A 106,150-nucleotide genomic window follows, 5' to 3' on the forward strand; every position below is an offset into this window, starting at 1 on the left:
ATAATAACACTGTGAAAAAGAAAAAAGTAAAAATGAGTACGGGAGACAAGGTCTTTACCGTGATCAATACCGTCATCATGATCCTTGTCTGTATTGCAATTGTATATCCTCTGTATTACGTGCTTCTGGCATCTGTTACAGACCCGGTTGTTGTAAGCTCCGGTAAAATTCTTCTCTATCCGGAAGCGTGGTACACCAACGGATATGAAACCACACTGAAATACCAGCCGCTCTGGACCGGCTATGCAAACACCATCAAATATACCGTATTAGGAACGCTGATTTCCCTGGTCTGCACCATTCCGGCCGGCTATGCACTTTCCAGATACGATATGGTAGGAAGAAAACCGATTATGTTCCTGTTCACCTTCACGATGTTCTTCAGCGGCGGTATGATTCCGATGTACTTAACCGTACAGCAGCTGCACATCTACAACACAACATGGGCTATGGTCCTTCCGGTAGCAGTGTCCGCTTACAACCTGATCGTATGCCGCTCCTTCTTTGAAAGTGGTATTCCGGTCGAGCTTCTCGAAGCAGCAAAAATCGACGGCTGCAGCGATTTTGGATTCTTCTTCAAAATTGCAATTCCGCTGTCGAAAACGATCATCGCAGTTATGTGTCTGTTCTATGCAACCGCAATGTGGAACCAGTTCTTCAACGCACTGATGTTCCTGCAGGATGACAGCAAGATGCCTCTTCAGGTCGTTCTTCGAAACTTGGTACTGATGAACCAGTCCAACCAGATGGGAAGTAGTGCTTCTGAGATGGTAACAAAACAGAAACTGGCTGAGCAGTTAAAATACTGTGTCGTAGTTGTTTCCGCATTCCCGCTTCTGTGCGTATATCCTTTCCTGCAGAAATACTTCGCAAAAGGTGTTACGATCGGTGCAGTCAAGGGCTGATGCAGAACAGAAAATTTATTGTTGTAGAATTCATGGATATAGCAGACATGGTTTATGTGTAGGAATACAAAAATACTAACGTATTTCACTGCCGGAAAAGGCAGCAAAATAAAGGAGGAACAATATGAAGAAAAAAATCGTATCCGTATTACTGGCAAGCCTTATGGTAACCAGCATGCTCGCAGGCTGTGGAAACAGCTCCGGCAGCTCAAGCAGCTCCGGTGCAGGAAGCACAGGAGGAGACACCACCTCTGCATCCGGTACAGAAGCAGGTGACACAGGTCTCACAGCAGAAGAGCAGGAAGCAGTAGATGAGGGAATCATCCAGCTCGACGGTACCCTTCCGATCATCAAAGATCCGGCAAAATTCGAAGAGAAATACGGAAAAATTTCCGCTCTGATCGTAAACTCTGCAGACAGAACTGTAGAAGTAGGCGACCTGGCTATGTGCCAGAAATGGTTCGAGGACACAGGAGTAGAGTTTGACTGGCAGCCGATCCCGCAGGAGAGCGCAACAGAGAAAATCAATCTGATGCTTTCTTCCGGACAGGATCTTCCGGATGTATTCTGGAACTTCGGCGATGGTAAATCCGGAAACACCGTAGTTCAGTACGCAGACCAGGATGTATTCCTTCCGACCGAAGGCCTGATCGAAGAGTATATGCCGAACCTGAAAGCATTCCTCGATGACAATGAGCAGTATCAGCTTGAGATCACCGCTCCGAACGGCCATAAATATGGATTCCCGTACGTAGAGGAAATGAAAGGTCTTGTATTAACACCTGGACCATTCGTGATCAACAAAACATGGCTGGATAAAGTAGGCAAAGAAGTGCCGACAACCGTAGACGAGTGGGTAGACTGCCTGAAAGCAATCCGCGACGGCGGCGATCTGAACGGAAACGGCGAAGACGATGAAATCCCGATGGCAACCTGGTTCGGCGCAACCGATACCTTTGGTTCCTACAACCTGTTCTATCGTTTCACAGGTGCATTCGGATGCGCTGACTCCTACTGCGGAGGAAACTCCTATGCGGATCACTTAAGAATGGTTGACGGAAAAGTTACGTTCACTGCAACAGACGAAGCATTCAAGAAAACAGCAGAATTTTTCAACATGCTGTATGAAGAAGGACTGATCTGGAACGGTTCCTTCGAGGCAGATGAAAGTATGTCATTCAAATCTTCTCTGATCAAAGAGAATGTTGCAAAGATCGGTTCCTTCGGTGTTTGGGGCGATCAGGAAATTACAAACCAGGAAGTACATGATCAGTACGTAGCAGTTCCGAGACTGCAGGGCGAAGACGGTATGACCGGTTTCGAGTGCAACTACTCTGAGCTGCAGGATTCTTCCGATACAGCAATCACAACGACCTGCAAATTCCCGCACGTTGTTGCAAGATTTGTAGATTACATGGTAGGCGATCCGGAAATCTCTGTTACATCTAACTGGGGCGCAATCGGATACAACTATGAGAAAGACGAAGACGGCGTTCTTCGTACACCGCTCGATGAAAACGGAAACTACAAACCTCTGAATCCGGAATATAAGAACTTTGGTGAGGCTCGTGTAAACTCCACAACCTGCCGTGGTTCTATGATCGTTCAGAACGAGTACTATGACACCGTTTGCGGCTACACCTTCGATGCTGTAAAACTTCTCGAGATGCAGAAAGAAAACGGTAAAGATGACATCATGGAAGAGTATGACACCATTCCGCGTGTTCTGATGACCCAGGAAGAGATTCAGCGTCTGGCACAGATTCAGCCGACCGTCTCCGATATCGTTGACCGTTACATCACTACATGGGTAACCGGCGGCGTTGATGATGCAAGCTGGGAGTCCTATAAGACAGAGCTTGAGGGCGCTGGTTTGAGCGAACTGGTTGAGATTTACCAGGGCGCAGTAGATCGAGCAGCTTCTGCAGCAAACTAAAAATCGGGCGAAAAGCGATTACGAAAAAACAGTAACGTAAACGATTTGCAATTAATGTTCTATAACTAAAGAAATTCCAAATGTGGCCATGTTGTATCCCATATAACATGGCCATATTTAAAAAGAAGATTATTTCGTTCTTATTTCTTTTTTGTTGAAGTTCCAAATGGAAAAAGATAAAATAGGAAAAGAGAGAACAGGAAAAGAGGGATCCTATGAGTAAACAGGGAAAAAGAGATTTTAGACCGAACATTCATTTTACACCGGAGAAAAACTGGAACAACGATCCGAACGGACTGATTTATATCGATGGTATCTGGCATCTGTATTATCAGCATAACCCAAATGACGTTGTATGGGGACCGATGCACTGGGGTCATGCAGTATCGAAAGACCTGATTCACTGGGAGCATCTGCCGGTCGCCCTGTACCCGGATGAGATCGGAACGATGTACTCCGGAAGTATGGCATACGATGAAAATAACACCAGCGGATTTGCGAAATACGGTGAGAAACCGATGGTGGCTGTCTACACGGCGCACAATATGGAAACGGGCCTGGAGCAGCAGTGTATTGCATACAGCCTGGATCAGGGAAAGCATTTTGAAAAATATTATGGCAACCCGGTGATCGAAAACCCGGGCACACCGGATTTCCGTGATCCACGCGTCTTCTGGAATGACAAAAAGGACTGCTGGAGCCTTGTTCTGGCATCCGGCGACCACGCAGAGTTTTACGCATCCCAGGATTTGAAAAACTGGAAGAAAACAGGCGAGTTCGGTGTCGGTGTCAATAAAGTGCCGACTGTATGGGAATGCACCGATCTGATCCGTGCTAAAACAGGAAATGAATTTGACGGATTCAAATGGATTCTGATAGTCAGCATGATACATCCGGGAACCGAAGGCCGTGCCAATATACAGTATTTCGTCGGTGATTTTGACGGAGATACCTTCCAGTGCACCGAGATCACAGACGAGCCGCTGTGGATTGATTTCGGATTCGACAATTATGCCGGTGTAACGTATGGAAACTACGACCGTCCGGTTTACCTTGGATGGGGCGTTAATCCGCTCTACGCGAACTTTGTTCCGACCGGTGAGTATTCCGGTCTGATGACACTGCCAAGAGAACTTTCACTTTGTGAGACCGAGGAGGGCTACCGCCTGAAAACAAAACCGTTCGGGATCGATGAGTACCGTGCGGGTGCCTTCCCGATCGGAAATCAGAAGCCGCTGCTGACCGAGAGCTTTGGACTTCTCGTGCAGGGCAATTTCGGAAGAATTGCGCTGAAAAACAGCAGAGGTGAGGAAGTAGTCATCGAGGTAACGGTGGACAGCATCACGGTGGACCGCTCTAAGAGCGGCGACCTTAGTTACTTTGATGATGTAGATCCGAAGCTCTTCAAAAAAGAGGATCTGCTGGTATCTACAACAAAACGTTACATGCGCGGAAATGTCAACATGGAGATTATTTTTGACGTTTCCTATCTGGAGATTTATGCAGATGGTGGTCTGGAGACCGCTTCCGTATGCGTTTACCCGGATGCTCCGTATCAGGTGGTTTCCACAGACGGAGATCTGGAAGTGAAAATGTACACTATTAAAAAATAGGGGATGGAACATTTATAAACGGTAACGATGCAGCATGGCAGAATCGAGATGGGACTCTGAAGCGTTACTATAAATAAAAACGACGGATGTCTGCAAAGCCGATGGAAGTGGTTTTGCAGACCGTTGTTTATCTTGGGAGGTTTTACAAAAATGATGAAAAAAAGAGATTACAGACCGAAAATTCACTTTTCACCGGAAGAAGGCTGGATGAACGACCCGAATGGCATGGTTTATGTAGATGGCGTGTACCACTTCTTTTATCAGAAGTACCCGTATGATACCAGCTGGGGACCGATGCACTGGGGCCATGCAACATCACGCGACCTGATTCACTGGGAGCATCAGCCGATCGCACTTTATCCGGATGAACTGGGATTTATCTTCTCGGGAAGTGCTGTGTATGATACGCAGAATTCTTCTGAGTATGGTACCAATGAAAATCCGCCGATCATTGCTATTTATACCAGCCATCACAAAGACGGTTTGGAACAGCAGAGTATTGCATACAGCAATGATAAGGGCCGGCACTTTGAAAAGTCCTATCTGAATCCGGTCATCAAAAACCCGGGAATTTCCGATTTTCGTGACCCGAAAGCGTTCTGGAATCCGGTCAGAAGATGCTGGAGCCTTGTTCTTGCAGCGCAGGACCGTGTCTTCTTCTATGCATCCCAGAATATGAAAAACTGGGAGAAAACAGGAGAATTCGGACCGGAAGGAAATCATGCGAAGGGGGTGTGGGAATGCCCGGATCTGTTCCCGATTGAGTATAAAGGAAAAAATGTATGGGTTCTTGTTGTCAGCATGACAAAAGCCTCCGAGGACGACCACTGCAAAATGCAGTATTTCCTGGGTGATTTCGATGGAGAAAAATTCCTCTGCACCTATCCATCCGATGAGCCAAGATGGCTGGATGAAGGCTTCGACAACTATGCAGCCGTTACATTCCAGAATGCGAAAGATGTTCTGCTGATGGGATGGGGTATGAACTGGCAGTATGCAGCACAGACTCCGACAGAAGAGTACTGTGGCCAGGCAACCCTGGCGAGAAAGCTGTCCCTGACAGAAGTAGATGGTGCGCTGACCCTCGTGGCTGCTCCGGCCGGACTGGAAAAATTTCGCCACAGCAGCTATCCGATCGAGAATCATACAACGATCCGCACAGAGACCTTTGGATTGAAGGTTTCCGGAAAAGGAGATGCGAAAATTTGTCTGAAAAACTCAGTGGGACAGAAATTGAAGATTTATGTAACTGACACCAAAATCACGGTTGACCGTACCATGGCGGGCTACAAAGAATTCAGTGAGCACTTCATGACGGAAAAATATTCCATCAGCACCGCAGCGAGAAAGAAAGACGGAGCATGGAATCTGGAGCTTGTTTTTGATGTTTCCATTCTGGAATTGTTTGCTGAGGATGGCGTAGATGCTATTTCCACAGTGGTTTATCCGGAGACACCGTACGACCGTGTAAGCTGGAAGGGCGATCTTTCCGTTGAACTTTACGAAATTGATGCATAAGGGCTGAAAGAAAGGGGAAAAGCAAAATGGGATACTTTAAAGATGTGACACCGGAATCAGCTGGAATCAGCTCCAAAGGAATTTTGAATTTTCTCGACCGAATCGAAGAGAACCAGATTGAGCTGCACAGCTTTATGGTGATCCGCCATGGACAGTGTGCGGCGAAGGGCTGGTGGAAGCCGTATGATGAAAAATTCCGTCATCCACTGTATTCGTTCAGCAAATCGTTGACAGCAACGGCGATTGGTTTTGCAGAGCAGGAAGGAATCTTATCGCTGGATGAGAAAATTGTCGATATCTTTCCGGACCTGCTGCCGGAAAACCCATCCGAAAATCTCAAAAAGATCACACTGCATCACCTGTTGATTATGGGCTGTGGTCACGAGACGGAGATTATGGACAATTCCGAAAACTGGATTTCTACCTTTCTTCATCATCCGGTGCTCCATGAGCCGGGAACGTTTTATAAATACAATACAGCCGGAACTAACATGCTGGCTGCCGTTCTGAGGAAAAAAACGGGACAGAACGTCACAGAATTTCTGAAATCCCGTCTGCTGGAGCCGCTTGGCATCACATCCCTTACCTGTGCGCTGCTCGGAGACGGAACGGAGCTTGGCGGCGGCGGTATGAAGATGGTAACGGAGGATATGGCAAAATTCACGTATTTTCTGTCCAGACAGGGTGAGTGGGAAGGAAAGCAGCTGCTTCGAAAAGACTGGTTTGAACGCGCCTGCCGCAAGCAGATTGAGACGGAGGGCGATTCGGAAGGCCACGTAAAAGACTGGGCGCAGGGCTACGGCTATCAGTGCTGGATGTGCCGTTATCCGGGTTCCTTCCGCGCAGATGGTGCGTACGGTCAGTTCGGCGTTGTGTTCCCGGATCTCGATCTGATTGTGATCCTGACAACAGCAACAGAACAGACTCAGGAGGAGTTGAGCGCACTGCAGGAGGAACTGATCCCGTATGTGAAGAAAGAGGCAGGAGAGCTGCCACCGTCCCCGCTTGCCGGTGCAGTAAAAGAGCGTACCGCAGATCTGGCTCTGCCGCCGCGCAGAGGAACGAGAAATCCGTTTATGGAAGAGAAGGTAAGCAAGCATGTTTATGTATCTGCTCCGCTGATGGGGAACCAGCAGCTGCCGGATTCCGCAGAAATTCTGATCGGCGGAAGCGGTCTGTTTTCGCTGGAGACAAGCCCGATTCAGGAGATGCGATTCGCTTTTGGCTGCGATAAGATGTACTGGAAAGTACAAGAAGGCGGGAAAGAAAAGGAATTTGTCCTCTCCATGCGCCGGGATTTCGCCTATAGTGAAGCGGATGGCCATATTTATGCTGGTTCTGCTGCATGGCGTACGCTAAATACGCTCGAGATGGAGATTCGGCGGATGGACGGTTTGAGTGGTGGCCGCATGATCGTCAGATTCCAGAAGGAAAATCTTCTGCTGGAGGCAGAGGATACGCTGATCAGTGTTGGTGGACTCGGAATTTCACCGCGTCAGGTACTGACTGTGTTTGGGATAAAAGAAGATGAAATAGATTGAAAGAGAGAAAAACCGGCGGAATTTTCCGCCGGTTTTTACATAACTGTGTGAAAATCCTGTAAAAAGAGGGAAACAATATGTAAAGTCCGAGAGAAGAATTGCCAATTTTTTCTGAATATGGTAAAATTTTGATTATCTTGGAAAAAGATCGACGCAAAAGATAAAGATACAGGAGACTCTATGTCAGTTTTTTCAGATTTATTATCCGAATATATCACCATGAAGGATGTCGGGGTTTACCCGCTTTCGCAGTTCTGCGGACTCGATCGTTCTTCCATGTATAAGATCATCAATGGAAAACGAAAACCGGCCGGAGAGGATGTTGTGCGCAAGATGGCGCAGTTCATGCAGCTGACGCCGCAGGAAAAAATAGATTTCATGAATGCGTTTTACATTGCCCGGATGGGTGCGGAAGTTTATTACCGACGCAAATCAGTCGGAGAACTGATTGAAACGTTCAGCTGCCGCGAGGGGAAAAAGGAATATATCTTCCATGAGGCGGAGATTGCAAAACTGGAATTGAACGGGGGGAGCGGAGAGATTCCCTTTCGGGGCGCAGTACATGTGCGGCATGCAATTTTGCAGCTGTTTTTCGGTGAAGCTGTAAAAGAAGACGGAAAAATTTCCGTTCTGGTTCAGCCGGACTTCGATTTTGCCATGGAACTTCTGCAGGTTCTCGGAGAACAGAACCCGAATTTGACGATTCACCATCTGTTCTGTATGAACAACAACGAGAAGCTGACTTCAATGCGGAAAAATTACAACCTGAGTTGTCTGCAGAAAATTCTGCCGATCTGTGCCTGTGGCTGTGATTACCGTGCCTGGTACTACTATGACAATGTGGCGGCGCGGCTGAATGAGTTCCGTCTGTTCCCATATCTCATTCTGACGGAACACTGTGCACTTGCATTCAGTGCCGATTACCAGAATGCAATTCTGTTCCGGGAGGAAACGACGCTGCGGATGATGCGTGAGATGTTTGAAGGCTATTTAAAACAGTCGGAACCGCTGTTTGAACGTCTTGACACGGTGCAGTCCCAGCTTGGCTATACGGAAACGCTGATTCGTCACTTTGTTGCGTCAGATTCTCCGCGGTATTTCTTTCAGAGAATGCCGTGTCTTTCCGGCCTTCTGACAGCAGAAATGCTGGAGCGCCATCTCGTAAAAGAAATGCCGGGGCGTGAGCAGATGATACGGGCGGTTGCACAGTACGCAAAGGTGATGCAGACACAGGTGCTGGATAAAAAAACGACGATGTTTTTCTCAGAGGACGGCGTCAAAAGTTTCCTGGAAACGGGCCGCGTGGATGAGTATCCAAAAGAGTGCTATTCTCCGCTGGACTTTGACGAGCGTATTGCCCTGATCCGCCGCTTTCTGGCGCTGCGGGATCACACGAATCTTCGCATGATCCGGGAAACGAAAGAGAGAGCAGAGCATGCACTGAACATTTCGGTCAATGCAAATGAGGGCTATCTTCTGTTCCAGACGCGGACAGAGCGGCTGATTTACCTCAGTATTCGGGAACCGAGCGTGCTCACGGCATTCTACGATTACCTGGAATCCATGAGGCCGGAAGAACTCTGCACGGAAGAGGAGATGCTGGAACGTGTCGAAGCCATTCTGCATGAATTTGTGGCTTGTCATTCCAGAGAAGGTTCGATATAATAGAAAAAAGGATATTTCCAAACCGGTCATCTCGGGTGAGTTCCGGTGCGTGTCTGCTGAAAAGAAGGCTGGACACGCACCGGGCGGGAACCTGCGGATGACCGGTTTTGACTGTACGAAAAAGAAATGGGGGTTTTTACGAATGAATACAGAAAGTAAAACAAGAATGACGGAGGGCAGTATTTCAAAAAAGATGATTCTGTTTGCGATCCCGCTGTTCCTTGGTAATCTGTTCCAGCAGTTGTACAATACGGCCGACTCGCTGATTGTAGGAAATTTTCTGGGAAGCAATGCACTGGCAGCGGTCAGCTCTTCGGGCAATCTGATCTTTCTGATGGTTGGTTTTATTAACGGTATCGCAATGGGCGCCGGTGTCGTGATTGCAAGGTATTACGGAGCGAAAAACCGGGAAGATCTGCAGAAAGCGATCCATACGACCGTGGCGTTCGGCCTGGCGGCCGGTGCAGCGCTGACTGTGCTTGGCATGTATCTGGCGCCGAGAATCCTTGTGCTGATGGGAACACCGTCCGATGTCCTGCCGCAGTCCGTCGAATATTTCCGTACCTATTTTGCAGGATCTCTTGGTTTTATCATGTATAACATTTTCGTCGGCATTCTGCAGTCCGTCGGCGACAGCCGCCACCCGCTGATCTATCTGATCGTGTCATCGTGTATCAATGTTGCGCTCGATCTGCTTTTTATCGGCGGCCTTGGCCTTGGGGTCGGTGCGGCAGCGCTTGCAACGGTAATTTCCCAGTTTACAAGTGCGATTCTCTGTATGATCCATCTGCTGCGGACGAAGGAAGAGTATCGTCTTCATATCCGCAAAATCCGTTTCGACGGCCGGGCGCTTGGCGAGATTATCCGCAACGGTGTGCCGTCCGGTTTCCAGAACTCGGTTATTTCGATCGCAAACGTTTTCGTGCAGACGAACATCAATGCATTCGGGAAAATGGCGATGGCAGGCTGCGGTTCATATGCAAAAATCGAGGGTTTTGCATTCCTTCCGGTTACATGCTTTACGATGGCATTAACGACGTTTGTCAGCCAGAATCTCGGTGCAAAACAGTATGACCGGGCGAAAAAAGGAGCGCGGTTTGGCATTCTCTGTTCCATTACCATCGCCGAGTTGATCGGGTTTGTGATCTATGCGGCCGCACCGACTTTGATTGCGGCGTTTAACAGCGATCCGGCCGTTGTCCATTACGGCGTGATGCAGGCGAGAACGATTGCACTGTTTTATTTTCTGCTGGCGTTTTCTCATTGCATCGCGGCTGTGCTCCGCGGTTCCGGGCACGCCGCGGTTCCCATGGTTGTCATGCTCTGCGTCTGGTGCCTGTTCCGCGTCAGCTACATTACCGTGACGGTCCGGCTGATCCCGGATATCCGCGTGATTTTCTGGGCTTACCCGCTGACCTGGAGTATTAGTTCTGTCATTTTCCTGTATCTGTTTTTGAAAGGAAAATGGGTATACGGTTTTGAAAAAGGAGGAAAACAAAGATGAACGCAGAATCGACGAGAGAAGCGCTTGATGTGGCATCGCTGGCGGGAGACATCCTGCTGGCGAGCGGCGCGGAAATCTTCCGTGTGGAGGAGACGATCGACCGCATTGCACGGGCGTATGGCGTCAACTCCAGCGATGCGTTTGTGTTGAGCAGTGGTATTTTCCTGACAGCTGAGAGCGGAAAAAAGCAGGAATTTGCCCGCGTGCGTCACATTCCGCTGTCGGCGGCGCGGCTCGACAAGGTAACGGCAGTCAACCAGCTCTCCCGCGAAATCGAGGAGGGGCTGCACGCGCCGAAGGAGGCGAAGGCCTGGCTGCTCGACATTCAGCGGATGCCGGACAAACCAAGATGGCACCAGGTACTTGCATCCGGTGTCGGAAGCGCGTGCTTCTGTTTTCTGTTCGGCGGCGATGTGGTGGACAGCATGGTAGCATTTCTGTCGGGCTTTGTTCTGTACTTCTATCTGCTGTACCTGCTGCGCGGCAGAATGTCAAAAATTGCGACGAATATTTCCGGCGGCGCGCTTGTCACACTGATTGCCGTTTTTCTGTATCAGGCGGGGATCGGCCATCATCTGGACAAGGTCATCATCGGTTCGATTATTCCGCTGGTGCCCGGTGTCAATTTCACGAACGCCATCCGTGATATTGCGGATCAGGACTACATCGCGGGTTCCGTGCGGATGCTCGATGCGCTGCTTGTGACATTCTGTATTGCGCTCGGCGTCGGACTGATTATCACAGGATATCATCAACTGGCGGGAGGGCTGCAGCTATGAGTGATACCATTCGTTTAATTGCGGAATTTTTTGCCGCCTGCGTCGGAACGATTGCGTTTGCGCTGCTGTTCCAGGTGCCGCGGAAATACTACCTGTACTGCGGACTGGCAGGTGCCTGCGGCTGGATCTGCTATAAACTGATCCTCCCGCATACGACAGAGCCGGTGTCCATCTTTTTTGCAACGGTGCTCGTCATCCTTCTGTCGCGCAGCTTTGCGGTGTACAAGCGCTGTCCGGTAACGGTATTTCTGATTGCGGGTATTTTCCCGCTGGTGCCGGGAAGCGGCATCTACTGGACTGCTTTTTACGTGGTAACCAATGATCTGGAGCGCGCCGGTGCAAGAGGATTTCTGACACTGAAGGATGCAGTTGCGATTGTGCTTGGCATTCTCTTTGTTTTTGAGTTTCCGCAGAGCTGGTTCCGTAAGGTGTTGACAGACAAAAGCAAATAACCTATTATTGTAGTAGAGATTATAAACAAGGAGGAAGGAAAACAAATGGCATTAAATCAGTTTTCCAGAACACAGCTTCTGCTCGGACAGGAGAGCATGGATCTTCTGGCGAATGCAACCGTTGCCGTTTTCGGTATCGGCGGCGTGGGCGGCTATACCGTGGAGGCACTGGCAAGAAGCGGTGTCGGCCATTTTGTGCTGGTAGACGATGATAAGGTCTGCCTCACCAACATCAACCGTCAGATTATTGCGACGAGAAGCAGTGTCGGAAAATATAAAGTAGACGTAATGAAAGAACGCATTCTGGATATCAATCCGAAAGCGGAGGTAGAGGTATACAAATGCTTCTATCTGCCGGAAAATGCGGACGATTTTGATTTTTCGAAGTATTCATACGTGGTGGATGCTGTCGATACGGTGACAGCGAAGATTGAGATTATCATGCGCGCCAAAGCGTGCAATGTGCCGGTCATCAGCTGCATGGGAGCCGGAAACAAGCTGGACCCGACGAAGTTCCGCGTGGCGGATATCTATAAAACGAACATGTGTCCGCTGGCAAAGGTCATGCGTCGTGAGATGAAAAAACGCGGCGTGAAGAAACTGAAAGTGGTTTATTCAGAGGAAAAATCCCTCCGTCCGCTTGAGGATATGAGCATCAGCTGCCGGACAAATTGTATCTGTCCTCCGGGAGCTGCAAGAAAATGCACGGAGCGGCGTGATATCCCGGGCAGCGTAGCGTTTGTGCCGTCCGTAGCAGGACTGATTCTGGCGGGAGAGGTCATCAAAGATCTTTCCGGTGTCAGAGAGAGACGGCAGCTGCAGTAAAAAATAAGAATAAAAGGGACGAGCCCCGAAAAAGCAGTTGTGCTTTCCGGGGCTCGCCTTGTGTTTATGGAAATTTGAAATTTGAAAAATTACATTACGGCAACAACATCATATTCGGTGCAGCCTTCGGTGAGCGGAATCAGATTTCCTTCTACTGCGGTTCCGTTTACCGTGAGGGAAGAAATGCCCTTCTCTTTGTGATCCGGATTCTTAAAGGTGATGTTATACCATGCACCGCGGAAGTATCTGCGGATCTTGAACTCTTCCATATTGGACGGAATACACGGATTTAAGGTCAGTCCGTCGTAATCCGGCTGAATGCCGAGGATGTACTGGGAAACATTGACAAAAGTCCATGCGGCAGTACCGGTCAGCCAGGAGTTCTTTGCCTCACCGAAATGAGCAGCGTCTTTTCCGGCGATCATCTGAGAGTAGACGTACGGCTCGGTGCGGTGGATCTCGCTGATGTCCTCAATGTAAGCCGGGCAGATCTTGCGGTACAGATCAAATGCGCGGTTTCCGTGGCCGACAACGGTTTCAGCGATGGAGATCCATGGGTTGTTGTGGCAGAAGATACCAGCATTCTCTTTGTATCCCGGCGGATAGGAGGAAACCTCACCAAGATTCAGGTAATATCTGGTGTAAGCCGGCTGCAGAAGAACAACGCCGTACTTGGTTTCCAGAATGTTCTGGACAGAAGTCAGGGCTTTTTCTGCCAGTCCTTCTTTGACACCGATTTCAGCAAGAACACAGAAGCCCTGCGGCTCGATGTAGATCTTACCTTCTTCACACTCATTGGAACCGACTTTTTCGCCTGCTGCATCATAAGCACGCAGGAACCATTCGCCGTCCCAGCCTGCATCAAGGACTGCCTGGTAAACTTTTTCGACTTCTTTTTCTGCGTAAACAGCTTCTTCCTCATTGCCTCTGCGGCGGCAGATGGCTGCGTACTCTTTGCCGTATTTCACGAACATAGCGGCGATGAAAATGGACTCAGCAACCGGTCCCTCGGAAGGTCCTGTCGTCTGGAACGGTTCGCCCGGCTCTGCAGAGAAGCAGTTCAGGTTCAGACAGTCATTCCAGTCTGCACGGCCGATGAGCGGCAGTTTGTGCGGTCCGAGATGGGTTACGGTAAAGTCGAAGGAACGTTTCAGGTGCTCCATCAGAGGCTGTGCCTTGGTGGAATCGTTGTCGAAATCAACCTGCTCGTCGAGAATAGAGAAATCTCCGGTCTCTTTGATATAGGCGGCACATCCGGCGATCAGCCAGAGCGGGTCATCGTTGAAGCCGCTTCCGATATCCATGTTTCCTTTCTTCGTCAGTGGCTGGTACTGATGGTATGCGCTTCCGTCTTCAAACTGGGTAGCGGCAATATCGAGCAGACGCTCTCTTGCGCGATCCGGGATCAGATGAACGAAGCCGAGCAGATCCTGGCAGGAGTCACGGAAGCCCATGCCACGGCCGGTGCCGGACTCAAAGTAGGATGCGGAACGTGACATGTTGAAGGTAACCATACACTGATACTGGTTCCAGATGTTGACCATGCGTCCCAGTTTTTCATCTGCACAGGAGAGCGCATATTTTGCCAGCAGGCCTTCCCAGTAGGAAGCAAGCTCTGCAAGTGCTGCGTCAACCTGCTCGTCGGTCTGATAGTGGGAGAGCATCTCTTTTGCCGGTTTTTTGTTGATCACGCCAGGAGCTTCCCATTTGTCATCCGCTGCATTCTCACAGTAGCCGAGAACGAAGATAAAGGAGCGGGACTCGCCTGGTTTTAAGGTAACGTCGATGTGGTGGGAACCGATCACACCCCATCCGCTGGCAACGGTGTTGCCTGCAGTGCCGCGCAGAACGGTCTCCGGGTGGTCATTTCCGCGGTAAGCGCCAAGGAAAGCGTCGCGGTCGGTATCGTATCCGTTGATCGGGCAGTTGACTGCATAAACAGCGTAATGTCTGCGGCGCTCGCGGTACTCAGTTTTGTGGTAAATCTCAGAACCCTGGATCTCAACTTCGCCGATGCTGAAGTTTCTCTGGAAGTTGGTCATATCGTCCACGGCGTTCCAGAAGCAGAACTCTACAAAAGAAGTCAGAGCCAGTGTTTTTTCTTCGGTGCCGTTGTTGGTCAGCATGAGACGGTTTACTTCGCAGGAATCTGCCAGCGGAACAAAAGCGGTCAGTTCAGCAGCGATTCCGTTTTTGGAAGAAACAAAGCGGCTGTAGCCAAGGCCATGATGGCACTCGTAGGAATCGAGCGGCGTCTGGGTCGGCTGCCAGCCCGGGTTCCAGACGGTATCGCCGTCCTTGATGTAGTAGTAGCGTCCGTTCTGATCGAGCGGCGTATCGTTATAACGGTAACGGGTCAGACGCAGAAGTTTTGCGTCCTTGTAGAAGCTGTATCCGCCGCAGGTATTGGAAATCAGAGAAAAGAAGTTCTCAGATCCCAGATAGTTGATCCACGGAAGCGGAGTCTTCGGGCTTGTGATGACATACTCTTTTTTCGCATCATCAAAATGTCCAAATTGCATGTGTGATACCTCCTTCGTCGTACAATGTAATTTCATTATACAGCCGAAAAAAGAAAAAACTAGCAAGAATTTGCTAAAAATATAAAAAAACGCCGAAACCGTTTTCGTGACAGTTTCGGCGTTTGTGGATATTCACGAATTGTTCCGCGATTCTGCAAACATTCGGAATCCGCTGGCGCTGCTTCCTCATGTTTGGCGGGTTCCAAATTCGAACGCTTTATCGTACAAGCACGAACAGCTTTCGAACTTTGAACCCTGGAATATCAGATCTTCTCGTGATTCTTAAATTTCTTAATAACTTTCTGAATACGATCCGCCGGATCCAGCAGTCCGCTGATGGAGGCGTCGTGATTCAGCTTGTCGATGATGAGAGCGATATATTTGCTCAGGTCGCAGCTGATGTAATATTCGCGGGAGAGAAGCTCCGGTGTCTGGTATACGACGTTGGTGGTCAGAACTTTTGTGAAGAGTCCTTCCTCATAAGCCTTGTCGAATTTCTCCAGTCCGCTGGTGAACAGTCCGAAGGTCGAGCACATGTAGATGTTGCGTGCCTCACGATCCTTTAAGAGTTTGGCAACTTCCAGCATACTCTCGCCGGAGGAGATCATATCGTCGATGATGATCATATCCTTACCTTTGACATCAGCACCGAGGAACTCATGGGCAACGATCGGGTTGCGTCCGTCAATGATGGTAGAGTAGTCGCGGCGTTTGTAGAACATACCCATGTCAACACCGAGGTTGTTTGCCATGTAGATAGCACGGCCCATACCGCCCTCATCCGGGCTGATGACCATCAGATGATCCTTGTCGAGCTTCATATCCGGTGCATTGCGCAGGATGTTTTTGATGAACTGGTAAGCCGGCTGGATGGTTTCAAATCCATGCAGCGGAATCGCGTTCTGGACACGCGGGTCGTGAGCGTCGAAGGTGATGATGTTTTCTACGCCCATAGCAGTCAGCTCCTGCAGACCAAGTGCGCAGTCGAGAGACTCTCTTCCAGATCTCTTGTGCTGGCGGCTCTCATACAGGAATGGCATAATGACATTGATTCTGCGGGCTTTTCCACCGATGGCTGCGATGACACGCTTCAGATCCTGGAAGTGGTCGTCCGGAGACATGTGGTTGGTGTAGCCGCACAGAGAATAGGTCAGGCTGTAGTTGCAGACATCGAGCAGAATGTAGATATCGTCACCGCGGACAGATTCGTTGATGATACCCTTTGCCTCGCCTGAACCGAAACGCGGAACCTGAGACTGGATAATGTAGCTGTCACGCTCATATCCTTCATAGGCAGCGACATATTTTTCCGCAAATTCATTGCCGCGTCCTTTTCTCCAGCTGACCAGATAATCGTCGACCTTTTTTCCAAGTGCGGCGCTGCTGTTCAGCGGGATCAGTCCCAGTCTTCCAATTGGCAGTGTGTCAAAATGTCCTTCAGTTCCCTTACTCATGCTTTGGTTCCTCCCAAAAGTTTTTTCTGGATCCGAATATCGTTTCCAAAAAGTTTAATGATGGTGTAGTTACTTGAAATTCGTGAAAAGGTACGTTCCGAGTACGTCTCCATGAAGCGGTCAAGGGGCAGGTTCGTGGAGATGATCGTCGATTTCTTCCGCAGGATGCGTTCGTTGATGCAGAGAAAGAGCTGGGAAGAGACGAAGCTGTTGGTCAGTTCCGTACCTAAATCATCGATGATCAGAAGATCGCAGTCAAAGATATTGGCGTGAGCGTCTTTTGCTTCTTCTGAACTGGAAAAGGTGTAGCGTGCAAACAGGTCAAACAGATCAAATGCAGTAAAATAAATCACACAGAACGACTGCTCGATCAGCTCGCGGGCAATACAGTGCGAAAGAAACGTTTTTCCGACACCGGTGTCGCCGTAAAAGAAGAGATTTTCAAACGACGAGCCGAAATTGCGGACGAACGCCTGGCTTTTTTCGAGCGCGGCAGCAGCGGCCTCGCGGGAAGTGAGCGGTGTTCCGGTACTGGTCAGGCTGTCCGAGTAGTAATCCAGGGAGAACTGGCTGAAATTTTCGGTTTTCAGAAGCTCCTCCACGTTGGACTGCCGGTACAGAAGATCGACGGCAGCTTTTTTGAAGCAGGCGCATTTCTGCGTGCCGTTGATGTAGCCGGTGTCGCGGCAGAGCGGGCAGTCATACGTCAGCTCGAGATAGTCTGCCGGGTAGCCGTGCATGGAAAGAAGCGCCGCGCGTTCCTGGGAACGGTCACGGATGGCAGCATTCAGGTCGAGATCCATGGAAGCGTCTCCGTTCAGCATCGCTTTTGCTTTCCGGACCGAGAGGGATGCAATCTCGGCGTCGATTTCCGCAAGGCGTGGAATCTTTTCATAAGCAATGCGGATGTGCTCCTGCTGTTCTCTCTGGTGGCGGAGCTGCCGTTCGTTGTACATGCGCATAATCGCATCGTATTGCGGGTTTGTCAGTGCCATAGTTGTTTCGTCCTCCGGGCGTTATTTCAGAAGCTGTTCTTCTAACTTCTGGTAGTCGTATTCTCTCTGATGGAAATTGTTGAAGCGGTTACTTGAAGCAGCAGGAGCGGTTTTTCGTGCCGCATTCTGATCAGAAGCGGTTTTCTTCCTTTTCTGGTGCTCCGCATCGCGCTGTTCGACGTCTGCCATGGAGCGGACGCCCTGTTCCTTCCATTTGGAGAGAATGCCTTCCGCGTACTGGAAGCTCGGCTGGCCGATCTTGGAAATGGTGCGCTGACAGGCTTCGGTGATAAGATCAATTGTAAAACCGTAGGTATTCAGCCAGCGGTCCATCACCTCGGCTTCTTTTTCCACCGGTGCGCGGTTGCGGATGCCGAATGCTTTCAAAATTGTGTAGTAATGTTTGTTGAATGTCGTGGTCTCCTGTTTGGCAGAGGCAACATCGCGGATTCCGCTTTCCTGCCAGGCGAGTCCTACCTTTTTCAGGTAGTGGATGCTGGTGCTTCCCTTCGAAACACAGTATTCCACCAGGTATTCCAGAAGATCCGCGGAAAAGTGGAGATCATCATAGAAAAACATGATGCATTCGATTTCCGTCGGCGACAGAAGATGACCGAAATACGTCTGCGCAACGTAAAGAACGTGCTGCAGTTCTTCGCGGCTGCCGGGAGCGTGTTTTTTTTCTGCTGACTGTCCGGAAATACCGGAACTGGAAAGATCATCTGCCGGAGAAGAGGCAGATGGGGCAGAAACGGCCGGCTGTGGTGATGGAGCCGGGGTCTGTTCCGTCTGCGGGATTTCAACGGATACAGCCGGTGCAGCCGCAATTGGGCCGGAAATCGAGGATTCCGGTGTTGGAAGGATTCCGCTTTCTTCCTTCCGGACAAGCGGCAGAAAGGCGATTCCGGTCGGAACGCTTTCCCCGGCGGTGTAGGAGAGTGAGAGGAGTCCCTGCTTCTCCCAGTATTTCAGCGCACGGACGATATCGTTTTCCGTGCAGGAAAAAAAATCTGCCATCGATGACAGAGTGGAATCCTGCTGATGGTCTTTGACCAGCTTCAGCAGATAAAGGTACACTTTTACAAATTCTCCGTTGGCTGCGGGCATATATTGTTCCAGAAAAAGATCCGGCACAGCAGTCACACTGGCCAGGCAGTCATTGTTTAATGTCAGCATACTCAAAATTACACCATCCTGTTCTTATCGTGCGGCAGATTTTTACTTTTAGCGATCTGTTTTTTATTATACGTCTTGCCTTCTCATACACAATCAAGTATAACACAGTATTTTCGACAAGTGAATAGGTGTTTTGCGGAAAAAACATTCCGGGAAAAAGGCACGGTGGATGAAAAAGGACTGTGGACAATGTGGATAATGTGGAGAAATCCATTTTGTGAAATATTATCATCTACCAAAAATGTTGAAAAATGGAGGAAAACAGGGAAGTATAGGACTTTCTGGTGATATCGTTATGTAAACAAAGTTATACACAGGGAATCCACATTGTGTGGATCGTAAAAATGTGTATAAAATTGTGGACAATGTGGATAACTCTGAAAACAGGCGAAAATACAGGAAAATAGCTGTGAATAAAAATGTGCGTAACTATTTGGCGAAAAGACAGATTGTGTGGATTCGGAGCAAAAAAAGACCCTGTGGAAAAAGGGAAACTCCATTTTCCACAGGGAGCAGGTAAAGCGAAAGAATGATTTTATTTTTCGGAAGCAAGAAGCTCCTCACCGATTTTTACAACGTCTCCGGCACCCATGGTGATCAGCATGTCGCCCTCGGCAAGATTTTCGTTCAGATAGTTTTCGATTTCCGCAAAGGATGGGAAATATTCGCAGGCAGTGCCGAGTTTTACAATGCGCTCCTGGATATCTTTGGAGGAGATGCCGAGCGTATCGGTTTCTCTGGCTGCGTAAATATCGGCGAGAACCACATGGTCTGCCAGGGAAAGAGCGGCGGCGAAATCATCGAGCAGCGCTTTCGTTCTGGTGTAGGTATGCGGCTGGAAGACGCACCACAGTGTTCTGTGCGCACAGTTTTCAGCGGCTTCCATCGTTGCACGGATTTCGGTTGGATGATGCGCATAATCGTCGATCACCTTTGCTCCGTGGTATGTACCCTTATACTGGAAACGGCGGTCGGTTCCGCGGAAGGTGGCAAAGCCTTCGTGGATGGCGTTTTCCGGCAGCTGCAGTTCATCGGCCAGTGCAATGGCAGCCAGGGCGTTGGAAACGTTGTGAAGTCCCGGAACCATCAGCGTGTAGCGACCGCGCAGCTCGCCACGGCAGATGCAGTCGAAGGATGGGTGATCCAGCTCATCGTAGGTAATATTGGCAGCGGTATAGTCAGCAGCAGCCTGGTTCTCCAGTGCGTAGGTGACAACCTTACAGCCAAGACCTTCGGTCACGTAATCGTATTTCGGCGTATCGGCGTTGATAATCAGCATGCCGTCGGTTGGGAGCAGACGGGCAAACGCACGGAAGGAGTGGCGGATGTCATCGATATCCTTGAAGAAATCGAGATGGTCTGCATCCATGTTGAGGATAATGCCGATTTTCGGGAAGAAGCTTAAGAAACTGTTGGTATACTCGCATGCCTCGGTCAGGAAGGTTTCGGAATGGCCGACACGGATATTTCCGCCGATGGACGGAAGAATACCGCCGACAGAAATAGTCGGATCGCAGTCAGCGGCCATCAGAATGTGGGAGAGCATAGAAGTTGTTGTCGTCTTTCCGTGTGTACCGGAAACGGCGATCGGTGTATCGTAGTTGCGCATGATCTGTCCGAGCAGCTCGGCACGGGTCAGCATCGGAACACCGGCAGCTTTTGCAGCGGCAAATTCCGGATTGTCCGGATGGATGGCTGCGGTATAAACAACAAGGTCGGTTCCCGGAAGAATGTTTTCTGCCTTCTGACCGTAGAAAACCTGTGCGCCAAGAGAAGTCAGGTGGCGGGTCAGGTCACTTTCTTTTGCATCGGAACCGGAAATTGTAAAGCTTTCTTTTAAAAGAATCTCGGCAAGGCCGCTCATGCTGATGCCGCCGATGCCAATAAAATGTATATGGATTGGTTTACTGAAATCTACTTCGTACATGGTATCTCCTTCAATGTGTCTTTTCACTGAAAATGGGGAAATTTTCTCAATACATATTTTTCGATTAATATAGGAAAGAACAGAACGAAATGCAGCGCCGGTTCCCCGGAATCCGGCTGGAACTGTTCTGGCTAATAGTATACACGTATTTGCCGGAAAAGTAAAAGAAAAAAAGCGGATGAATTCGAAAATGAAATAAAAAACAATGGATAAGTATTATAAACCAGATCATATGCAAAAAGAAATATTGCAAACTAAAATGAACGAAATGTAACAAAAACTGGTAAAAATAAATGAATACGCTGTCGAAAATTGTAGAAAATCATGATACGATTTTTGACACAAATAAAATGCATAGTCAAAATCAATAAAATATAAGATAAAATAAAAGAAAAATTATAAAAAATGTTCACAATGAGACGGAAGTGTGATATAATTTTAATTGTAGTTATCAAAGAAGTGCGTGGATATGAAAAACCAGAACCGACAGCATGGTGGCTGTTTCATACACAGGGAGGCAGGTGCTGTTTCGCTGCGTGCGAAAGTGATTCAGGTGTAAGCAGCCCCTTCTTGCAAGGCAAAGCCTGAAATGGGGGCAGTGAAGGTTACCGCTCGCGGAAAACCGGTGAACGGTAAGCGTAGAACCGTACATTCTTACAGTTACTGCAAATCTTTAGATACGACAAGAGGTGATTGCATGATTAAGAAAGAGATGATAGCAATGCTGCTGGCAGGCGGTCAGGGAAGCCGTCTCGGTGTGCTCACGGAGAAAGTGGCAAAACCGGCAGTAGCATTTGGCGGAAAGTATCGAATCATCGACTTCCCGCTCAGTAATTGTATCAATTCAGGAATTGATACGGTAGGCGTACTGACCCAGTATCAGCCGCTGCGGCTGAATACCCATATCGGAATCGGTATTCCGTGGGATCTCGATAAAAACGAAGGCGGCGTAACCGTTCTGCCGCCATATGAAAAAAGTACAAACAGCGAATGGTATACAGGAACTGCAAATGCAATTTACCAGAACATGGCTTATATGGAAACATACAATCCAGAATATGTTCTGATTCTTTCCGGCGACCACATTTACAAAATGGATTACGAGGTGATGCTTGACTATCACAAAGCAAACCACGCAGATGTGACCATCGCATGTATGCCGGTACCGATCGAAGAAGCAAGCCGTTTCGGTGTCATGATCACAGACGGAAACGGAAGAATTACCGAATTTGAAGAAAAACCGGAGCACCCGAGAAGCAACCTCGTTTCTATGGGCATCTATATTTTCAGCTGGAAAGCATTAAAGGAATCTCTGACAGCCCTGAAGGATCAGCCGAGTTGTGACTTCGGAAAACATATTCTGCCGTACTGCCGCGACAACGGAAAACGTTTGTTTGCGTATGAGTTCAACGGCTACTGGAAAGATGTCGGAACGCTTGGCTCCTACTGGGAAGCAAATATGGAGCTGATCGATATTATTCCGGAATTCAATTTATATGAGGAGTTCTGGAAGATCTATACCAAAGGTGATATCATCCGTCCGCAGTATGTTTCCGGGGACGCTGTCATCGACCGCTGTATTATCGGCGAGGGCGCTGAAATCTACGGAGAGGTACATAATTCCGTCATCGGTGCGGATGTGCGCATTGAAAAGGGTGTTGTTGTAAGAGATTCTATTATTATGCGCCACAGCACAATCGGCGAGGGAACCCAGGTCAATAAGGCCATTATTGCAGAAAACGTACATGTCGGCAAACATGTTGTGATGGGCGTTGGCGAGGAAGCGCCGAACGTCTTAAAACCGAATATTTACGGATTCGGACTTGTGACCGTTGGAGAAAAGGCAGTCATTCCGGATGGCGTAACCATTGGAAAGAATGTCTGCATTTCCGGCGAAACTTCCCTTGAGGATTACCCGGATGGCACACTTCCGTCCGGCGGAGCAATTGTAGAAAAGGACGGTGAGTAATATGAGAGCATTGGGAATTATTCTTGCAGGCGGTAACAACAACAAAATGAGAGAGCTGTCCAATAAAAGAGCCGTTGCAGCTATGCCGGTCGCAGGCAGCTTCCGCAGCATCGATTTTGCGCTGTCAAGCATGGCAAACTCTCATATTCAGAAGGTGGCTGTCCTGACACAGTACAACGCCAGATCTTTAAATGAACATTTGAGCTCTTCCAAATGGTGGGATTTCGGAAGAAAACATGGCGGTCTGTTTGTATTTTCTCCAACCGTTACATCAGATAACAGCTGGTGGTACCGTGGAACGGCAGACGCGATCAGTCAGAACCTGACATGGCTGAAAAACAGCCATGAACCGTACGTAGTCATCGCATCGGGAGATGGCGTATACAAACTGGATTTCAATAAGGTACTGGAATACCATATTGCAAAACGTGCGGATGTTACCGTGGTATGCACGGATTCAAAGGAAGCAGATACCAGCCGCTTCGGCGTCCTGAAGATGAATGAGGACTGCCGCATCGAGGAGTTCGAGGAAAAACCGATGGTTTCGAGCTCCAACGTGATCTCTACCGGTATCTATGTCATCCGCCGTCGCCAGCTGATCGAAATGATTGAGCGCAGCGCACAGGAAGACCGCTACGACTTTGTAAAGGATATTTTAATCCGTTACAAAAACCTGAAACGGATTTACGGATACAAGATCAATACCTACTGGAGCAACATTGCTACCGTAGATTCCTATTACAGAACCAACATGGATTTCCTGAAACCGGAGGTAAGAGATTACTTCTTCGGACAGTATCCGGGCATCTACTCCAAGATCGACGATCTTCCGCCGGCAAAATACAATCCTGGCTGCACAGTGAAAAATTCTCTTGTATCCAGCGGCTGTATCATCAACGGACAGGTTGAGAACTCTGTTTTGTTCAAGAAGGTATATGTTGGAAACAACTGTGTGATTAAAAATTCTATCATCTTAAATGATGTATATCTCGGAGACAACACTCACATTGAAAACTGTATTGTGGAGAGCAGGGACACCATCCGTGCAAACTCCTATCACTGTGGGGAGGACGGCATCAAAATTGTTGTCGAAAAAAACGAAAGATACGCCATCTGATTATGGGGTGAAAGGGGCATAAAAGTTTATGAACATTACAGACGTGAGAGTACGCAAGGTAACAAAAGAAGGAAAAATGAAGGCGGTTGTGTCTATCACAATCGATGACGAATTTGTTGTACATGATATCAAGGTGATTGAAGGAGAAAAAGGACTGTTTATCGCAATGCCGAGCCGTAAGGCTACGGACGGGGAGTACCGCGATATCGCACATCCGATCAACTCCGGAACCAGAGAAAAAATTCAGACCATTATCCTGAAACAGTACGAACAGGCGATGGCAGAAGCGGAAGCAGAGGAAGCTGCTGCAGAGGCCTGAGCAAAAAGGAAGAAAGAATGCCCCCGGGCGGAAAACGGAAGTGGTTACGTTTTCCGCCCGGGGGCGTTTTTGTCAGTAAAAACAAAGATGACGATATACAAAAGTATATCGCCATCTTTTTATGAGGGGGGAGATAGTGAGTGGTTTATCAACTATCCGAGCTTTATTATAAAAGGAATATGTGAGCAAAGTGTGTCCAAATTCTAAAAGAAATGGAAAAAATATAAAGAAAAGAAGAAAAATTGTGGGAAGAGGTATGGACAGAAGAGAGAAGAGAGCGTAAAGTGAGAGAAAAATGTATCTTCGGAGTCTTTTTTGTGCCTGTATTTGCGTGAGCTGAAAAATTCCGGGAGTACATCATAAAAAGAGGAGGAAACAGGATGAAACAGAAAAGAATCAGTGATTACGGATATCGGATCGGACATCATGAAAATGGACCGCGAAACAAAATTACGGATGTGCCCGGTGTGCGGGTAGGCCATGCGACGGTGGAAAGTGGCAATCAGCATACCGGAGTGACGGTGATTGTGCCGGGAGAAGGCAATCCGTTTCTGAAAAAGTACCTGGCGTCTGCCTACGTGCATAACGGTTTCGGGAAAACGTGCGGTCTTGTGCAGGTACAGGAGCTCGGAACTCTTGAAACGCCCATTGCCCTGACCAATACACTGAATGTCGGAAAAGTGGCGGATGCCATGATTTCATGGATGATACAGCAGACCCGAAAAGAAGGGGAAGATGTTTTTTCCATCAATCCGGTTGTCGGAGAATGTAATGATTCGAGAATCAATGAGATTTGTAACCGGGTAGTGGGGGAAAAAGAGCTGTATCATGCACTGGAGCAGGCGGATACAGACTTTGCGGAAGGTGATATCGGTGCCGGAACAGGAACTATCTGCTATGGGCTGAAAGGGGGAATCGGATCAGCATCCCGCACGCTGGTGCTTGACGGAAAAACATATACCATTGGTGTTCTGGTACAGTCAAATTTCGGGGCAACCAGAGATTTGAAAATCAGTGGAAAACCGGCAGGAGAGAAGATTCTGGAGCGGATCCGGAAGGAAGAATGCGGAAGCAGCGCCGAAGACCGGGGATCAATTATGACGGTTCTGGCAACAGACCTTCCGGTATCGGAGCGGCAGCTGTACCGGATTATCCGCCGCTGTGGAGTTGGAATCGCCAGAACAGGAGCCTACACCGGCCACGGAAGCGGTGAAATCATGATCGGATTTACAACAGCAAACCGCGTAGACACAAAGAGTACATGTGAGGTGGAAGTGTGTGCCCGGATAAAAGAAGAAAAAATCAACGAGGCATTTGAAGCAGCGGCAGAGGCTGTGGAGGAAGCGATCCTGAACTCTATGGTAACCGCAAAGGAAAAAAGAGGCCTGGACGGAGCCAGATACCGCAGCCTTGCAGAATTTCTGGAAATACCGGGATTTCTGAAATAAATTATTTTTCCAGAACCATACGCCCCAGCTCGGAAATTTCACATCCGCCTTTTGTCCGGTGCACGATGAGATAACCGGCGGAAGAAAGCTCTCCGAGTACGGTGCGCAGAGCCGCTTCGGATACAAAGGTTTCTCCGTCGGCCAGTCCGTTTTTGATTGCCAGGCGGCCTGCTTTCGGATGCGTCGATACGAAAGAAAGAACCTGATATTGAAGGTCGGTGAGGGAAACGTCAGCCATCTGGCGGGAGCGGAGGTACGTTGGCAGATCGGAAAGCTGCAGCTTATGGCTGCTGTACCGGGTAAACAGGCTGCAGGACAGATTGTACAGCTCATGAATATTTCCGGGGTACGCATATTCCTTCAGAAAGCGCAGAAGCCCTTCCGAAAAGATCCGGTCGCAGGTCATATCGGTGTTGTGGAAAAACTGAAGCAGAAAGTAATTGAGAAGATCGGGAATATCCTCCCTGCGTCTGCGGAGCGGGACTGTCTGAAGCTCTGAAGCACTTAAAAGGTGAAAAAGTTCCCGCAGGAAGGTTCCTTTTTCTACTTTTTTGTAAAGGTTATCATCCGCAATAGCAATGATCCGCACATCGAAACGGCGGGTTTCCGGTGCGGAAAAGAAGTTACCATGAACATTGGTAAGAACATTGACCAGCAGATCCTGAATGGAAAGCGGAAAACGGTCCACCTGGGAAAGAACGAGTGTGCCATGGTTGGTTTCGGCAAGAAGCCGGAGCAGGGAGGCTTCGGTCAGATCATTTCCCGGAGAATGAAGAACGGAAAACGGATAATGATGGCGGCGCGAAAAATTGTGGATCGCACGTGCGAGTGTCCTGCGCTGTGTACCGCTTTCTCCCTGGATCAGAATCGGAAAATCAAAAAGTGCAAGATGTCTGGCCTGCGCCATCAGATTCTGGACGGAATCTGCGTGGGACAGGGAAAGGGAAAAGGTACGGGAGGAAGCGAAAAAAGTGCTTTCTTCCGTTTTTTCGTCTTTCGGTACCGACATTTCCGTGGATCTGCTCTCGGGAAGAAACGCAAGAAAAACAGGCTCTGTATCCGGAAAAACCATAGAGAGAACGCTTAACGTGATCTGTGTTTTCTGATCCGAAAGGAGAATGGTCCAGTCACCGTTGCGGTCGAAAGCAGTGTCCGCGTAGGCAGGCGGAAGACATTCCGAAAAAGGCTGTCCTTCAAAGTTGGAGGAGGGAAGCGAGAAGGCATGTGCAAATTTAGCGTTCATGAACTGAATGCGGCCATCCGCACCAAACAGACAGATGCCAATGGGAAGAGAGAACAGGATAACCTGCATGAGCTGTTCGGTCTGTACATAATTTGTATAGTAGGTTTCTGAGGTTTTGACGGTGTGAAGAATCTGATTGACATAATTGCGCGATACACGGTTTACGGTCTGCAGAGGAATGTTGAAATATTCGCAGAGCTGTAAAATAGTGGAAATATCGATGATACGGTTGCCGATATCCAGTACATTGGGAATGCGGGAAGGAACGAGCTGCGGCTCGCCGGCGGTGATGGCAAACTGAATGTCAGACTCGGTATCCTTGCATCCGGGATAAAACGGAACAAAGTCATATTGGGTGATGCCGCATTCCTCAAGCTGGGAAATGATAGCGAGCGTGGAATATTTATCATCGTTTACCAGATAGACACGTTCGTGCGGCGGAATCTGAATGATTTTATCCAGGAACATGTGGTTGAAAACGCGGTCGCAGGGGAGCTGCAAAATGGAGGAGTCAAGGGTAAGCGGAAAGGTTTCCATGGCGCGGACGCTTGGAAAAAGGACGCACTGGTATCCCCGGAAGAGAGAGGGGTCTGTGGCCTGCTCTCTCAAAAGGGTATTGAAGGTGAGATATTCACCGAGCACGGAGTGAAGATAAGACTGAAATTCGGAAAGCATTCGTTTCCGGGAAGAAATGATCAATACGTTGCCAAGCTTTTGTTTTCTGTTCATAAAGGGACCTCTTTTCCTGCTAAAAAGTGGTAATGGGTTAAAAATTAGGATAATTATATCATTTTTGACGAAAATAAACAACCTAAATGCAAAAAGACAAAAAAGAAAAGAAAAAATCAGGAAGAATGCTTTGACATAGTGACGCATTACATCTATAATACCGATTAAGCAAAGGGGCTGTAAAAAAAAGGTAAGGCATCTTTGCTCTTTTTTATATCATGGTTCTGTTATCTGTGAAAAGAAAGAACAAAGAAAACAGCAACACTTGCAGAAAAGGAGGAGACAACAATGAAAAAAAGACATGTAATGCGTGCTCTGGTTGCAGCAGCAACGGCACTGGCACTGACAGCATGTGGATCGACAGGTTCTTCTGACACAAGTAAGAGCACATCAACAGCATCCGCTGCATCGACCTCATCCGGTTCAGAAGCAGGTACGGAGAATACCATCACGATTCCGGCAGGCGAGTCGGTATCCCAGGATTCTGATGTTACGGCAATGGTAGCTGTAGACTTTACCACCATGGATCCGATGGATACTTCCGATACACTTTCCGGTGGTGTACAGCGAATGATGATGGACGGTTTGTTTGGATTTGATGAGAATATGCAGATCATTCCGATGCTGGCAACCAGCTATGAAGCAAATGACGAAGCAACCGAGTATACGATTCATCTTCGTGAGGGCGTAAGCTTTACCGATGGAACTCCGTGGAATGCAGATGCCCTGATTGCAAACGTAAACAAATGGGCAGATAAGAGCCTTGGACTGAAACGTACTACATTCCTCTGCAATGTTCTGGATCATGCAGAGAAGGTAGATGATTATACCGTTAAAATTTATTTAACACAGTCATTCGGTGCTTTCATCAGCAACCTGGCACATCCGGCTACGCTGATCATGAGCCCGAAACAGATTGAAGCAGGAGAAGATGCCTGTGCACAGGCACCGGTAGGAACCGGCCAGTACAAATTTGTTGAGTGGGTTGCCGGTGACCATATGAAAGTAGAGCTGAACAAAGAATGGTGGGGATATGATGCAGACGTCTGCGGCGGAACTGCTCTGGCAGATGCGGATGCAGGATTTAAGAGCATCACATTCAAACCGGTTGCAGAAAGTGCTACCCGTGTATCTGCAATTCAGGCAGGTGACGCACAGATTATGTGGTCTGTACCGACCGAAAGCGTTGACACCTTAAAAGGTGACAGCAACGTATCCGTTGGAATGGGCGACAGCATCGCCGTATGGTACTTCTTCATGAATACACAGAAAGCACCGTTCAACGATGTTAAGGTTCGTGAGGCAATGGCTTATGCAATCAACAAAGAGGCATATATCCAGGTCGTTATGAACGGTTACGGTTCTGTGGCAACTTCTATGGTAGGAGAAGAAGTACAGCACTACAAAGGAAATGATCCGTATTCCTACGATCCGGAAAAAGCAAAAGAGCTGTTAAAGGAAGCAGGATATCCGGATGGATTTACCACAACACTGATGTACAGCAACACGACAGCAAATCAGAAAAAAGCAGAGTTCTACAAACAGCAGCTTTCTGAGGTTGGTATTGATCTGGAATTGAACGGAATGGAAAATGCCGTTCTGAATGAAAAGGTTCAGGGAGCTGACTGCGCAGGAGCAGATGCCGAGGTTGACTGCTACTTAAGCGGATGGTCTACTTCCACCGGTGATGCTGACTGGGGACTTCGCCCGATGCTGGCAACCGAATCTGAACCGCCGATGAGCTACAACATCAGCTACTATGAGAATGAAAAAGTAGATCAGCTTCTCAAAGATGGTCTTGCAACAGCAGATGAAGACAAACGTGGTGAGATCTATGCAGAAGTACAGGATACTGTATGGAAGGATCTTCCGCTGCTCTGCATCGCAAGCGATAAAAACATCTGGGCAACCAGCAACAACATTACCGGAGTATATCTGTTAGGCGATGGAAGCATCGGCATGAGAAATGCCAGAATGGCAGCCGAATAACGGCAGACTGAAATAAGGATATGAAAAAGACCCCGGCGTCCTTCCATCAAAAGAGGGCGCCGGTTTCTTACAAACAGGAAAGCAGGCAGTGATCCGTGGGATTGTACCTGTAGGATAAGCATGAAAGTAGGAGATACAATATGCCAAAATATATACTGAAGCGTATTGTGGGTACGATCCCCACACTGATTATTGTTGTTACATTTGTATTTTTCTTTGTCCGCCTGATTCCGGGAGATCCGGCGAGACTCGTTGCAGGAGAGCAGGCAACACAGGATGACGTAGAGGCAGTAAGAGAAGAGCTTGGCCTCAATAAATCCATTCCGACACAGTATGTTACCTATGTGACAGGACTTTTAAAAGGAAATCTCGGAACCTCCCTTCGCACAAAGCAGCCAGTTACAAAGGAGGTTGCGGGAAGATTCGGAAATACCGTCCGTCTGGCATTTGTCACATTGCTGTGGAGCTCGGTTGTGGGCGTGCTCTTTGGTGTGTGGTCCGGAACACACCGGGGAAAATGGCAGGATTATACCGGAATGACGATTGCGGTCTCGGGTATTTCGCTCCCCTCGTTCTGGATCGGCTTTCTGCTGATTATGCTGTTTGCGGTAAAACTGCGAATTCTGCCGACAACAAGCGGAACGAGCCTGAAAAGTCTGATTATGCCGTCTATTACGCTTGGCGTCGGAATTGCAGCCGTGATCGCACGATTTACAAGATCCTCCATTATTGAGGTTTTAAAAGAAGATTACGTCAGAACAGCAAGAGCAAAAGGAATCAAAGAAAAGGTTGTGATCTGGAAGCATGTTTTCCGCAACTCCATGATCTCCGTCGTGACGGTTGTGGGTCTGCAGTTCGGCTTTCTGCTGGGAGGTTCTGTTGTCACAGAAACGGTATTTGCCTATCCTGGCCTTGGCTCCCTTCTGATTGAATCGGTCAATTACAGAGATTATCCGGCAATCCAGTCCCTGATTCTGATCTTTTCGCTGCAGTTTATCGTCATCAACCTGATTGTCGATATCCTCTATGCGGTTCTGAATCCGGAAATTAAACTTCAGTAGGAGATGAGTGGAATGAAAGAAAAGAAAAAAGTACAGACCGAGAACCAGGAGAGAATTAAAACTCCGTTTTCTGAGATGGTTCGAAAATTTAAAAAACAGAAAAATGCAGTAGTTGCGCTTTGTTTTATCATTTTTCTCATTTTCCTTGCGTTTTTCGGAAGCAAAATTGTGCCGTACGGAATCAATGAGTATGATTACAATGCGATTCTGCAGGGACCAAGTATGAAGCACCTGTTTGGAACAGATGAGTTTGGACGGGATCTGTTTTCCCGTATCATCTGTGGAACCCGGATTTCACTTGCGGTCGGATTCGGCGCTGTTACGGTCGGTGCAGTCTGTGGTACCATTCTCGGACTTCTGGCCGGATATTACGGCGGATGGATTGATTCTATTATTATGAGAATCTGCGATGTCCTGTTCGCTTTTCCGGGACTGATTCTTGCAATCGCCATCGTGGCAATCCTCGGAAGCGGCATGACAAACGTTGTGATTGCGGTCGCTGTCTTTTCTACACCGACCTTCGCACGGCTTGTCCGAAGCAAAACGCTGACCCTGAAAAATTCCGTTTTTGTCCTGGCGGCACGGAACATCGGTGTTTCCGATGCGAGAATTCTGTTTCACCATATTCTGCCGGGAGCCATTCCGGACATCATTGTACAGTATTCCATGTCGTTTGGATCTTCCATTCTGACGGCATCGAGCCTTTCCTTCCTGGGAATGGGAGCACAGCCGCCGACACCGGAATGGGGACTGCTTCTTTCCAACGGAAGAAACTATATGGCAAGTGCAATGTATGTGACGATTTTCCCGGGTCTTGCGATTTTCCTTACCGTACTGAGCTTTAACCTGTTAGGCGACGGACTTCGCGATGCACTCGATCCGAAACTTTCCGATTGATAAGGAGGAGCAGAAGTGGCTACTGATAACGTACTTGAGATAAAAAATTTACATACGTATTTCTATACCGATGGCGGTGTGATCAAAGCAGTAGACGGTGTCGATGTGGAGCTTCGACGCGGCGCAACGCTTGGCATCGTAGGCGAGTCGGGAAGTGGAAAGAGCGTGACATCCCTCTCTGTGATGGGATTACTGGCCGGAACGAAAGGAAAAATTGCTGATGGCGAAATCCTGCTGGATGGCGATGACATTGTAAAGCTGACGAAGGAACAGCAGAGAAAGCTGCGCGGAAGCAAAATTTCCATGATTTTCCAGGAACCGATGACCAGTCTGAACCCGGTCATGAAGATTGGGGACCAGGTGGCAGAATGCGTTCTGCAGCACGAAAAAATATCAAAAAAAGAGGCACTGAAAAAGGCAGAGGACATGCTCCGGAAAACCGGTGTTCCGCGTGTGGAGCATATGATGAAGGAGTATCCGTTCCAGCTTTCCGGCGGCCAGAGACAGAGGGTCATGATTGCCATGGCACTTGTATGCAAGCCGGAAATCCTGATTGCGGATGAGCCGACGACCGCACTGGATGTAACGATTCAGGCACAGATACTGGATCTGATGAATCAGCTGAAAAAAGAGACGGGTACATCCATCCTGTTTATTACACATGATCTTGGCGTTGTTGCAGAGGTCTGCGATGATGTTGCCGTTATGTACTGCGGCCGCGTGGTAGAGCGCGGAGATGTAAAAACAATTTTTGCCAATCCGTCCCACCCGTATACGAAGGGACTGCTGGGATCGATTCCGAGACTGGGAGACGCCGGAAAAGAACTGAAGTCGATTCCGGGTAACGTTCCAAACCCGAAATATATGCCGAAAGGCTGCAAATTTGAGCCGCGATGTCCATACGCTTCGGAAAAATGCCGCGAGGAAGAACCGGGATTTTTCCAGATCGAGGAAGGCCATATCAGCAGATGCTGGCTCTGCGAAAGCGGACAGCTCAAAACAGATCACGTAGAGAAGGCAGGTGACTAGGATGTCGGATACATTACTTAGAGTAGAGGATTTGAAAATTTATTATCCGGTTGCCGGAAGCGGATTTGGGAAAAAGGAATTCGTCAAAGCGGTAGACGGAGTTACCTTTGAGGTGAAAAAAGGCGAGGTATTCGGAATTGTAGGCGAGTCCGGCTGCGGAAAATCCACACTGGGAAGAGGGGTCTGCAAACTGGAAAATCTGACATCGGGCCATGTGTATCTGGATGGAGAAGATATTACAGAGTACAATGACCGGAGAATGCGTTCCATCCGGAAAAAAGTACAGATGGTTTTTCAGGACCCGTATGCGTCCCTGAATCCACGAATGTCCGTTTTTGATATCATTGCAGAGCCGCTGCTGGTGCATCATCTGTATCAGGATAAAGCGGATCTGGAAAAGAAAGTGCTGGATCTTTTGCACCGGGTAGGACTGGATGACTACCATGCAAACCGTTATCCACATGAATTTTCCGGCGGTCAGCGTCAGAGAATCGGAATTGCCCGTGCACTTGCGGTAGAACCGTCTCTGATCATCGCAGACGAACCGGTTTCGGCACTGGATGTGTCTATTCAGGCGCAGGTTCTGAATCTTTTAAATGAACTGAAGCATGACCTGGATCTGACCTATATTTTTGTTGCACATGACCTGAGCGTTGTGGAATACATCAGTGACCGTGTCGGTGTTATGTATCTCGGCAATTTCGTGGAGGTCGGAGAAAAAGAGAAAATTTACAGCAATCCGATGCATCCGTATACGCAGGCACTGCTTTCCGCAGTTCCGGTTCCGGATCCGACGGCAAAAAGAGAAAGAATTCTGCTTGAGGGAAGCATCCCATCCGCCCACAAGCCGCCGACAGGCTGCAAATTCCATACCAGATGTCCAAAATGCATGGAATGCTGCAAAACACAGGCACCGGAGCGATATGAAGTGGATGACGGACATTACGTATATTGTCATCTTTATGATAAAGAAAGAAGGGAACAGCAGAAATGAAGCTTTTTATCAGTGCAGATATCGAGGGCTGTGCCGGAGTGGCACTGACCGATGAAACACATAAGAAGGAAAGCGTATACCAGAGATTTGCAGAGGAGATGACCGAAGAGGTCGTTGCGGCATGCGAAGCAGCACATGAAGCGGGCGCGGATGAGATTGTCGTAAAGGACGGTCACGGAGATGCATCCAACATTGACCCGCTGAAAATGCCGGAGTATGTCACCCTGATCCGGGGAAAGAGTGGTCATCCGTATAATATGATGTATGGTATCGACGACAGCTATGACGGCGTACTGTATCTTGGATACCATGCACCGGCAGGAGATCCCAATTTTTCGATCAGCCACACATCGACAGGAAACAGCCTGTATATTCATCTGAATGGAAAAGTGATGAGTGAGTGCATGCTGAACAGCTATACAGCAGCATCACATCACGTACCGGTGCTGTTCCTTTCCGGAGATGAAGAGATCTGCCGTCAGGCCAAAGAACTGATTCCGGGCATTACGACAGTGGAAACGAAGCATGGTGTCGGTGCGGCAACGTGGTGCAAAGCGAAAGGAAAAGTGATATCCGAAATCCGGGAAGGGGTAAAAAAGGCAGTTGCCGGACAGAAAAAAGAGTGTCAGGTGGCTCTTCCGGAGCACTTTACATATGAGGTAACCTATAAAGACTGGAAAAAAGCGTACACGATGTCGTTTTATCCGGGAATGCAGAAGGTAGATACCTTCACAAATAAGCTGGAGACAGATCGCTGGATGGATATTGTCACAGCACATTGCTTTGTTGTATATTAAGAATATAAATCTGACAGAAACCCAAAGAAAAGAGGATAAAACAATGGATATAGAAATGTTTGGTAAGCTTTCCGATGCATTTGGACCAAGTGGATTCGAGGAGGATGTCATCCGTACCATAGCAGATTACTGCAAAGAATTTGATGTAGAAAATGACGCAATGAATAACCTGTATGTGCGGATGCCGGGAACAAAGCAGGATTCCCGTCCGGTCATCCAGCTGGATGCCCATCTGGACGCATGCGGTTTCATGGTACAGAATATCCAGGACAACGGATGCCTTGGCATTATCATGCTTGGCGGCTTTCATCTGACCAGCCTTCCGGCACATGCGGTATGGATCCGCACCAGATCCGGAAAAATGGTACATGGTATTATCTGCGCAAAACCGGTTCATTTCATGACAACAGCGGAACGCAGCAGTCAGACTCTGGAAATTGAAAAAATGTATGTGGATGTCGGAGCAACCAGCCGCGAGGAGGTTGAAAATGTTTTCGGAATCCATATCGGTGATCCGATGATGCCGGATGTAACCTTTGAATACGATGCAGAGCATGAGATCTGCTTCGGAAAAGCATTTGACAACCGGGCCGGCTGCGCATGCATCGTAGATACGATGAAACAGCTGGAAAAGGAGCAGGCTTCTCTTGCGGTTAATGTTGTCGGCGCTTTTGCAGCACAGGAGGAGGTCGGAACCCGCGGTGCTGTGGTAACAAGCCAGATTGTAAAACCGGACCTTGCCATTGTATTTGAGGGATCTCCTTCCGATGACTTTTTCATCAGCGCAGGACAGGCACAGGGCTGCATGAAGAAGGGAGTTCAGATTCGTATTCTGGACAACAGCTATATTTCCAATACGCAGTTTATTTCACTGGCTGAGGAAGTAGCAGAAAAATGCGGAATTAAATACCAGGAGAGCGTAAGAAGAGGCGGAAGCACAAACGCAGCAAAAATCAGCGTGACAGGAAAAGCAGTTCCGTGTCTGGTGCTTGGTGTTCCATCCCGCTATGCGCACAGCCATTACAATTTCTGCGCAAAAGAAGACCTGGAGGCAGCAAGCGCAATGGCAGCCAATGTCATTCGTGCTTTAGATGAGGAAAAGATCCGTCATATCTGCCATCAGGATGTACTGTAAAATATTCGATAACGAAAGAAAAAGCATGCCGGAAGCGGGTTCACAGGAAAGGTGAAGCCGTTTTCGGCATATCTGGTAAAAAAGGAGAGTTTACAAGTGAGAAAACCGATCATTGGAATCTTGGGAAATACGTATAAAACACAGCCGGGACTTTTTTCAAGCGCGGAGAGAATGTATGTCAACAGCGATTATATCGAATCAGTTCTGAACAACGGCGGAATTCCTATGGCAATTCCGGCAGTTGCCATGAAAGCGGATCCGGAAGGCATACTTGCTGTGTGCGACGGAATTCTGGTTCCCGGCGGAGAGGACTTAAATCCGTGGTATTATGGAGAAGAGCCAAAACCGCAGATCCAGACCATCCGCCCGGAGATCGACGAGGCGTGGTTTGCACTTGGACGGGCAGCAAAAGAGATGGGAATGCCTATGCTTGGCATCTGCAAAGGAATTCAGTTTTTAAATGTCCTGTGCGGCGGTGATCTGTACCAGGATATCTATACACAGAAGGAAACCACAATTCTGCATCTGCAGTCCCTGGAACGGTCTTATCTGCATCACCATGTGGAAATTAAAGAGGGAACCCATCTGGCAGAAATTCTCGGGGCGGGAACCCATGCGGTAAACTCCATGCATCATCAGGCAGTGCGTACGCCGGGAGAGGACATCGTGGTTTCAGCAACGGCGCCGGATGGAACCATCGAGGCGATAGAAAGCCGCAACGGACAGATTGTGGCCGTACAGTGGCATCCGGAAGGGCTGATCCACTCAGCGCCGGAGATGAACCGCCTTTTTGCGGATCTGGTAGAAAGAAGCGGCAGATACAGAGAGAAAAGGTAACGATTTGGAACCATGTAAAAGGAAAGAAAAACCGGGATGGGACTTTTGAACCGTTACGAAAAAATAAGAATGGATAAGAATGCGATTCTAAAAGCAGAGAGCAGGAATCGTTCGGGAGGCAAAAAAGAATGAACAGAACAATAAGAGTATCGGCGGCAGGTGATATTCTGATTATGAAACGGCTTCTGCCGGGATATCAGGATGTTTTGCCGATTCGCGAATTTCTGATGCAGGGAGAGGTTCGGATGGCGAATCTGGAAACGACGATATCGGACGGCAGCTGTTACGCATCGGCGTATTCCGGCGGAACATGGCTGACGGCAGATGCGAAGTGTCTGGAAGATACCCTGCGTTACGGTTTTAATTTTCTTGGGATTTCGAATAATCATACGATGGATTATTCCTATGAAGGACTTGCATCTACGATCAGCGAACTGAAAAAAAAGGATGTGGCATATGCCGGAGCAGGCAAAAATCTTTACGAAGCATCGCGTCCTGCCATTCTGGACACAACAGCGGGACAGATTGCGGTGATTGATATCTGTTCTACCTTTGAAAATGCAGCCAGGGCGGGAAGCCAGACGGAACGGCAGCCTGGCAGGCCGGGCTTAAATCCGCTGCGCTTTTCGGAAAAATATACCATTACGGAGAAACATGCGCAGGATCTTGCAAAGATTGCAGAGGTGACCGGAATCAACGGACTGCGGGATCTGCACCGGCAGGAGGGATTTATAGCTCCGCTTTCCGAGGGTGTCATGGAATTTGGCGGGAAAATGTTTGAAATCAGCAAGGACGGAACAGAGGGAAGAAGCTCCAGCCCGAATCCGATCGATGTGAAACGCACCGTCGATGCAATCCGGGAAGCGAAGATGACATGTGAGGCAGTCCTGGTTATGGTACATTCCCATGAAATCCGTAAGGACAATGACGAGGAAGCGGATTATTTTCTGGAGGAATTTGCACACGCCTGTATCGATGCGGGCGCCAGCGCGGTGATCGGGGGCGGAACGCATCAGCTGAAGGGAATCGAACTGTATCATGACTGTCCGATTTTCTACTGCCTCGGAAATTTTATTTTTGAAAATCAGTATGTACGCCTTCTGCCTGCGGACTACATGGAAAAATATGGTCTGAATATTCACACGGCAGCATCCATCGGAATCGCCAGGCGGCAGGAGCAGTCCTCACATTCCCTCTACGAAATTCCGGAGGTCTATCGGAGTGTGCTGCCGTACTTCGAGATCTGTCAGGGGAAATGCACACATCTGGAGCTTCTGCCGGTCGAGCTTGGTATGGACAGGGAAAAGGCAGAAAAAAATATTCCGTACGTGGCAGACGAAAAAACAGCAGAAAAAATTGCAGAATATCTCACCCGCGTGAGCAAGAGATATGGAACAGAATGGGAATACAAAGAAGGAAGGATTGTACTTCATGCGTAAAAAATGGGAAATAGAAGAAGAATACCGAAACTTTTGCCGGAACAACAAAGAACTTGCGCTGCAGACGCTGCGGGAGCTGACACTGACCCCGACGGAAACGGGAAAAGAAGATCAGAGAATCGCATATTGCATGGAATGGATGAAACAGCAGGGCATGGAGTCGGTTCATACGGATGAGCTTGGAAATGTAATCTGGGAGTATCGGCCGGAACAGGAAAAGAAGGTTCTGTATACGGCGCATCTGGACACCGTGTTTTCGCTGGAGGAGCCGCTGGAGATCAAAGAAGACGGAATGATCTGGCGTTGTCCCGGCATCACAGACGATACCGTGAATGTTGTGATGCTTCTGATGGCGGCAAAATACGTTCATGAGACAGAGCCGGAGCTTCCATGCGGTCTGATTTTTGCAGCGGATCTTGGAGAAGAAGGGCTTGGCAATCTGTGCGGAGTTCGCGCGCTTGTCGACCATTATGAAAAAAATCTGTGCGGAATGGCAGCCTTTGATCTGTATCGGGATAAAATGTATCCCATCTGCATCGGGTCTGTCCGGTATCGGATTTCGGCAAAAACAAAGGGCGGTCATTCCTTCCTGAATTTCGGAAGAAAAAATGCTATTGCAGAGCTTGCGGGCCTGATCGGAGAGCTTTACCGTTTTCAGACGGATGCAGCATCTCATACAACATACAATGTGGGAAAAATAGAGGGAGGAACCTCTGTTAATACGATTGCGCAGGATGCCTCCATGCTGTTTGAATTCCGTTCGGAGGATTACAGGAGCCTGGAAGCCTGCGAAACATATCTGGAGGAGACCATAGCAGCACGCCAGAGTGAGGAGGTACAGTATTCCTGCAAGCTCGTCGGAAAGCGGCCGTGCGCAAGAGAAACCGATCCTGTCCAGATGGCACGTATGACGCGGTGCGCACAGAAAACGCTGAAGGCAGCCGATGGGGAAGAGGCGGTATGCTCTGAAGCATCCACAGACTGTAATATCCCATTGTCGCGGCATATTCCTGCTATCTGCGTCGGTTTCTGCCGGGGCGGGGGAGCGCATACCAGAGAAGAATGGCTCGATGCCGCCAGCGTAGAAGATGGCATGTGTGCAGCCGTAGCACTCGTATGCCGGCTTCCGTGGATGTGCTGCGAGAGCAGAGTCGTTGTAAGGGACGGGATAGAGGATCGAAAAGAGAAAGAGGAAATCCGGCAGCTGCTGGAGCTGTGCGATCAGGATTTCGTTCCGCCGCTTTCCCACCGCAACAGTACATCCCAGACGAACTGGGCCGAGACAGAAGAAAAGACGGATGGAATTGCAGAATATCTGGAGAATATCTGCAGTCAGCATGTGGTGCTGTGGAAGGAAGAGGGAGTCGTGCGGGCCTTTATGACCTGGAAGGATCACTTTAACTGTGAGAATCTGGAAGCATATCCGGATTCCTGCTATCTGACCACCCTCTGCGTCTGGCCGGATTACCGCGGACAGGGAATTTCGGAGGTAATGTATGCAGAAGCAGAAAAGGATATCGCAGCAAAATTTCCGGGAAGCCGGATTACTCTCCGTACCTGGTCCACGAACGGGGCCCAGGAGCATATCCTGGACAAGCTGGGATATAGTCTTGTCCGGCGGCTGAAGGATGACAGGGGAGAAGGAATTGATACGGTTTATTTTGTGAAAAAGGAAGAAAACGACAGATAACATGGTGCTTGCAAATCGCAGCTGAAGATGTCATAATCGGAAGCATAAGACAGCAAAAGGAGGGCTATAGCTATGCCTTGTACAACCATTTTAGTTGGAAAGAAAGCATCGTATGACGGTTCCACCATGATCGCGCGAAACGACGATTCTGGTGCAGGCCATTATACATCGAAAAAATTTGTAGTGATTCACCCGGAGGATCAGCCGAGAACCTATAAAACCGAGATTTCTCATCTGACCATTGAGCTTCCGGACAATCCGATGCGGTACACTGCAGTGCCAAACGCAGAAAAAGGCGAGGGTGTCTGGGCGGCAAGCGGCGTGAATGCAGCGCAGGTCGGCATGACTGCGACCGAGACAATCACATCGAATCCGCGTGTGCTGGGTGCTGATCCGCTTGTCGTTTATCAGCCGGCGGAAGACGGAAAAGAAGAGGTTCCGGGCGGAATCGGCGAGGAGGACCTCGTTTATATTGTTCTTCCTTATATTAAAAGCGCCAGAGAAGGTGTCAAAAGACTTGGCAGCCTGCTGGAGCAGTACGGTACATACGAGATGAACGGCATTGCATTTCAGGACCACGATGAGATCTGGTGGCTGGAGACGATCGGCGGCCATCACTGGATGGCAGTGAAAGTGCCGGATGACCATTATGTGGCCATGCCGAACCAGCTTGGCATCGACCATTTTGATCTGGAGGATGCACTCGGCGAACAGAAGGAATATATGTGCTCAGCAGACTTGAAAGAATTTATTGAAACATATCATCTGGATCTTTCTATGGATGGAAATTTTAATCCGCGCGATGCCTTCGGAAGCCACGATGATTCCGATCACGTTTACAATACACCGCGTGCCTGGTTCATGGAGCGCTGTCTGAACCCGCACACGAAAAAATGGGACGGACCGGATGCCGATTACACACCGGTATCCGACGATATTCCGTGGATGATGGTTCCGGAGAAGAAGATCACCGTAGAGGATGTGAAATACGTACTGTCCTCCCACTATCAGGGAACACCGTACGACCCGTATGCCGCATACGGCGATAAATCGTGGAAGGGAGCATATCGCTCCATCGGTGTCAACCGGACCGATTTCCTTTCTGTCATCCAGATGCGCCCGGATCACAAAGGAGACAACGGCATTTTGCAGTGGATTGCATTTGCGTCAAATACATTCAATGTGCTGGTTCCGTTCTACACCGATGTGACGACAACACCGGAGTATCTTTCCAACACAACGGGAGAGGTTTCCACAGATAACTTCTACTGGGCAAGCCGCATGGTGGCAGCAATGGCAGATGCATCCTATAAGTCTTCTATCTTTCACATTGAGCGGTATCAGGAAAAGGTGATGGCAAAAGGCCATGCACTGATCCACCAATACGATGCGCTACTTGCAGGGGAGACAGACGAAACAAAACAGACACAATTGAGAGAAGAAGCAAACAACAAAATCGCTGAAATGCTGAAAAAAGAGACGGGTGCAACACTGCACAAGGTACTCTTTGAACTCAGCAACCAGATGAAAAACGCGTATTCCAGATCGGATGCGTAAGGCTTTTTCAGGGAAAGAATAAGAGAATGGTTCTGCGCGCAGGAAAAATTGCGCGCAGAATCATTTCCTGTCCGGAATCGTCTCGAACAAACAGGGTGTTACAGTTCGCCGGACACCGGTGAACGATACGATCCTGATAAAAAATCTCAGCGTACTTTGGTGAATTTTGTTGACAACAGGCAGTTCCTGTGCTACAATAAACCAGCGACATGGAAGAAGGTCTTTTTTTTATGCCTGAAATTGCTGAAGTACGAGCAGCAAAAACAGGGCAGAAATGAAGAGACCGCCGCTGATCCGCAAGGATCACAAGCGATAACGCAAATACACAGTGGAGGTGGAAGTCGTGCGCGTAAAAATCACATTGGCATGTACTGAATGCAAACAGCGTAATTACAACATGACAAAAGAGAAAAAGAACCATCCTGAGAGAATGGAGACAAAGAAGTACTGCAGATTCTGCAAAAAGCACACAATGCACAAAGAAACCAAATAATCTTTGGTAAGAGGTGATCCAATGGCAGAAACTGAAAAAAAAGCATCCAAAAAGAGCTGGTTCAAGGGCTTGAAAGCAGAGTTCAGAAAAATCATCTGGGTTGACAACAAAACGCTGGGCAAGCAGACCGTTGCAGTCGTAGCGATCTCTGCAGTAACCTGCGGGTTAATCACCCTGGTTGACAGCGCTGTAATCGAGTTCGTCAATTTATTGATCAAATAAGGATAAAGGTGTCAGAATGTCAGAAGTAAACTGGTATGTAGTCCACACCTATTCGGGCTATGAAAACAAAGTAAAAGCCAATATTGAGAAAACAATTGAGAACCGTCATCTTGAGGATCAGATTTTGGAAGTACGTGTTCCTATGGAAGAAGTTGTTGAAGTCAAGAACGGAACCAAGAAACAGGTACTCCGGAAATTGTTTCCGGGCTACGTTCTGATCAACATGATCATGAACGACGATACCTGGTATGTTGTCCGCAATACCAGAGGTGTTACGGGCTTCGTCGGACCGGGATCCAAGCCGGTACCGCTTACGGATGAGGAAATGGTGAACCTTGGAATCACCGGTGGTGAGGAAAAGGTTGAGCTTGACCTTGAAGTTGGCGATGCAGTCGTTGTAACAGGCGGCGCATGGAAGGATACAACCGGACTGATTCAGAGTATCAACGATACAAAACAGATGGTTACCATCAATGTTGAGCTGTTCGGCCGCGAAACGCCGGTAGAAATAAGTTTCGCAGAAGTCAAGAAGATGTAAGAAATGCCCCAGGGGCGTTTCGTGGGAGGGAAATTCCCGCAATTACCACATTTATTTAGGAGGTGCCGTAAAATGGCAAAGAAAGTTACAGGATATATCAAATTACAGATTCCTGCTGGTAAAGCAACACCAGCACCACCGGTTGGACCTGCACTTGGACAGCACGGAGTAAACATCGTACAGTTTACCAAAGAGTTCAACGCAAGAACAGCAGATAAGGGAGACCTGATCATCCCTGTAGTTATCACTGTATATGCAGACAGAAGTTTCAGCTTCATAACCAAAACTCCTCCGGCAGCAGTTCTGCTTAAGAAAGCCTGCAACCTGAAATCTGGTTCCGGCGTTCCGAACAAAACGAAAGTTGCTACTATCTCTAAGGACAAAGTTCGTGAGATCGCAGAGATGAAGATGCCAGACCTGAATGCAGCAACTGTTGAGGCAGCTATGAGCATGATCGCAGGTACCGCAAGAAGTATGGGTATCGTTGTAGAGGACTAATTTAGAAGAAGAGTTTACATCTTCTCGTATTGACGTGGGAGGGAGATTCCCGCAACTACCACCAGGAGGTTATTAGACAATGAAACATGGTAAGAAATATTTAGAGGCTGCAAAAGCAGTTGATCGTAGCATTCAGTACGATCCGGCAGATGCTATTTCCACAGTTAAGAAATTAGCTACTGCTAAATTTGACGAGACAATCGAAGTTCACATCAAAACTGGTTGTGACGGACGTCACGCAGACCAGCAGATCCGTGGAGCAGTTGTTCTGCCGCACGGTACCGGAAAACAGGTTCGTGTACTTGTTTTCGCTAAAGGCGCAAAAGCTGATGAGGCTGTTGCAGCAGGTGCAGAGTTCGTTGGAGCTGAGGAGCTGATCCCGAGAATCCAGAACGATGGCTGGTTTGATTACGACGTTGTTGTTGCTACACCAGATATGATGGGTGTTGTTGGTCGTCTGGGCCGTGTACTTGGACCGAAAGGTTTAATGCCAAACCCGAAGGCTGGTACCGTAACTATGGATGTTACCAAAGCCGTTAAAGAGATCAAAGCAGGTAAGATTGAGTATCGTCTTGACAAAACAAACATTATCCACGTGCCAATCGGAAAAGCTTCTTTTACTGAGGAGCAGTTAAGCGACAACTTCCAGACGCTGATCGGTGCAATCAACAAAGCAAAACCGGCTACTCTGAAGGGACAGTACCTGAAGAGCGTTACTCTGGCTCCTACTATGGGACCTGGAGTTAAGGTTAATACTTTGAAGCTTGCATAATAAATGAAATACTGAGAACCCCCGGGGCTGTAATGGCTCCGGGGGTTCTTTGCGTTGAAAAACGGACGCAGGGGAAAGGCGAATTCCGATTCCTTAAGAAAGAGCTTTATTTCAATGGGAAATAATTGAAAAAGATCAAAATAGTGTTAGAACATGAAAATTAAGATCAAGTATTCTGCCGGAAATGTTAGTATAATGCTAAGTAGAAAGCAAACGAAAAGAGCAGAGCCCATGCATGCGTTTGGAACGGCGGGTTCTGGAAAGGGAGGTTTTTATGCAGTATTTTGAGAAACAGGGAAATGCGCTGATTTTCCGGCAGGATGGGGAGACGGTCCGGGTGGAGCCGTGGCAGAAGGACAGTCTTCGGGTGAGAGGTACGCTTCTTTCGGAGATAGAAGAGGGAAGCATTGCACTGCTTGATCCGGAACCGGTGGAAGCGGAAATTGAGCTGGTGGATGAACTGAAAGCGACGATCAAAAACGGTAAAATCCAGGCGGTTCTCGAGCTTCAGCCGTGGGGACAGAAGCTTCGGATTACGTTCTTGAATCAGAAGGGCGAGGTGCTGCTCTCTGAGATTGCGAACGGCGGAGCGCTCTGCCTGCGCGCACACGATTACCGTGCATTAAAGGGCGGCGCTTATCAGCTAAAAGTATCCTTCGATTCCAACCCGGATGAGAAGATTTACGGTATGGGACAGTATCAGCAGGAGCGAATGAACCTGAAGGGATGCAACCTGGAACTGGCGCACCGCAATTCGCAGGCGAGCATTCCGTTTTATGTATCGAGCCTTGGCTACGGCTTCCTGTGGCACAATGCAGCAGTCGGTGAGGTTCATTTCGGAACAAACACAACGGAATGGCTGGCACGCACCACAAAGCAGCTCGACTACTGGGTAACCGCAGGTGATACCCCGGCGGAAATTGAAGAGCACTTTGCAGATGCCATTGGTAAAGTTCCGATGATGCCGGAGTACGGCCTTGGCTTCTGGCAGTGCAAACTGCGCTACTACAATCAGGAGCAGGTACTGAATGTGGCACGCGAGTACAAAAAACGCGGCATTCCGCTGGATGTCTTTGTCATCGACTATTATCACTGGCCAAGATGCGGTGATTATCGTTTTGATGAAGAATATTTCCCGGATCCGAAAGCAATGATCGACGAGCTGCATGAGATGGGCATCGAGACGATGGTTTCCATCTGGCCGCAGATCGACTGGAGAAGCGAGAATTACGAAGAAATGAAACAGCAGGGACTCCTTGTGAAGAGCAACGCAGGTGTTGATGTACAGATGCTGTTCCATGGAAATAATGTCTTCCTGGATGCAACAAATCCGAGAACAAGAAAGTATGTATGGGAGAAAGTAAAGAAAAATTATGCAGATCTCGGCATCCACACCTTCTGGCTGGATGAGGCAGAGCCGGAGTTTTCAACCTATGAGTACGAGTGCTACCGCTACGCCGCAGGCCCGGTGGAAGAGATCGGAAATATTTATCCAAGAGAGTATTCCCGTATGTTCTACGAGGGCCAGAAAGAGAGCGGCCAGGAGGATATTGTCAACCTCGTCCGCTGCGCATGGCTCGGAAGCCAGAAATACGGAGCCCTTGTGTGGTCCGGCGATATTTTCTCAACCTACGAGGATTTCCGCAAACAGATCTGTGCAGGTCTTCATATGGGACTTTGCGGTATTCCGTGGTGGACGACTGATATCGGTGGATTCCACGGCGGTGTGACCGAAGATCCGGACTTTCAGGAGCTGCTTGTGCGCTGGTTCCAGTTTGGCACCTTCTGCCCGGTTATGCGTATTCACGGAAACCGGGGACCAAGAGAAGAGATCATCAACAAGGCTGGCGAAGTGCGTGAGGGAACCGGAGCTGACAACGAGGTATGGAGCTTCGGAGAGAAAAATTATGAAATCCTGACAAAATTCATCGGTGTCCGCGAAAAAATGCGCGATTACACGAGAAGCCTGATGGCAGAAGCACACGAAAAAGGAACACCGGTCATGAGAACGATGTTCTATGAGTTCCCGGAAGATGCAGCATGCTGGGACATCTCCGATGCTTACATGTTCGGCTCCGACATCCTTGTAGCACCGATTGTCCGGGCAAAAGCAACGAGCCGTACCGTTTATCTGCCGGCCGGTGCGTCCTGGACGCTGGCAAATACCGGTGATGTTTATGAGGGCGGAAAAGCCTACGAAATCGAGGCGCCGATCGAAACACTGCCGATCTTCCTGCGCAACGGAAAACAGGGATATCTGGTGGGAGAGATCTGATTTAACCGAATCAAGTAAGTCACCTGCTTCGAGTACGAAAAGTAATAAGCAGTGGTTGGGGACTTGCCTGTATCAGGAGGAATGCAAGCTTCTTCTGATAAACTGCGGAGCAGTTATTTGGTTATGGGCAGGCAGCCAATGCGGATTGCAGATAGCTGCATGAAAAAAGAAAAGGAAAAGGGAAAAGCATTCCAGAAGATCGATAAGATCCAAAGGAATGCTTTTCCGATGTTATAAATCAATCACGGATCCGAAAAGGGGATTTTAGCCTTGTTCCGCATATGGGCAGGCGGACAGAAAAACTTACGGAAGCGGATGGCCTGCCGCCAGATACAGCTCATACCATTCTTCCCGCGTCAGCGTAATAGCACATGCCGCGATAATCTCTTTCAGGCGGTTTTCGCTTGCCGTACCTGTGACAAGCTGCATATTTGCCGGGTGGCGCAGAATCCACGCTGCCGCAATCGTGGTATCACTGACGCTGTATTTTTCGGCCAGTGCACGGATTTTCCGGTTCAGTTCCGGGTACTCGTCGCTTCCAAGAAAACATCCTTTCCATGATGGCATCTGGAACGGAGACCATGCCTGCAGGGTAATATCGTGCAGACGGCAGTAATCGAGCAGACTGCCATCGTGGTCAACCGAACCCGGTGTTTCCATGTTCACTTCCATGCCATTTGCAACAAGGTTGGAAACCGGAATGCTGAACTGTACCTGATTGGCAACGAGTGGCTGGCGGACATATTTCTGCAGCAGTGCAATCTGCATCGGCTTGTGGTTGGAAACACCGAAATGGCGGACCTTTCCGCTCTCAAACAGAACATCAAAGGCGGCAGCTACATCTTCTGGTTCTACGAGCGCATCCGGCCGGTGGAGCAGCAAAAGATCGAGGTAATCCGTCTGCAGACGTTTTAAAATACCATCGACAGATTCCAGGATGTGGTCTTTCGACAGATCATAGAAGCCCTGGCGGATGCCGCATTTGGACTGGAGAAAAATATCCTCCCGTTTCAGGGACGGATCGCCGGAAAATGCCTCACCGAACACAGTCTCGCTCATGCCGCCGCCGTAGATATCCGCGTGATCAAAGAAATATGCGCCCTGCTCCAGAGCGGAGTGGATAAAATGATTCATCTCGTCCTTCGATTTTTCGGAAAGCCGCATGCATCCGACTGCAATGGAAGGAACTTTTCGCAGGTGATTGCCTAAAATTGTTTCTTTCATAGTAGAATTTTCTCCTTTGCAATGCTTCTGTATTCGCAGAGGTTTTCGTAAAGCAGGCGTGGAAGGACTCTGGAAGTACAGAAAGAATAGTAATTACGTTGCTTTTAATATATCATTTAAGTGCACTTGAAAGTCAATGGTTTTTGAGGGAAAGAGAATAAAAAAATCGCCGGAATCGATCAGAATTCGACCAGAACACAGAAAATCCGTATTTTGTTAACAAAATCGGAACAAAATCGACAACAAAGTTTACTTGCATTTTCAGAAAAATGATGTAAGATAGGGGTATTCGAAAAAAAGATCCGACAGGATCTGTGAAGTGGTATTGAATCAGATAATGGAGGTTTTGCGATGGATGCAAAAATAATAGCCGGAATCCTGGCCGCGGGAGGCGCAGCCTTAGCTGTCGGCGGCATATATAGCATGAATAAGAAAACAGGTTATTTTAAAAAGGGAAATTCCGTCCGATACGATGTTTCCCGTATTCCGTTTAAAAAAACAAGTCCGTTAAAAGGAAAAACAGTTGTATTTTTGGGATCCTCCGTGACGAAGGGCTTTGCTGCCCACAACAATTCGTTTGCGGAGTACATAGCGAAGAAAGACAGCTGTACCTGCATCAAAGAAGCGGTCAACGGAACCACGCTGATTGATAATGGTGAGGATTCCTACATCGAGCGTATGCGCGACAAGCTTGATCCAAAGCAACAGGTGGATCTTTTTATCTGCCAGCTGTCCACGAACGATGCAACACGCAACAGCCCGCTCGGTGAAATTTCGGAATCCTGCGATCTGGAGAGCTTCGATGTCGAAACTGTCTGCGGCGCGATTGAGTATATCATTGCATATGCAAAAGAAACGTGGCATTGCCCGGTGATGTTCTATACGAATCCACAGTATGATTCCGAGCCGTACGCGAAGATGGTAGAGGCGCTTCTGAAAATTCAGGAAAAATGGCAGATCGGTGTGATCGATTTCTGGAATGACGAACGAATCAACCGTGTTTCCCCGGAAAAACGAAAACTGTATCTTCAGGATCCGATTCATCCGATGAAGGCCGGCTATGCCGAGTGGCTGGTGCCTGTGATGGAACAGCGGATTGGTGAGTATCTGGAACAGCAGGTATAGGCAAAGAGAAAAATAAAAAATACTTTCGTGGTTTCTTTTGAAAAGATTCCGCGAAAGTATTTTTTGATTTACAGGAAACTTCGTTGAATTTTCCTGTAAATTAAAAAAGCCCTCCGGGCAGGATCGCACTGCGGCGGAGTGGAATTATGTCGCCAAAGCGACCCGCCGCAGGCGGAGAATCCTGCCGTAGCAGGATTCTTTCTTTTCTACGAGAACAGTGAGGCGGGATCCGCGCCTGCATTTTCCGCGTTTTTTCGTTTCTTACGGATCCGGAACTGTTTGAAAATGCCACAGATGGCAGCGTAAAGCTCCGGTTTTAGTTCTTCAAGCGGAACCGGCTGCTGGTACAGGATAGCGTTGTAGCTTGTACCGCTTACAAGCTCCAGAATCATATAGAACATCAGCTCCGGTGAACGATACGTATATGCTGCATGAGAGAGCAGAGATTCATAGATAGTGTAGATGGCCGGCGTGTCGGCAAACGGAGCAAAGGTAAGAGAATTTTTGAAGAATCCCCAGCTCAGATGCTTGGAAATAAGCGTCACGAGGCTGTGGTTGGCGGCAAACTGGTCGAGGATATTGTCGGTGATAAAAAGCACCTGCTCTTCAAAATCATGGATATCCGGGTGGCGCAGCAGATCTGAGTAGGCGGCCTGAAATACCTGACTCGCCTTATGTGCAATCAGATGATTCCGAATATCGTACTTATCTTTGAAATAAAGATAGAAGGTACCTTTTGCAACGCCGGCGTTATTCACGATATCCGAAATGGATGTTTTACTGAAGCCGTTGTTGATAAAAAGTGAGAAAGCAGAGTCCAGAAGGGACTCACGTTTCATTTGTTTGTTGTTGTCAATTTTTCCCACAGAGAGTCTCCTTTCCTGAAAAATATCACATCATGTGTCATTTACTTAACTACAATTATAGTTAGAATACATGGAAACTGTCAAAGGGAAAATGACTAATTTTCTCATTTTTGTGACTATGCACGAAGAAAAAAATGACCGATCGTCAATTTTGTGCAGTATTTAATGTTGACTAAGAGTCATTTTTGCGTTATAACATTAGATGATTGAAAGGCATAGGAAAAACATCCTCGATCTGAGGGAAACAGTATCCCGCAGTATCTTACTCCGAGCGGGTTTTACTTCTCTTATGATCCTGGATTTCATCATAAAAAACCATTATAAAAACCACAGAAAGGAAGTTTATCACAATGAATAGAAACAGAAAACTGAGAAAACAGATGATGTCTGGTCTTGCTGTTGGTATGGCTGCTGTTATGGGAGCTGCTCCGGTTTATGCAGCGACAGGAGAGGACGCAGCGGTTTCCAAAGAAGAAACCGTATATGTAAATGCAAATGCAGACGGATCGGAAGATCAGATTACCGTATCCAACTGGCTGAAGAACGCAGGAACGGAAAAGAACCTGCAAGATGAGAGTGAACTGAAGGACATCAAAAACGTAAAGGGCGACGAGGAGTTCACCCAGAGCGGAAACAAGCTGACCTGGCAGACAGACGGCGAGGATATCTATTATCAGGGAACAACCACAAAAGAGCCTCCGGTTTCCGTGAAGTTCACCTATTATCTAGACGGCAAGGAAATCAAACCGGATGACCTGGCCGGAAAGAGCGGAAAACTGAAAATCAAAGTTGACTATACAAACAACACAAAGACAACGGTTGACATCAATGGCAAGAAAGAGACGATGTACACCCCATTCGTCCTGATGACCGGAATGATTCTTCCGCAGGATACTTTCTCCAATGTCAAGATCGACAATGGTAAAGTCATTTCCGATGGAAGCAGAAACATCGTAATCGGATTTGGTATGCCGGGCCTGCAGGAAAGCCTGGGATTAAATTCCGATTCCCTTGAAGATCTGGTATCCGGTGACAGCGATTTCGAACTGCCGGAAAGCCTGGAGATCACTGCAGATGTGGAGAACTTCTCTCTGGATTCTACCTTCACCGTTGCACTTGACGATGTTCTCGACACCATCAATACCGACAACATCACCGGATACGATGATCTGAAGGATGCACTGAGTGATCTTGAGGATGCTGCAATGGAACTGGTTGACGGTTCCAAGGCACTCTCCGATGGTGTGGATACTTTAAAAGACAGCTACAAAGAGCTGGATGACGGTATCGGAACGTTAAAAGACGGCGCTGACGAGCTGAACAGCGGAGCCGGCACACTGGCAGGCGGAGCCGGCACACTGGCAAGCGGAGCATCGACTCTGGCAAACGGAACTTCTACTCTGAACAGCGGAGCTTCTACCTTAAACAGCGGAGCAGCTACCCTGTCCAACGGAGCATCCACCTTAAGCAGCGGAGCTTCTTCCCTGGCAAGCGGCGTAAACTCCTACACCGAGGGCGCTGATACCCTGAATAAAGCAATCCAGACGTATCTTGGAAAGAACGGTGTGCTGACTGGAAGCGTAACCGAGTATGTAAACGGTGTGAATAAAGTCGTTGCAGGCGTAAAACAGTATACCGACGGAACAACACAGCTGTCCGACGGCGTTGCTTCTTATGTAGCAGGCGAGAAACAGCTTGCAGCAGGCGCTGAGCAGCTTCAGCCTCTGGCAGACGGCCTGACCGAGGTAAACAGTGCAATCGCAACACTGAACGCGGCACTCGACGGAAAAGATGAGAATGATATTTTAGCAGGAGCAAAACAACTCTCCGAAGGACTGACCAGTTTGAACGAGCAGCTGCAGAGCACCGATGTACAGAGCCTTCTGACGATGGTAGACGGTATGACCAGCACCGGTTCTACCCTGATCTCCGAGACCGAGGCACTCTCCGAGGTTCTGAACACCACAATCGCAGGATCTGTCAACAGCATGATGACAAACGGCAACGAGCTGATGAGCCAGATGGATACGCTGTCCAAAGGACTTGAGAGCTACTTAAGCGGTCTGGAGGCACAGATCACGAATCAGGCAACGCAGATGGGAACCCAGATGGCAGCACAGGTTCAGGCATGGGCAGACGGAGCAGCAGCACAGCTGAACCAGGAAGCAACAGCAGCAGCACAGAGCGCAGCTGATACAGCAGCAAGCCAGGCATCCGCCGATGCAGCAAAACAGGCAAATGATCAGCTCTCTGCAGCAGCAGCTACACTGGATGCACAGATTTCCGCAGCTAAGAGCGCTGGAAATACAGAGCTTGCCGATTCCTTAAGTAAAGCAAGAAACCAGATCGGAAGTGTCAGCGTTTCCGCTTCCGCCGGAACCGTTTCGGTTACTCCGGTTACAGCTCCGCAGATTACCCTTCCGGAACTGAACTTCGAAATCGAGCGCCCGGATCTCTCCGGTCTTGCAGCAATGCAGCAGAAGATGAGCGACATCAAGAGCCAGTACAGTGATCTGCAGAAGACGGTTGCAGCTCTGATGCCGCAGCTTGAGACCATGAAGAAACAGATGCAGACCATCACCGATAATAAAGCAGTTGTTGAGCAGAATCTTGGTGCAATGCAGAAACTGACCGCAGGTGTGGCACAGCTTGATGCAGGCGGAAGCACTCTGTACAAGGGCATCGATACTCTGTCCGCAGGTGTGAGCCAGCTGTACAGCAGCACAAATGAGAGTTTTGCAAAAGCAACAGCAGGCATCAATGCATTGAACGCAGGATTTACTCAGCTGAGTGCTTACAATGATACGCTGCTTTCCGGCGCAAGCCAGCTGAAAGCAAATGCACCGGCTCTGGTTGAGGGCGTTACGACTCTGCAGGGCGGCACGACACAGCTGACCGCAGGTCTTGGACAGCTGGGAAGCCAGTTAAGCGATGGATCTGCAAAACTTTCTGCAAACAGCGGAAGCTTAAGAAGCGGTGCTTCTCAGGTAGCAAGCGGAGCATCCCAGCTGGCAAGCGGAGCCTCCACACTGGCAAATGGAACTTCTTCCCTGGCAAGCGGAGCTTCTGAACTGAACAGCGGAGCATCTACGCTGGCAAGCGGAGCATCTACGCTGGCGAGCGGAGCTTCTACACTGGCAAATGGAACTTCTTCTCTGGCAAGCGGAGCTTCTGATCTGAAATCGGGAAGCAGCAAGGTTGTTGATGGTATTGACGAGCTGTCCGATGGGGCGAAAGAACTGGCTGACGGTACGAAGAAGTTTGAAGAAGAGGGTACCAGCAAGCTGAAGAGTACCTTTGAGGATGATCTGGGAGATGTACTGGATCGGATTCAGGCGCTGAATTCGGATAAATGTGCTTATACTTCTTACAGTGGTAAGGCAAATGGAATGGATGGAAGCGTGAAATTTATTATCGAGACTGCAGCAATTGAAGCTGCGGAAGAGTAATGTGATTCCACGGTAGATTGTGAGGCCGCCTGCGGTCGGGATATTTTCCCCGACCGCAGGCGGCATTTACGTTAGGTGGGGTGCAAAAAGACAAAAAATAAGAACAGCCCGCGGATATGCGGGCTGCTCTTTCATAATGAGGGGGGAGATAGTTTTGAATGGTTCATCAACTATCTGAGATATAGTATAGTGAAGAAATGTGAGCAAAGTATGTCTATTTTCTAAAAGAAACAGTAAATTTCTAAAGAATAAGTGAATCCATCCATTGAGTAAATCACTTCCGTCCGCCAAAACGTAGATGGGTCCCCAGGCGCAGCGGAGCGTCCGCCCCCCGCGGTGCCTGGGGGTCGTATCCTCCCGTCCTATTCAAAAGAAAGTTTCCGGTTCCCATAACTCTTCCGGTACTGTCCCGGCGTCATCCCGGTGAGTTTTCGGAAAGCCGTGGAAAAATTATGCGCATCCTGAAATCCCACATTATAAGCAATCTGAGAGACCGTGTGATTTGTGTCCGTCAGCTCGGCCATAGCGCTGTCCATTTTGGATTTCAGGATGAATTGTTTTAACGTCATCCCGGTGCCCTCGTGGAAGAGGGAGGAGAGGTATTTGTCGTTGTATCCGAAATAACGGGCGAGTTCGGTGACTTTGAGGGACTCGCTGCTGTGGTACTGGATGTAGCTGATGATGTCCTGCAGGATCTGCGTCCGCTGCGTTTCGGAAGTGTAGGTGCGGTAGAAGGGACTCTGACAGTTGATTTCGCCGAGAACAGCGGCAGTCAGGCTGTTGTTGAGGAACGTGTTGTGGAAACGCAGGGAAGTGTCCTGGAGCTGCTTCATGAGGATGATGACGCGGTTCGGGGAGGAAAGCGTTCCCTGGCGCGGGATGCATAACGTTTCGGGGTAGTTGGATGGAAGCTGGGCGGGAGCGAGGTCCTCAAGGCGGTAGGAGGATGGCGGTGCAGCATGAAACTCATCCAGAACCGATCCGGCGGTCGGGTCAGAAGGAGCGATGAGCGGTGCGGAGGGGATACCAGGGATAAAATGGAGCCAGTAGAAAGAGCAGCTTCCTTTTTTCGAACCGTGCTGATGGGCGGTCGGAGGCAAAAGAAGATATTCGCCAGGATGGACTTCGTAAGAGCGGCGTTCGTCCGCGATAAAAAGCGTTCCTTCCGTCACAACCATCAGTTCAAAATTGACGAGATTCCGTGTCAGGTGCATCCACTCCGGGGACGGGGACTGGAATTTGCCGCAGAGGTCGTAGGTAAAACAGGCGGCATCTGGAAATAAAACAGAGATCATATGACTTTTTCAAACCTTTTCAAACATTCTTGTATTTTAAACGGCGGTTCGTTTTGCTAAAATAAAACTATAGAAAAACAGGAAAACAGCCGTCAAAAGAAGTGTAACGCTTCCCATCCCTGAAAGCAAGGAAAATATCTTTTTCAAACCAGGAGGCGGCGGAAGACAACGAAAAAGGAGACCGAAAAAATGGATCAGAAAAACTTCAGCAAACCATTATCCCTGGCAAAAGTCCAGGTTACTGATGCATTCTGGAAAAAAGAGATGGAGCTTGTCCGCACCGAAGTAATTCCGTATCAGTGGAATGCCTTAAATGACAATGTTCCGGGAGCAGCACCGAGCTTCTGTATGCGGAACTACCGCCGCGCCGGTGAAGTTGAAAAAGAGCGGAAAGCAAAAGGAGACAAATTTGTTCAGATCAAATATCCGCTGGATACTTTTGAGACACTGCCGAAGGATGGCAAAATGGACGGAAGATTTTATGGCTTCCTGTTCCAGGATACCGATTTTACCAAATGGGTGGAGGCAGTTGCGTACTCCCTGACACAGCATCCCGATCCGGAGCTGGAAAAAACGGCAGATGAAGCAATTGAAGCTGTCTGCGCAGCACAGAGAGAAGACGGATACCTCGATACCTACTATCTGATCAACGATCAGGATATGATTTTTACAAACCTTAAGGACAACCATGAGCTGTACTGCTTCGGTCATCTGACGGAAGGCGCCGTGGCCTATTATCAGGCGACCGGAAAAGACCGTCTCTTAAAAGCAGCGGAGCGTTTCGCGGATTTTATTGCCAGCAAACTCGGTCACGGCGAGGGTAAAAAAGCAGGTTATCCGGGTCACGAAATTGCAGAGATGGCTCTGATGCGTCTCTATGATCTGACCGGCGAGCAGAAGTATCTTGATCTTGCAAAATACTTCATCGATGAACGCGGAACAAAACCATACTATTACGATATCGAGCGCGGTCTGACCTGCCCGGAGGGCGAGGAACGATATAGCTACAATCAGGCAAACCGCCCGGTGCGTCAGCAGGATGAGGTGCAGGGGCACTCCGTACGCGCCGTATATCTCTATTCCGGCATGGCGGATGTGGCAAGGGCAACGCAGGATGAGAGCCTGCTGAAAGCCTGTGAAACTCTCTGGAACAACATGGTGCATCAGAAAATGTACGTCACCGGCGGAATCGGTGCCACTCATATAGGAGAGGCATTCTCTTTCAACTATGACCTGCCAAACGATACCGCTTACGCAGAGACCTGTGCATCCATCGGTCTTGTGTTCTTTGCTCGCCGCATGCTGGAGATTCAGGCAAAAGCAGAGTACGCGGATGTGATGGAATTAGCCCTCTACAATGGCGTTCTCTCCGGAATGGCGCTCGACGGAAAGAGCTTCTTCTATGTCAATCCGCTGGAGGTACTGCCGGAGGCATGTCACAAGGATGAGCGGAAATTCCATGTAAAACCGATCCGTCAGAAATGGTTCGGCTGTGCCTGCTGCCCTCCGAACCTGGCAAGAACGGTAAGCTCAGTTGCATCTTACGCATACACGGAAAACGACACAACCCTGTTTGTCCACTTGTACATGGGTGGAACAGCGGAAGGAGAAAAAGTAAAAGCATCCATCACTTCCGAATTCCCGTGGGACGGCCATGTTTCCGTGACCTGCGAGAGCGATACCAAAGAGCCGTACACCTTTGCATTCCGCATCCCGGGATGGTGTGCTTCTTATGAAAAAGAGATTCCAAAAGGCGCAGAAGTGGAAGAAAAAGACGGGTATCTGTATGTGACAAAAGTATGGGCGAAGGGTGAGACGATCCGCCTGAACTTCCCGATGGAAATCCAGTTTTTGGCATCCAATCCGCTTGTACGCGAGGACGCCGGCCGTGTTGCCGTAAAACGAGGACCGGTTGTTTACTGTATGGAAGAAGCAGACAACGGAAAGAATCTGCATTTGACAAAACTCTGTGTGAATGGTGAAAAAACCGCAGAAGCAGCCGATGAGCTGGGCGAGCACTTTGTGCGCGTAACGGCCGAGGGACGTCGCATGAAGCTGGGCGATGCGGAAAAACAGCCGTTGTATCATCTGTATCAGAAAGAGGAAGAGGAAAAGACGAAACTGAAGCTGATTCCATATTATATGTGGAACAACCGAGGTGAGGGCGAAATGCAGGTATGGATCCGCGCATGTGAATGATTTTATTAAAGAAGAAATAAAAGACTCCGGAAAAGGGATGGCTCCTGATGCAGCCTCCCCTTTTTTCCGGAGTTCTTGTTATGCCAAAATATGAGAATCCTGCAAAAAAGAAAGTGAATTTTTTGCAGGATTCTTTGTGCTATTGGTACAGATTATTTTCTGCTTCTCATAGAAAGACTGCCGAAAGCAGAAGAAACGGCGGGCAGAATCACGAGGACGACTGCAAGGACAATCATTCGATCCACAAAGTCTGTCATGGCCTGTACAACGCAGACAGAGAGAGTCAGATTCATACCGAGACTGTGAAGCAGCTGCACCAGCACAGTGGAGCCGGAGGAAGTAATTCCACCGAAAACAACCGCGGTGATTGTGGAACTTACCACAGTACCCGGAAGTGAGATCACAAGCGCTGCCGGAAACAGCTTCCAGCCCATGGAGCGGAGGGAAAGACTCTCGCTGCGGGATCCTGCCGTATGGGACGGGCGGAGTCTGCGGAATACAAGGCCGGCAACGAGACCGATGACAAGCTGCACCGGAATATAGTAAAACGCATAGACATCACTCGTCATGCCGGAAATGAGTCCGGAGATCAGTCCCGGAACGAGGCCAGCAGCAGGTCCGAACAGAGCGGCTGCCAGAACTGTTCCGATGGAGTCCAGATAAACCGGAAGACGCAGCAGCAGAGCAATGGTACCGCCGAGAATATTGATGACACCGCAGAGCGCGAGTGTCGTGAGCTTTAACGTACGGTTAGTATTCATCATGCCTCGCCTCCCTTCTGAAACATCGTCTCATGTGGGAAGACCGGCGGTGCGGTGAGAATCTGGTCGAGAACCGGTGCGGATTCCTCCTGCGGCACGCCGAGAACGCGCTCAAAGAACATCAGGAAGAAACGGCGCACATCGACCTGCGTCAGAATGTGGCTGTTCGGTGCTTTCTGATAAAAATTCATGGCATCCACAACCGTCTGTCCGATGCAGAGGCCTCCGGTTTCTACCTGCGTATACGCATCAAAACCGCTGCAGAGCGACGGATCCACAAGATAAGCGGCCGCGAGCGGATCGTTGATCACGCATCCGATGACCTTTTCCTGTTTCCAGTGGAAATCAAAGTAGAAGCGCGTCAGCTCCTCAATGCGGGTTCCGACTCCTGGATTTACGCATTTCATATATTCCACAAGATTCGGCGTCAGGACAATTTTTCGTGTGACATCCAGCCCGATCATATGAAGCTTTTTGCCTGCAAGCTGCGGCAGCTCGGAAAACGCGCGGAATACTTCGGCTGCGGCATCCGGGTCGCACCAGTAATTGTACTCGGCAACCGGGGAGCAGTTTCCATGGCTCTTATAGCTTCCGCCCATGGAGACAAGAGCCGTCAGGTTTGTCAGGCACTCCGGTGCGCGGGAGATGACTTTTGCAAGGTTCGTCATCGGTCCGAGGGCAAGAATGGTAACATCAGGGGTTGCTTTTAAGGTTTCGATCAGGAAAGAAACAGCGTCCTTGTTTGGCGTAAGGCCTTCGGCATCCGGCCAGCCCGATTCGCCGAGACCGTCCATGCCGTGGGTGTCCATCGCGTCCACGTAGTCGCGGACCAGAGGCGTCTCCTCGCCGACATAAACCGGGACATCTGGTTTTCCAATCATAGAAAGAATTTTGAGGGCATTTTTAGCGCCCATAGAAGCGGGTACATTTCCGCTGACTGTGGTGATGCCGACAAGATCCAGCTCTTTCGAAGCCGCGGCAAGCATCAGGGCGAGAGAATCGTCGATGCCCGGATCACAGTCGATGATCAGTTTTCTTGCATTCATTTTCCAATCTCCTTTGATGAAAATTTTGAGATACTTGGTTTTTTATACTGGGAAGTTCACGAACCAGTCCGGACACCCGCAAAAAGACGGGAAAATCCGATTGCATAAATGCACGGGCAAGAGTATAGCACAGATAAAAAAAAAAATCCAGTAAAACAAACCTTGCCTGTTTTGAAAAAATCGGTTATGGTATAGAAAAGCATACAGCAAATGAGAACATGGGAGAAAAGAAAATGGCAGATGGATTTTTAGCACCAACTGGGAAATTCTATCCCAAAACAGAAAATTTTCATGCGCAGACCGCGCGGGCGATTTTAGGTCCGGACGGCCAGACGGACGAGCCGATCCAGGAGCTTTTGCGCCGCGGTTATATTTTATTTGTAGGATTCCACAAACCAGGCGAACCGGAAAATCTCCATGCCGATATGGATTACGTCCTCGGCGGACCGGGGTATCCGGCGACCGAAGGGCAGAAGGCCTGGATTGCAGAACATACGGAAGAGCTGTCGAGAAAGCAGCAGTTTGACATCAACAACGACGAGACAAACTTTGAGAACTTTTACATCAGCAATGTCCGCATGTTTCCCTGGTGCAAAGGGTGTGCCGAAGAGAAAGCGCGTGACCTCTGGGGCAATGCACAGAGCGAGGAGAAGCCGAAGCGGTGTGATGCGTGTCCGGCCTTCAGGAACCGTCCGCTTTAACGAAAAACAGAAAATGTCAGAAAATAATCTGGTGAGATTATAATAGGAAGAAAAAATACTTTTGCACAGTAATGCATCAATGGGGGAAATCCGCAGAAGCCGCGTAAATACGCGATTTTTTGCGAATTTCCCCCTTGACTTTTGAAAGGACAGACGCTATAATAAACGAGCGTGCGTAAAAGACTGTTTTTTGTGCGCGCAAAAGCTGCAAAGCAATTATGTTGAACTAAAGCAGCCGTATGAAACCCCGTGGGACACACGGAGAAATCTATCAGGAGGTGAAATGGAATGCCAACATTCAACCAGTTAGTAAGAAAAGGCCGTGAGACTTCCGTAAAGAAATCTACCGCGCCGGCACTGCAGAAAAGCTACAATTCTCTGAGAAAGAAATCCACAGATATGTCTTCTCCTCAGAAGAGAGGTGTGTGCACAGCTGTTAAAACTGCTACACCGAAAAAACCTAACTCAGCTCTTCGTAAAATCGCCAGAGTTCGTCTTTCCAACGGAATCGAAGTAACAAGTTACATCCCAGGAGAAGGTCACAACCTTCAGGAGCACAGCGTTGTTCTGATCCGTGGAGGAAGAGTTAAGGACCTGCCAGGTACCAGATACCACATCATCCGTGGTACACTTGATACTGCAGGTGTTGCTAACAGAAAACAGGCCCGTTCTAAATACGGTGCTAAGAGACCGAAAAAGAAATAATTAAGTAAAACGAGTTCGAGATATATCTAGTATCACAAAAAAGCGAAATGTTGTGCGTTATTCCATAAATCCCCACGGCTGCGGATTTATAGAGAATTTACACGCGCGGACATACTGCAAATAAGTGTGAGTACCGATGATTTAATCGAATGATGGTTAAGGAGGGAAGTAACGTGCCACGTAAAGGACATACTCAGAAAAGAGATGTTTTAGCAGATCCGTTATACAATAACAAAGTGGTAACCAAGCTGATCAACAACATCATGCTGGATGGTAAGAGAGGCGTTGCCCAGAAAATCGTATACGGCGCATTTGCTAAAGTAGAAGAAAAAGCTGGAAAACCAGCAATCGAAGTATTTGAAGAAGCAATGAACAATATCATGCCGGTTCTTGAAGTAAAAGCAAGACGTATCGGTGGTGCTACTTATCAGGTACCGATCGAGGTAAGACCGGACAGACGTCAGGCTCTTGGCCTTCGTTGGCTGACCGCTTATTCTCGTAAGAGAGGCGAGCGTACCATGGAAGACAGACTGGCAAACGAGATTCTGGATGCATCTAACAACACAGGTGCTTCTGTGAAGAAGAAAGAAGAAGTTCATAAGATGGCAGAGGCTAACAAGGCATTTGCTCACTACAGATTCTAAGAGGAGGAAAATCCGTTGGCTGGAAGAGAATATCCATTAGAGAGAACCAGAAACATTGGTATTATGGCTCACATCGATGCAGGTAAAACAACCCTGACCGAGCGTATCCTGTACTATACCGGTGTTAACTACAAGATTGGTGATACTCACGAAGGAACTGCTACCATGGACTGGATGGAACAGGAGCAGGAGCGTGGTATCACAATTACTTCAGCTGCTACAACCTGCCACTGGACTCTGGAAGAGAACTGCAAGCCGAAACCGGGCGCTCTTGAGCACCGTATCAACATCATTGATACCCCAGGCCACGTTGACTTTACCGTAGAGGTAGAGCGTTCTCTTCGTGTACTGGACGGCGCTGTCGGCGTGTTCTGTGCAAAAGGTGGTGTAGAGCCTCAGTCTGAGAACGTATGGCGTCAGGCTGATACCTACAACGTACCGCGTATGGCATTCATCAACAAGATGGACATCCTTGGTGCTGACTTCTACAACGCTGTAGATCAGATCAAGACCAGACTTGGTAAAAATGCTATCTGCCTTCAGCTTCCAATTGGTAAGGAAGATGAGTTCAAGGGAATTATCGATCTGTTCGAGATGAAAGCTTACATCTACAACGACGATAAGGGCGATGATATCTCCATCGTTGATATCCCGGAAGATATGAAAGACGACGCTGAGCTGTATCACACCGAGCTGGTAGAGAAAATCTGCGAGCTGGATGATGAGCTGATGATGCGTTATCTGGATGATGATATCCCGTCTGTAGACGAGATGAAAGCAGTTCTGCGTAAAGCTACCTGCGAGTGTACAGCTGTACCGGTATGCTGCGGTTCTGCATACAGAAACAAAGGTGTTCAGAAACTCCTGGACGCTATTCTTGAGTACATGCCGGCTCCGACCGATATCCCGCCAATCGAGGGTACCGATCTGGACGGAAACCCGATCGTAAGACATTCTTCCGATGACGAGCCGTTCTCCGCACTGGCATTCAAGATTATGACAGACCCATTCGTTGGTAAACTGGCATACTTCCGTGTGTACTCCGGTACTATGAACTCCGGTTCTTACGTACTGAATGCAACAAAAGATAAAAAAGAGCGTGTTGGACGTATCCTTCAGATGCATGCAAACAAACGTATGGAGCTGGATAAAGTTTACTCCGGTGACATCGCAGCTGCAATCGGATTCAAGTTCACCACAACAGGTGATACCATCTGCGACGAGCAGCATCCGGTAATCCTTGAGTCTATGGAGTTCCCGGAGCCGGTTATCGAGCTGGCTATCGAGCCTAAGACAAAAGCAGGCCAGGGCAAACTGGGCGAGTCCCTTGCAAAACTGGCTGAGGAGGATCCGACCTTCCGTGCACACACCAATCAGGAAACTGGTCAGACCATTATCGCTGGTATGGGTGAGCTGCATCTGGAAATCATCGTTGACCGTCTGCTTCGTGAGTTCAAAGTAGAGGCTAACGTAGGTGCTCCGCAGGTTGCATACAAAGAGACCATTACCAAACCGGCAGACATCGACAGCAAATATGCAAAACAGTCTGGTGGACGTGGACAGTATGGTCACTGTAAAGTTAAATTCGAGCCTATGGATGCAAACGGCGAAGAGATTTACAAATTCGAGTCTACCGTTGTCGGTGGAGCTATTCCGAAAGAGTATATCCCGGCTGTAGGCGAAGGTATCGAAGAGGCTATGAAAGCCGGTATCCTGGGAGGCTTCCCGGTAGTCGGTGTTCATGCAAATGTATACGACGGATCTTATCATGAGGTCGATTCTTCTGAGATGGCATTCCACATTGCTGGTTCTCTGGCATTCAAGGAAGCTATGCAGAAGGGTGCTCCGGTTCTTCTTGAGCCTATCATGAAAGTCGAAGTTTCCACTCCGGAAGATTACATGGGTGATGTTATCGGTGATATCAACTCCCGTCGTGGTCGTATCGAGGGTATGGATGACATCGGCGGCGGAAAGATGATCCGTGGATTCGTACCGCTGGCTGAAATGTTCGGTTACGCAACAGACCTTCGTTCTAAAACTCAGGGACGTGGTAACTACTCCATGTTCTTTGATAAATACGAGCAGGTTCCGAAAAACGTACAGGAAAAAGTTCTGTCTGCAAAAGCAAAATAATGTAAGAAAAATAATCGGGTGTGCAGCTGTCAAAGGCTGCACAGCCTAAAAGTATTATTTTTCTGAGATTTCCCTTGCAAATAAGACGGAAATGCAATATAATCAGACTTAGCAGGTTTACGATTCAGGTGGGTTCCTGCCACCAATTTAGTCTCAAAAAAGCCCACTGGGCGCAATTTTAAGGAGGACATTTTAAAATGGCTAAAGCTAAATTTGAAAGAACAAAACCGCATTGTAACATTGGTACCATCGGCCACGTTGACCATGGTAAAACAACTCTGACCGCAGCTATCACAAAAGTACTTTCTACCAGAGTAGAAGGAAACACTGCTGAGAACTTCGAAGATATCGATAAAGCTCCGGAAGAGAGAGAGCGTGGTATCACAATCTCTACTGCACACGTTGAGTATCAGACAGAGAAAAGACACTATGCACACGTTGACTGCCCAGGCCATGCTGACTATGTAAAGAACATGATCACTGGTGCTGCACAGATGGACGGAGCTATCCTTGTAGTAGCTGCTACAGACGGTGTTATGGCTCAGACAAAAGAGCACATCCTTCTGTCCCGTCAGGTAGGTGTACCTTACATCGTTGTATTCATGAACAAATGCGATATGGTAGACGACGAAGAGCTGCTTGAGCTGGTAGACATGGAGATCCGTGAGCTGCTGAACGAGTATGACTTCCCGGGAGATGACACTCCGATCATCCAGGGTTCTGCTCTGAAAGCTCTGGAAGATCCGGCTGGCCCATGGGGAGATAAAATCATGGAGCTTATGGATGCAGTAGATAGCTGGATCCCGGATCCGCAGCGTGACACTGATAAAGACTTCATCATGCCTGTAGAGGACGTATTCACCATCACTGGTCGTGGTACTGTTGCTACTGGCCGTGTTGAGGCTGGTGTTCTTCATCTGAATGAGGAAGTTGAAATCGCAGGTCTGAAAGAAGAGACCAAGAAAACTGTTGTAACTGGTATCGAGATGTTCCGTAAACTCCTCGATGAGGCTCAGGCTGGTGATAACATCGGTGCTCTGCTTCGTGGTGTTCAGAGAACAGAGATCGAAAGAGGACAGGTTCTGGCTAAACCAGGTACCGTTCACTGCCATACCAAATTTACCGCTCAGGTATACGTTCTGACAAAAGACGAGGGTGGCCGTCATACTCCATTCTTCAATAACTATCGTCCGCAGTTCTACTTCCGTACAACTGACGTAACAGGTGTTATCACTCTTCCGGAAGGAACTGAGATGTGCATGCCTGGCGATAACGTAGAGATGACCATCGAACTGATCCACCCGATCGCTATGGATCAGGGTCTTACCTTCGCTATCCGTGAGGGTGGCCGTACCGTTGGATCAGGCCGTGTTGCTACTCTGATCGACTAATTTCGGTTATCTATGAGCAGTGCAAATTCGGAGAGTAATGACCGGTGGGAGCTTGCTCACACAAGGGCATTAGTCGGAGAATTTATAGGGCGACAGCCCGACCGAGATGGAGCGAAGCGAAATCGAGGAAAGCACTGCGGGAAATAAAATATAATTGTATCGAAAGATACTTGTGCTCAAACGTAAGAGACCCCGGCGCCGTAAGGCGGCCGGGGTTTTTCTGTTTTTAACCAAAAGAAACTTATCATATATAGCAGGATATGATATAATTTTTATTAGTTGAAATAAAAGAGAATAAGAAAGGAAAAAAAGATGGACTACTTGGAGGCAATTGATGAAACCTCTTATTTATCAGTACCGAATGCAATGGAGAGAACTGCTGCAGTGCGTGGGAGTTGTGCCGGATAATATTTCTTCCCTGGTACATGCGTTTGGAATTCGTTTGAAAAAACAGGAGATATGGCATCCGGCATATGAAGCCTTTTGCCGATGCGGGGAACCGTATGTGCTTACCATGGAAAATCTGAAGGGTATTACAGAAGTACAGCCTGTCGGAACGTGTGTATACATTGTGGAAAACAAAATGGTATTCAGCTATCTTATGGAACAGGTGCAGGGAAAGAATGTGTCGCTGCTGTGTACGTCGGGACAGCCGCGGTATGCAGCATTAAAACTGATTTCGTTGATCGTACAGAGTGGGATTCCCATTTACTACAGTGGAGATCTTGATCCGGATGGGATTGGAATTGCCGACAGACTCTGGCAGCGGTTCGGAAACAGAATCCAATTCTTTGGAATGTCACCAGAGGATTACCGGAACAGTCTTTCAAAAGAAGTATTTGGAGAGAATGGCAGAAAAAAGCTGGAACACATTTGGCACCCGTTATTAAGAGAAACGGCGGAACTGGTAAGGAAAACAGGAAAAGCGGGATATCAGGAAAATGTTTTAAAAGAGCTTTCCGAGAAGCTTGTCGGATGTGATCAAAACCAGAATCTGTAAAATACGAATTGTGAATGATGGGAAAAGATAGAACAGAAAGGATTTTACCAGCATGATTACAAAGGCGGACATCAAACAGGAGACGAATTCCGTATCATATAACCGTGGAAAAAAGATCTATGAAGAACAGAAAGTGCATGCTTTTCAGGTACAGGAAATGGAGGATATTTTCGGATATCAACTGCATAAAATTACAGCTGTCGTAGACGGAAGCGGAAAAAATATGTATTGTGTCAGCGTTTCTGTAGATGAAGAAATGTCTGAAATTATGGAAGATGATTGTGATTGTCCGGCACATGAGCAGTACTGGGGATTGTGCAAACATTGTGTCGCTGTTTTGCTGTACTATCTTGAATGGCGGAAAAAAGAGAGAAAAAAACTGGAAGAAAAAGTGAGAAATGACGAAGAACATCAGGAACTGGAGCAGCTTCTTCGTGCTGTCGGCGTGAAAAAAGGAATGGAAGAATTCCAGGGAGAACATAAAATTGTCAGAAAAGTAGTAAAACCAACACCAAAAGCAGAGACAAGCCCCGGTTTTTCTGAACTGCTTTCACATTATGTGATGCGGGATCAGGTTGCTTTTCTGCCGAAAGCAAAAGCAGGTCAGGTTAAACTGGAAATTCATCTGGAGAGCCAGTTTGACGATTCCTTTCGGGCAGAATTTAAAATCGGAAGCAAAAGGATGTATGTATTAAAAAGTGTTTCCAAAATGACAGCAGCTGTAAAAAATATGGAAACGGTCAGCTACGGTGCACAGCTTTCTTTTTTGCACTGTATGGATGCTTTTGAAGAAGAAAGCCGTCCGATGGTAGAATTTCTGAGCGCATATACCATGGAACGCGGCTCATGCTATCAGATAGGTACCGGCAGCTATGCGTCCTGCTTTGATGACCGTTATGTGATGATTTCTGTGCAGAATATGGATGAATTTTTTGAGGCTGTTGGCAGCCAGGAGTTCTTTTGTCGTACGAACTGGAGAGAAGAAAAACTGTGGCACTGCCAGGAGGGGATGCCGCAGTATGAAATGAAGCTTTTACGGAAAGCAGATGGCCTAAAGGTACAGATGTACGCGGATCCCATTTTTTATGGCAGAAAATATTTGTATTTTCTTTCAGAAAAAAATACAATTTACCGAGTCCCAAGGGAAGAGATAGCAGAAGTCTGCGACTTCCTGGAATATATGGAGCGATGTCCGGACGGAGTCTGTGAAATTGCAAAAGAAGATATCCCGACCTTCTGCCAGGGACTTCTCCCGGTGTTGGAGGAACATTTTAAGGTAAAAAAAGAAGAAAAGCTGGAATTACAGCAGTATCTTCCGCCGCAGGTGGAATTTCAGATTTATCTGGATGCGCCGCAGCATGATATGATTATCTGCGAACTTCTGGCTGTCTATGGCGAGAAAAAATACAATGTTTTTGCAGATGCAAACGATATCCATCAGCTTTCCCATGGCCGTGATGTACGGAAAGAAGCAGCGGCAAACCAGCTCGTTCGATCCTGTTTCAGCGCTTATGATGCGCGGAAACATCAGATGCTTCTCCAGGGAGCCGATGAGATGTATGAGTTTTTAAGCAGCGGTATGGAAGATCTGCAGAAACTGGGCGAAATTTTTGTTTCTGACCGGTTAAAAGCGATCCGTGTCATCCCGTCCCCGAAAGTTTCTGTCGGTGTATCCCTCGCAGAAAATGTACTGGAACTTCATTTGAATCCGGGCAATTTTGGCATGGAGGAACTGGCAGAGATTCTTTCAAAATATGACCGGAAAAAGAAATTTTACCGCCTGAGGACCGGTGAATTTATGGATATGGACGAGGACGGTATCCGCGTTCTCTCGGAACTGCGGGAAAATCTGCAGATCTCCGAGGCAAAGCTGAAGAGCGGCGAGATCACAATTCCGAAATACCGAGCACTCTACCTCGATACCCGTTTAAAAGAGCAGGATGATCTTCAGGTTGAGAAAAACCGCGAGTTCCGTATGCTGATCCGAAATATGAAAACTGCAGAGGAGAACGATTTTGAACTTCCGGACAATCTGCAGGCACAGCTCCGTGAATATCAGAAAACAGGATTCTGGTGGCTGAAAACCTTATGCCAGAACGGCTTTGGCGGTATCCTGGCGGATGATATGGGACTTGGAAAGACGCTGCAGACCATCGCCTTTCTCTTATCTGAAATGCAGGAAGCACCCGAAGATGCAAATCGTCGTTCTTTGATCGTTGCACCGGCATCTCTCGTCTATAACTGGGAGAGCGAATGTGCCCGCTTTGCTCCGGAGCTGCAGACGAGACTCGTCGCCGGCACACAGGAACAGAGGAAAGAGATGATCCAAAATGCCGGTATGCAGGATATTTTGATTACCTCGTACGATTTGCTCCGCCGCGATATCGAACTGTATCAGGATCTCCCATTCTTCTGCGAGATCATTGATGAGGCGCAGTTCATCAAAAATCACGCAACGCAGGGAGCAAAAGCCGTGAAAACAATCCATGCATCGTTCCGCCTGGCATTAACCGGAACACCGGTAGAAAACCAGTTAAGTGAACTATGGAGCATCTTTGATTATCTGATGCCGGGATTCCTCTATGGATATCAGAAATTCCGCGAGCAGTTTGAACTTCCGATTGTGCGGAACGGCGACGAAGAAAGATTAGAACGTCTGCAAAAGATGATCCGTCCGTTTATTCTGCGCCGTCTGAAGAAGGAAGTGCTGAAGGATCTGCCGGACAAAATTGAGAAAAATATGGCTGCCTGCATGGAACAGAAGCAGAAGGAGCTGTATCATGCACATGCCCAGCGGCTGGCGCTTATGCTGCAGAACCAGACAGAGGAAGAATTTGCCGATTCCAGGTTCCAGGTGCTCTCTGAACTGACGCGGCTGCGTCAGCTCTGCTGTGATCCTGCGCTTGTTTACGAAAATTACGAAGGCGGTTCGGCAAAACTCGATCTCTGCATTGAGCTGATTCAGAGTGCCGTGGAATCCGGCCACAAAATCCTGCTGTTCTCCCAGTTCACTTCGATGATCGAGATCCTGACCGCGCGTCTGCAGGAAGAAAGCATCAGCTGCTTTGTCCTGCAGGGAAGCACGAAAAAAGAGCAGCGTGCACAAATGGTGGAACAGTTCAACCGGGATGACACGTCTGTATTCTGTATTTCCCTGAAAGCAGGTGGAACCGGCCTGAACCTGACCGGCGCGGATATCGTCATCCATTACGATCCATGGTGGAATGTTGCTGTTGAAAATCAGGCGACAGACCGTGCACATCGTATTGGGCAGAAAAATGTTGTGACGGTATACAAATTGATTGCAAAAGGAACCATCGAGGAAAAAATCATCAAGCTTCAGCAGATGAAAAAAGAGCTGGCGGAAGAGATCCTTTCCGGTGATGAAATTAAGACAGCATCCTTTCAGAGAGAGGAACTGCTTGAGCTTTTGGAAGAACGGTTCTGAAACCGCGAAAAGCAGAAAAAGATTTGATGTAAGGACGAAATGCAGCAGCAATGCAGGAAAATATAAAAGGGATACGTTTCTGTCATACCCTGAAAACGGGCGGACAGGAAACGTATCCCTTTTACAGTAATAGTCTATTCGAAACCAATCTTACAGAAGCTGAATATTCATCACATCCATCACCTCTCGTGTCTCCATCGGCCATACCGAGCACTGTACCTCTCCGATGTGCGCTTTGCGCAGGAAAAACATACAGATACGGGACTGTCCGATACCACCGCCGATTGTCTGCGGGAGAGTGCCGTTCAGAATGGATTTCTGGAAGGGAAGCTTCGCGCGGGACTGGCATCCGCATTCCTTTAACTGGGCGCGGAGAGCATCTGCGTTGACGCGGATACCCATGGAGGAGAGCTCAAGAGCGATGTCAAGCACTGGATAATAAACGATCAGGTCGCCGTTTAAGGACCAGTCGTCGTAGTCCGGGGAACGTCCGTCCTGACGCTCTCCGGAAGCAAGCACGCCGCCGATCTGCATAATAAAGACAGCACCTTTTTCTTTGGTGATTGTATACTCTCTTTCCTTTGGAGTCAGATCCGGATAGCGATCCTCAAGTTCCTGGGAAGTGATAAAGAAAATTTCATCCGGCAGAATGGTTTCGATGTAGTCGTACTGGTCTGCCATATGTTTTTCCGTGTTTTTCAGTGCCTCATAGATATCTTTTACGGTACTCTTTAAGAAATCAAGATTGCGTTCTTCCGGGGACATGATTTTTTCCCAGTCCCACTGATCCACGTAAACGGAGTGAATGTTGTCGGTCACCTCGTCCTGGCGGATGGCGTTCATATCGGTGTAGATGCCTTCTCCCTCAGAGAAGCCGTATTTGTGAAGTGCGTACCGTTTCCATTTTGCCAGAGACTGAACAATTTCAGCGGTTTTCTTGGTACCCTGATCCTTTAACTCAAAAGAAACCGGGTGTTCTACGCCATTCAGATTGTCATTCAAGCCGGTTTCCGGCTGTACAAAAAGTGGAGCTGTTACACGGAGCAGATGCAGACGATGTGTCAGCTCATGCTGGAAATAATCCTTTACTGTTTTAATCGCCACCTGTGTATCGTGGAGGTTTAATGCAGATTTGTAACCCTGCGGAATAATAATTTCTCCCATTACTTTAAAACCCTCTTGTTTTAGATTTGCTTTTCGAATCATGCCTTCTCAAAAAGCTTCAAATTTAGTTTACCATGTTTTCCATGGAAAGCAAGGAAAAGATACGAAAAAACCAAAGATAGTAAAGAATTTTTTCGACATATTTTCCTTGCTGAATTTCTCCCCGGAAATACGAAATTTTCCGAAAATCAGAGCGCTTATGAAAGAGGCGGAATTATTCGGAAACCCACTGGCGCAGAAACGCTGCGGACTGTTCGATGAACGATAACTGATCCGGCGCATCGAAATGCTCGATGGCGAGATAACCGTCGTAATCGCACGCTTCTAAATCTGTAAGAAGCTTTGCCATCGGCAGATATCCCGTTCCGGCCGGTGTCTGGCCAAGGCCGCGGCAGAAACGTCCGTGAACGAGCGGACTTTCGGCACGATCCTTACAGTGAACATGGACAATATAATCCTTCAGAAGCCAGGCAGCATACGAAACATCCTCATCACTGAAAGCAAAATTTCCGATATCAAGCGTATATCGCAGCCCCGGCACGTGCTCCATAAACCAGAGCAGCGGATATGTGCGTGCAAACGGCTGTAAAAAACCGTCAAAGTCCTCTAAGGTAATCGTAACGCCACGCAAAGCCGCATATTCGGCGAGTGAGGAAAGCGCATGTACCATATTTTGAATCGATTTGTTTTCGGTCATAAAAGTACTCGTTGCCTCATAGGTGCTGCTGCAGGCTGCAAGCTCTGCCGCTTCGGCAGTTTCAAGCGCGCCTGCAACAAACAGGACACGCGAAACCTGCTGCGATGCCGCAGTATCGAGCATCTGCTGTGCTCTGCCAAGATCCGTATCATGGGAAAAATCAAAGGTTTCATGCATACAGCTGATCACCAGCCCCGCATTGGAAAGCATCGGGGCAATGACCTCTTTTTCTGATGCAAACAGACTGTAGTTCATCTCAACAGCCGAAATTCCCTGCTCCCTGCAGAACGCGAGCACTTCCGGAATCGTCTTACCGGACTGCTCACACGCCTGTAGAATGTGTTCGTAAAAAACGGAAAGCTTTCTCATATAACATTTCCTCCTGATTTATGCAATGTGTACGCAGATTCCATCCGTGTATTGCAGAACATTTTTGATCGTGAAATCAGACCCCTGTTTTGAAAAAATCAAACGGGATACAGATATCGGTAAACTGCAGTTGCTATTTTTGGTGTGAAGAAAGATACACTTCCTCCGTAGATGGATTCACCCATGCATTATCCAGTGGTGCCGGTCTTCGTACTACAGGAACGCACCAGCGCACCCCATTTTTGATAATCTTCTGAATCACCGGCATATGGTAAATGGGGTATTCCTCGTGTCCCGGCTGAAAATAGAAAATTTTGCCCAGCCCACGTGTAAAGGTGCATCCGCTGCGGAACACCTCACCGCCTGCAAACCATCCCGTAAATACCACATCATCCGGTTTGGGAATATCAAAAAACTCCCCATACATCTCTTCCTCCGGAATATCCACCCATGCCGGAATTCCCTGCGCGATCGGATGGGTCGGACACGTACAGAACAGTCTCTCACGATCCCCATGCCGCCACCGAAGCGTCATACTTGTTCCGAGAAGCTTCCGCATAATCTTGGAATAATGCCCTGAATGCAGAACTACCAGCCCCATTCCGGCCAGCACATGACGCCGAACCCGCTCGGCCACATCGTCCGAGAACTCCTCCTGCAGCATATGATTCCAGAACACCAGCACATCGGTATTTGCCAGCACTTCTTCCGTCAGCCCATGCTCCTTCTCGTCAAACACAGCCGTCCGAACCGAAAGCTCCTCCTCTTGTCCCAGAAACTTTGCAATACAGGTGTGAATCCCGTCCGGATAAATCTCTTTCACTTTCTCCTGCGTTCGCTCATGCTGAAACTCATTCCAGACCGTAACTCGTATCATTCGTCCATCCTCCTTCTATAAGAAAAAAATGTATCATTTTCAAAAAGTTATCGATAGCAAATCTTGAAAATAATGAAAAAAGCAGTCGTTCACACTCTGCGGTACTGAATTTTTGCGTTATTTTCTGGCCTTACTATAAATTATACTCGTGCTATACCAATATTTCAATTCACAAATTCCTTGACATCCCCTCCGAAATCCCGTATACTAAACAATGCGCAGCCGGGGAGATAGCGGTGCCCTGTACCCGCAATCCGCTACAGCGGGGGTGATGCCAATCCGAGGGCTCTTTCATTGCGAAGCTGCCTTCTATAAGTGACGTTGACGTCTGGGTCTTACGCAACAGGACTCCATGAACCGTGTCAGGGCAGGAATGCAGCAGCACTAAGTGGAATCTCCTGTGTGCCGTGAGGGTGCCTGGGCCGAGTAGGCTGTAGGAGTAACGTTTGTGGTGAGAGTTCGAAGTGCGGCGCGCATAAAAAAGAAAATCCAAGGAAGCCTGAACCACAGACTTCCTTTTTTCGTACAAAAAATAGAAACTCCCGCGCTTTCTTCCCCCGAACTATTGTGAGAACGAAAAAAATAGGGTATAATGTAAACATTCCATAATACTGCCAGGAAACAAGAAGCAGTCGTGAAAATCTAATAAAGAACAGGATGGGAAAAGTCATATGTTAAGAATTGGTCTGTTAACAAGCGGCGGAGACTGCCAGGCATTAAATGCGACCATGCGCGGAGTCGTAAAAGGCCTTGCAAACAATGTAAAAGATCTCGAAGTATACGGATTCATGAACGGCTATAAAGGCCTCATCTACAGCGATTACCGCATGCTCAGTGCAAAAGATTTTTCCGGTATATTAACACAGGGAGGAACTATTCTCGGAACCTCACGTCAGCCGTTCAAGCTGATGCGTACCCCGGATGCAAACGGTCTGGACAAAGTGGAAGCAATGAAGCATACCTACCACAAGCTCCTTCTGGACTGCCTTGTCATTCTTGGCGGAAACGGAACCCAGAAAACAGCAAACCTCTTGAGAGAGGAAGGACTGAATATTATCCATCTTCCGAAAACCATCGATAATGATATCTACGGAACGGATATGACCTTCGGTTTCTACAGTGCCGTCAATATTGCATCCGATGCGATCGACTGCATCCATACAACAGCCTCCTCTCACCAGAGAGTTTTTATCGTAGAGGTTATGGGTCATAAAGTAGGCTGGCTGACTCTGTACGCCGGAATCGCAAGCGGCGCAGACGTTATCCTGATTCCGGAAATTCCATACGATATTGAAAAAGTATGCGAGGCCATCAACAGACGAAAAGAGCGCGGAAGCGGATTCACCATTCTTGCCGTTGCCGAGGGTGCAATTGCAAAAGAAGACGCAGCACTTCCGAAGAAAGAGCTGAAAAAACGTCAGGAAGAAATCGCAAAGAAATACCCGTCCGTATCCTACAAGATCGCAGAAGAGATCGAGGCAAAGACAGGCATGGAAATCCGCGTCACCGTACCGGGCCACATGCAGCGAGGCGGCAGCCCGTGTCCGTATGACCGTGTCCTTTCCACAAGACTCGGATCTGAGGCAGCACAGCTTATTCTGGACAAACAGTACGGCTACATGGTCGGAATGGTCAACGGAAAAGTAAAGAAAATTCCGCTGGGCGAGTGCGCCGGAAAATTAAAGACCGTAGATCCGAATGCACAGGAAGTCCTGCAGGCAAAACGGATGGGAATCAGCTTCGGCGATTGATGCGTTCCCGAAAAAGGCAAGGAAAAAGAACGGAGGCCTTAAAGCAAGAACAACAAGGTCTCCGTTCTTCTGTTGCACTGCTGTCCAAAAGAAACTGCCGGCGGCAGGCTTCCATGCCGATGCAATAAAAGGAGAAAAATTTTATGAGCTATACTGCTCTGTACCGAAAATTCCGTCCTTCCACCTTTGAGGATGTAAAAGGACAGGATCACATTGTAACAACATTAAAAAATCAGATCCGCGCGGACCGCATCGGTCATGCGTACCTGTTCTGCGGAACCCGCGGAACAGGAAAAACGACGATCGCCAAAATTCTCGCCCGCTCGGTCAACTGCGAACATCCCGTGGACGGAAGCCCGTGCAACGAATGTCCGACGTGTAAGGCGATTCTGGCGGGCGTTTCCACGAACGTCATCGAGATCGACGCGGCATCGAACAACGGTGTCGACAACATCCGTGAAATCCGTGAGGAGGTAGCCTACCGGCCGACACAGGGACGGTATAAAGTCTATATCATCGATGAGGTGCATATGCTTTCTACTGGAGCGTTCAATGCACTCTTAAAAACCCTGGAGGAGCCGCCGTCCTATGTCATCTTCATTCTGGCGACCACAGAGGCAAACAAAATCCCGGTGACGATCCTTTCCAGATGCCAGCGGTACGATTTCCGCCGCATCACGATCGATACCATCGCGGCGCGTCTTAGTGAACTGATGGAAAAAGAGGGCGTGGATGTCGAAGAAAAAGCCATCCGCTACGTCGCAAAGGCGGGCGACGGCTCCATGCGAGACGCGTTAAGCCTCCTGGACCAGTGCATCGCCTTCTACCTCGGGCAGAAGCTGACGTACGATAAAGTCCTTGAAGTTCTCGGAACTGTTGATACCGAAATCTTCAGCCAGATGCTCCGCACGATCCTCGCCGGGGATGTAACGGGAAGCATCCGCACGCTGGAAACCCTTTTAAACCGGGGAAAAGAGCTGGGACAGTTCGTTACCGACTTTACGTGGTATCTGCGGAATCTGCTGTTGGTAAAAAGCGCAGATGAAACCGAAGAACTGCTCGATGTCTCTACAGAAAACCTGAAGCTCTTAAAAGAAGAGAGCACGATGGTAGACGATGAGACGCTGATCCACTATATCCGCGTTTTATCCGAGCTCTCCGGCCAGCTCCGCTATGCGGCGCAGAAGCGCGTGCTCGTTGAGGTGGCGCTCGTCAAACTCTGCAAACCGCAGATGGAGCAGAACCTCGAATCCGTGCTGGAGCGTCTTAGGATTCTCGAAGAAAAAATGGAGCGCGGAATCCCGATGATGGTGACAAATGCACCGGGAGCAGGAAACGGCAGTGCAGGAGGCTCCGGAGCGGCCGGAGACGGCTATGCGGCGGCAGAAACACCGCAGAATGCACCGGCACCAGTGAAAGCCGCACCGGCGGATTTACAGCGCATCAGCGCGTCCTGGAAGGCAATTGTCGGCCAGACAAGCGGCATGTTCCGCCAGTTTCTGCAGAGCGCCGTTCCGAAATACAACAGCGAGACGGGCGACGCCAAACTGTTTGTTGAGTTTGCAGACCAGCTCGCATCCATCTACGTTGAGCGGCCGGAGGCAGCCGATGAGATCCGCACCATTATTGAACAGATGACTGGAAAAACCGTAGAGGTCCAGCTCATTTTAGCAGACCAGCATGCAAACGCCGCGCTCTCCACGATTTCCGTGGATGATGCACTGACGCAGGCGATTCATGGAATCCCGGTCGAGGAGGACGACGAGAGCGACTTCGACGACGGGGAAGAATAGATTAAAAACAAATTTTTCAGGAGGATATTACCATGGCAAAAAGAGGAGGATTCCCGGGAGGAATGCCGGGCAACATGAACAATCTGATGAAGCAGGCTCAGAAAATGCAGAAGCAGATGGAAGAGAACCAGAAAGCACTGGAGGAGAAAGAGTTCACTGCGACAGCAGGCGGCGGAGCCGTAGAAGTAACCATTTCCGGTAAAAAAGAAGTAACCAAAGTTAAAATCAGCGAAGATGCCGTAGATCCGGACGACGTAGAAATGCTCGAGGATCTGATCATGGCAGCAACCAACGAAGCACTGCGCAAAGTTGAGGACGAGGCAGCCAAAGCTATGGGCAAACTTGCCGGCGGACTCGGCAGCATGGGCGGAGGATTCCCGTTCTGATGGATTACTACAGCGGATACATCAATCAGTTGATCGAGCAGCTGTCCCATCTGCCTGGCATCGGTGTGAAAACCGCACAGCGACTGGCCTTTCATATTATGAATATGCCGGCCGACCAGGCAAAACGGCTGGCCGATTCGATCACAGAAGCAAAATCCCACGTCCAGTACTGCAAGTGCTGCCAGACCCTGACCGATAAAGAGCTGTGCCCGATCTGCGCAAATGTCAAGCGCGACCACAGCGTGATCATGGTGGTGGAGACGACGCAGGATCTTGCGGCATATGAAAAAACCGGAAAATACGACGGCGTTTACCACGTCCTGCACGGGGCCATCTCCCCGATGCTGGGGATTGGGCCGGACGACATCCGGTTAAAAGAGCTGATGCAGCGCCTCCAGGGCGATGTCTCGGAGGTTATCGTTGCCACGAACTCCAGCCTGGAGGGCGAGACAACGGCCATGTACATCAGCAAGCTGATCAAGCCGACCGGCATCAAGGTGACGCGGATTGCAAGCGGCGTTCCGGTGGGCGGCGATCTGGAAAATATTGATGAAGTCACCCTTCTGCGTGCGTTAGAGGGCAGAACGGAGCTGTAATTATGGGCAGAAAAAAAGTGACATCCAGTGATGTCGCAGCAGCCTCAGGCGTATCCCAGGCGACGGTCTCCATGATCCTGAACCGGCGGGAAAACGTTTCGTTCTCGCGGGAAACAGTAGAAAAAGTGGAGGCGGCGGCAAAAGAGCTGGGCTACCAGATTCCGCGGCGGAAGATGAGAAGAGAGTCGAACGGCAACAAGCTGATCGTCGTCTTCTGTCCGACGCTGACGAATCCTTACTATGTGATGCTGCTGCACGGCATCGAAGAAGTTGCAAAAGAGAAGAATTACGGGGTATTTGTCTGCAATACGCAGAGGGACCTGAAAATCGAAGAGAATTATCTTCGGATGATGAAGAGTGTGCGCCCGCGCGGAATTATCTACACCTGCAATCCGAGCAGAAGCTGCAAGGAAAAAGTGGAGGAGCTGGCCGCGGAGATTCCGCTTGTCATCATCAACAACCGAGAAGAGCTGCTGGAAATTGATGCGGTCGAGCTGAACAATGCAAAACCCGGCAGGCTGATGGCACGCCACCTGCTGGAACTGGGACACCGGCATGTGGCGTTTGTTTCACCTCCGCTGACTTCCAAACAGGGCCAGCGCCTGAAACGCGTGGAGGGCTTTGTGCGCGAGTTTGAGGAGGCAGGATACGGCGACGGCGTGATCGTCAAATCGGCGGATGAGGACCTCGACGAGGTGATCCCGAGCATGGATTCTGAGTACAAGATGGGCTATTATCTGACGAAGGAACTGCTGCGGGAGGACAAGAACCTTACGGCAATCGTCGGCATGAATGATATGATCGCGTTCGGGATCATGGACGCCGTGCTCGAGAGCAAACTGCGCATTCCGGCGGATATTTCCGTAGTGGGATGTGACAACACCGTCTATTCCAGCTTCCGCTCGATTTCCCTGACGACGATCGACCACTATGTGCCATTGAAGGGCCGCGATGCGTGCGATATCATCCTGCGGAAAATCCAGTCTCTTCGGGAAAGCCAGGACGGCAATGAACCCTTAAGCACGTATCATGTCGAGTATGAACCGAAACTGATCGTGCGGCGCAGCACTTCGTATGCAAGAACCGAAAAATTAAAAAATAAATAGGACGGCTGAAATTATTATTAATAATTTTGAATAAAACAGCTCCGACGCAAACCGGGAAAACACAAAGAAAAGGAAAAACCGGAAAAAATGAGAAAAAATCCGCCGGAGTAATTTATAAAATAGTATTTATAAATAATAAAATTAATTAATAAAAATGAGGCTGACTTGACGGAAAAACCAAACATATCTATACTGGAGATAACAGAAAAACGGAGCCGTTCTGCGGAAAACAACAGGCCCCGAAACCTTACGAAAGTATGAATATGGGAGGAAAAACAACATGAGATTTTTCATCGACACAGCAAAAGTAGAGGACATTAAAAAAGCAAACGACATGGGCGTTATCTGCGGCGTTACCACCAACCCGTCCCTGATCGCAAAAGAAGGACGTGACTTCAAAGAGGTCATCAAAGAGATCACCGAGATCGTAGACGGACCGATCAGCGGCGAGGTAAAAGCTACCACAACAGATGCAGAAGGCATGATCAAAGAAGGCCGTGAGATCGCAGCCATCCATCCAAACATGGTTGTTAAAATCCCGATGACCGTAGAAGGACTCAAAGCTGTTAAAGTTCTGAGCGCAGAGGGCATCAAGACAAACGTAACCCTGATCTTCTCCGCAAACCAGGCACTTCTGGCTGCAAGAGCAGGTGCAACTTATGTTTCCCCATTCCTTGGAAGACTCGATGACATCAGCACCCGCGGCGTTGATCTGATCCGTGAAATCGTTGAGATCTTCGACGTAGCCGGCATCGACACCGAGATCATCGCAGCAAGCGTCCGCAACCCGATCCACGTAACCGACTGCGCACTGGCTGGTGCAGACATTGCAACTGTTCCATACAATGTAATCGTACAGATGACCAAACATCCTCTGACCGACGCCGGAATCGCAAAATTCCAGGCTGACTACAAAGCTGTATTCGGCGAATAAGACCTAAACATGATTGCATAAAAGCTGGAAATATGGTATTGTGAACAAAGTGAACAATAGCGATATTTCCAGCTTTTGATTCCGATCCAACTAAACAAGGAGAAAAGACATGAACAAGTTAGAACTTCAGAAGACGGCCAATGAGATCCGCAAAGGGATCGTCAGCGGCGTTCATGCAGCAAAGGCCGGCCATCCGGGCGGATCTCTGTCTGCAGCCGATATTTTCACGTATCTGTATTTTGAAGAAATGAACGTGGATCCGAAAAATCCAAAAGATCCGGACCGCGATCGTTTTGTGCTTTCGAAAGGCCACACAGCGCCGGGACTGTATGCAGCACTGGCTGAAAAAGGTTATTTCCCGAAAGAAGACCTGCTGACTCTTCGCCACCTTGGCTCCTATCTGCAGGGACATCCGGATATGAAACATATCCCGGGCGTTGATATGTCAAGCGGTTCCCTCGGACAGGGAATCTCCGCAGCAGTCGGAATGGCACTCGGTGCAAAACTGCAGAACAAGGCATTTCGTGTTTATACCCTTCTGGGAGATGGTGAAATCCAGGAAGGACAGGTCTGGGAAGCAGCGATGTTTGCCGGAGCAAAACATCTGGACAACCTCGTTGTGATTGTAGACAACAACGGTCTTCAGATCGACGGAAACGTAGCAGATGTCAACAGTCCGTACCCGATCGACAAAAAATTCGAGGCATTCAACTTCCACGTAATCAACGTAGCAGACGGCAACGATTTCGATCAGCTGAAAGCTGCATTTGATGAGGCACGTACCGTAACAGGCATGCCGACCGCCATCATCACAAAGACCGTAAAAGGAAAAGGCGTTTCCTTCATGGAAAACCAGGTAGGCTGGCACGGAAAAGCTCCGAACGATGAAGAATACGCAATTGCTATGGCAGAACTGGAAAAGGCAGGTGAAGCGTTATGTCAGAAGTAAAGAAAATTGCAACAAGAGAAAGCTATGGTAATGCACTGGTTGAGCTTGGCGCAGAGCATGACAATCTGATCGTACTCGACGCTGACCTTGCAGCAGCAACCAAGACCGGTGTGTTCAAAAAAGCATATCCGGACCGCCACATCGACTGTGGTATCGCAGAATGTAATATGATGGGAATCGCTGCCGGACTTTCCACCACAGGCATCGTCCCGTTTGCAAGTACCTTTGCCATGTTTGCGGCAGGCCGTGCTTTTGAGCAGGTACGCAACTCCATCGGATATCCGCATCTGAATGTAAAAATCGGTGCAACCCATGCCGGAATCTCCGTAGGAGAAGACGGTGCAACCCATCAGTGCAACGAGGATATTGCCCTGATGAGAACAATTCCGGGCATGGTCATCCTGAACCCGGCAGATGATATCGAAGCAAAAGCATGCGTTAAAGCAGCTTATGAATACAACGGACCGGTTTACCTTCGTTTCGGACGTCTGGCAGCACCAGTCATCAACGACAGACCGGACTACAAATTTGAGCTCGGAAAAGGCGTTGTTCTCCGTGAGGGCAAGGACCTGACCATCGTTGCAACCGGACTCTGCGTAAGCTCCGCTCTGGAAGCAGCAGAAAAACTTGCCGCTGACGGCATCGATGCAAAAGTCATCAACATCCACACCATCAAACCGCTGGATGAGGAGTTGATCGTTGCAGCAGCAAAAGAGACCGGTAAAGTCGTAACCGTAGAAGAGCACTCCGTGATCGGAGGACTTGGAAGCGCAGTCTGCGACGCACTGGCAGAGAAATGCCCGGTTCCGGTGAAGAAAATCGGTGTACAGGACGTCTTCGGAGAGTCCGGCCCGGCAGTCGCTCTTCTTGCAAAATACAAACTCGACGGCGAGGGCGTTTACGAGCAGGTAAAAGAGTTCTGTAAATAAGATTTTTCGAAATAAATGACAAAAGAAAACAGGCAGAGGCCATACCAGAAAACGGTGCAGTCTCTGCCTGTTTTGTTGTCTGCAGTTTTTCTTAAAGCAGAAGTTCGCTTGTCCCGGCCGCCTCAAGTTCCCGGCAGGCGAGCAGGATTCCCTGCGAGATGGATTCCGCCATATGAAAAATCGTTGCAAGCCGGGTTGTCTGCAGAAGAAGCTGCTCAAAACTGCCCGATACATTCACAATGCCTGTGATAAAAATATCCCCGACCTCGGGCAGCGTCTTTCCTGCCCCCGCGCCCGGCCGGATCGCCCCGTTTCCGATCGTGATGTATCCCTGATGACGCCGCGAACCAAGCGAAGCATCGATCGCAACGAGCAGTGCCTCCGGGTGGCGGGAATGGATGTACGAAATCCGGTCCGGCAGATTCAGGGCGTGCACCGGGTCATCCAGAGTTCCGTAGACATGAAAAACGCGGCTGCAGTACGGCGAAAGCTGGTACCCGATCAGCGGTCCTAAGGAATCCCCGGTGATCCGGTCGCTTCCGATGCAGAGAAATACCAGTTCACGGAACATGCGTCCGTCCTTTTGAATGCAGTAAGAAAACAGCGACGCCAGCTCTTCGCTGGCGCTGCGGCTTCGCTCATTGATGTAGTAAACTTCGGCGTCTTTTTTTCGAAACATGACCGGTACCTGCCTTTCAGAAGAATCATCCACAGTTTAACCGTATATGGTATAAACTATTCCTGCAGTGAAAAAAACATGACATGCCCTCCGGTGCAGAAAAACGGGAAAACAGTCGGAAAAAACCGTGACAGCCCTGCCCCAAAACGATCTTTTTCGCGGAACATCCGTGATAAAGTAGGCAAAAAGGGGTGAAAAGCATGATTGAGATTGTCTATAAAGAAAACAAGGAGCAGGCGAACGGCAACGAGGGATACTTTCATCTGCCGAAAAATATCCGCCAGGTCGGGGACACGAACGGCAGAGAGCGGATTTATCTGGAAGATTATGTCGGAACCTTTCTAAAAAAATATTTTTCCGCACCGGAGGGACGTGCCGCCATGCTGTTCGGCGAATTTAAGTGGGCGGACGGAATTTCCTACTTCTTTATCCGCAGCGCGGCCGCGATTCATACGATGGAGCCGGCGCCGGATCACCTGGTCTTCGATGATGCAGTATGGACGGAGGTCCACGATGTGATGGAAAAATATTTCAAAAACCAGCAGATCCTCGGCTGGGCACTTTCTCTTCCGGGATACGGGGAGGATCTGAATGAACAGATCATCCGAGCGCATCTGAACCACTTCGGCGGAAATGACAAGACGCTGTTCCGCGTGAACGGGCAGGAAAAAGAGGAAACCTTTTATACGTACGAGGGCGGCACCCTGCGGAGCACGGGAGGCTTTTACATTTATTATGAAAAGAATGAGCCGATGCAGTCGTATCTGATCGATCAGAATCAGAACCGGTCGATCGAAAACGGAGAGAGCGTGCCCGACCGCGCTGTCAGCGATTTTCGGAAGATGATTGAGGAGAAGAGCGGGGAGGAGCCGGAACACGATCACAGAAAGCCGATCCTCTATGCGATGACAGCATGCGCGGCTGCGGCGCTTCTTGTGACGGTGACGCAGAAATACGGAGATGCACTGCCGTTTCCAGGGAAAACTAAGGAGCAGACGGTAGCAGTGGCGGGAAACGTACAGGGAGAGAAGACACAGACGGCGGAGAGTGCAGCGGAAGCGTCAGCGGCGGAAGAGGGAAACACAGGGGAAAATACTTCGGCACCGGAAAGCACAGGAACGGAACTGGAAACGGAAAATGAGAGCGGGAGCGCGGCGGTAAGTGAGGAGCAGAATTTATCCGGAACGGATCCGGCAGGCAGCGGAGAGCAAAGCACATCCGGCGGGGAGCAGACTGGTGCAGCGGAGAACAATACCGGTACGGCGCAGACAGATCCAGCACCGGGAGCAGAGCCATCGTCCGCCCCGGGAACTGCTTCCGGCAGTGAGACGGCAGAAACCGCCGCGCAGGTCTGGCAGGAGTACACCGTACAGAAGGGGGACAGCCTCTCGAAAATCAGTGAGAGATATTACGGAACGATGAGCAGAGTGAAAGATATCTGCGAACTGAACCAGATCGCGGTGGAAGATCTCATATATGCGGGGCAGAAAATATACCTCCCAAAATAGAGAAAAATATGGTACACTAGAGCGGAATCAAACTGCGGCCGAAAGGGCAGCAGAAAATAAGTCCGAAAAGAACATAAGGGGAATGAAAATGGACGGAAAAAACAGAGAAGAACAGGAGAACGGAGCAAAAATCCGGGATCTTGAGGAGTATAAAGCAGAAAACAGAAAAAGAAAACGCAGACGCCGGATCAACGTCGGAATCCTTGCGGGAGCCATTCTCGCAGCCGGAATCGGTACAGGGGTATGGATTCAGCTGCGTACTTTTCAGGGATACGACACGGTACAGGCAACAGAGACCGAAGACACCGATACGTATATGTTTCAGAAATCCGGAAATAAGATCGTGCGCTACGGTATCGACGGCATCGAACTGCGCGACCGGAAAAATCAGACCCTCTGGAGCGATCATTATACCATGGAAAATCCGCAGATGATATCCTGCGGCGATGCAATTGCCATTTATGATAAAAACGGAACGAAAATTGTTGTATACGATGCCGATGGAAAGGCCGGCGAAATTACCGCGTCGTATCCGATCGTGAAAGCATCCGTTGCAGGCCAGGGCGTCGTTGCGGCAATTCTGGAAAATAACGGGGAGAGCTGGATCAAATACTATAATACCGATGGAACGGAGATCGCCTCCTCCCACCCGAACATGGACAGTCCGGGCTATCCGATGGATCTCTCGCTTTCTTCGGACGGACTCTGGATGGCGGTTTCCTACGCTTACGAAGACGGCGGCAAGATGAAATCACAGGTCGCTTTCTACAATTTCGGAAGCAGGGGTGAGGATCTGGTGGACAACCTTGCAAGCTCATCGAGCTATACCGATATGCTGTGCCCGCAGATCGAAACCGCGGGAACATCCTTCTGGGTTGCCTTTTTTGATAATGGCTTCCGCATCTATGAAGGAACGAGCAAGCCGAAAGAGACAGTGAGCGTATCAGAAGATGGAGAAATTTTAAGCTGCGCGTATGCAGACGACCGCGTGGTTCTGGTTCTGCGCGGGGAGAGTGACGATCATCCGTACCGGATGAAAATCTACAATCTGAAAGGAAAACAGCTTGCGGATGAAAATCTGGATTTCTATTACCAGAATCTTCAGATAGAAGAAAAACAGATTCTGCTGACGAACCGGCAGGAGCTGTGTGTATATACCTTAAATGGAAGAAAGAAGTACAGCGGAGTGGTCAGCGAAACACAGATTCACGAGATCCTCGGCATGGGGCAGAACCGGTATCTGCTCGCGGAGGAGGACGGCGTTTCGATGATCCGGCTGAAATAGGAGAAGAAAAACATGAATTGGCTGAGATACGTATTACTTGCGGTGTGTATTCTTTCCGCGCTGGCTGGATATCGAAAGGGGCTGGTCCGGACAGTGCTGTCCATGGTGTCCCTGATTCTGGTGACAGGACTGGCGATCTGGATGAATCCGTATGTGACGGATGTGCTGAATGAGCGGACAACGCTGCCGCAGTATGTGGAGAAGAAATGTTTAGAGACATTTGAAAACAATGAATTTCTGTCGGGGGAAAACCAGGATGTGCAGAAGAAATGGCTGGAGAGCATGGGCGTGCCGGAGGAGCTGGTGAACCAGATTCTCGGAAGCGGCGCGGTGCAGGACTACCAGGAGGAACAGCTGCACAGTCTGGCATCCTACGCGGCGAAGGCGGTATCGGAAAAGATTATGAAAGGAATCGCTTTCTTTCTGACCCTGGTGCTGGCCGTTGTTTTCGTGACGATTGCGGTGAAAATTGTGGAATTGATTGCGGAGATTCCGGGGATCAGCTTTTTGAACCGCATGGGAGGAGCAGGACTTGGTGTCGTGCGTGCGGTGCTGTGGATCTGGATTTTCTTTGCGGTGGTGTACTGCTTTCAGGCGACACACTGGGGGAATGTATGCATGAAGCAGATCCAGGGCGATATGGCGCTGGCATGGATTCGGGAGAATAATCCGGTGCTGATGCTGTTGAAGAATGTATTATAAGATGAGAAAAAACGGTTCCTTGTGGGGCCGTTTTTTGGTGGGAGGGGGGACGAGGAAAAGCGGACGTCGTGTGGGCGGCGGATGCGGTGGGAGGGGAGAAACGTGCCGGGGTGCGGGGCTGTGATTTGGGTGGGGCGGAGACCTTGGCGTGGATGGGACGGAACGGGGGAGCACCGAGACAATTCGTCAGGAAAACTGATGTTTTCCCGACTCAGTGTCTCTTGAAATCCGGCTTTGTGAGCCGGATTTCATCTCCCCCGTTCCGTCCCGTCCGCGTCAGGTTCCGCCCCCACCCAAATCAATGCCCCGCGCCCCGGCACGTTTCTCCCCTCCCACCGCATCCGCCGCCCACACGCCGACCGCTTTTTCTCTGAAGTTGAGAGCGGAAGAATCTGCTAGATAGAAGGGGATAAGAATGGAAATGAAAGAACAAATAGGATATTAGTGGAAAAAGTTGAGAGTTGTGGAAAATATGGGGGTTGAACTGATATGAAAAGAAATATCTATAAATATACGTATTTATGCTAAAAACACAATAAAAATCTGATTATCCGCTAAAACACAGTATCTATCAGCATTTTCAAGGAAACAAACACATCAATTTACTACTTATTTACTACCATTGAATGAGCCTTGATACGCAAGTTTTCCTAGATATGCAAAGATATGGTACAGCACATCAGTATTGAAACAAGAAAAATTGAATAACTCATAGACTATGGAACGCCTAAAATGACGTTCCTTTTCTATTTTCAGCCGTTCATTATGGACGGTTATTTTATTACCAAAAATGAAAGGAGCATTAGATTTATGAAAAAGATGTTAAAACGATTGTGTACGGGCTTCTTAGCTCTTGCAACTGTCGTTACTGCTTTGCCGACTACACCCGTTCATGCAGAAAGTAAGCAATACTGGACGGAGTCAAAAGAGCGTGTCGGTATCGTTGAAAAAGTAATGAATGACGGTTCGATTGGTTCTACCTTTAATGAGGGACATTTGACCGTTGAGGGCGAGGACGCTTACTGTATCGACATTAACACAGACTTTAAGAATGGCTACAAGACCAGAGCTGACGCAAGCACCCGTATGAGTGCCGACCAGATAAGCGACGTTGCCTTATCTATCGAATATGTAAAACAGTACACAGACAGCCACAACGGAATAAGCAAAAACCACGCCTACCTTTTAAGACAGCTTGTTGTCTGGCAGAGATTAAGCGTACATCTTGGCTGGCAATGCGATAACGTGCGAGCTTCTTATGATGAAATTCCAAAGGCAACGCAGGACGAAGTTTTCGCTGGTGCAAAAGCCTTTGTCAAAGAGAATAAAGGACGCTATGAATGTGGCGGTTATATCTACTCTGGCGAGGGGCAGGAATTGGGACAATTCTGGGCGAAACTCAATGTTGGAAATGCGAAACTTCAAAAGACTTCCAGTAATACCAGCATTACAGACGGTAACGGGAATTACTCTATCGCTGGTGCGACATACGGTGTCTTTGCTGATAAGGACTGCACGAAACAGCTTGCCACCCTTACGACTGATGAAAACGGAAATACAGATGTCGTAGAGGTAACGGCTGACACAGTCTATATCAAGGAATTATCCGCACCAGCAGGATATAAGGTTGATACAAATATATATTCCTTAAAGGTTGAAGCTGGAAAGACAGCGACCTTGAACGTATCAGATACACCAAAGGTAACAGACACTTTGATTGAACTCTTCAAGATTGATATGGAAACACAGAAAGACAATCCGCAGGGGAACGCTTCTTTAGCAGGTGCGGAATTTACATGGAAGTATTATACTGGCTTCTACAATAAAGACAATCTCCCTGCCGAAGCTACAAGAACATGGGTTACAAAGACAATCGCCGAAACAGACAGCGACGGTACAATCCACTATGTTACAAAATTAGCGGACGCATACAAGGTATCTGGCGACAGTTTCTATATGCAGGACGGCAAAGCCGTTCTTCCACTTGGAACACTAACCGTAGAAGAAACAAAAGCTCCAAACGGTTACTTGCTGGACGGTGCATATATGCAGGCTGGCGATAAGTCCGAACAGATTAAGGGCTTATATGTAACACAGATTACCGAGGACGGCGACCTTGCCGTATTGACTGGAAGTAACCAGTTTTCTGTATCAGACAAGGTTATCCGTGGCGGTGTGAAAATTCAGAAACGAGATTTAGAAACGGGCGATACAAAACCACAAGGAAGTGCCACTTTGAAAGATACTGCCTTTGACATCATTTCCTTAAATGATAATGCGGTACTGGTTGAGGGCAAGCTATACAAGAAAAATGAAGTGGTAAAGACAATCCATACAGACATTGAGGGTGTCGCTTCTACGTCTGCTGACCTTTTACCTTATGGAAAATTCCGTATCGTTGAGAGTGAAGCTCCAAACGGATATTTGACAGACGGTGCAAAACCGATTGATTTTGCAATCACAGAGAATGGAAAAATCGTTGATTTAACCGACGAAGCCCATTCTATCTACAATCAGATTAAGCGTGGAGATATTGAGGGCGTAAAAATCGGAGCAGGCACACACAAGCGTCTTGCTGATGTTCCCTTTAGGATCACAAGCAAGACAACGGGCGAAAGTCATGTTGTGGTAACTGATGATAACGGGCAATTCTCCACTTCTTCTGACTGGGCTTCTCATAAGCATAATACCAACGCAGGAAAGACCAGCGAGGACGGTGTATGGTTTGGAACTTCTAAACCAGACGACAGCAAAGGGGCGTTGCCTTATGATACCTACATCATTGAAGAAATGCGTTGCGATAGTAACAAAGGCTTTGAGCTTATCCCACCTTTTGAAATCGTGGTATCAAGAAATAACCTTGTGATTGATTTAGGTACTTTGACTGATGAATACGAAAAAGAAATCTCTATCCATACCACAGCGACCAGTAAGGACGGCGAAAAGACAATCCTTGCAGGAAAAGAGGTAACAATCGTTGATACCGTCAAATTAGACGGACTTACAAAAGGCACAAAATATCAGCTCAAAGGCTGGCAGATGTTAAAGGAAGAAAACACCGAGCTTCTTATCAATGGAAAGCGTGTAGAAAATGACTATACCTTTATCGCTGATGATGAAGCTATGAAAGTGGAAATTACTTATACATTCAATGCGTCCGAGCTTGGCGGTAAAAATCTGGTAACATTCGAGGAATTATACGATTTGAGCAATCCAGAAGAACCCGTAAAAGTTGCGGAACATAAAGACATTGAGGACGACGGACAGACGGTACTTATCACAGAGCGTATCATCAAAATTCATACGACTGCTACCGATAAGGACGGCAACAAAGAGCTTGAAGCTGGAAAAGAGGTAACAATCATTGATACCATAACCTTAGAGGGCTTAGAAGTCGGCACACAGTACAAACTTGTAGGCTGGCAGATGTTGAAAGAAGAAAATGCAGAGCTTCTTATCAATGGAAAACGTGTGGAAAGTGATTACACCTTTACCGCAGACAGCGAAACTATGAAAGCGGAAGTTGCCTTTACCTTTGACGCTACTTCTCTTGACGGCAAACAGCTTGTAACTTTTGAAGAATTGTACGATTTAAGCAATCCAGACGAGCCGAAGAAAGTTACCGAGCATAAAGACATTGACAACGAGGGACAGACGATTACCTTTAAGGAAAAACCCGAAGTCCCAGAAGAACCAGAGAAACCCAAAACACCACAGACACCAGATACACCGCATAAAACAGACAGTCCAAAAACGGGCGATAACACGAACCTTTACGGACTGCTTGCATTATTACTAACTTCTGGTGCTGGACTGGCAGGTATCTTCTTCTGCAAACGCCGTAAAATGAAGAAATCATAAGGCGGTAACGATATGAGAAAAGAAAAATCACGTTCTCCGCCGATACCGTGTCGGCAGACTTCCGCTTATTCTGGCTTGTCTGCTACTTACCTGCAAGAACACGGATAGTCAAGGGTGCGTAAGCATTTATTTTACCCTTTACTATCTGGGGACTTGCTGGTACTTCCCTAACCGCCAGAATAAGAAATCACTATCAAAAACTTATCAAATATAGAAAGAAACGAGGTAAAACAATATGGAAATGAAATATGTCGTGCCAGATATGGCACAGTCTTTTGGAACACTTGAATTTGCAGGCGAAAGCGAGCCTATCTTTGAAAGAGATAAAAATAACCGCAGGGTCTTAGCCAGACGAAGCTACAACCTTTATTCTGATGTGCAGAAAGGCGAAAATGTTGTCGTGGAAATTCCCGTGCAGGCTGGCGAAAAGCATTTCAAGTATGAACAGAAAGTAAAACTTGTCAATCCGAAATTATACGGCAGAGGTTACGCAATTGGGGATATGGGACATACCGATTATGTGTTACTTGCTGATGATATTGTAGCAGTTGAAGAAAAGTAAAGGAGTGAAAATATTATGAGATTATCAAACGGTTTTGTTATTGACAAAGAGAAAACATTTGGAGAATTAAAATTTACAGCAGTGCGTGATGTATTCTTGCAGAATGAGGACGGGACACCGAGTACCCAGCTTAAAAAGCGTATCTATGATTTGAAGTGCAGTCTGCATGGTGGAATTATCCCCGTGTCTGTACCGCCAGAAGTACCAGTAAGGGAATTTCCGTACAATGCAGTTGTGGAGCTTGTCAATCCAGTAGCCGATACGGTATCACGAAAAACCTATACGGGTGCAGATGTGGACTGGTATGTAAAGGCAGAGGATATTGTGTTGAAGAATAAAGGCAATCAGAACGCAGGCAATCCACAGAACCATGTACCGCAAGGACAGATGAAAAAATAAATGTGAGCCCATATTTTTCTTGTAACTTATATATAGAACCGATATAATTAGTTGAAAAGTTCTGTTTTAAGCCATGTAAAACTATTTTGACAAGGGAAAATGGCAATGTCAAAGGCTTTTGACAGACAAAATAGCTATATTCATATACAATAAAGGAGAAGATTCAAGATGGATATTGGATTACAAATCAAAAAATTTAGGGAACAACAAAAAATTTCTCAAGAAGAACTGGCTCTTAAAATATTTGTTTCAAGACAAACAATTTCTAACTGGGAAACAAATAAAAGTTGTCCAGATGTTAAAAGTTTAATTACTTTATCTAATATCTTCAATGTGTCTTTAGATAATTTTATAAAAGAAGATATAAAGGAGATGAGGGAGATTGTAGAAAAAGCAACTATTAAAAAGTTTAATGTGATAAGTGTAGTTTTCCTAATTGAATTGATAGTCGTAGCCATAAGTGCCTATCCTTTATTTAGTATTAAGGGAAATATAGGAATTATTATTTGGTTATGCTTGTTTGCAATAACGCTCTATACGGCAAGTAAGATTGAAAAATTCAAAAAGAGCCATGACATTCAAACCTATAAAGAAATTTTGGCATTTATTGACGGAAAGCAATTAACGCATGATGAAACACAACAAGAAATAGGAAAAAGAAATTATCAAAAAATCATATTTGCATTCATTGCAGGTGTAATCGCACTTATTATATGTTTTGTTGTAATTTTTATTTGCCAGCATTTAACAAATTAAAAGGGAGGAGAAATCATGGAATTTTGGCTTATTATGATTGGCTTTATAGTTATGGGCGGAAGTTGTTCATTAGCAGGTACTTGGTGGGATAGAAAAAATAAAAAAGATAAAAAAGAAGAAAAGAAACAATAAAATTTACACTTTATTGTTGATTAAGCAGTTAGTCTTAGGATTGACTGCTTTTTTCATACCTAGAAAGGATTGATTTATGCGTATGATTTGGAACAAAGGACACCGTATCAGAGCCAGCGACAAGCACCTTGTCTACCACTTTTCCATAGGGACGCTTCTGTTTGTATTCATGGCGGTTCTTCTGCTACTGAACATCAAACAGCTCATGCGTACCGACTGGGAACATTTCAGCTTGTTAGAAAACGGCTTGACGCTTTCCCCTTACAACTTCATAACTGTGCTGATAGCGACTGGTGTTTGTGCATTGGTCGCTTTTCTGTATTACCGCTTCTGTTACGACAGTTTCAAGAAGCTATTGCATCGTCAAAAGCTGGCACGAATGATACTGGAAAATAAGTGGTATGAAGCCGATACCGTACAAGACAGCGGTTTTTTTACTGACCTGCAAAGCAGATCAAGGGAAAAAATCGTCTGGTTTCCAAAGATTTATTATCAAATGGAAAAGGGATTGCTCCATATCCGCTGTGAAATCACGTTAGGAAAATATCAAGACCAGCTTTTACGGTTAGAGGATAAATTGGAAAGTGGCTTGTATTGCGAGCTGACCGACAAGACCTTACATGACGGCTATATTGAATACACCCTGCTTTATGACATGATAGCAAACCGCATTACCATTGATGAAGTATGGGCAGAAAACGGCTGTCTTAGGCTGATGAAAAATCTTGTGTGGGAATATGACGCACTCCCTCACGCTTTGATTGCTGGTGGGACTGGTGGCGGTAAAACTTATTTTCTGCTGACGCTCATTGAAGCCTTACTGCATACCAACGCTGTCCTTTATATCTTAGACCCAAAGAACAGCGACCTTGCAGACTTGGGAACAGTCATGCCTAATGTCTATCACACCAAAGAAGAAATGATTGATTGCGTCAATGCCTTTTATGAGGGCATGGTACGGCGAAGTGAGGAAATGAAGCAACACCCGAACTATAAGACGGGCGAAAACTACGCCTATCTGGGACTTCCACCCTGCTTTCTTATCTTTGATGAATATGTAGCGTTTTTTGAAATGTTGGGGACAAAAGAAAGCGTGAGCTTACTTAGCCAGTTAAAGAAAATCGTTATGTTAGGGCGACAAGCAGGTTATTTCCTTATTGTTGCCTGCCAGCGTCCAGACGCAAAGTATTTTTCAGATGGTATCAGAGATAACTTCAATTTCCGTGTGGGACTTGGGCGTATCAGCGAATTAGGTTACGGTATGCTGTTTGGTTCAGATGTGAAAAAGCAGTTTTTCCAGAAGCGTATCAAGGGGCGTGGCTATTGTGATGTGGGAACAAGCGTCATAAGTGAGTTTTACACGCCTTTAGTCCCAAAAGGACATGATTTTTTACAGACTATCAGCTCTCTTGCACAAGCAAGGCAGGACGGGACGGCGACGTGCGAAGCGAAAGGCGACGGCACGGACTAGCCGTTGCTGGTGTGGCGTCAGCCACGCCAGCAGGTAAAACCCCTCGGTATCTAACAGAGGGGTACGTTTGCAAATAGACAATAGACAAAAAACATAGGAAACATAAGGCTTCTGGCATGGTTTTCTAGCAAAAATCGGCTGTGAAGTCGCCTTAAAAAACTTCACACTTTACAGATTGGGGGTATGGTTCTGAATGAAGAACAACGGATAAAAGAATTACGGGAGAAACGGATTGCTTACGGTATCTCACAAGGCAGGCTGGCGGTGGCTTCTGGTATCACAAGGGAATATTTCAACAAGATAGAAAGTGGAAAAATGAAGCCGTCAAAGGAACTTCTGGAAACTCTGCATAAGGAACTGGCAAGGTTCAATCCAGAAGTACCGCTTACCATGCTGTTTGATTATGTGAAAATTCGTTTTCCCACGCTGGATATACAGCACATCATCAAAGATATATTAAAACTGAATATCAATTATATGCTCCATGAAGATTACGGACATTACAGTTATACGGAGCATTATTCTTTAGGGGACATCTTTATCTATACGTCGGCTGACGAAGAAAAAGGTGTCCTTTTAGAGTTAAAGGGGCGTGGTTGCCGACAGTTTGAAAGTTACCTGCTGGCACAACAAAGAAGTTGGTATGACTTTCTCATGGACGCACTCATAGACGGTGGCGTGATGAAGCGTATCGACCTTGCTATCAACGACCATACGGGTATTTTGGATATTCCAGAGCTTGCGGAAAAATGCAGGAAACGGGAATATATCGGAAAGTCCAGAAGTTATAAGTTTTATCAGTCGGGCGAGCTTATCAAGCATAGAGAGGACGACAGAGAATATATGGGACGCACCCTTTATCTTGGTTCGCTAAAATCAGATGTGTATTTCTGTATCTATGAAAAGGACTATGAGCAGTACGTCAAGTTAGGGACACCGCTGGAAGAAGCCGACATTATCAACCGTTTTGAGATACGGCTTAGAAATGAACGTGCCTATTATGCAGTACGAGATTTGCTGACCTATTATGACGCAGAGCAGACTGCCTTTTCTATCATCAACCAGTATGTGCGGTTTGTTGATGAAGAAGCAGACAAGCGAAAAAATGACTGGAAACTCAATGACCGCTGGGCGTGGTTTATCGGCGATAACAGACAGAGCTTGAAGCTGACGACAAAGCCAGAGCCTTACACCTTAGACCGTACATTGCGGTGGGTACAACGGCAGGTAGCACCGACCTTGAAAATGCTGAAAAGGATTGATAAGGGAAACGGAACAGACTACATGAAAACTATCGAACAGCAGGCAAAGCTCACAGAAAAGCATGAAATGATAATCAAACAGCAGACGACCCCTGCAAAAGATTTAGTAGAAAGTTAGGAGTGATGAAAAAATGTGGGAATTATTGAAAGACTTCCTGCTGGTATCTGTTGGAACGGGTATCGGCGTAGCCTTGATGTGTATTTTAAGTGTTGGCAAAGGAGCTGACTATGAAATGAAGAAATTAAAAGAAAGCGAGGACAAATAACATGAATTTCGGGCAAAATTTGTATCAATGGTTTTTAAGCAACGCACAGAGCTTAGTGCTTATGTCGATTGTGGTTATCGGTATCTACTTAGGGTTCAAGCGTGAGTTTTCAAAACTTATCGGTTTCTTGGTAGTTGCCTTGATTGCTGTCGGCTTGGTATTCAATGCTGGCGGTGTGAAAGATGTACTGTTAGAGCTGTTCAATAAGATTATCGGTGCATAAAATTTTATTGTGGGGCTGATGTATGGGTGCTATAATGTGAAAAAAGAAGTAATCGAGGTGTTCTATTTTGAATGAGAGAGAAAAAATTATTCGTTTATGGTTTGATATGTGGTTGAAACAGCAAGACTTAGGAATAGATAAAATTTTTACAGAAGATGTTGTTTATACGGAAAGCTGGTGTCCTAAATATGAAAATCTTAAAACAGTAAAACATTGGTTTAATGAATGGAATACTCGTGGTAAAGTCATTATTTGGGATATTAAACAGTTCTTTCATAAAGAAAATCAAACTGTCGTAGAATGGTATTTTAAAAATGAAATGAATACGGGAAGCGTTGAAGAATTTGACGGTATTTCCTTAATTGAATGGACAGAAGATAACAAAATCAAATCATTAAAAGAATATGGTTGCAATCTGAATAACTATAATCCATATCAACACAGCGATAACCCTCAATTTAGAGATGAAAAAACAAACTGGTTTTAAAACTTAATCAAATTATATCCATATACATAAAGCAGTTAGTCTTAGGATTGACTGCTTTTTTCTTACCTAAAATCAGATTGGAGTGATGAAATGAGCGATATTTTTAAGGATATGCAGGCAAACGTCGGCTGTGATTATATTTCTAACCTGCCCTCTTACAAGCGTAAAGTGTGGCATGAAATGAAGCGATTACCGCTTACGAATTATGATATAAAACAGTTAGAAGATTTTTCAAAGTATGTGTTTGGTATGTCGTACCAGAGCTTAAAAGATGTGATGAAGCAACAGAAAGGACGTGAGGAACAATGCAGGAAACAAGGGTGCTGGTGGAAACGAGAGGAACAACTGGCGAAGAAACAATATCATACTGGTTCGACCTGCCGATAGATGTTGCCGAGTTTGAAGAAAAGTTAGGTATCGGTGCAGAAAGTGGGGATTATCGTATTATCGAAAAGGTGTTGCCTTATGCTGATGAAGTCCACGAACACACCAGCGTGTACCAGCTCAACGAATTAGATTTTATGTACCGCCAGCTTTCAAGTGATATGCAGGAAGAATATGTATCACTACTTACGGTGTTTGAAAATTTAGAAGCACTTTATATTTGCAGGAACGTGATTATTGTTTATCCCGACTGTAAAAGCATGATAGATGTTGCAAGGCAAAAGCTGATGAACGACCCGATGTTCAAGCATTTATCCGAGGACTGTCAAGAATACTACTTTGACTTTGAAGCCTACGCTTCTCACTTGCAGGAACACGGGAAATTTTTAGTAACAGAACACGGTATCTTTGAACTGCCAGAGTAGGAAATGAGGTGGTGCTTATGATTGATGATATGGCGGTTTATATTGCTAATCTTGGCAAATACAATGAGGGCTATTTAGTCGGTGCTTGGTTCACGTTCCCCATTGACGAGGAAGATGTGAAAGAAAAAATCGGCTTGAATGAACAGTATGAGGAATACGCTATCCATGATACCGACAACTTTCCCATTGCGATTGGCGAGTATGTTTCCATTGAAGAACTCAATGAGATGTATGAAATGATAGAGGAACTTCCCGACTATATTGTAGAGTGTCTGGACGAATTTATCAGCCACTATGGGACGCTGGAAGAAGTCGTGGAACATAAGGACGATATTTACTATTATCCCGACTGTGAAACCATGACAGATGTTGCCTACTACTACATAGACGAATTGCAGGCACTTGGGGACATTCCACCCAGCTTACAGAATTACATTGACTATGAAGCCTACGGGCGAGATTTGGATATGGGCGGTTGCTTTATTGAAACAAGCCGAGGTATGTGCGAGATACCATATTAACGCTGGAAGATCAGCGACAAGCATTGTTGCTACTGACAGCGTATTTCTCTTTAAGGGACAGTCTGAAAATGGCTGTCCTTTTCTATTTTGAAAGGAGCTGAAAGAACTTGAAAAAGATTAAAAGCTACACGGGTATCTGGAACGTGGAAAAAGTCTTGTATGCAATCAATGACTTTAACTTACCCTTTCCCGTTACTTTTACACAGATTACATGGTTTGTGATTACGGAATTTATCATCATTCTGTTTGGGGATATTCCCCCACTTTCCATGATTGAGGGAGCATTTCTCAAATACTTTGGTATTCCCGTTGCTCTCACTTGGTTCATGTCGCAGAAAACCTTTGACGGAAAGAAGCCGTACAGCTTTTTGAAATCACAGATAACCTATGCCCTGCGACCAAAAATCACTTATGCAGGAAAAGCCGTAAAACTGCATAAGCAGATATTGAATGAAACAATCACGGCAGTAAGGAGTGTGAACTATGTTCCCGATAAAATATATTGACAATAACCTTGTCTGGAACAAGGACAATGAGGTGTTCGCCTACTATGAGCTGATACCATACAACTATTCTTTTCTATCCGCAGAGCAGAAATTTATCGTGCATGACAGTTTCCGACAGCTTATCGCACAGTCCCGTGAGGGTAAAATTCATGCGTTGCAGATTGCCACAGAAAGCTCAATCCGCAGTATGCAGGAACAGTCAAAGAAGCTGGTAACTGGAAAATTAAAGGAAGTTGCCTGCCAGAAGATAGACGAACAGACCGAAGCGTTAGTATCTATGATTGGGGACAATCAAGTGGACTACCGCTTTTTTCTTGGCTTTAAGCTCATGGTTACGGAAGAACAGCTCAATCTGAAGAACATCAAAAAATCGGTGTGGCTGACGTTCACAGAATTTCTCCATGAAGTGAACCACACGCTGATGAATGATTTTGTTTCCATGCCGAATGATGAAATCAACCGTTACATAAAAATGGAAAAGTTACTGGAAAATAAAATCTCCCGTCGCTTTAAGGTGCGTCGCTTGGAAATCCATGATTTTGGGTATCTCATGGAACATCTTTACGGCAGGGACGGTATCGCTTATGAAGATTATGAGTACCAGCTACCAAAGAAAAAATTGAACAAAGAGACGCTGATAAAATACTACGACCTTATCCGTCCGACAAGGTGTGTGATTGAGGAAAGCCAGCGGTATTTACGATTGGAACATGAGGACAAGGAAAGCTATGTGTCCTATTTTACCGTCAATGCGATTGTAGGAGAGCTTGATTTTCCGTCGTCTGAAATCTTCTATTTCCAGCAACAGCAATTCACATTCCCCGTTGATACGAGCATGAATGTAGAAATCGTGGAAAATCGGAAAGCATTAACGACCGTCCGCAACAAGAAAAAGGAACTGAAAGACCTTGATAATCACGCCTATCAAGCAGGAAGTGAAACCAGCTCAAATGTGGTGGACGCTTTAGACAGCGTGGACGAGCTGGAAACTGATTTAGACCAGACAAAAGAAAGTATGTATAAGTTAAGCTACGTCATACGGGTGTCTGCACCCGATCTTGACGAGCTGAAACGCCGTTGTGATGAAGTCAAGGACTTTTACGACGACCTCAATGTAAAGCTGGTGCGTCCTGCTGGGGATATGCTGGGGCTTCATTCTGAATTTTTACCAGCCAGCAAGCGATATATCAATGACTATGTGCAGTATGTAAAATCAGATTTTTTAGCTGGGCTTGGCTTTGGTGCGACACAGCAGTTAGGAGAAACTACGGGTATCTATATGGGCTATTCTGTTGATACGGGAAGAAATGTGTACCTGCAACCGTCCCTTGCCAGTCAAGGTGTAAAAGGTACAGTTACCAACGCTTTAGCGTCTGCTTTTGTCGGTTCGCTTGGCGGTGGGAAATCGTTCTGTAACAATCTTCTGGTATATTATGCGGTGCTGTTTGGCGGTCAAGCACTTCTGTTAGACCCTAAAAGTGAGCGTGGTAACTGGAAAGAAACGCTCCCAGAGATTGCACATGAAATCAATATCGTAAATCTTACCAGCGATAAGGACAATGCAGGGCTTCTTGACCCGTTTGTGATTATGAAGAATGTAAAAGACGCTGAAAGTCTGGCAATCGACATCTTAACATTCCTTACGGGTATTTCTTCAAGGGACGGCGAAAAATTCCCCGTACTTCGTAAGGCAGTACGCTCCGTTACCCAGAGCGACAGTCGGGGCTTGCTCCATGTGATAGACGAGCTACGCCGTGAAGATACGCCCATATCAAGAAATATCGCAGACCATATCGACAGCTTCACGGACTACGACTTTGCACACCTGCTGTTTTCAGACGGTACGGTAGAAAATGCTATCAGTCTGGATAATCAGCTCAATATCATTCAAGTAGCCGACCTTGTACTGCCAGATAAAGATACCACTTTTGAAGAATACACGACCATTGAATTGTTGTCTGTGTCTATGCTGATTGTGATTAGTACCTTTGCCCTTGATTTTATCCATTCGGACAGAAGCATTTTTAAGATTGTCGATTTAGACGAAGCGTGGGCGTTCTTAAATGTGGCACAAGGAGAAACCTTATCAAATAAGCTGGTTCGTGCTGGGCGAGCTATGCAGGCAGGCGTTTATTTCGTTACCCAGTCTGCCTATGACGTGTCAAAGGAAAGTCTGAAAAACAATATCGGCTTAAAGTTTGCATTTAGAAGCACGGATATAAACGAGATAAAGCAGACCTTAGAGTTTTTCGGTATCGACAAGGACGATGAGAACAACCAGAAACGCTTGCGTGATTTGGAGAACGGACAATGCTTATTGCAGGACTTATACGGGCGTGTCGGTGTGGTGCAGATACACCCAGTCTTTGAAGAACTGCTACACGCCTTTGATACCAGACCGCCCGTACAGAGAAATGAGGTGGAGTGATGAAAGAAAGGATAAAAGGTGTGTTCACAAAAAAGAAGATTTTCCACTTTCTCAAAATGGCTCTGTTCGTGGTGGCACTCTCCCTTATCCTGCTTTCACTTTTGGGGACGGTGGCTCATGCGACGGGGCTTGTAGACGATACCATAAACGCAGAAAATCTTTATTCAAAATATCCCCTTTCCAACTACCAGCTTGATTTTTTCGTCGATAATAGCTGGTCGTGGCTTCCGTGGAACTGGCTCGACGGTATCGGAAAATCGGTACAATACGGGCTGTACTGCATTACCAACTTTGTCTGGACTATCAGTTTGTATTTGAGTAATGCAACGGGCTATGTGGTGCAGGAAGCCTATAAGCTGGACTTCATCAATGATATGGCAGACAGTATCGGAAAGAGCATACAGACCCTTGCAGGCGTTACCGAGAACGGCTTTTCTTCTACGGGCTTCTATGTTGGTTTCCTGCTTCTCATTATCTTAGTGGTGGGAATGTACGTTGCTTATACGGGACTGATAAAACGGGAAACCAGCAAAGCACTTCACGCTGTTATCAACTTTGTGGTGGTGTTCGTGCTGTCCGCTTCATTTATTGCTTATGCTCCCGACTATATCAAGAAGATAAATGAATTTTCATCAGACATCAGTACCGCTTCTTTGGATTTGGGAACAAAAATCATGCTCCCTAACTCCGACAGCGAGGGTAAGGACAGCGTGGACTTGATACGGGACAGCCTATTTTCTATTCAAGTGGAACAGCCGTGGCTCTTGCTTCAATTCGGGAACAGCAACGCAGAAGAAATCGGGACAGACCGTGTAGAAGCTCTCGTATCGGCAAGTCCAGAGGACGAGGACGGGAAAACCAGAGAGGAAGTCGTGAAAACAGAAATCGAGGACAACGACAATAACAATCTGACAATACCGCAGGTCGTGAACCGTTTGGGTATGGTGTTCTTCCTCTTGTTCTTTAACTTGGGTATCACGATATTTGTATTCTTGCTTACGGGCATGATGTTGTTCAGCCAGATACTTTTTATTATCTTTGCAATGTTTTTACCTATCAGTTTTTTACTTTCCATGATACCGAGCTATGAAAGCATGGCAAAGCAGGCAATCGTGAGAGTATTTAATACCATAATGACACGGGCAGGAATAACGCTCATTGTAACGGTGGCATTTAGTATTTCCAGTATGTTTTACAACATTTCCACAGACTACCCATTCTTTATGGTGGCGTTCTTGCAGATAGTATGTTTCGCTGGTATCTACATGAAGCTGGGCGACTTAATGAGTATGTTCTCACTTAATGCTGGCGACAGTCAAAGCATGGGACGACGCATATTCCGCAGACCGTATCTGTTTATGCGACATCGGGCTAGGCGTATGGAACACCGTATTGCAAGGGCGGTAAGTGCTGGCGGTATTTCGGGCGGTGTAGCTGGTGCGGTGGCTGGAAGTGCCGTTGCTGGCAAGAGAGCCGAAAGAAAAAATACGGCTTCTAAAGAAAATCGGGGCAATACCACTTCCAGCATGGGACAGCGTGCAGGTTCAAAAGTCGGTGCTGTTTTAGATACGAAAAATAAAGTGAAAGACAAGGCAAACGCTGTCAAAGAGAATATCAAGGATATGCCGACACAGACCGCTTATGCGGTGTATTCCGCAAAGGAAAAGGCAAAGTCCAGCGTGTCCGACTTCAAGCGTGGCATGGTGCAGGAACAGCAGTCCAGACAGACGGGACGCTTGGAAAAGCAGGAACAGCGTAAGAAAAATATCGCTGACAAACGTATGGAGCTTCAAAAGGCACAAGAAGCAAGGCAGGTACAGCGAAAGGCTGACGGATCAGCGACAACGGGAGCTACCCGTCCCCATGAGCGACCAGTCACAGCTTCAACCATTCCAAAGCCGAGTGTTGAAAAAATGCAGGAAGTCAAACGCCCAGCCACAGCTCCAACTCCGAAAGCAAGTGAGCCAGTCAAGACAAATGTTATCAAAGAGCGTCCGTTATCTTCTGGTGCTTCTGATAAGAAAGCACCCCAGCCTACACAGACAGTACATAGGCAGAATGTAGAAAAAGTGGTATCGCAGGAAACACGCCAGAATGACACCAAAGACCGCAGGATAAAGGTTCAGCAGACCCAGAGCGTCCAGAAGAACCAGCAGACCATAGAGAAAACCCGTAACCTTGTAACGAAGAAAGGACAGAAGAAAAAATGAAACTGAAACATATCGCTATCATTGGCAGTCTGTTTCCTATCCTCTTTTCTCTGGTGCTTTTCTTTGGCGTCCTCATTAGTGCGGACAGCGACGACGAGAACAGCAATTTTTCTTCTGGCATTACGGGTATGAACCTATCCGCAGAAGTCTTGAAACATCAGCCTATGGTAGAAAAATACGCCAGAGAAAACGGTATCTCCGAGTATGTCAATGTGTTACTTGCTATCATTCAAGTAGAAAGTGGCGGTACGGCAGAAGATGTTATGCAGAGTTCGGAAAGTCTTGGTTTACCGCCTAATTCCTTAGATACGGAAAGCTCAATCAAGCAGGGGTGTAAGTATTTTGCGTCCCTGCTTTCTTCCTGCAAAAATCAAGGTATCGACGACTTGAATGTAGCGATACAGTCTTATAACTATGGCGGTGGCTATGTGGGATATGTGGCAGGAAAAGGAAAAAAACACACTTTTAATCTTGCAGAGAGCTTCGCCCGTGAGAAATCGGGTGGAAAGAAAGTAACCTACACCAACCCGATAGCCGTTGCTAAGAATGGGGGCTGGCGGTATGGCTATGGAAATATGTTCTATGTGGAAGTAGTCAATCAGTATTTAGCAGTTCCGCAGGTATCGGGAGAACTGGCACAAAAGGTAATGAATGAAGCGTTGAAATATCAAGGCTGGAAGTATGTGTATGGTGGCAGTAACCCGAATACTTCCTTTGATTGTTCGGGATTGACGCAATGGTGCTATGGAAAAGCTGGTATCTCCTTACCGAGAACAGCACAAGCACAGTATGACGCAACCCAACATCTGCCACTCTCGCAGGCAAAAGCAGGCGATTTGGTGTTTTTCCATTCCACCTATAACGCTGGTTCGTATGTAACACACGTCGGTATTCTTGTTTCGCCGACACAGATGTACCACGCAGGCGACCCGATAGGATATGCAGACCTAAGTAGTAGTTACTGGCAACAGCACTTAATCGGTGCAGGACGAGTAAAACAATAGAAAGGACTTGAAAAATATGTTTAAGAAGAATAAGAAACAGACAGAAACTATCAAAGAACCAAAAGAAAAAAAGGTGCGTACTGTCAAGGTAGGCACACATAAGAAAACCGTGATTGCGTTGTGGGTGGTGCTTGTCGCAAGCGTGAGCTTTGGGGTGTATAAGAATTTTACGGCTATCGACCAGCACACCACCCATGAAAAAGAAATCATTGAACTTTGCTTGCAGGACACCAACGGGATAGAAAATTTCGTGAAAAACTTTGCGAAGTCCTATTACACATGGGATAACAGCAAAGAAGCTATCGAAGCAAGGACGCAGGCAATCAGCGGTTATCTGACAAAGGAATTGCAGGACTTAAATGTAGACACCATTAGAACCGATATACCGACCAGCTCCACGGTTACAGATGTGATTGTATGGCATATCGAGCAATCGGGAGCGGACACTTTTTCTGCTACCTACGAAGTAGATCAGCAGATAAAAGAGGGAGAACAGACAAGCAATGTGAAAGCAACCTATACTGTAAAAGTCTATGTGGACGCAGACGGGGATATGGTAATCGTTCAAAACCCTACCCTTGCACCAGCAGTTGAAAAATCAGACTATGAGCCTAAGACACCAGAAGCAGACGCAAGCGTGGACGCTGATACGGTAAATGACGCTACCGCTTTTCTGGAAACATTCTTTAAGCTGTACCCAACAGCGACGGAAAAAGAGCTTGCTTACTATGTATTGGGAAATGTGATTGAACCTATCGGCAGGGACTACCTTTATTCTGAACTGGTAAACCCTATCTTTATAAAGGACGGCGACAATGTGAAAGTCAAGGTTGCGGTAAAATTCATTGATAATCAGACAAAAGCGACGCAGGTATCGCAGTATGAGCTTGTGCTACATAAGGATAGTAACTGGAAGATTGTAGGATAAATGATATAGCGTGCATTTCCTATCAGATTTGCACGCTTTTACAAAACGACAAGAAAACTGTGCAAAAATATTGACTTGTAATGACCGAATGCTATAATATAAATGACAAGTGTACTTGGTATTATTTGAAGGGAGCGTTATATAATGGATAAAGAAAAAATACTATCACAAAACAAAAAAGAGAATCTATATCTTGATGAATACGAAAAACATATTAAACTTCAAGGGAAATCTTTTGGCTTAATGTTTGTTTTATTTATCTGCATTTTAATTCTTTTCATTAAAGCAGTTTGTAAAGAACCTTACTATGACATAATGACAATTATTGGGTCTGTGGCATTTGGCTCTATGGGTTATGAAGCACATATTTCAAAAAATAAATCCAAATTTGTTATTGCTTTATTCTTTTTTCTATTTATGGGGTATTACTTTTATAAATTTTTAATGGTAGGTTTATAGAATGGACGAACATTTAATTTTGCGAAACAGATTAAAAACTGTACGAAAAGAAAAAAAATTATCACAAACAGAATTAGCTGAACTAGTCGGGGTTTCTCGGAATACAGTTAGTTCTATTGAAACTGGACAATTTAATCCAACAGCAAAATTGGCATTAGTGCTTTGTATAGCTTTAGATAAAAAATTTGAAGAATTATTTTATTTTGATTAAAGGAGAGAACGATTATGGAATTAGAGGAATTGATTGTTGAAATAGTTATAGGATTGTTTTTACTTTTTACATCTTATCAAATAGGTATAAAAGAGAATATTACTTTATTACATGGTTATCATTATACACAACTTGACCCTAAAGATAAAAAGGTGTTTACAAAAAAAATAGGAATAGGCACTTTACTGGTTAGTATTGGTATTCTTGTTATGCCGATTATCAATTTAATCTCTCATTCTGAATTAGGCTATTACATAGGTCTTATTTTGATTGTTGTAGGAGTGTTTTATATCATATTCATCATTGTAAAATACAATGGAAAACTTATTAGCTTTAAAAAGTAGAATTGAGGTATGAATATGATAGGACTGAACAAAAGAGATATAAAAAAGGCATTGAAAGCTGGTGCAAAAGCTGGCGGTGTATCATTGGCTGATGTTCGGGCGGATATTGAAGCTACGATTGATGAAGCTATGAATAGCACCGACCCAGAGGTGCAGGCAAATTTCAAAAAGTATTTTGGGAATAAACGCCCTACACCAGAAGAATATATTTATATCATTACGAAAAAGACAAAGGCAAAATTATAATAAAAGGGTCGTGGAAATGCTTCACAAAATTGTGATCTGCATTATCACGGCTCTTTTACTCTCTGTTTACTTTCAAAACTGTAAGTGTAATTGAATACTGCCCTTGCTATAATTTAATTGTATTCCAAAACAAATAAATGTGGCAGGAAGAAAGGAGCGATTTTTAATGGAACACATTTTAAATTTAGAGCAAGTAAAAAAATACTACGGGGGTAACTCTGGAAATATCACAAAGGCAGTAGACGGTATTTCTATGTATGTAGATAAGGGCGAATTTGTCGCAATCATGGGAGCTAGTGGTTCTGGAAAGACTACCCTATTAAACTGTATCTCTACGATTGATACTGTAACCAGCGGACACATTACAGTCAATAATCAAGATATTACCAAAATCAAGGATAAAGATTTTGCTGATTTCAGACGTGAAAATTTAGGGTTCATTTTTCAAGATTTCAACCTTTTAGATACTTTAACGATTGGAGAAAACATTTCTTTATCATTGGTTATCAACAAACAGAACCCTACTGATATTGAGAAAAGAGTTCATGCTATCGCCGATAAATTGGGTATTCGTGATATTTTATCGAAATTTCCTTATGAAGTTTCTGGCGGACAAAAACAGCGTTGTGCTTGTGCTAGAGCCTTAATCAATGAACCGAAACTGATTTTAGCTGATGAACCGACGGGAGCTTTGGACTCAAAAGCTTCCAGATTATTACTGGAAACAATGTCTGAAATCAACAAGAAAATGCAGGCTACTATTTTAATGGTAACACATGACCCGTTTAGTGCGTCTTTCTGTGAACGTATTTTGTTCTTGAAAGACGGTAAAATATTCAATGAAATTTTCAGAGGGGAAAAAAGCAGAAAAGATTTCTTCAATGAAATACTGGATATATTAACCTTGCTCGGAGGTGAAGTGGGAAATGTTAGGTAAGTTAGCGTATAGAAATACAAAAAGAAATATTAAAGATTATTTGATTTATCTGATAACCGTTACTGCATCCTTTTCTCTTATATTTGCTTTTAATTTGGTGGCAAATTCTGATGAAATTGTAAAGTTATGTTCCAGTATGGATGCATTTAAGAATTCATTGTTCGCTGTAAATATTCTTATTATTTTTGTGATATGCTTTTTGATCAACTATACAACGAAATTTATGTTTGAAAAAAGAAGTAAAGAATTAGGAACATATATGCTTCTTGGCATTAAGAAAAAAGAAATTGCCCACTTAGTTGTAATTGAAAATATACTGTTGGGAATTTTAGCATTTGTATTAGCTATTCCTATTGGCTTTTTATTCAGCCAGTTTGTGTCGTTAGTAATTGTAAACTTACTGGGTATTCCAAAAACTCTCTTTATTTCTTTGAATTTCGTTTCTATTGGACTATTGATAATTTATTTTTTAACTATTTATGTTTTGGTTTTGCTTAATCTATTAAGAAGAATAAGTAAAATGACGATACGTGATTTTCTTTATTTTGACAAACAAAATGAAAAGAAAATGTTCCGTGACAGTAAAAAAAGAAATGTCATTTTTGTTTTAAGTATTATTCTTGGTGCGATTTCTCTTTTTCTCTGGAATTCACGTTGTACTATGGATAATTTTAATAAGCAAGAAACACTTACTTATTTGATGGTAAGCGTAATCATGTTGATTATCAGCATTTATGGTATATCTACAACTTGTGCAGATATGTTCTTGACTGTTATCTTAAAATTTTGTATAATAGGAATTGAAGTTAAATTAGATGCTAAAAATTTGTAATTAAGAAGGAGGGATTCGTCATGTTGGTATTCCAAATGCGTAATGTAGATAAAACATCTACTGTTTTGAAACAGACTAAAAACAGTGATTACGCAGATAAATAAATACGTTAGATTAATTCCTACCAGTGACTAATCTTATGACTTTTTAAACAGATAACTAAAATTACAAACAAATCGTTTAACTTCTGTATTTATTTACAGATGTAATCACTTCAGGAGTGATTACATGAACAAAAATATAAAATATTCTCAAAACTTTTTAACGAGTGAAAAAGTACTCAACCAAATAATAAAACAATTGAATTTAAAAGAAACCGATACCGTTTACGAAATTGGAACAGGTAAAGGGCATTTAACGACGAAACTGGCTAAAATAAGTAAACAGGTAACGTCTATTGAATTAGACAGTCATCTATTCAACTTATCGTCAGAAAAATTAAAACTGAATACTCGTGTCACTTTAATTCACCAAGATATTCTACAGTTTCAATTCCCTAACAAACAGAGGTATAAAATTGTTGGGAATATTCCTTACCATTTAAGCACACAAATTATTAAAAAAGTGGTTTTTGAAAGCCGTGCGTCTGACATCTATCTGATTGTTGAAGAAGGATTCTACAAGCGTACCTTGGATATTCACCGAACACTAGGGTTGCTCTTGCACACTCAAGTCTCGATTCAGCAATTGCTTAAGCTGCCAGCGGAATGCTTTCATCCTAAACCAAAAGTAAACAGTGTCTTAATAAAACTTACCCGCCATACCACAGATGTTCCAGATAAATATTGGAAGCTATATACGTACTTTGTTTCAAAATGGGTCAATCGAGAATATCGTCAACTGTTTACTAAAAATCAGTTTCATCAAGCAATGGAACACGCCAAAGTAAACAATTTAAGTACCATTACTTATGAGCAAGTATTGTCTATTTTTAATAGTTATCTATTATTTAACGGGAGGAAATAATTCTATGAGTCGCTTTTTTAAATTTGGAAAGTTACACGTTACTAAAGGGAATGGAGATAAATTATTAGATATACTACTGACAGCTTCCAAGAAGCTAAAGAGGTCCCTAGCGCCTACGGGGAATTTGTATCGATAAGGGGTACAAATTCCCACTAAGCGCTCGGGACCCCTTGTAGGAAAATGTCCTAAGTGTGGCAACAATATTGTATTAAAAAAATCGTTTTATGGTTGTTCAAATTATCCTGAATGTAAGTTTACTTTAGCTGAACATTTTAGAAAGAAAAAACTAACCAAAACGAATGTAAAAGAATTACTGGAGGGAAAAGAAACCCTGGTAAAAGGAATCAAAAACAAAGAGAAAAAGCCCTACAATGCCGTTGTAAAAATTGGGGAAAAGGGATATATTGATTTTATCTCTTTTTCAAAATAAACATAAAAGCCCTTTAAAGAGGGCTTTTATATATTAATCACAAATCACTTATCACAAATCACAAGTGATTAATCACAAATCACTTGTGATTTGTGATTCTTAATGATACAATATTACTATGTTTTAGCTTTAAAGGCTCGTACAGACTATATGTTTTGTGCGGGCTTTTTTCATACCCGAAAAAATTTAAAAAATTTTTCAAAAGAGGTCATTAAATCACACCTAGCTGTCCTTATATGGTGCGGAAAGAGGGATAAACACTTTTCAAATGTAAGCGTCCAATAAGAGGGTGTATCGAAATTTCTGGCTGTTGCATGTAAACTATTGA

At 47.0% G+C, this 106,150-nt stretch carries 93 protein-coding genes, 1 other RNA gene and 1 riboswitch (1 of these 95 only partly in view); of the genes, 79 read left to right on the forward strand and 15 right to left on the reverse strand.

The window, feature by feature from the left end:
* From DW915_RS07005 to DW915_RS07050, 10 genes are all read left to right on the forward strand, one after another.
* On the forward strand, positions 1-905 hold the 3' portion of the coding sequence (locus DW915_RS07005) for a carbohydrate ABC transporter permease (RefSeq protein WP_082426161.1). 7 nt of this gene lie to the left of the window's left edge; 905 of the gene's 912 nt are visible here — the last part of the coding sequence; the start codon falls outside the window, past its left edge; the stop codon is at positions 903-905.
* Positions 906-1,029: 124 nt separating this feature from the next.
* The gene (locus tag DW915_RS07010; RefSeq protein WP_022461556.1) at positions 1,030-2,841 is read left to right on the forward strand and encodes an extracellular solute-binding protein; all 1,812 of its coding nucleotides are present in this window, start codon (positions 1,030-1,032) and stop codon (positions 2,839-2,841) included.
* 215 nt (positions 2,842-3,056) lie between these two features.
* Positions 3,057-4,454: a glycoside hydrolase family 32 protein gene (locus DW915_RS07015; protein ID WP_022461557.1), complete on the forward strand. Its 1,398-nt coding sequence runs from the start codon at positions 3,057-3,059 to the stop codon at positions 4,452-4,454.
* Between the two features lie 150 nt (positions 4,455-4,604).
* Complete coding sequence (locus DW915_RS07020) at positions 4,605-5,972, forward strand: glycoside hydrolase family 32 protein (RefSeq protein ID WP_118741842.1); 1,368 nt, start codon at positions 4,605-4,607, stop codon at positions 5,970-5,972.
* A gap of 26 nt (positions 5,973-5,998) precedes the next feature.
* Positions 5,999-7,513, forward strand: coding sequence for a serine hydrolase domain-containing protein (locus tag DW915_RS07025; RefSeq protein WP_118741843.1), 1,515 nt, complete (start codon positions 5,999-6,001; stop codon positions 7,511-7,513).
* Between the two features lie 180 nt (positions 7,514-7,693).
* Positions 7,694-9,178: a hypothetical protein gene (locus DW915_RS07030; protein ID WP_118741844.1), complete on the forward strand. Its 1,485-nt coding sequence runs from the start codon at positions 7,694-7,696 to the stop codon at positions 9,176-9,178.
* Positions 9,179-9,320: 142 nt separating this feature from the next.
* Positions 9,321-10,682 carry an MATE family efflux transporter gene (locus DW915_RS07035; RefSeq protein ID WP_118741867.1) on the forward strand — a complete coding sequence of 454 codons (1,362 nt, stop codon included), beginning with the start codon at positions 9,321-9,323 and terminating at the stop codon, positions 10,680-10,682.
* Positions 10,679-11,461 (forward strand): threonine/serine exporter family protein, encoded by a 783-nt coding sequence (locus DW915_RS07040; protein ID WP_055265622.1) that lies wholly within the window; start codon positions 10,679-10,681, stop codon positions 11,459-11,461. The genes DW915_RS07035 and DW915_RS07040 overlap by 4 nt, the downstream gene beginning before the upstream one ends.
* Entirely contained in the window at positions 11,458-11,913 is a 456-nt protein-coding gene (locus DW915_RS07045; RefSeq protein ID WP_117761736.1) for a threonine/serine exporter family protein, read from the forward strand. The genes DW915_RS07040 and DW915_RS07045 overlap by 4 nt, the downstream gene beginning before the upstream one ends.
* A gap of 45 nt (positions 11,914-11,958) precedes the next feature.
* A complete protein-coding gene (locus DW915_RS07050) occupies positions 11,959-12,738 on the forward strand; it encodes a tRNA threonylcarbamoyladenosine dehydratase (RefSeq protein WP_055226710.1) in 780 nt (259 codons plus the stop codon).
* 89 nt (positions 12,739-12,827) lie between these two features.
* Here DW915_RS07050 and DW915_RS07055 read toward each other — a convergent pair whose 3' ends face one another.
* The 5 genes from DW915_RS07055 to murC all read right to left on the reverse strand — a co-directional run bounded on the left by DW915_RS07055 (position 12,828) and on the right by murC (position 20,812).
* Complete coding sequence (locus tag DW915_RS07055) at positions 12,828-15,260, reverse strand: GH36-type glycosyl hydrolase domain-containing protein (RefSeq protein ID WP_118741845.1); 2,433 nt, start codon at positions 15,258-15,260, stop codon at positions 12,828-12,830.
* A 263-nt stretch (positions 15,261-15,523) separates the two neighbouring features.
* Entirely contained in the window at positions 15,524-16,714 is a 1,191-nt protein-coding gene (locus DW915_RS07060) for a ribose-phosphate pyrophosphokinase (protein WP_022463223.1), read from the reverse strand.
* Positions 16,711-17,709: an ATP-binding protein gene (locus DW915_RS07065; RefSeq protein WP_118741846.1), complete on the reverse strand. Its 999-nt coding sequence runs from the start codon at positions 17,707-17,709 to the stop codon at positions 16,711-16,713. The genes DW915_RS07060 and DW915_RS07065 overlap by 4 nt, the downstream gene beginning before the upstream one ends.
* A gap of 21 nt (positions 17,710-17,730) precedes the next feature.
* Positions 17,731-18,885, reverse strand: a complete 1,155-nt coding sequence (locus tag DW915_RS07070; RefSeq protein WP_118741847.1) for a DnaD domain protein — start codon at positions 18,883-18,885, stop codon at positions 17,731-17,733.
* 535 nt (positions 18,886-19,420) lie between these two features.
* A complete protein-coding gene (gene murC / locus DW915_RS07075) occupies positions 19,421-20,812 on the reverse strand; it encodes a UDP-N-acetylmuramate--L-alanine ligase (protein WP_118741848.1) in 1,392 nt (463 codons plus the stop codon).
* Between the two features lie 697 nt (positions 20,813-21,509).
* On the opposite strand from murC, the gene DW915_RS07080 reads away from it, so the two are divergent.
* From DW915_RS07080 to DW915_RS07095, 4 genes are all read left to right on the forward strand, one after another.
* On the forward strand, positions 21,510-22,781 hold the full coding sequence (locus DW915_RS07080; RefSeq protein WP_118741849.1) for a glucose-1-phosphate adenylyltransferase: 1,272 nt from the start codon (positions 21,510-21,512) through the stop codon (positions 22,779-22,781).
* 1 nt (position 22,782) lies between these two features.
* A complete protein-coding gene (gene glgD, locus DW915_RS07085; RefSeq protein WP_022463228.1) occupies positions 22,783-23,898 on the forward strand; it encodes a glucose-1-phosphate adenylyltransferase subunit GlgD in 1,116 nt (371 codons plus the stop codon).
* Positions 23,899-23,926: 28 nt separating this feature from the next.
* Positions 23,927-24,217: a septation regulator SpoVG gene (spoVG, locus tag DW915_RS07090; RefSeq protein ID WP_022463229.1), complete on the forward strand. Its 291-nt coding sequence runs from the start codon at positions 23,927-23,929 to the stop codon at positions 24,215-24,217.
* A 380-nt stretch (positions 24,218-24,597) separates the two neighbouring features.
* Positions 24,598-25,665, forward strand: a complete 1,068-nt coding sequence (locus tag DW915_RS07095) for a P1 family peptidase (RefSeq protein ID WP_118601398.1) — start codon at positions 24,598-24,600, stop codon at positions 25,663-25,665.
* Between the two features lies 1 nt (position 25,666).
* Here DW915_RS07095 and DW915_RS07100 read toward each other — a convergent pair whose 3' ends face one another.
* The gene (locus DW915_RS07100; RefSeq protein ID WP_118749998.1) at positions 25,667-27,637 is read right to left on the reverse strand and encodes a sigma 54-interacting transcriptional regulator; all 1,971 of its coding nucleotides are present in this window, start codon (positions 27,635-27,637) and stop codon (positions 25,667-25,669) included.
* Between the two features lie 288 nt (positions 27,638-27,925).
* Between DW915_RS07100 and DW915_RS07105 the strand changes: the two genes are divergently transcribed.
* From DW915_RS07105 to DW915_RS07185, 17 genes are all read left to right on the forward strand, one after another.
* A complete protein-coding gene (locus DW915_RS07105) occupies positions 27,926-29,626 on the forward strand; it encodes a glutathione ABC transporter substrate-binding protein (protein ID WP_118741851.1) in 1,701 nt (566 codons plus the stop codon).
* Positions 29,627-29,766: 140 nt separating this feature from the next.
* Positions 29,767-30,687: an ABC transporter permease gene (locus DW915_RS07110; RefSeq protein ID WP_055219236.1), complete on the forward strand. Its 921-nt coding sequence runs from the start codon at positions 29,767-29,769 to the stop codon at positions 30,685-30,687.
* A gap of 12 nt (positions 30,688-30,699) precedes the next feature.
* A complete protein-coding gene (locus tag DW915_RS07115; RefSeq protein WP_022463234.1) occupies positions 30,700-31,584 on the forward strand; it encodes an ABC transporter permease subunit in 885 nt (294 codons plus the stop codon).
* 15 nt (positions 31,585-31,599) lie between these two features.
* Entirely contained in the window at positions 31,600-32,613 is a 1,014-nt protein-coding gene (locus DW915_RS07120; RefSeq protein WP_117761727.1) for an ABC transporter ATP-binding protein, read from the forward strand.
* Position 32,614: 1 nt separating this feature from the next.
* On the forward strand, positions 32,615-33,607 hold the full coding sequence (locus tag DW915_RS07125) for an ABC transporter ATP-binding protein (protein ID WP_055219243.1): 993 nt from the start codon (positions 32,615-32,617) through the stop codon (positions 33,605-33,607).
* The gene (locus DW915_RS07130) at positions 33,604-34,404 is read left to right on the forward strand and encodes a M55 family metallopeptidase (RefSeq protein WP_055219245.1); all 801 of its coding nucleotides are present in this window, start codon (positions 33,604-33,606) and stop codon (positions 34,402-34,404) included. Before DW915_RS07125 ends, DW915_RS07130 begins: the two co-directional genes overlap by 4 nt.
* A 43-nt stretch (positions 34,405-34,447) precedes the next feature.
* Positions 34,448-35,539, forward strand: coding sequence for a M42 family metallopeptidase (locus DW915_RS07135; protein WP_055265634.1), 1,092 nt, complete (start codon positions 34,448-34,450; stop codon positions 35,537-35,539).
* Positions 35,540-35,635: 96 nt separating this feature from the next.
* Positions 35,636-36,376: a gamma-glutamyl-gamma-aminobutyrate hydrolase family protein gene (locus DW915_RS07140; protein ID WP_118741852.1), complete on the forward strand. Its 741-nt coding sequence runs from the start codon at positions 35,636-35,638 to the stop codon at positions 36,374-36,376.
* 128 nt (positions 36,377-36,504) lie between these two features.
* Positions 36,505-37,815: a CapA family protein gene (locus DW915_RS07145; protein WP_118741853.1), complete on the forward strand. Its 1,311-nt coding sequence runs from the start codon at positions 36,505-36,507 to the stop codon at positions 37,813-37,815.
* Positions 37,808-39,505, forward strand: coding sequence for a M20/M25/M40 family metallo-hydrolase (locus DW915_RS07150; protein WP_158554999.1), 1,698 nt, complete (start codon positions 37,808-37,810; stop codon positions 39,503-39,505). Before DW915_RS07145 ends, DW915_RS07150 begins: the two co-directional genes overlap by 8 nt.
* A 72-nt stretch (positions 39,506-39,577) precedes the next feature.
* Positions 39,578-41,062: a C69 family dipeptidase gene (locus DW915_RS07155; RefSeq protein ID WP_118741854.1), complete on the forward strand. Its 1,485-nt coding sequence runs from the start codon at positions 39,578-39,580 to the stop codon at positions 41,060-41,062.
* A gap of 343 nt (positions 41,063-41,405) precedes the next feature.
* The gene (gene rpmG / locus DW915_RS07160) at positions 41,406-41,555 is read left to right on the forward strand and encodes a 50S ribosomal protein L33 (RefSeq protein ID WP_055219257.1); all 150 of its coding nucleotides are present in this window, start codon (positions 41,406-41,408) and stop codon (positions 41,553-41,555) included.
* 21 nt (positions 41,556-41,576) lie between these two features.
* Entirely contained in the window at positions 41,577-41,777 is a 201-nt protein-coding gene (secE, locus tag DW915_RS07165) for a preprotein translocase subunit SecE (RefSeq protein ID WP_022463243.1), read from the forward strand.
* Between the two features lie 16 nt (positions 41,778-41,793).
* The gene (nusG, locus tag DW915_RS07170; protein ID WP_022463244.1) at positions 41,794-42,315 is read left to right on the forward strand and encodes a transcription termination/antitermination protein NusG; all 522 of its coding nucleotides are present in this window, start codon (positions 41,794-41,796) and stop codon (positions 42,313-42,315) included.
* A 72-nt stretch (positions 42,316-42,387) separates the two neighbouring features.
* Entirely contained in the window at positions 42,388-42,813 is a 426-nt protein-coding gene (rplK, locus tag DW915_RS07175; RefSeq protein ID WP_022463245.1) for a 50S ribosomal protein L11, read from the forward strand.
* A gap of 79 nt (positions 42,814-42,892) precedes the next feature.
* Positions 42,893-43,585, forward strand: a complete 693-nt coding sequence (rplA, locus tag DW915_RS07180; protein WP_022463246.1) for a 50S ribosomal protein L1 — start codon at positions 42,893-42,895, stop codon at positions 43,583-43,585.
* A gap of 274 nt (positions 43,586-43,859) precedes the next feature.
* A complete protein-coding gene (locus tag DW915_RS07185; protein WP_118741855.1) occupies positions 43,860-45,860 on the forward strand; it encodes a glycoside hydrolase family 31 protein in 2,001 nt (666 codons plus the stop codon).
* A 303-nt stretch (positions 45,861-46,163) separates the two neighbouring features.
* Here the strand turns inward: DW915_RS07185 and DW915_RS07190 are convergent, their stop codons facing one another.
* Positions 46,164-47,084 (reverse strand): aldo/keto reductase, encoded by a 921-nt coding sequence (locus tag DW915_RS07190; protein WP_117761719.1) that lies wholly within the window; start codon positions 47,082-47,084, stop codon positions 46,164-46,166.
* Between the two features lie 351 nt (positions 47,085-47,435).
* On the opposite strand from DW915_RS07190, the gene DW915_RS07195 reads away from it, so the two are divergent.
* On the forward strand, positions 47,436-48,209 hold the full coding sequence (locus tag DW915_RS07195; protein WP_117805061.1) for an SGNH/GDSL hydrolase family protein: 774 nt from the start codon (positions 47,436-47,438) through the stop codon (positions 48,207-48,209).
* A 206-nt stretch (positions 48,210-48,415) separates the two neighbouring features.
* Here DW915_RS07195 and DW915_RS07200 read toward each other — a convergent pair whose 3' ends face one another.
* Positions 48,416-49,075 carry a TetR/AcrR family transcriptional regulator gene (locus DW915_RS07200; protein WP_117509909.1) on the reverse strand — a complete coding sequence of 220 codons (660 nt, stop codon included), beginning with the start codon at positions 49,073-49,075 and terminating at the stop codon, positions 48,416-48,418.
* A 350-nt stretch (positions 49,076-49,425) separates the two neighbouring features.
* Between DW915_RS07200 and DW915_RS07205 the strand changes: the two genes are divergently transcribed.
* Positions 49,426-52,524: a hypothetical protein gene (locus DW915_RS07205; protein ID WP_118741856.1), complete on the forward strand. Its 3,099-nt coding sequence runs from the start codon at positions 49,426-49,428 to the stop codon at positions 52,522-52,524.
* 362 nt (positions 52,525-52,886) lie between these two features.
* Here DW915_RS07205 and DW915_RS07210 read toward each other — a convergent pair whose 3' ends face one another.
* Complete coding sequence (locus DW915_RS07210; protein ID WP_117802597.1) at positions 52,887-53,819, reverse strand: AraC family transcriptional regulator; 933 nt, start codon at positions 53,817-53,819, stop codon at positions 52,887-52,889.
* 189 nt (positions 53,820-54,008) lie between these two features.
* Between DW915_RS07210 and DW915_RS07215 the strand changes: the two genes are divergently transcribed.
* Entirely contained in the window at positions 54,009-56,018 is a 2,010-nt protein-coding gene (locus tag DW915_RS07215) for a glycoside hydrolase family 127 protein (RefSeq protein ID WP_055265696.1), read from the forward strand.
* Between the two features lie 152 nt (positions 56,019-56,170).
* Here the strand turns inward: DW915_RS07215 and DW915_RS07220 are convergent, their stop codons facing one another.
* Positions 56,171-56,782, reverse strand: coding sequence for an ECF transporter S component (locus tag DW915_RS07220; protein ID WP_022463255.1), 612 nt, complete (start codon positions 56,780-56,782; stop codon positions 56,171-56,173).
* Complete coding sequence (locus DW915_RS07225) at positions 56,779-57,825, reverse strand: nucleoside hydrolase (RefSeq protein WP_055265648.1); 1,047 nt, start codon at positions 57,823-57,825, stop codon at positions 56,779-56,781. The genes DW915_RS07220 and DW915_RS07225 overlap by 4 nt, the downstream gene beginning before the upstream one ends.
* A 28-nt stretch (positions 57,826-57,853) precedes the next feature.
* Positions 57,854-57,898, reverse strand: a riboswitch (PreQ1 riboswitch).
* A 160-nt stretch (positions 57,899-58,058) separates the two neighbouring features.
* Here DW915_RS07225 and DW915_RS07230 point away from each other — a divergent pair.
* From DW915_RS07230 to DW915_RS07260, 7 genes are all read left to right on the forward strand, one after another.
* Positions 58,059-58,526: a hypothetical protein gene (locus tag DW915_RS07230; RefSeq protein WP_022463257.1), complete on the forward strand. Its 468-nt coding sequence runs from the start codon at positions 58,059-58,061 to the stop codon at positions 58,524-58,526.
* 288 nt (positions 58,527-58,814) lie between these two features.
* Positions 58,815-59,231, forward strand: coding sequence for a 30S ribosomal protein S12 (gene rpsL / locus DW915_RS07235; RefSeq protein ID WP_022463258.1), 417 nt, complete (start codon positions 58,815-58,817; stop codon positions 59,229-59,231).
* A 173-nt stretch (positions 59,232-59,404) separates the two neighbouring features.
* Positions 59,405-59,875 carry a 30S ribosomal protein S7 gene (gene rpsG / locus DW915_RS07240; protein WP_022463259.1) on the forward strand — a complete coding sequence of 157 codons (471 nt, stop codon included), beginning with the start codon at positions 59,405-59,407 and terminating at the stop codon, positions 59,873-59,875.
* A gap of 15 nt (positions 59,876-59,890) precedes the next feature.
* Positions 59,891-62,008, forward strand: a complete 2,118-nt coding sequence (fusA, locus tag DW915_RS07245; RefSeq protein WP_055219269.1) for an elongation factor G — start codon at positions 59,891-59,893, stop codon at positions 62,006-62,008.
* 197 nt (positions 62,009-62,205) lie between these two features.
* Complete coding sequence (gene tuf, locus DW915_RS07250; protein WP_022463261.1) at positions 62,206-63,399, forward strand: elongation factor Tu; 1,194 nt, start codon at positions 62,206-62,208, stop codon at positions 63,397-63,399.
* Positions 63,400-63,733: 334 nt separating this feature from the next.
* Entirely contained in the window at positions 63,734-64,399 is a 666-nt protein-coding gene (locus DW915_RS07255) for a DUF2399 domain-containing protein (protein ID WP_055265654.1), read from the forward strand.
* A 52-nt stretch (positions 64,400-64,451) separates the two neighbouring features.
* Positions 64,452-67,847, forward strand: coding sequence for a DEAD/DEAH box helicase (locus tag DW915_RS07260; protein ID WP_118741857.1), 3,396 nt, complete (start codon positions 64,452-64,454; stop codon positions 67,845-67,847).
* Positions 67,848-67,997: 150 nt separating this feature from the next.
* Here the strand turns inward: DW915_RS07260 and asnA are convergent, their stop codons facing one another.
* The 3 genes from asnA to DW915_RS07275 form a co-directional block, all read right to left on the reverse strand.
* Positions 67,998-69,011, reverse strand: coding sequence for an aspartate--ammonia ligase (asnA, locus tag DW915_RS07265; RefSeq protein ID WP_022463264.1), 1,014 nt, complete (start codon positions 69,009-69,011; stop codon positions 67,998-68,000).
* A gap of 214 nt (positions 69,012-69,225) precedes the next feature.
* The gene (locus DW915_RS07270) at positions 69,226-70,077 is read right to left on the reverse strand and encodes a sugar phosphate isomerase/epimerase family protein (RefSeq protein WP_118741858.1); all 852 of its coding nucleotides are present in this window, start codon (positions 70,075-70,077) and stop codon (positions 69,226-69,228) included.
* Between the two features lie 133 nt (positions 70,078-70,210).
* Positions 70,211-70,954 carry a ThuA domain-containing protein gene (locus tag DW915_RS07275; protein ID WP_117761712.1) on the reverse strand — a complete coding sequence of 248 codons (744 nt, stop codon included), beginning with the start codon at positions 70,952-70,954 and terminating at the stop codon, positions 70,211-70,213.
* Between the two features lie 214 nt (positions 70,955-71,168).
* On the opposite strand from DW915_RS07275, the gene ffs reads away from it, so the two are divergent.
* From ffs to DW915_RS07320, 9 genes are all read left to right on the forward strand, one after another.
* Positions 71,169-71,431, forward strand: an RNA gene (gene ffs, locus DW915_RS07280) — signal recognition particle sRNA large type.
* Between the two features lie 194 nt (positions 71,432-71,625).
* Positions 71,626-72,705 (forward strand): 6-phosphofructokinase, encoded by a 1,080-nt coding sequence (locus tag DW915_RS07285; RefSeq protein WP_022463267.1) that lies wholly within the window; start codon positions 71,626-71,628, stop codon positions 72,703-72,705.
* Between the two features lie 143 nt (positions 72,706-72,848).
* Positions 72,849-74,498: a DNA polymerase III subunit gamma/tau gene (gene dnaX, locus DW915_RS07290; protein ID WP_118741859.1), complete on the forward strand. Its 1,650-nt coding sequence runs from the start codon at positions 72,849-72,851 to the stop codon at positions 74,496-74,498.
* Positions 74,499-74,530: 32 nt separating this feature from the next.
* Positions 74,531-74,884 carry a YbaB/EbfC family nucleoid-associated protein gene (locus tag DW915_RS07295; protein WP_022463269.1) on the forward strand — a complete coding sequence of 118 codons (354 nt, stop codon included), beginning with the start codon at positions 74,531-74,533 and terminating at the stop codon, positions 74,882-74,884.
* The gene (recR, locus tag DW915_RS07300) at positions 74,884-75,480 is read left to right on the forward strand and encodes a recombination mediator RecR (RefSeq protein WP_022463270.1); all 597 of its coding nucleotides are present in this window, start codon (positions 74,884-74,886) and stop codon (positions 75,478-75,480) included. Before DW915_RS07295 ends, recR begins: the two co-directional genes overlap by 1 nt.
* A 2-nt stretch (positions 75,481-75,482) precedes the next feature.
* Positions 75,483-76,586 carry a LacI family DNA-binding transcriptional regulator gene (locus DW915_RS07305; RefSeq protein ID WP_022463271.1) on the forward strand — a complete coding sequence of 368 codons (1,104 nt, stop codon included), beginning with the start codon at positions 75,483-75,485 and terminating at the stop codon, positions 76,584-76,586.
* A gap of 280 nt (positions 76,587-76,866) precedes the next feature.
* Positions 76,867-77,520: a fructose-6-phosphate aldolase gene (gene fsa, locus DW915_RS07310; protein ID WP_022463272.1), complete on the forward strand. Its 654-nt coding sequence runs from the start codon at positions 76,867-76,869 to the stop codon at positions 77,518-77,520.
* A gap of 109 nt (positions 77,521-77,629) precedes the next feature.
* Positions 77,630-78,469 carry a transketolase gene (locus tag DW915_RS07315; RefSeq protein ID WP_055219293.1) on the forward strand — a complete coding sequence of 280 codons (840 nt, stop codon included), beginning with the start codon at positions 77,630-77,632 and terminating at the stop codon, positions 78,467-78,469.
* Positions 78,457-79,398, forward strand: a complete 942-nt coding sequence (locus DW915_RS07320) for a transketolase family protein (RefSeq protein WP_118741860.1) — start codon at positions 78,457-78,459, stop codon at positions 79,396-79,398. Before DW915_RS07315 ends, DW915_RS07320 begins: the two co-directional genes overlap by 13 nt.
* Positions 79,399-79,489: 91 nt before the next feature.
* Here the strand turns inward: DW915_RS07320 and yyaC are convergent, their stop codons facing one another.
* A complete protein-coding gene (yyaC, locus tag DW915_RS07325) occupies positions 79,490-80,077 on the reverse strand; it encodes a spore protease YyaC (RefSeq protein ID WP_022463275.1) in 588 nt (195 codons plus the stop codon).
* Between the two features lie 200 nt (positions 80,078-80,277).
* Between yyaC and DW915_RS07330 the strand changes: the two genes are divergently transcribed.
* The 29 genes from DW915_RS07330 (at position 80,278) to DW915_RS07490 (ending at position 105,822) form a co-directional block, all read left to right on the forward strand.
* Complete coding sequence (locus DW915_RS07330; protein WP_055265666.1) at positions 80,278-81,585, forward strand: LysM peptidoglycan-binding domain-containing protein; 1,308 nt, start codon at positions 80,278-80,280, stop codon at positions 81,583-81,585.
* Positions 81,586-81,673: 88 nt separating this feature from the next.
* Positions 81,674-82,870, forward strand: a complete 1,197-nt coding sequence (locus tag DW915_RS07335) for a DUF5711 family protein (protein WP_118741861.1) — start codon at positions 81,674-81,676, stop codon at positions 82,868-82,870.
* Positions 82,871-82,882: 12 nt separating this feature from the next.
* A complete protein-coding gene (locus tag DW915_RS07340) occupies positions 82,883-83,572 on the forward strand; it encodes a CvpA family protein (RefSeq protein WP_118741862.1) in 690 nt (229 codons plus the stop codon).
* Positions 83,573-84,382: 810 nt separating this feature from the next.
* Entirely contained in the window at positions 84,383-87,433 is a 3,051-nt protein-coding gene (locus tag DW915_RS07345; protein ID WP_003060618.1) for an SrtB-anchored collagen-binding adhesin, read from the forward strand.
* Positions 87,434-87,668: 235 nt separating this feature from the next.
* Complete coding sequence (locus tag DW915_RS07355; RefSeq protein ID WP_003059926.1) at positions 87,669-87,995, forward strand: YdcP family protein; 327 nt, start codon at positions 87,669-87,671, stop codon at positions 87,993-87,995.
* A gap of 15 nt (positions 87,996-88,010) precedes the next feature.
* Positions 88,011-88,394 carry a YdcP family protein gene (locus DW915_RS07360; protein ID WP_003062614.1) on the forward strand — a complete coding sequence of 128 codons (384 nt, stop codon included), beginning with the start codon at positions 88,011-88,013 and terminating at the stop codon, positions 88,392-88,394.
* A 168-nt stretch (positions 88,395-88,562) separates the two neighbouring features.
* Positions 88,563-89,150, forward strand: coding sequence for a helix-turn-helix domain-containing protein (locus tag DW915_RS07365; RefSeq protein WP_003061262.1), 588 nt, complete (start codon positions 88,563-88,565; stop codon positions 89,148-89,150).
* A 208-nt stretch (positions 89,151-89,358) separates the two neighbouring features.
* Entirely contained in the window at positions 89,359-90,753 is a 1,395-nt protein-coding gene (locus DW915_RS07370) for an FtsK/SpoIIIE domain-containing protein (protein WP_003062524.1), read from the forward strand.
* 183 nt (positions 90,754-90,936) lie between these two features.
* Positions 90,937-92,133: a MobT family relaxase gene (gene mobT / locus DW915_RS07380; RefSeq protein ID WP_003062030.1), complete on the forward strand. Its 1,197-nt coding sequence runs from the start codon at positions 90,937-90,939 to the stop codon at positions 92,131-92,133.
* Between the two features lie 13 nt (positions 92,134-92,146).
* Positions 92,147-92,281 (forward strand): DUF3789 domain-containing protein, encoded by a 135-nt coding sequence (locus tag DW915_RS07385; protein WP_003061156.1) that lies wholly within the window; start codon positions 92,147-92,149, stop codon positions 92,279-92,281.
* Between the two features lies 1 nt (position 92,282).
* Complete coding sequence (locus tag DW915_RS07390) at positions 92,283-92,504, forward strand: hypothetical protein (RefSeq protein ID WP_003060793.1); 222 nt, start codon at positions 92,283-92,285, stop codon at positions 92,502-92,504.
* Positions 92,505-92,571: 67 nt separating this feature from the next.
* A complete protein-coding gene (locus tag DW915_RS07395) occupies positions 92,572-92,991 on the forward strand; it encodes a nuclear transport factor 2 family protein (protein WP_003060053.1) in 420 nt (139 codons plus the stop codon).
* A gap of 90 nt (positions 92,992-93,081) precedes the next feature.
* On the forward strand, positions 93,082-93,378 hold the full coding sequence (locus tag DW915_RS07400; protein WP_008687105.1) for a hypothetical protein: 297 nt from the start codon (positions 93,082-93,084) through the stop codon (positions 93,376-93,378).
* Positions 93,297-93,800: an antirestriction protein ArdA gene (locus DW915_RS07405; protein WP_003062492.1), complete on the forward strand. Its 504-nt coding sequence runs from the start codon at positions 93,297-93,299 to the stop codon at positions 93,798-93,800. Before DW915_RS07400 ends, DW915_RS07405 begins: the two co-directional genes overlap by 82 nt.
* Before the next feature lie 17 nt (positions 93,801-93,817).
* Positions 93,818-94,321, forward strand: a complete 504-nt coding sequence (locus DW915_RS07410) for an antirestriction protein ArdA (RefSeq protein WP_002323345.1) — start codon at positions 93,818-93,820, stop codon at positions 94,319-94,321.
* A gap of 107 nt (positions 94,322-94,428) precedes the next feature.
* Complete coding sequence (locus DW915_RS07415) at positions 94,429-94,827, forward strand: conjugal transfer protein (RefSeq protein ID WP_003061368.1); 399 nt, start codon at positions 94,429-94,431, stop codon at positions 94,825-94,827.
* Positions 94,805-97,255 carry an ATP-binding protein gene (locus DW915_RS07420; RefSeq protein ID WP_003060327.1) on the forward strand — a complete coding sequence of 817 codons (2,451 nt, stop codon included), beginning with the start codon at positions 94,805-94,807 and terminating at the stop codon, positions 97,253-97,255. The genes DW915_RS07415 and DW915_RS07420 overlap by 23 nt, the downstream gene beginning before the upstream one ends.
* Positions 97,255-99,465, forward strand: coding sequence for a CD3337/EF1877 family mobilome membrane protein (locus tag DW915_RS07425; protein WP_003060083.1), 2,211 nt, complete (start codon positions 97,255-97,257; stop codon positions 99,463-99,465). The genes DW915_RS07420 and DW915_RS07425 overlap by 1 nt, the downstream gene beginning before the upstream one ends.
* Positions 99,462-100,469, forward strand: coding sequence for a bifunctional lytic transglycosylase/C40 family peptidase (locus DW915_RS07430; protein ID WP_003059774.1), 1,008 nt, complete (start codon positions 99,462-99,464; stop codon positions 100,467-100,469). The genes DW915_RS07425 and DW915_RS07430 overlap by 4 nt, the downstream gene beginning before the upstream one ends.
* Positions 100,470-100,485: 16 nt before the next feature.
* Entirely contained in the window at positions 100,486-101,397 is a 912-nt protein-coding gene (locus DW915_RS07435; protein WP_003062215.1) for a conjugal transfer protein, read from the forward strand.
* Positions 101,398-101,541: 144 nt separating this feature from the next.
* Positions 101,542-101,856 (forward strand): DUF6442 family protein, encoded by a 315-nt coding sequence (locus DW915_RS07440; RefSeq protein WP_003061887.1) that lies wholly within the window; start codon positions 101,542-101,544, stop codon positions 101,854-101,856.
* A 1-nt stretch (position 101,857) separates the two neighbouring features.
* Positions 101,858-102,067, forward strand: coding sequence for a helix-turn-helix transcriptional regulator (locus DW915_RS07445; protein WP_007286202.1), 210 nt, complete (start codon positions 101,858-101,860; stop codon positions 102,065-102,067).
* Between the two features lie 14 nt (positions 102,068-102,081).
* Positions 102,082-102,411, forward strand: coding sequence for a DUF3784 domain-containing protein (locus tag DW915_RS07450; RefSeq protein ID WP_003061243.1), 330 nt, complete (start codon positions 102,082-102,084; stop codon positions 102,409-102,411).
* A 15-nt stretch (positions 102,412-102,426) separates the two neighbouring features.
* A complete protein-coding gene (locus DW915_RS07455; protein WP_003060191.1) occupies positions 102,427-102,657 on the forward strand; it encodes a hypothetical protein in 231 nt (76 codons plus the stop codon).
* A gap of 166 nt (positions 102,658-102,823) precedes the next feature.
* Complete coding sequence (locus DW915_RS07465; RefSeq protein ID WP_003061398.1) at positions 102,824-103,594, forward strand: ABC transporter ATP-binding protein; 771 nt, start codon at positions 102,824-102,826, stop codon at positions 103,592-103,594.
* On the forward strand, positions 103,584-104,426 hold the full coding sequence (locus tag DW915_RS07470) for an FtsX-like permease family protein (protein ID WP_003060411.1): 843 nt from the start codon (positions 103,584-103,586) through the stop codon (positions 104,424-104,426). The genes DW915_RS07465 and DW915_RS07470 overlap by 11 nt, the downstream gene beginning before the upstream one ends.
* A 20-nt stretch (positions 104,427-104,446) precedes the next feature.
* A complete protein-coding gene (locus DW915_RS07475; protein WP_001814874.1) occupies positions 104,447-104,530 on the forward strand; it encodes a 23S rRNA methyltransferase attenuation leader peptide in 84 nt (27 codons plus the stop codon).
* A gap of 124 nt (positions 104,531-104,654) precedes the next feature.
* Positions 104,655-105,392, forward strand: a complete 738-nt coding sequence (erm(B), locus tag DW915_RS07480) for a 23S rRNA (adenine(2058)-N(6))-methyltransferase Erm(B) (protein ID WP_008687088.1) — start codon at positions 104,655-104,657, stop codon at positions 105,390-105,392.
* A 145-nt stretch (positions 105,393-105,537) separates the two neighbouring features.
* Positions 105,538-105,822: a topoisomerase C-terminal repeat-containing protein gene (locus DW915_RS07490; RefSeq protein WP_002326770.1), complete on the forward strand. Its 285-nt coding sequence runs from the start codon at positions 105,538-105,540 to the stop codon at positions 105,820-105,822.
* Positions 105,823-106,150: the final 328 nt, after the last annotated feature.

Origin of the sequence: Blautia sp. AM42-2 (assembly GCF_003480245.1) — a bacterium.
GTDB classification, from domain to species: domain Bacteria; phylum Bacillota; class Clostridia; order Lachnospirales; family Lachnospiraceae; genus Fusicatenibacter; species Fusicatenibacter saccharivorans.

Bases quoted from the DNA above. Each gene is read 5' to 3' on its own strand.
- DW915_RS07040 (WP_055265622.1), top strand. From the start codon at position 10,679: ATGAACGCAGAATCGACGAGAGAAGCGCTTGATGTGGCATCGCTGGCG.
- dnaX (WP_118741859.1), top strand. From the start codon at position 72,849: ATGAGCTATACTGCTCTGTACCGAAAATTCCGTCCTTCCACCTTTGAG.
- DW915_RS07060 (WP_022463223.1), bottom strand. From the start codon at position 16,714: ATGAGTAAGGGAACTGAAGGACATTTTGACACACTGCCAATTGGAAGA.
- DW915_RS07100 (WP_118749998.1), bottom strand. From the start codon at position 27,637: ATGAACAGAAAACAAAAGCTTGGCAACGTATTGATCATTTCTTCCCGG.
- DW915_RS07320 (WP_118741860.1), top strand. From the start codon at position 78,457: ATGTCAGAAGTAAAGAAAATTGCAACAAGAGAAAGCTATGGTAATGCA.
- DW915_RS07360 (WP_003062614.1), top strand. From the start codon at position 88,011: ATGAGATTATCAAACGGTTTTGTTATTGACAAAGAGAAAACATTTGGA.
- DW915_RS07080 (WP_118741849.1), top strand. From the start codon at position 21,510: ATGATTAAGAAAGAGATGATAGCAATGCTGCTGGCAGGCGGTCAGGGA.
- DW915_RS07010 (WP_022461556.1), top strand. From the start codon at position 1,030: ATGAAGAAAAAAATCGTATCCGTATTACTGGCAAGCCTTATGGTAACC.
- rplK (WP_022463245.1), top strand. From the start codon at position 42,388: ATGGCAAAGAAAGTTACAGGATATATCAAATTACAGATTCCTGCTGGT.
- DW915_RS07390 (WP_003060793.1), top strand. From the start codon at position 92,283: ATGAATTTCGGGCAAAATTTGTATCAATGGTTTTTAAGCAACGCACAG.
- DW915_RS07135 (WP_055265634.1), top strand. From the start codon at position 34,448: ATGGATATAGAAATGTTTGGTAAGCTTTCCGATGCATTTGGACCAAGT.
- DW915_RS07385 (WP_003061156.1), top strand. From the start codon at position 92,147: ATGTGGGAATTATTGAAAGACTTCCTGCTGGTATCTGTTGGAACGGGT.
- DW915_RS07440 (WP_003061887.1), top strand. From the start codon at position 101,542: ATGGATAAAGAAAAAATACTATCACAAAACAAAAAAGAGAATCTATAT.
- DW915_RS07430 (WP_003059774.1), top strand. From the start codon at position 99,462: ATGAAACTGAAACATATCGCTATCATTGGCAGTCTGTTTCCTATCCTC.
- DW915_RS07435 (WP_003062215.1), top strand. From the start codon at position 100,486: ATGTTTAAGAAGAATAAGAAACAGACAGAAACTATCAAAGAACCAAAA.
- DW915_RS07190 (WP_117761719.1), bottom strand. From the start codon at position 47,084: ATGAAAGAAACAATTTTAGGCAATCACCTGCGAAAAGTTCCTTCCATT.
- DW915_RS07450 (WP_003061243.1), top strand. From the start codon at position 102,082: ATGGAATTAGAGGAATTGATTGTTGAAATAGTTATAGGATTGTTTTTA.
- DW915_RS07045 (WP_117761736.1), top strand. From the start codon at position 11,458: ATGAGTGATACCATTCGTTTAATTGCGGAATTTTTTGCCGCCTGCGTC.
- DW915_RS07305 (WP_022463271.1), top strand. From the start codon at position 75,483: ATGGGCAGAAAAAAAGTGACATCCAGTGATGTCGCAGCAGCCTCAGGC.
- spoVG (WP_022463229.1), top strand. From the start codon at position 23,927: ATGAACATTACAGACGTGAGAGTACGCAAGGTAACAAAAGAAGGAAAA.
- DW915_RS07110 (WP_055219236.1), top strand. From the start codon at position 29,767: ATGCCAAAATATATACTGAAGCGTATTGTGGGTACGATCCCCACACTG.
- yyaC (WP_022463275.1), bottom strand. From the start codon at position 80,077: ATGTTTCGAAAAAAAGACGCCGAAGTTTACTACATCAATGAGCGAAGC.
- DW915_RS07125 (WP_055219243.1), top strand. From the start codon at position 32,615: ATGTCGGATACATTACTTAGAGTAGAGGATTTGAAAATTTATTATCCG.
- DW915_RS07210 (WP_117802597.1), bottom strand. From the start codon at position 53,819: ATGATCTCTGTTTTATTTCCAGATGCCGCCTGTTTTACCTACGACCTC.
- DW915_RS07465 (WP_003061398.1), top strand. From the start codon at position 102,824: ATGGAACACATTTTAAATTTAGAGCAAGTAAAAAAATACTACGGGGGT.
- DW915_RS07015 (WP_022461557.1), top strand. From the start codon at position 3,057: ATGAGTAAACAGGGAAAAAGAGATTTTAGACCGAACATTCATTTTACA.
- DW915_RS07260 (WP_118741857.1), top strand. From the start codon at position 64,452: ATGATTACAAAGGCGGACATCAAACAGGAGACGAATTCCGTATCATAT.
- DW915_RS07130 (WP_055219245.1), top strand. From the start codon at position 33,604: ATGAAGCTTTTTATCAGTGCAGATATCGAGGGCTGTGCCGGAGTGGCA.
- DW915_RS07420 (WP_003060327.1), top strand. From the start codon at position 94,805: ATGTTCCCGATAAAATATATTGACAATAACCTTGTCTGGAACAAGGAC.
- DW915_RS07145 (WP_118741853.1), top strand. From the start codon at position 36,505: ATGAACAGAACAATAAGAGTATCGGCGGCAGGTGATATTCTGATTATG.
- DW915_RS07195 (WP_117805061.1), top strand. From the start codon at position 47,436: ATGGATGCAAAAATAATAGCCGGAATCCTGGCCGCGGGAGGCGCAGCC.
- DW915_RS07340 (WP_118741862.1), top strand. From the start codon at position 82,883: ATGAATTGGCTGAGATACGTATTACTTGCGGTGTGTATTCTTTCCGCG.
- recR (WP_022463270.1), top strand. From the start codon at position 74,884: ATGGATTACTACAGCGGATACATCAATCAGTTGATCGAGCAGCTGTCC.
- DW915_RS07205 (WP_118741856.1), top strand. From the start codon at position 49,426: ATGAATAGAAACAGAAAACTGAGAAAACAGATGATGTCTGGTCTTGCT.
- DW915_RS07230 (WP_022463257.1), top strand. From the start codon at position 58,059: ATGGCAGATGGATTTTTAGCACCAACTGGGAAATTCTATCCCAAAACA.
- fsa (WP_022463272.1), top strand. From the start codon at position 76,867: ATGAGATTTTTCATCGACACAGCAAAAGTAGAGGACATTAAAAAAGCA.
- rpsL (WP_022463258.1), top strand. From the start codon at position 58,815: ATGCCAACATTCAACCAGTTAGTAAGAAAAGGCCGTGAGACTTCCGTA.
- DW915_RS07470 (WP_003060411.1), top strand. From the start codon at position 103,584: ATGTTAGGTAAGTTAGCGTATAGAAATACAAAAAGAAATATTAAAGAT.
- DW915_RS07055 (WP_118741845.1), bottom strand. From the start codon at position 15,260: ATGCAATTTGGACATTTTGATGATGCGAAAAAAGAGTATGTCATCACA.
- DW915_RS07270 (WP_118741858.1), bottom strand. From the start codon at position 70,077: ATGAGAAAGCTTTCCGTTTTTTACGAACACATTCTACAGGCGTGTGAG.
- nusG (WP_022463244.1), top strand. From the start codon at position 41,794: ATGTCAGAAGTAAACTGGTATGTAGTCCACACCTATTCGGGCTATGAA.
- DW915_RS07335 (WP_118741861.1), top strand. From the start codon at position 81,674: ATGGACGGAAAAAACAGAGAAGAACAGGAGAACGGAGCAAAAATCCGG.
- DW915_RS07035 (WP_118741867.1), top strand. From the start codon at position 9,321: ATGAATACAGAAAGTAAAACAAGAATGACGGAGGGCAGTATTTCAAAA.
- murC (WP_118741848.1), bottom strand. From the start codon at position 20,812: ATGTACGAAGTAGATTTCAGTAAACCAATCCATATACATTTTATTGGC.
- glgD (WP_022463228.1), top strand. From the start codon at position 22,783: ATGAGAGCATTGGGAATTATTCTTGCAGGCGGTAACAACAACAAAATG.
- DW915_RS07410 (WP_002323345.1), top strand. From the start codon at position 93,818: ATGATTGATGATATGGCGGTTTATATTGCTAATCTTGGCAAATACAAT.
- DW915_RS07215 (WP_055265696.1), top strand. From the start codon at position 54,009: ATGGATCAGAAAAACTTCAGCAAACCATTATCCCTGGCAAAAGTCCAG.
- DW915_RS07455 (WP_003060191.1), top strand. From the start codon at position 102,427: ATGATAGGACTGAACAAAAGAGATATAAAAAAGGCATTGAAAGCTGGT.
- DW915_RS07020 (WP_118741842.1), top strand. From the start codon at position 4,605: ATGATGAAAAAAAGAGATTACAGACCGAAAATTCACTTTTCACCGGAA.
- DW915_RS07330 (WP_055265666.1), top strand. From the start codon at position 80,278: ATGATTGAGATTGTCTATAAAGAAAACAAGGAGCAGGCGAACGGCAAC.
- DW915_RS07445 (WP_007286202.1), top strand. From the start codon at position 101,858: ATGGACGAACATTTAATTTTGCGAAACAGATTAAAAACTGTACGAAAA.
- DW915_RS07155 (WP_118741854.1), top strand. From the start codon at position 39,578: ATGCCTTGTACAACCATTTTAGTTGGAAAGAAAGCATCGTATGACGGT.
- DW915_RS07400 (WP_008687105.1), top strand. From the start codon at position 93,082: ATGAGCGATATTTTTAAGGATATGCAGGCAAACGTCGGCTGTGATTAT.
- DW915_RS07365 (WP_003061262.1), top strand. From the start codon at position 88,563: ATGGATATTGGATTACAAATCAAAAAATTTAGGGAACAACAAAAAATT.
- DW915_RS07150 (WP_158554999.1), top strand. From the start codon at position 37,808: ATGCGTAAAAAATGGGAAATAGAAGAAGAATACCGAAACTTTTGCCGG.
- DW915_RS07405 (WP_003062492.1), top strand. From the start codon at position 93,297: ATGCAGGAAACAAGGGTGCTGGTGGAAACGAGAGGAACAACTGGCGAA.
- DW915_RS07115 (WP_022463234.1), top strand. From the start codon at position 30,700: ATGAAAGAAAAGAAAAAAGTACAGACCGAGAACCAGGAGAGAATTAAA.
- mobT (WP_003062030.1), top strand. From the start codon at position 90,937: ATGGTTCTGAATGAAGAACAACGGATAAAAGAATTACGGGAGAAACGG.
- DW915_RS07070 (WP_118741847.1), bottom strand. From the start codon at position 18,885: ATGCTGACATTAAACAATGACTGCCTGGCCAGTGTGACTGCTGTGCCG.
- DW915_RS07370 (WP_003062524.1), top strand. From the start codon at position 89,359: ATGCGTATGATTTGGAACAAAGGACACCGTATCAGAGCCAGCGACAAG.
- DW915_RS07025 (WP_118741843.1), top strand. From the start codon at position 5,999: ATGGGATACTTTAAAGATGTGACACCGGAATCAGCTGGAATCAGCTCC.
- secE (WP_022463243.1), top strand. From the start codon at position 41,577: ATGGCAGAAACTGAAAAAAAAGCATCCAAAAAGAGCTGGTTCAAGGGC.
- DW915_RS07275 (WP_117761712.1), bottom strand. From the start codon at position 70,954: ATGATACGAGTTACGGTCTGGAATGAGTTTCAGCATGAGCGAACGCAG.
- DW915_RS07065 (WP_118741846.1), bottom strand. From the start codon at position 17,709: ATGGCACTGACAAACCCGCAATACGATGCGATTATGCGCATGTACAAC.
- DW915_RS07475 (WP_001814874.1), top strand. From the start codon at position 104,447: ATGTTGGTATTCCAAATGCGTAATGTAGATAAAACATCTACTGTTTTG.
- DW915_RS07315 (WP_055219293.1), top strand. From the start codon at position 77,630: ATGAACAAGTTAGAACTTCAGAAGACGGCCAATGAGATCCGCAAAGGG.
- DW915_RS07285 (WP_022463267.1), top strand. From the start codon at position 71,626: ATGTTAAGAATTGGTCTGTTAACAAGCGGCGGAGACTGCCAGGCATTA.
- DW915_RS07185 (WP_118741855.1), top strand. From the start codon at position 43,860: ATGCAGTATTTTGAGAAACAGGGAAATGCGCTGATTTTCCGGCAGGAT.
- rplA (WP_022463246.1), top strand. From the start codon at position 42,893: ATGAAACATGGTAAGAAATATTTAGAGGCTGCAAAAGCAGTTGATCGT.
- asnA (WP_022463264.1), bottom strand. From the start codon at position 69,011: ATGGGAGAAATTATTATTCCGCAGGGTTACAAATCTGCATTAAACCTC.
- tuf (WP_022463261.1), top strand. From the start codon at position 62,206: ATGGCTAAAGCTAAATTTGAAAGAACAAAACCGCATTGTAACATTGGT.
- DW915_RS07225 (WP_055265648.1), bottom strand. From the start codon at position 57,825: ATGAATGCAAGAAAACTGATCATCGACTGTGATCCGGGCATCGACGAT.
- DW915_RS07345 (WP_003060618.1), top strand. From the start codon at position 84,383: ATGAAAAAGATGTTAAAACGATTGTGTACGGGCTTCTTAGCTCTTGCA.
- DW915_RS07030 (WP_118741844.1), top strand. From the start codon at position 7,694: ATGTCAGTTTTTTCAGATTTATTATCCGAATATATCACCATGAAGGAT.
- DW915_RS07050 (WP_055226710.1), top strand. From the start codon at position 11,959: ATGGCATTAAATCAGTTTTCCAGAACACAGCTTCTGCTCGGACAGGAG.
- DW915_RS07425 (WP_003060083.1), top strand. From the start codon at position 97,255: ATGAAAGAAAGGATAAAAGGTGTGTTCACAAAAAAGAAGATTTTCCAC.
- DW915_RS07255 (WP_055265654.1), top strand. From the start codon at position 63,734: ATGAAACCTCTTATTTATCAGTACCGAATGCAATGGAGAGAACTGCTG.
- DW915_RS07105 (WP_118741851.1), top strand. From the start codon at position 27,926: ATGAAAAAAAGACATGTAATGCGTGCTCTGGTTGCAGCAGCAACGGCA.
- DW915_RS07355 (WP_003059926.1), top strand. From the start codon at position 87,669: ATGGAAATGAAATATGTCGTGCCAGATATGGCACAGTCTTTTGGAACA.
- DW915_RS07095 (WP_118601398.1), top strand. From the start codon at position 24,598: ATGAAACAGAAAAGAATCAGTGATTACGGATATCGGATCGGACATCAT.
- DW915_RS07295 (WP_022463269.1), top strand. From the start codon at position 74,531: ATGGCAAAAAGAGGAGGATTCCCGGGAGGAATGCCGGGCAACATGAAC.
- DW915_RS07220 (WP_022463255.1), bottom strand. From the start codon at position 56,782: ATGATGAATACTAACCGTACGTTAAAGCTCACGACACTCGCGCTCTGC.